The sequence below is a fragment of the Embleya scabrispora DSM 41855 genome (assembly GCF_000372745.1).
GTDB classification, from domain to species: Bacteria; Actinomycetota; Actinomycetes; order Streptomycetales; family Streptomycetaceae; genus Embleya; species Embleya scabrispora.
The window spans coordinates 346,030-458,752 of sequence record NZ_KB889561.1; the positions used below are offsets into that span (position 1 = coordinate 346,030).

General features: G+C 71.9%; 90 protein-coding genes (1 of these 90 cut by a window edge). 41 read left to right on the forward strand and 49 right to left on the reverse strand.

The window, feature by feature from the left end; genetic code table 11:
* The 3 genes from A3IC_RS0101430 to A3IC_RS51920 form a co-directional block, all read left to right on the forward strand.
* Window positions 1-1,135: the 3' portion of an ATP-grasp domain-containing protein gene (locus tag A3IC_RS0101430; RefSeq protein ID WP_020548275.1), read on the forward strand. It extends 200 nt beyond the left edge of the window; only the last 1,135 of its 1,335 coding nucleotides appear in the window; the start codon falls outside the window, past its left edge; it ends in the stop codon at window positions 1,133-1,135.
* A gap of 5 nt (window positions 1,136-1,140) precedes the next feature.
* Window positions 1,141-2,433, forward strand: coding sequence for an MFS transporter (locus tag A3IC_RS0101435; protein ID WP_020548276.1), 1,293 nt, complete (start codon window positions 1,141-1,143; stop codon window positions 2,431-2,433).
* A gap of 171 nt (window positions 2,434-2,604) precedes the next feature.
* Window positions 2,605-5,466, forward strand: a complete 2,862-nt coding sequence (locus tag A3IC_RS51920) for a DEAD/DEAH box helicase (RefSeq protein ID WP_158695767.1) — start codon at window positions 2,605-2,607, stop codon at window positions 5,464-5,466.
* A gap of 48 nt (window positions 5,467-5,514) precedes the next feature.
* Here A3IC_RS51920 and A3IC_RS0101445 read toward each other — a convergent pair whose 3' ends face one another.
* Complete coding sequence (locus A3IC_RS0101445; RefSeq protein ID WP_052173160.1) at window positions 5,515-6,969, reverse strand: serine hydrolase domain-containing protein; 1,455 nt, start codon at window positions 6,967-6,969, stop codon at window positions 5,515-5,517.
* Between the two features lie 214 nt (window positions 6,970-7,183).
* On the opposite strand from A3IC_RS0101445, the gene A3IC_RS0101450 reads away from it, so the two are divergent.
* Window positions 7,184-8,029 (forward strand): M55 family metallopeptidase, encoded by an 846-nt coding sequence (locus tag A3IC_RS0101450; protein ID WP_026217757.1) that lies wholly within the window; start codon window positions 7,184-7,186, stop codon window positions 8,027-8,029.
* On the opposite strand, the gene A3IC_RS0101455 is transcribed toward A3IC_RS0101450, so the two are convergent.
* On the reverse strand, window positions 8,026-8,967 hold the full coding sequence (locus A3IC_RS0101455) for an SMP-30/gluconolactonase/LRE family protein (RefSeq protein WP_020548280.1): 942 nt from the start codon (window positions 8,965-8,967) through the stop codon (window positions 8,026-8,028). The two genes, A3IC_RS0101450 and A3IC_RS0101455, sit on opposite strands and share 4 nt — an antisense overlap.
* Window positions 8,968-9,214: 247 nt before the next feature.
* On the opposite strand from A3IC_RS0101455, the gene A3IC_RS0101460 reads away from it, so the two are divergent.
* The 3 genes from A3IC_RS0101460 (at window position 9,215) to A3IC_RS0101470 (ending at window position 12,322) form a co-directional block, all read left to right on the forward strand.
* Window positions 9,215-9,664 carry an Lrp/AsnC family transcriptional regulator gene (locus tag A3IC_RS0101460; protein WP_020548281.1) on the forward strand — a complete coding sequence of 150 codons (450 nt, stop codon included), beginning with the start codon at window positions 9,215-9,217 and terminating at the stop codon, window positions 9,662-9,664.
* A gap of 314 nt (window positions 9,665-9,978) precedes the next feature.
* Entirely contained in the window at window positions 9,979-12,009 is a 2,031-nt protein-coding gene (locus A3IC_RS0101465) for an ATP-binding cassette domain-containing protein (protein ID WP_086018393.1), read from the forward strand.
* A gap of 112 nt (window positions 12,010-12,121) precedes the next feature.
* The gene (locus A3IC_RS0101470; RefSeq protein WP_020548283.1) at window positions 12,122-12,322 is read left to right on the forward strand and encodes a hypothetical protein; all 201 of its coding nucleotides are present in this window, start codon (window positions 12,122-12,124) and stop codon (window positions 12,320-12,322) included.
* A gap of 186 nt (window positions 12,323-12,508) precedes the next feature.
* Here A3IC_RS0101470 and A3IC_RS0101475 read toward each other — a convergent pair whose 3' ends face one another.
* Window positions 12,509-13,069, reverse strand: coding sequence for a hypothetical protein (locus A3IC_RS0101475; RefSeq protein WP_020548284.1), 561 nt, complete (start codon window positions 13,067-13,069; stop codon window positions 12,509-12,511).
* Window positions 13,070-13,392: 323 nt separating this feature from the next.
* Here A3IC_RS0101475 and A3IC_RS0101480 point away from each other — a divergent pair, with 323 nt between their 5' ends.
* Window positions 13,393-14,067 carry an HNH endonuclease family protein gene (locus A3IC_RS0101480; RefSeq protein WP_079026180.1) on the forward strand — a complete coding sequence of 225 codons (675 nt, stop codon included), beginning with the start codon at window positions 13,393-13,395 and terminating at the stop codon, window positions 14,065-14,067.
* A gap of 114 nt (window positions 14,068-14,181) precedes the next feature.
* On the opposite strand, the gene A3IC_RS0101485 is transcribed toward A3IC_RS0101480, so the two are convergent.
* Both A3IC_RS0101485 and A3IC_RS0101490 read right to left on the reverse strand, forming a co-directional pair.
* Window positions 14,182-15,291 carry a winged helix DNA-binding domain-containing protein gene (locus A3IC_RS0101485; protein WP_020548286.1) on the reverse strand — a complete coding sequence of 370 codons (1,110 nt, stop codon included), beginning with the start codon at window positions 15,289-15,291 and terminating at the stop codon, window positions 14,182-14,184.
* Window positions 15,292-15,303: 12 nt separating this feature from the next.
* Window positions 15,304-15,567, reverse strand: coding sequence for a hypothetical protein (locus A3IC_RS0101490; protein WP_026217760.1), 264 nt, complete (start codon window positions 15,565-15,567; stop codon window positions 15,304-15,306).
* Between the two features lie 287 nt (window positions 15,568-15,854).
* On the opposite strand from A3IC_RS0101490, the gene A3IC_RS51925 reads away from it, so the two are divergent.
* From A3IC_RS51925 to A3IC_RS51930, 3 genes are all read left to right on the forward strand, one after another.
* A complete protein-coding gene (locus A3IC_RS51925) occupies window positions 15,855-17,021 on the forward strand; it encodes a tryptophan dimethylallyltransferase family protein (protein WP_020548288.1) in 1,167 nt (388 codons plus the stop codon).
* 121 nt (window positions 17,022-17,142) lie between these two features.
* Window positions 17,143-20,388 (forward strand): ATP-binding protein, encoded by a 3,246-nt coding sequence (locus A3IC_RS0101500; RefSeq protein WP_040875937.1) that lies wholly within the window; start codon window positions 17,143-17,145, stop codon window positions 20,386-20,388.
* A 207-nt stretch (window positions 20,389-20,595) separates the two neighbouring features.
* Window positions 20,596-22,302 (forward strand): carboxylesterase/lipase family protein, encoded by a 1,707-nt coding sequence (locus A3IC_RS51930; protein WP_205354339.1) that lies wholly within the window; start codon window positions 20,596-20,598, stop codon window positions 22,300-22,302.
* Between the two features lie 86 nt (window positions 22,303-22,388).
* Here A3IC_RS51930 and A3IC_RS0101510 read toward each other — a convergent pair whose 3' ends face one another.
* Complete coding sequence (locus tag A3IC_RS0101510; protein WP_158695768.1) at window positions 22,389-22,688, reverse strand: hypothetical protein; 300 nt, start codon at window positions 22,686-22,688, stop codon at window positions 22,389-22,391.
* Window positions 22,689-23,071: 383 nt separating this feature from the next.
* On the opposite strand from A3IC_RS0101510, the gene A3IC_RS0101515 reads away from it, so the two are divergent.
* Complete coding sequence (locus tag A3IC_RS0101515; protein WP_020548292.1) at window positions 23,072-23,818, forward strand: helix-turn-helix domain-containing protein; 747 nt, start codon at window positions 23,072-23,074, stop codon at window positions 23,816-23,818.
* 231 nt (window positions 23,819-24,049) lie between these two features.
* A complete protein-coding gene (locus A3IC_RS0101520; RefSeq protein ID WP_020548293.1) occupies window positions 24,050-24,328 on the forward strand; it encodes a hypothetical protein in 279 nt (92 codons plus the stop codon).
* Between the two features lie 231 nt (window positions 24,329-24,559).
* Here A3IC_RS0101520 and A3IC_RS0101525 read toward each other — a convergent pair whose 3' ends face one another.
* Entirely contained in the window at window positions 24,560-24,916 is a 357-nt protein-coding gene (locus tag A3IC_RS0101525; protein WP_026217762.1) for an ArsR/SmtB family transcription factor, read from the reverse strand.
* A 104-nt stretch (window positions 24,917-25,020) separates the two neighbouring features.
* On the opposite strand from A3IC_RS0101525, the gene A3IC_RS0101530 reads away from it, so the two are divergent.
* From A3IC_RS0101530 to A3IC_RS0101540, 3 genes are all read left to right on the forward strand, one after another.
* Window positions 25,021-26,136, forward strand: coding sequence for a cation diffusion facilitator family transporter (locus A3IC_RS0101530; RefSeq protein WP_020548295.1), 1,116 nt, complete (start codon window positions 25,021-25,023; stop codon window positions 26,134-26,136).
* 375 nt (window positions 26,137-26,511) lie between these two features.
* Window positions 26,512-27,456 carry an endonuclease/exonuclease/phosphatase family protein gene (locus A3IC_RS0101535; RefSeq protein WP_020548296.1) on the forward strand — a complete coding sequence of 315 codons (945 nt, stop codon included), beginning with the start codon at window positions 26,512-26,514 and terminating at the stop codon, window positions 27,454-27,456.
* A 554-nt stretch (window positions 27,457-28,010) separates the two neighbouring features.
* Complete coding sequence (locus A3IC_RS0101540) at window positions 28,011-28,250, forward strand: hypothetical protein (RefSeq protein ID WP_026217763.1); 240 nt, start codon at window positions 28,011-28,013, stop codon at window positions 28,248-28,250.
* A gap of 176 nt (window positions 28,251-28,426) precedes the next feature.
* Here the strand turns inward: A3IC_RS0101540 and A3IC_RS51935 are convergent, their stop codons facing one another.
* A complete protein-coding gene (locus A3IC_RS51935; RefSeq protein WP_321184129.1) occupies window positions 28,427-29,764 on the reverse strand; it encodes an MFS transporter in 1,338 nt (445 codons plus the stop codon).
* On the opposite strand from A3IC_RS51935, the gene A3IC_RS68240 reads away from it, so the two are divergent.
* From A3IC_RS68240 to A3IC_RS0101580, 6 genes are all read left to right on the forward strand, one after another.
* Window positions 29,747-30,361 (forward strand): TetR/AcrR family transcriptional regulator, encoded by a 615-nt coding sequence (locus A3IC_RS68240; protein ID WP_020548299.1) that lies wholly within the window; start codon window positions 29,747-29,749, stop codon window positions 30,359-30,361. The two genes, A3IC_RS51935 and A3IC_RS68240, sit on opposite strands and share 18 nt — an antisense overlap.
* 113 nt (window positions 30,362-30,474) lie before the next feature.
* Window positions 30,475-31,356 (forward strand): SAM-dependent methyltransferase, encoded by an 882-nt coding sequence (locus A3IC_RS0101555; RefSeq protein ID WP_020548300.1) that lies wholly within the window; start codon window positions 30,475-30,477, stop codon window positions 31,354-31,356.
* 126 nt (window positions 31,357-31,482) lie between these two features.
* Window positions 31,483-31,851: a VOC family protein gene (locus A3IC_RS0101560; RefSeq protein ID WP_020548301.1), complete on the forward strand. Its 369-nt coding sequence runs from the start codon at window positions 31,483-31,485 to the stop codon at window positions 31,849-31,851.
* A gap of 922 nt (window positions 31,852-32,773) precedes the next feature.
* Window positions 32,774-32,914, forward strand: a complete 141-nt coding sequence (locus A3IC_RS67200; RefSeq protein WP_020548303.1) for a hypothetical protein — start codon at window positions 32,774-32,776, stop codon at window positions 32,912-32,914.
* Between the two features lie 38 nt (window positions 32,915-32,952).
* Window positions 32,953-34,257 (forward strand): AAA family ATPase, encoded by a 1,305-nt coding sequence (locus A3IC_RS0101575; protein ID WP_020548304.1) that lies wholly within the window; start codon window positions 32,953-32,955, stop codon window positions 34,255-34,257.
* Window positions 34,254-35,336, forward strand: coding sequence for a tetratricopeptide repeat protein (locus A3IC_RS0101580; protein WP_020548305.1), 1,083 nt, complete (start codon window positions 34,254-34,256; stop codon window positions 35,334-35,336). The genes A3IC_RS0101575 and A3IC_RS0101580 overlap by 4 nt, the downstream gene beginning before the upstream one ends.
* A gap of 459 nt (window positions 35,337-35,795) precedes the next feature.
* Here A3IC_RS0101580 and A3IC_RS0101585 read toward each other — a convergent pair whose 3' ends face one another.
* The 5 genes from A3IC_RS0101585 to A3IC_RS0101605 all read right to left on the reverse strand — a co-directional run bounded on the left by A3IC_RS0101585 (window position 35,796) and on the right by A3IC_RS0101605 (window position 44,174).
* Window positions 35,796-37,139: a nitrate/nitrite transporter gene (locus A3IC_RS0101585; protein WP_020548306.1), complete on the reverse strand. Its 1,344-nt coding sequence runs from the start codon at window positions 37,137-37,139 to the stop codon at window positions 35,796-35,798.
* A 158-nt stretch (window positions 37,140-37,297) separates the two neighbouring features.
* Window positions 37,298-37,666 (reverse strand): nitrite reductase small subunit NirD, encoded by a 369-nt coding sequence (nirD, locus tag A3IC_RS0101590; RefSeq protein WP_020548307.1) that lies wholly within the window; start codon window positions 37,664-37,666, stop codon window positions 37,298-37,300.
* Window positions 37,663-40,206, reverse strand: coding sequence for a nitrite reductase large subunit NirB (gene nirB / locus A3IC_RS0101595; protein ID WP_026217766.1), 2,544 nt, complete (start codon window positions 40,204-40,206; stop codon window positions 37,663-37,665). Before nirB ends, nirD begins: the two co-directional genes overlap by 4 nt.
* Before the next feature lie 205 nt (window positions 40,207-40,411).
* Window positions 40,412-41,773, reverse strand: a complete 1,362-nt coding sequence (locus tag A3IC_RS0101600; protein ID WP_020548309.1) for an FAD-dependent oxidoreductase — start codon at window positions 41,771-41,773, stop codon at window positions 40,412-40,414.
* Window positions 41,774-41,912: 139 nt separating this feature from the next.
* Window positions 41,913-44,174, reverse strand: a complete 2,262-nt coding sequence (locus A3IC_RS0101605; RefSeq protein WP_079026184.1) for a molybdopterin oxidoreductase family protein — start codon at window positions 44,172-44,174, stop codon at window positions 41,913-41,915.
* A gap of 190 nt (window positions 44,175-44,364) precedes the next feature.
* Here A3IC_RS0101605 and A3IC_RS0101610 point away from each other — a divergent pair, with 190 nt between their 5' ends.
* Window positions 44,365-45,492, forward strand: coding sequence for a uroporphyrinogen-III synthase (locus tag A3IC_RS0101610; RefSeq protein WP_020548311.1), 1,128 nt, complete (start codon window positions 44,365-44,367; stop codon window positions 45,490-45,492).
* 196 nt (window positions 45,493-45,688) lie between these two features.
* On the opposite strand, the gene A3IC_RS0101615 is transcribed toward A3IC_RS0101610, so the two are convergent.
* On the reverse strand, window positions 45,689-46,183 hold the full coding sequence (locus tag A3IC_RS0101615; protein ID WP_040875938.1) for a peptidylprolyl isomerase: 495 nt from the start codon (window positions 46,181-46,183) through the stop codon (window positions 45,689-45,691).
* A 311-nt stretch (window positions 46,184-46,494) separates the two neighbouring features.
* Here A3IC_RS0101615 and A3IC_RS61690 point away from each other — a divergent pair, with 311 nt between their 5' ends.
* Window positions 46,495-47,289 carry a hypothetical protein gene (locus tag A3IC_RS61690; RefSeq protein ID WP_020548313.1) on the forward strand — a complete coding sequence of 265 codons (795 nt, stop codon included), beginning with the start codon at window positions 46,495-46,497 and terminating at the stop codon, window positions 47,287-47,289.
* Between the two features lie 18 nt (window positions 47,290-47,307).
* Here the strand turns inward: A3IC_RS61690 and A3IC_RS0101625 are convergent, their stop codons facing one another.
* From A3IC_RS0101625 to A3IC_RS0101640, 4 genes are all read right to left on the reverse strand, one after another.
* Window positions 47,308-47,856 carry a hypothetical protein gene (locus tag A3IC_RS0101625; RefSeq protein ID WP_245599113.1) on the reverse strand — a complete coding sequence of 183 codons (549 nt, stop codon included), beginning with the start codon at window positions 47,854-47,856 and terminating at the stop codon, window positions 47,308-47,310.
* Between the two features lie 208 nt (window positions 47,857-48,064).
* Window positions 48,065-50,242 (reverse strand): MMPL family transporter, encoded by a 2,178-nt coding sequence (locus A3IC_RS51950; protein ID WP_020548315.1) that lies wholly within the window; start codon window positions 50,240-50,242, stop codon window positions 48,065-48,067.
* A gap of 203 nt (window positions 50,243-50,445) precedes the next feature.
* On the reverse strand, window positions 50,446-51,087 hold the full coding sequence (locus A3IC_RS0101635; protein WP_020548316.1) for an NAD(P)-dependent oxidoreductase: 642 nt from the start codon (window positions 51,085-51,087) through the stop codon (window positions 50,446-50,448).
* Window positions 51,084-51,899 (reverse strand): SDR family NAD(P)-dependent oxidoreductase, encoded by an 816-nt coding sequence (locus A3IC_RS0101640; protein ID WP_020548317.1) that lies wholly within the window; start codon window positions 51,897-51,899, stop codon window positions 51,084-51,086. The genes A3IC_RS0101635 and A3IC_RS0101640 overlap by 4 nt, the downstream gene beginning before the upstream one ends.
* Window positions 51,900-52,144: 245 nt before the next feature.
* Here A3IC_RS0101640 and A3IC_RS51955 point away from each other — a divergent pair, with 245 nt between their 5' ends.
* Complete coding sequence (locus tag A3IC_RS51955; RefSeq protein ID WP_040875939.1) at window positions 52,145-52,744, forward strand: TetR/AcrR family transcriptional regulator; 600 nt, start codon at window positions 52,145-52,147, stop codon at window positions 52,742-52,744.
* A 262-nt stretch (window positions 52,745-53,006) separates the two neighbouring features.
* Here the strand turns inward: A3IC_RS51955 and A3IC_RS0101660 are convergent, their stop codons facing one another.
* The 3 genes from A3IC_RS0101660 to A3IC_RS0101670 all read right to left on the reverse strand — a co-directional run bounded on the left by A3IC_RS0101660 (window position 53,007) and on the right by A3IC_RS0101670 (window position 57,061).
* Window positions 53,007-54,455, reverse strand: a complete 1,449-nt coding sequence (locus tag A3IC_RS0101660) for an MFS transporter (RefSeq protein ID WP_020548321.1) — start codon at window positions 54,453-54,455, stop codon at window positions 53,007-53,009.
* On the reverse strand, window positions 54,394-55,875 hold the full coding sequence (gene asnB, locus A3IC_RS69935) for an asparagine synthase (glutamine-hydrolyzing) (RefSeq protein ID WP_020548322.1): 1,482 nt from the start codon (window positions 55,873-55,875) through the stop codon (window positions 54,394-54,396). Before asnB ends, A3IC_RS0101660 begins: the two co-directional genes overlap by 62 nt.
* Before the next feature lie 265 nt (window positions 55,876-56,140).
* Complete coding sequence (locus tag A3IC_RS0101670) at window positions 56,141-57,061, reverse strand: class I SAM-dependent methyltransferase (protein ID WP_020548323.1); 921 nt, start codon at window positions 57,059-57,061, stop codon at window positions 56,141-56,143.
* A gap of 48 nt (window positions 57,062-57,109) precedes the next feature.
* On the opposite strand from A3IC_RS0101670, the gene A3IC_RS0101675 reads away from it, so the two are divergent.
* On the forward strand, window positions 57,110-57,697 hold the full coding sequence (locus A3IC_RS0101675; protein WP_020548324.1) for a helix-turn-helix domain-containing protein: 588 nt from the start codon (window positions 57,110-57,112) through the stop codon (window positions 57,695-57,697).
* A 361-nt stretch (window positions 57,698-58,058) separates the two neighbouring features.
* Here the strand turns inward: A3IC_RS0101675 and A3IC_RS0101680 are convergent, their stop codons facing one another.
* From A3IC_RS0101680 to A3IC_RS0101700, 5 genes are read right to left on the reverse strand one after another with little or no spacing between them, the layout of a single operon-like run.
* A complete protein-coding gene (locus A3IC_RS0101680; protein ID WP_020548325.1) occupies window positions 58,059-60,878 on the reverse strand; it encodes a DUF5682 family protein in 2,820 nt (939 codons plus the stop codon).
* A complete protein-coding gene (locus A3IC_RS0101685) occupies window positions 60,875-61,987 on the reverse strand; it encodes an ATP-binding protein (RefSeq protein WP_020548326.1) in 1,113 nt (370 codons plus the stop codon). The genes A3IC_RS0101680 and A3IC_RS0101685 overlap by 4 nt, the downstream gene beginning before the upstream one ends.
* Window positions 61,988-62,001: 14 nt before the next feature.
* Window positions 62,002-63,483 (reverse strand): VWA domain-containing protein, encoded by a 1,482-nt coding sequence (locus A3IC_RS0101690; RefSeq protein ID WP_020548327.1) that lies wholly within the window; start codon window positions 63,481-63,483, stop codon window positions 62,002-62,004.
* A complete protein-coding gene (locus tag A3IC_RS0101695; RefSeq protein WP_020548328.1) occupies window positions 63,480-64,898 on the reverse strand; it encodes a hypothetical protein in 1,419 nt (472 codons plus the stop codon). The genes A3IC_RS0101690 and A3IC_RS0101695 overlap by 4 nt, the downstream gene beginning before the upstream one ends.
* The gene (locus A3IC_RS0101700) at window positions 64,868-65,386 is read right to left on the reverse strand and encodes a hypothetical protein (RefSeq protein WP_245599114.1); all 519 of its coding nucleotides are present in this window, start codon (window positions 65,384-65,386) and stop codon (window positions 64,868-64,870) included. Before A3IC_RS0101700 ends, A3IC_RS0101695 begins: the two co-directional genes overlap by 31 nt.
* A gap of 173 nt (window positions 65,387-65,559) precedes the next feature.
* On the opposite strand from A3IC_RS0101700, the gene A3IC_RS0101705 reads away from it, so the two are divergent.
* Window positions 65,560-66,456: a D-hexose-6-phosphate mutarotase gene (locus tag A3IC_RS0101705; RefSeq protein WP_026217768.1), complete on the forward strand. Its 897-nt coding sequence runs from the start codon at window positions 65,560-65,562 to the stop codon at window positions 66,454-66,456.
* 455 nt (window positions 66,457-66,911) lie between these two features.
* On the opposite strand, the gene A3IC_RS0101710 is transcribed toward A3IC_RS0101705, so the two are convergent.
* Together A3IC_RS0101710 and A3IC_RS51965 are read right to left on the reverse strand one after the other, a co-directional pair.
* On the reverse strand, window positions 66,912-67,496 hold the full coding sequence (locus A3IC_RS0101710; protein WP_020548331.1) for a YdeI/OmpD-associated family protein: 585 nt from the start codon (window positions 67,494-67,496) through the stop codon (window positions 66,912-66,914).
* Window positions 67,497-68,140: 644 nt separating this feature from the next.
* Window positions 68,141-68,476 carry a histone-like nucleoid-structuring protein Lsr2 gene (locus A3IC_RS51965; RefSeq protein WP_020548332.1) on the reverse strand — a complete coding sequence of 112 codons (336 nt, stop codon included), beginning with the start codon at window positions 68,474-68,476 and terminating at the stop codon, window positions 68,141-68,143.
* A gap of 383 nt (window positions 68,477-68,859) precedes the next feature.
* On the opposite strand from A3IC_RS51965, the gene A3IC_RS0101720 reads away from it, so the two are divergent.
* The gene (locus tag A3IC_RS0101720) at window positions 68,860-69,459 is read left to right on the forward strand and encodes a hypothetical protein (protein WP_245599115.1); all 600 of its coding nucleotides are present in this window, start codon (window positions 68,860-68,862) and stop codon (window positions 69,457-69,459) included.
* Window positions 69,460-69,487: 28 nt separating this feature from the next.
* Here A3IC_RS0101720 and A3IC_RS0101725 read toward each other — a convergent pair whose 3' ends face one another.
* The 6 genes from A3IC_RS0101725 to A3IC_RS51970 form a co-directional block, all read right to left on the reverse strand.
* Window positions 69,488-70,723, reverse strand: a complete 1,236-nt coding sequence (locus A3IC_RS0101725) for an MFS transporter (RefSeq protein ID WP_020548334.1) — start codon at window positions 70,721-70,723, stop codon at window positions 69,488-69,490.
* A 266-nt stretch (window positions 70,724-70,989) separates the two neighbouring features.
* Window positions 70,990-73,173 (reverse strand): MMPL family transporter, encoded by a 2,184-nt coding sequence (locus A3IC_RS0101730; protein WP_020548335.1) that lies wholly within the window; start codon window positions 73,171-73,173, stop codon window positions 70,990-70,992.
* 278 nt (window positions 73,174-73,451) lie between these two features.
* The gene (locus A3IC_RS0101735) at window positions 73,452-74,117 is read right to left on the reverse strand and encodes a response regulator (RefSeq protein ID WP_020548336.1); all 666 of its coding nucleotides are present in this window, start codon (window positions 74,115-74,117) and stop codon (window positions 73,452-73,454) included.
* Window positions 74,114-74,434 carry an ATP-binding protein gene (locus A3IC_RS72900; protein ID WP_191864153.1) on the reverse strand — a complete coding sequence of 107 codons (321 nt, stop codon included), beginning with the start codon at window positions 74,432-74,434 and terminating at the stop codon, window positions 74,114-74,116. Before A3IC_RS72900 ends, A3IC_RS0101735 begins: the two co-directional genes overlap by 4 nt.
* Window positions 74,435-74,557: 123 nt before the next feature.
* Window positions 74,558-75,247 carry a response regulator gene (locus A3IC_RS0101745; RefSeq protein WP_020548338.1) on the reverse strand — a complete coding sequence of 230 codons (690 nt, stop codon included), beginning with the start codon at window positions 75,245-75,247 and terminating at the stop codon, window positions 74,558-74,560.
* Window positions 75,232-76,566, reverse strand: a complete 1,335-nt coding sequence (locus tag A3IC_RS51970) for a sensor histidine kinase (protein WP_020548339.1) — start codon at window positions 76,564-76,566, stop codon at window positions 75,232-75,234. Before A3IC_RS51970 ends, A3IC_RS0101745 begins: the two co-directional genes overlap by 16 nt.
* A 184-nt stretch (window positions 76,567-76,750) precedes the next feature.
* On the opposite strand from A3IC_RS51970, the gene A3IC_RS67210 reads away from it, so the two are divergent.
* Both A3IC_RS67210 and A3IC_RS0101760 read left to right on the forward strand, forming a co-directional pair.
* Window positions 76,751-77,443: an ABC transporter ATP-binding protein gene (locus tag A3IC_RS67210; protein ID WP_020548340.1), complete on the forward strand. Its 693-nt coding sequence runs from the start codon at window positions 76,751-76,753 to the stop codon at window positions 77,441-77,443.
* Window positions 77,440-79,815: an ABC transporter permease gene (locus A3IC_RS0101760; RefSeq protein WP_020548341.1), complete on the forward strand. Its 2,376-nt coding sequence runs from the start codon at window positions 77,440-77,442 to the stop codon at window positions 79,813-79,815. Before A3IC_RS67210 ends, A3IC_RS0101760 begins: the two co-directional genes overlap by 4 nt.
* 49 nt (window positions 79,816-79,864) lie before the next feature.
* On the opposite strand, the gene A3IC_RS0101765 is transcribed toward A3IC_RS0101760, so the two are convergent.
* Both A3IC_RS0101765 and A3IC_RS0101770 read right to left on the reverse strand, forming a co-directional pair.
* Entirely contained in the window at window positions 79,865-80,641 is a 777-nt protein-coding gene (locus A3IC_RS0101765) for a tryptophan 2,3-dioxygenase (RefSeq protein ID WP_020548342.1), read from the reverse strand.
* 208 nt (window positions 80,642-80,849) lie between these two features.
* Window positions 80,850-81,485, reverse strand: a complete 636-nt coding sequence (locus tag A3IC_RS0101770) for a potassium channel family protein (RefSeq protein ID WP_020548343.1) — start codon at window positions 81,483-81,485, stop codon at window positions 80,850-80,852.
* Window positions 81,486-81,873: 388 nt separating this feature from the next.
* On the opposite strand from A3IC_RS0101770, the gene A3IC_RS0101775 reads away from it, so the two are divergent.
* Both A3IC_RS0101775 and A3IC_RS51975 read left to right on the forward strand, forming a co-directional pair.
* Window positions 81,874-82,290, forward strand: a complete 417-nt coding sequence (locus A3IC_RS0101775) for a VOC family protein (protein WP_020548344.1) — start codon at window positions 81,874-81,876, stop codon at window positions 82,288-82,290.
* A 357-nt stretch (window positions 82,291-82,647) separates the two neighbouring features.
* Window positions 82,648-83,445, forward strand: coding sequence for a hypothetical protein (locus A3IC_RS51975; RefSeq protein ID WP_020548345.1), 798 nt, complete (start codon window positions 82,648-82,650; stop codon window positions 83,443-83,445).
* Between the two features lie 116 nt (window positions 83,446-83,561).
* Here the strand turns inward: A3IC_RS51975 and A3IC_RS0101785 are convergent, their stop codons facing one another.
* The 3 genes from A3IC_RS0101785 to A3IC_RS0101795 form a co-directional block, all read right to left on the reverse strand.
* Window positions 83,562-83,915 (reverse strand): ArsR/SmtB family transcription factor, encoded by a 354-nt coding sequence (locus tag A3IC_RS0101785; protein WP_020548346.1) that lies wholly within the window; start codon window positions 83,913-83,915, stop codon window positions 83,562-83,564.
* Window positions 83,912-84,385 carry an SRPBCC domain-containing protein gene (locus A3IC_RS0101790; RefSeq protein ID WP_020548347.1) on the reverse strand — a complete coding sequence of 158 codons (474 nt, stop codon included), beginning with the start codon at window positions 84,383-84,385 and terminating at the stop codon, window positions 83,912-83,914. Before A3IC_RS0101790 ends, A3IC_RS0101785 begins: the two co-directional genes overlap by 4 nt.
* A gap of 178 nt (window positions 84,386-84,563) precedes the next feature.
* The gene (locus A3IC_RS0101795; protein ID WP_020548348.1) at window positions 84,564-85,550 is read right to left on the reverse strand and encodes a helix-turn-helix domain-containing protein; all 987 of its coding nucleotides are present in this window, start codon (window positions 85,548-85,550) and stop codon (window positions 84,564-84,566) included.
* 219 nt (window positions 85,551-85,769) lie between these two features.
* Between A3IC_RS0101795 and A3IC_RS0101800 the strand changes: the two genes are divergently transcribed.
* The 5 genes from A3IC_RS0101800 (at window position 85,770) to A3IC_RS0101820 (ending at window position 93,495) form a co-directional block, all read left to right on the forward strand.
* Entirely contained in the window at window positions 85,770-86,966 is a 1,197-nt protein-coding gene (locus A3IC_RS0101800; protein ID WP_020548349.1) for a S8 family peptidase, read from the forward strand.
* Between the two features lie 63 nt (window positions 86,967-87,029).
* On the forward strand, window positions 87,030-88,496 hold the full coding sequence (locus A3IC_RS69945) for an alkaline phosphatase family protein (RefSeq protein WP_020548350.1): 1,467 nt from the start codon (window positions 87,030-87,032) through the stop codon (window positions 88,494-88,496).
* Window positions 88,497-88,600: 104 nt separating this feature from the next.
* Complete coding sequence (locus A3IC_RS0101810; RefSeq protein ID WP_026217770.1) at window positions 88,601-89,872, forward strand: MFS transporter; 1,272 nt, start codon at window positions 88,601-88,603, stop codon at window positions 89,870-89,872.
* Window positions 89,869-90,897: a TolB-like translocation protein gene (locus A3IC_RS51985; RefSeq protein ID WP_191864154.1), complete on the forward strand. Its 1,029-nt coding sequence runs from the start codon at window positions 89,869-89,871 to the stop codon at window positions 90,895-90,897. Before A3IC_RS0101810 ends, A3IC_RS51985 begins: the two co-directional genes overlap by 4 nt.
* Before the next feature lie 876 nt (window positions 90,898-91,773).
* Window positions 91,774-93,495 carry an ATP-binding SpoIIE family protein phosphatase gene (locus tag A3IC_RS0101820; protein ID WP_020548353.1) on the forward strand — a complete coding sequence of 574 codons (1,722 nt, stop codon included), beginning with the start codon at window positions 91,774-91,776 and terminating at the stop codon, window positions 93,493-93,495.
* Between the two features lie 89 nt (window positions 93,496-93,584).
* Here the strand turns inward: A3IC_RS0101820 and A3IC_RS0101825 are convergent, their stop codons facing one another.
* On the reverse strand, window positions 93,585-95,135 hold the full coding sequence (locus A3IC_RS0101825) for a M4 family metallopeptidase (RefSeq protein ID WP_020548354.1): 1,551 nt from the start codon (window positions 95,133-95,135) through the stop codon (window positions 93,585-93,587).
* Between the two features lie 540 nt (window positions 95,136-95,675).
* On the reverse strand, window positions 95,676-96,332 hold the full coding sequence (locus A3IC_RS0101830) for a TetR/AcrR family transcriptional regulator (RefSeq protein ID WP_020548355.1): 657 nt from the start codon (window positions 96,330-96,332) through the stop codon (window positions 95,676-95,678).
* Between the two features lie 173 nt (window positions 96,333-96,505).
* Here A3IC_RS0101830 and A3IC_RS0101835 point away from each other — a divergent pair, with 173 nt between their 5' ends.
* Both A3IC_RS0101835 and A3IC_RS0101840 read left to right on the forward strand, forming a co-directional pair.
* Entirely contained in the window at window positions 96,506-97,657 is a 1,152-nt protein-coding gene (locus A3IC_RS0101835) for an acyl-CoA dehydrogenase family protein (RefSeq protein ID WP_020548356.1), read from the forward strand.
* A gap of 443 nt (window positions 97,658-98,100) precedes the next feature.
* Entirely contained in the window at window positions 98,101-99,117 is a 1,017-nt protein-coding gene (locus tag A3IC_RS0101840) for a winged helix-turn-helix domain-containing protein (RefSeq protein ID WP_020548357.1), read from the forward strand.
* 157 nt (window positions 99,118-99,274) lie between these two features.
* Here the strand turns inward: A3IC_RS0101840 and A3IC_RS0101845 are convergent, their stop codons facing one another.
* A complete protein-coding gene (locus A3IC_RS0101845; protein ID WP_052173163.1) occupies window positions 99,275-100,759 on the reverse strand; it encodes an MFS transporter in 1,485 nt (494 codons plus the stop codon).
* 100 nt (window positions 100,760-100,859) lie between these two features.
* Here A3IC_RS0101845 and A3IC_RS0101850 point away from each other — a divergent pair, with 100 nt between their 5' ends.
* Window positions 100,860-101,234 carry a MarR family winged helix-turn-helix transcriptional regulator gene (locus A3IC_RS0101850; protein ID WP_020548360.1) on the forward strand — a complete coding sequence of 125 codons (375 nt, stop codon included), beginning with the start codon at window positions 100,860-100,862 and terminating at the stop codon, window positions 101,232-101,234.
* A 174-nt stretch (window positions 101,235-101,408) separates the two neighbouring features.
* On the opposite strand, the gene A3IC_RS0101855 is transcribed toward A3IC_RS0101850, so the two are convergent.
* Window positions 101,409-101,750 carry a hypothetical protein gene (locus A3IC_RS0101855; RefSeq protein WP_158695769.1) on the reverse strand — a complete coding sequence of 114 codons (342 nt, stop codon included), beginning with the start codon at window positions 101,748-101,750 and terminating at the stop codon, window positions 101,409-101,411.
* Between the two features lie 257 nt (window positions 101,751-102,007).
* Here A3IC_RS0101855 and A3IC_RS0101860 point away from each other — a divergent pair, with 257 nt between their 5' ends.
* Complete coding sequence (locus A3IC_RS0101860; protein ID WP_020548362.1) at window positions 102,008-102,481, forward strand: GNAT family N-acetyltransferase; 474 nt, start codon at window positions 102,008-102,010, stop codon at window positions 102,479-102,481.
* A 139-nt stretch (window positions 102,482-102,620) separates the two neighbouring features.
* Here the strand turns inward: A3IC_RS0101860 and A3IC_RS0101865 are convergent, their stop codons facing one another.
* From A3IC_RS0101865 to A3IC_RS0101890, 6 genes are all read right to left on the reverse strand, one after another.
* Entirely contained in the window at window positions 102,621-103,022 is a 402-nt protein-coding gene (locus A3IC_RS0101865) for a peptidase inhibitor family I36 protein (RefSeq protein ID WP_158695770.1), read from the reverse strand.
* Between the two features lie 452 nt (window positions 103,023-103,474).
* A complete protein-coding gene (gene ppdK, locus A3IC_RS0101870) occupies window positions 103,475-106,165 on the reverse strand; it encodes a pyruvate, phosphate dikinase (protein WP_020548364.1) in 2,691 nt (896 codons plus the stop codon).
* 322 nt (window positions 106,166-106,487) lie between these two features.
* Window positions 106,488-107,651 carry a hypothetical protein gene (locus A3IC_RS61695; protein ID WP_020548365.1) on the reverse strand — a complete coding sequence of 388 codons (1,164 nt, stop codon included), beginning with the start codon at window positions 107,649-107,651 and terminating at the stop codon, window positions 106,488-106,490.
* Between the two features lie 136 nt (window positions 107,652-107,787).
* Window positions 107,788-109,746 carry a hypothetical protein gene (locus tag A3IC_RS0101880; RefSeq protein ID WP_020548366.1) on the reverse strand — a complete coding sequence of 653 codons (1,959 nt, stop codon included), beginning with the start codon at window positions 109,744-109,746 and terminating at the stop codon, window positions 107,788-107,790.
* Between the two features lie 6 nt (window positions 109,747-109,752).
* Window positions 109,753-111,678, reverse strand: coding sequence for a phage tail protein (locus tag A3IC_RS61700; protein ID WP_020548367.1), 1,926 nt, complete (start codon window positions 111,676-111,678; stop codon window positions 109,753-109,755).
* A complete protein-coding gene (locus tag A3IC_RS0101890; protein ID WP_020548368.1) occupies window positions 111,675-112,643 on the reverse strand; it encodes a hypothetical protein in 969 nt (322 codons plus the stop codon). The genes A3IC_RS61700 and A3IC_RS0101890 overlap by 4 nt, the downstream gene beginning before the upstream one ends.
* Between the last annotated feature and the right edge of the window lie 80 nt (window positions 112,644-112,723).

A 112,723-nucleotide genomic window follows, 5' to 3' on the forward strand; every position in this document is an offset into this window, starting at 1 on the left:
GTCACAGATCACCGAGATCGCCTACGTCACCGGCGACTTCACCGTCCAGGGTGCCTTCGTCGCGGGCGCGGTGGCACGCACGGCGGTCTGGCGCGAGCGGTACACCATCGTCGGCGCCTATGCCGTCGGCGACTATCTCGCCGAGCCGACCGGCCTGCTCGCCGACGGACTGGGCGTGCGCTCCCCCGGTCTACGGGCCAGCCGGGCCTGCCGCAGCAAGTACCTCCAGCGTTGGTACGCCCCCGACCTGAGCCCGGCCTCGCTGACCGTCCCGGCCGGTGAGCGGGAGAGCGCCGATCTGGCCGCGGTGCGTTTCCCCGCCGTGGTCAAGCCCGCCTCGCGCGCCTCCAGTTCCGGCGTCGAGACGGTCGAGGACGTGGCCGCGCTGCGCCGCGGGCTCGCCGCGTATCCCGACCACGAGGTCGTCCTGGTCGAGGAGAAGGTGATCGGCCCCGAGTTCTCCGTGGAGAGCCTGGTCCGGGAGGGCCGGGTGATCTTCGCGTCGGTGACCGACAAGGTCACCACCGACAGCCACGCCCACACCTTCGTGGAGATGGCACACAGCGTGCCCAGTGCCCGCGAGGATCTGCGGGAGGGGCTGCTTGCCGCCAACCACCGACTGCTCGACGCCCTCGCGTTCGAGAACGGGATCACCCACTCGGAGTGGCGGGTCGGCGGGGACGGTCGCCCACGCCTGATGGAGGTGGCCGCGCGTACCCCCGGAGACGGGCTGTTGACGCTCTATCAGCTGGCCACCGGGCGACCGCTGGAACCGGAGATCCTGCGCGTCGCGCTCGGCGAACCGGCCGACTACCCGCCGGCGCGCCGGTACACCCGGCAGGTCTACCTCGAACACCCGCCCGGGATCCTGGAGGACGTCGTCCTGGACTGGCCCGGTGTACGGCCCGAGTGGATCGGCGACAGCGGTGTCTGGCCGGACATCAAACCCGGCGCACCGGGCGACGAACCGACGTTGCGCGCGGTGCTCGTCCTCCTGGCGCGCGGCAGCTCGCTGGTGCCGCTCTCCAGCTCCGACGATCGCTCGGTCACCTTCTTCATCGACGCGCCCACGCCCGACGCACTCGACGCCCTGGAGCGGCGGGTCCGCGGCGCCATCCGCATCGTCACCGGCTGACGCCCATGACCGACGTCGCCCAAGGAGAGACCCACGCACACGAACGGGCCGCCGTGGTGGCCACGTTCCGGCACGCTCCGCTCCCGGCGAAGACGCTTCTCGCCGGTGCGTTCGTGAACCGTCTCGGCGCGTTCCTGAACATCTTCCTGGTGCTCTTCCTGACCTCACAGGGCTATTCCGCCGGGCAGGCGGCGTTCGCGCTGGGCGTGTACGGCGGCGGCGCCATCGTGGGGGTGCTGCTGGGCGGAGCGCTGTCGATCCGGCTCGGGGCGCGCAACGCGAGCGTGCTGAGCATGGTGGGGGCGAGCGTGCCCTTGGCCGCCATCCTCTACCTGCCCTCGTTCGGCCCGATCCTGGTCGCCGTGGCCCTGGTGAGCCTGGCCGGGCAGCTCTACCGGCCGGCGTCGGCGACGCTGCTGTCCGATCTCACCCCGGCGAATCGCCAGGTGATGATCTTCGCGATGTACCGCTTCGGTCTGAACCTGGGCACCACCGTCGCACCGCTGTTCGGGTTCGCGCTCTACAACCTGGCCGACAAGAGCTATGCCCTGGTGTTCTGGGTCGAGGCGCTGATCTCGCTCTTCTACGCGACCATCGCGTGGCTGACCCTGCCGGCACGGTCCGCCGACGGCGCGGCCAAGGGGGCCGAGCCCGCGAACGCGGACCCGGACGAGAAGGGCGCCGACGCGGACGGGAAGGTCGGGGCCGGGCGCGGCGGCTACCGGGCGATGCTGCGCGATCGGCGGTACACGCTCTACCTGGTGGCGATCTTCTTCTTCGGCGTCGTCTACGTGCAATACCTCTCCACACTGCCGCTGGACGTGCGGGACAGCGGCGTGGCGATCCTCTGGTACACGCTCGCGGTATCGCTGAACGGCTTCATCGTCATCTCCTTCGAGTTGCTGGTCACCAAGTACGCGCAGGCGTGGTCGCAGCGCTTGACGATCGCGTGGGCGCTCGTCCTGGTGGGCGTCGGCGTCGCCGTGTACGGGCTGCCGCTCGGCCCGGCCGTCATCCTGCTCGGCACGCTGATCTGGTCCGTCGGCGAGATCCTCGGCGGGCCGGCCACCACGGCCTACCCGGTGGTCGCCGGGCCCGCGCACCTCAAGGGCCACTACATCGGCGGCTTCCACTTCGCCTGGAGCCTGGGCGCGGCGGTCGGCCCGGTCGTCGGCGGATGGCTGTTCATCCGGCTCGGCCATCAGGTGTGGCCGGTGCTCACGGCCGGGTCGGTGTTGTCCATCGTGCTGGTGCTGCTGTCGGTGCGGGATCGACCGACGCCGGAGCCGAACCGGTGATCCCGGGGCGACGTCGGCCGACCGCGCCGCGGTGTGTCGGCGGTCCGGATCCCGGACGGTGCCGGGATGCTCGCGGCCGCGGTCGGGTCCGTCGGGCGCCTACCATTTCCACGAAGCCCGGCCGGCTCCGACCGCGGCCGCGGCACCTCGTACACGTGGAGACACACACCGATGCGGAACCGCTCAACGCCTGCGACGCGGCGTTTCGCGCGCGACTCCGCGCCCGCGCTGCGCCCGCATCAGCGCGATGCCCTCGCCGCGATCGTCCGTGAACTCGAGAACCCCGATCCCGACGCGGTCGCGAGCGGCCCGTACAGCGGGCGCCGCGCCACCGCCGTAATGGCCTGCGGTACCGGGAAGACCTGGGTCGCCGCGGGCGCCGCCGCCACGCTGGCCGGCCACGACCGCGTCCTGGTCCTGGTGCCCACGCTCGACCTGCTCGTGCAGACGGTGACCGCCTGGCAGCGGGCCGGACGCGTGGGCGGCAACCAGCTCGCGGTGTGCTCGCCGACCGGCGATCGCGCGCTGGCCGAGGCCGGCGTACGGACCACCACGAGCGCACCGCGACTCGCGCTGTGGGCGGACCGGGACGGCCCGCTCACCGTCTACGCCACCTACCAGTCCCTGGACACCATCCTGACCGCCCACCAGGGCCTCTACGGGCTGCGGTTGGCGCCTTGGCGACTGGTCTGTATCGACGAGGGGCACCGCACGAGCGGGTGGCTGGGCAAACGCTGGGCCGCCGTGCACGACGATCGACGGCTCCCGGCCCAGGCGCGGCTGTACCTCACCGCGACGCCACGCGTGTGGGAGCCGCCCGGCAACAGCGCCTACAGCGAGGGCACCGGCGAGGGCGCGGACGCGCAGCCCTCCGTGCTGGTCGACGAGCAGGCGTGGGAGGACGCGGCGCCGGAGTCGCCGCGTGCGGGCGACGTCGACATCGAGGACCGGGTCGGGCACGGCGAAGACGACGACCGACCGCCGGTGCGGGTGCGCGGCGGCCGGCCCGTGCACTCGGCGCTGCCCGTGCACGCGGTGGCGTCGATGGACGACGAACGCATCTTCGGCAGCACCGTCCACCGTCTGGAGCTCGCGGCCGGCTGCCGGCTCGGGCTGCTCGCCAAACCGCGGATCGTCGTGGTCGACGTGGCCGACCCGCACGTACACGACCTCGCCGCCGAGGCCGGCGTCGACCTCAACCGGGGCCCGGGCCGGCGCAGCCCGCGGGAGATCGAGGAATACCGGGCCGCACGACTGGCGGCCCTGCAGACCGCCGTGCTGCGCGTGGCCGCCGAGCAGGATCTGGCCACGGTGATCGCCTACCACGCGCGGACCGTCGAGGCGGAGGCATGTGCGCAGACGCTGCCCGCGGTCGCGGCGCGGTTGCACGAGCGGGACCCGGAGCGTTTTCCGGCGGCGGTGTGGGCGGACTGGTTGTGCGGCGAGCACGAGGTCGGTCACCGGCGCCGGGTGTTGGCCGACTTCGCCGCGCACACCGATCGCGTCGAACGGGCCGGACTCTTCGAACTCGCCGACGCCGACCGAAAGACGACGACCCGGCGGGCGGTGCTCTCCAATGTGCGTGTGCTCGCCGAGGGCGTCGACCTGCGCGCCGACGCGGTCGCGTTCATGGACCCCAAGCTCAGCGTGATCGAAATCGTCCAGGCGATCGGCCGGGTCCTGCGCCAGGAACCGCACGAGGGTCGCCTGGCGACCATCATCGTGCCGGTCTTCCTGGCCGCCGGCGAGCAGCCCGACGACATGCTCGTCTCCGACTCGTACCACTTCCTGGTGCGCGTGCTGCACGCGTTGGCCGCGCACGACAGCCGCGTCCTGGACATGCTCGCCACGCCCGCGCCCAGCGGCAGCGCTGTTCGGCTCTCGCCCCCCGGCGCCGGGCCGGCCCGGGACGACGACACCGGCGACGCCGAGTCCGAGCCGGCATCCGGTCACGCGGCGAGCGCGGACACCGGGGACCGCGACGACGGGGAGTACGTGGGCGAGGACGAGCGGGCGGCCGACAGGGATGCCGAGGAACGCTTCCTGGTGCGGTTCATGACCGAGCGCGATCCCGCCCTCCTCGCCGACTTCGTCAACCTGCGGGTGATCGACCCCGAGCGCCGCGACTGGCGCCGCGGCTACCTGGCGGCCCGCCGCCGGCACGCCGTCCAGGGAGACCTGCGCGTGCCGCTGGAGGCCATCGACTACGACCCCGAGACCGGCACCGGTTACCCGATCGGACAGTGGATCAGCGAACAGCGTCGGGCCTGGGCCGTGGGCGCGATCACGCTGCGCCGCATCAAGCTGCTCGAGGCGCTGGGCATGGTCTGGAACACCGACGACACCGCGTTCGAGGACGGACTCGCGATGTGCCGGGCGTACTTCGCCGTCCACGGCCACCTCGCCGCGCCCAAGACCGCCGCCGTCAACAACTATCCCGTCGGGCAATTCCTGGCCAACTGCCGCAGACCCCTGAGCTCCCGCAAGAACCCCGTCCGTTGGGCCGAACGCTGGGATCGGATCGCCGCGATCGACCCGGACTGGAACCCCGCCGGTCGTCCGGACCCGGCGCAGCGCTGGTCCCTGGAGTGGCAGCGCATGCTCGCGCTGGTGCGGCTGCACCTCGAAGCCGGCGGAAAGCCGGATGACCTCGTCCCGGGCCACACCATCGGCGGCGAGGACGTCGGCGCCTGGCTGCACCGGCAACTGCGCGGCGCGGGCACGCCGACCGAGGCGCAGCGGCGGGCCCTGCGTTCGGTGGGTGTGCCGGTGCCCGCCGAGCGTTCGGGCGAGCGGCCCCAACCGGCGCGGCCGGTGGACCGCTGGCGGCTCACCCTGACCGCGGCACGGGCGTTTCGGGCTCGTGAGGGGCACCTGCGGGTGCCGCGGGGGCACGTCGAGACGATCGAGATGGACGGCGCCGCGCATCCGGTCAGGCTCGGTGTCGCCTTGGCCAACGCCCGCCGGCGACGGGCCGGTTGGCCGGCCGACCGGATCGAGGCGCTGAGCGCACTCGACATGAGATGGACATAGCGGTCGGCGCCGACGGCGCCCCGGCGGCGCCGTCCACGACCGCGCTCGTCACCCGGCGGGGGTCGCGCTGTCCCTGACCCGGCGCAACGCCCGTCCCATATGCAGGAATTCGGCCTGTTCGCCGGCACCGAGGAACACGTACGAGGCGTGTCGCCCGCCCTCGGGTTCGGCGGTGATGAGGGTTCGCGCGTCCAACGGCACGACCCGGCTGGTGGCGGCCTCGTCGCCGACCAGTTCGGCGATGGGCCCGATGGTTTGCGCGGTGAAGGTCAGGCCGTCCTCGGTCTCGGCGATGTCGATCCGCATGGCCGGCGACGCATACCGGCCGACGACGTAGCCCACGTCGATCGACACCGGTTCGGCGGGTGGCGCGGGCAGGTCGGGGACCTCGACGCCGCCCACGGTGCCCAGTAGTTCGCGGACCAGGTCGAAGGCGACGTACAGCGCGCCGCCGTTGGTCAGCAGCGCGACCGAGAACTCGCGCGAGGGCACCACGCGCAACATCGCACCGTGGCCGATCGTGCCGCCGTCGTGGCCGATGACGGATGCGCCCGGCCAGTCGTACAGGTTCCAGCCCAGGCCCCACGACCTGCCGAGGCGGCCGTCCCCGATGATCTCGATCTGCGGTTCGCACATCGCTCGCGCGGACTCCTCCGACAGCAGGCGCGTGCCGTCCGGGAGCAGCCCGCGGCGGATGTGCGCGGCGGCGAACTCCAGCAGGTCCCGCGCGCTCGCGGCGAGCATGCTCCCGGAGGGTCCGCCGGCGCGGGACATGTGGTGGATGGGCGCCTTGACCGGCCCGTCGGGTCCGCCCAGGTGGCCGATGGCCGTGCGGTGCAGGATCGACTCGCCCGCGTCGTTGGCCACCTCGGTCAGACCCAGCGGCGTGATCACGCGTTCACGCAGGGCCTTCTCCCAGGTGCCGCCGGTCAACACCTCGACGACGCGGCCGAGCAGGTCGAATCCGCTGTTGGAGTACGAGAACGTCTCGCCCGGCGGGAACAGCGGCTTGCCGGCGGTCGCCAGGCTCGCCTCCAGGCGCTCCAGGGCATCGTGTCCGGGGCCGTGGTCGTCGTACAGTTCGCCCTCGAAGCCGCCGGTGTGACACAGCAGGTGACGGATCGTCACCCGTGCCGCGGCGTCCTCGTCGACGAGTCGGAAGTCGGGGAGGTAGGTGCGGATCGGGGCGTCCAAGTCGATCAGCCCCTCGTCGACGAGTTGCATCACCAGGGTGGTGGTCCACACCTTGGTGATCGAGCCGATCTGGAACAGCGAGTCGGTCGTCGCGGGGTAGCCGGTCTCGATGTCGAGCACGCCGACCGCCGCGGTCACGGTTCGATCGCCCAGGCGGACCGCGATGCTCGCGCCGGGTATGCCCGCCTTCTCGGCCAGTTCGGCGAGCCGGTCCCGAAGGTATTCCGGCGTCGGCAGGGACGTCGCACTCGACAGATCCGGGCGACCGGACGACGGCGTGGCGGCCGGGGGCTGGGCGGATCGTGCCATGGACGAGCACCTCCTGGATCGGCGGCGGGAGCGCCGCGGTGAGCGCTCACGGTAGGCAGCACCCGAGATGCCCGGCTCGTCGCCCGCGACGAAGAACCGTCGGCGAACCTGTACGAATCGCCAACGCACGAACGGGGTGAAGTGCGTGATGCTCGGCGGGGCGTCGCGCACCCCGCGAACCGGCCGAGCAGGGCGCAACGAACGGGAGAACCCGATGGACGTGTACATCTCGATCGACATGGAAGGCATCGCGGGTATCGCCACGATCGACCAGATCGTGCGTGGGGGCGGCGGCTACCGCAACGCGCAGGAGATGATGACCGGCGAGGCGAACGCGGCCATCGAGGGTGCGTTCGCGGCGGGCGCGGACAACGTGCTGATCAATGACAGCCACGGCACGATGGACAACCTGCTCGCGCGTGACCTGGACCCGCGGGCCCGGGTGATCCAGGGCAGCCCCAAGGCCCAGTGCATGGCGAGCGGCCTGGGCGAAAACCACGGGGTGGCGCTGTTCATCGGCTACCACGCGGCGGCCGGCGCACCGGGCGTGCTCGCGCACACCTTCTCGTCCGACTTCGGGGCGGTGCGGCTGAACAACCGGACCGTCACCGAGGCCGAGGTCAACGGACTGCTCGCGGCCCAACACGGCGTCCCGATCGGGCTGGTGACCGGCGACAACGAGGTCTGTGCGGCGACGGCCGCGGCGTTCCCGGGCGTGATCACGGTGCCGGTCAAGACCGCCGAGGGCGTGCACGCGGCGAACAGCGTGCACCCCTCCACGGCCCAGGATCTGATCCGGGCCGGCGCGGCCGCGGCCGTGGAAAAGGCCGCGACCGTGGAGGCGTTGGAGCTGCCGGAGAAGTTCGTCTTCGAGGTCGGGTTCCAGATCCCGCTGGCCGCCGAGATCGCGGCGTCGACGCCGGGCGCCGAGCGGGTGGACCAGTTGACCGTGCGCTGCGAGGCGCCCGACCCGAACGGGGTGATCGACCTGGTCAACATCTGGGCCACCATCGCCGCGCACTCCGCCCGCTCCCGCCTGCCGATGCTGGCCGTTCGCTAGCGCACGGCGGGTCGACGTCCGGGAAGACGCGGGGTGCCCGTCACCGACATGACCAGCGAGTACAGCGCGTTGTTGGCGGCGAGGAACATGCGGTTGAGCTTGGGGCCGCCGAAGGTGATGTTGGCGACGGGTTCGGGCGTGCGGATGCGACCGATGAGGGTGCCGTCGGGGTCGTAGCAGTGCACGCCGTCGACCATCGCGGCGACCCACAGGCGGCCCCGGTCGTCGAAGCGGATGTTGTCGAACCGGCCCTCGCCCGGACGGCATTCGACGAACACCGAACCCTCGGACAGGGTCCCGTCCGGGCGGACGTCGAAGACCCGGACGTGGTTGGCCCGGGTGTCCGAGACGTAGAGGCGCTGCTCGTCCCGGGACAGCACCAGCCCGTTCGGCCCGGAGAACCCGTCGGCCACCAGGCGCACTTCGGCACTGACCGGGTCGATGCGATAGACGTTGGTCGCCCCGATCTCGCTCTCCGCGCGGTACCCCTCGTAGTCGGTGGTGATACCGAAGTCCGGGTCGGAGAAGTAGATCGAACCGTCCGAATGCACGACGGCGTCATTGGGACTGTTCAGCCGCTTGCCGCCGAAGCGGTCGGCCAACACGGTGATGGAGCCGTCGTGTTCGGTGCGGGTGACGCGCCGGTTGCCCTGTTCGCAGGTGACCAGGCGGCCCTCTCCGTCGAGAGTGTTGCCATTGGGGTGTCCGGCGGGTGAACGAAAGACGCTGACGACGCCGTTGGTCTCGTCCCAGCGCATCATGCGGTCGTTGGGGATGTCGCTCCAGATGAGGAAGCGCCCCGCCGGGAAGTAGAGCGGTCCCTCCGACCACCGGCCGCCGGTGTAAATGGTCTCCAGCCGGTCGTCACCGTTGGTGCAGCGCTCGGTGCGGAAACGTTCGTCGATCACGTCGTAGATCGGGGTGCGGGCATCCGACATCGTCTCGCGACTCCTTGCAGTCACTGAACATCGTCTTGGTTCTCTGCATGAATACAGAATATGATTCGGTGTCGTCAAGGTCCGGGTGAACCCGATCTCGTTTCGACGAGCCGATACGGAGGGAACGGACGAGCGCTCGGCCGGGTCCGCGAGGCCCGCGGCACCGCGGGCGTACGCGGTCGCGGCGGGTCCGGCACCGCTCGCTACCATCGAGCCGCCCCGATCGGCGCGACTACGGAGGAAGCCCATGGACGACATCGACCGGGACCTGCTCGCGCTGCTCCAGCAGGACGCCGGCCGCACCTACGCCGAGCTCGGCAGGGAGGTGGGACTGTCCGCCGGTGCCGCGCACGAGCGAGTGCGCAAGCTGCGGGCAAGCGGTGTGATCCGCCGTACCGTCGTCGACGTGGACCCGGCAGCGGTGGGCCTGGACGTCCTGGCCTTCGTCACCGTCGACTCGGTGGCCTGGATGGGTGACTCCGGCCCGGCCTTCGCAGCCGTCACGGAGATCCAGGAAGCGCATGTGATCGCCGGGACGGCCTCGGTGCTGCTCAAGGTCCGCACCACGTCGACCGAGGCGATGCAGGACGTGCTGCGCCGCATCCACGCGATCGACGGAGTCAGCAGCACACAGGCCACGGTGGTGCTCGAGACCTTCTTCGAACGAACGATCCCCACCGGCGGCACCGCCGGCTGAACCGACCGCCGGACTCGGGTGCGGACGGCGCCCCCGCGCGTGCCACCCGTTCGCGGACGTCTCGTTCTCCGCCCGCGTGCGCCCGGCGCGCGGCGGCGGCGCCGACGAGATCCCGGACCCTGCGCGGTCCTTCCCGGAGGCCGTCCGATCACGCCCGGCAGCGACTCGTTTGGTCGAGCGTCCGATCCGGGCGCCCTCCTCGCCCCCGCGCCTTGCTCGCACATCGGTGCGCTCTGCCGGGGCCGGGCACACGCCAGAAGCATGAGCGGACACTCCCGCAGGCGATCTCGCCCGCACGTTCAGGAGGCACCGCGATGAGCACGAGAGCCACCGGAGGAGACCCCTCCTCATCACACGCGAAACCCCGCTCCTCCGACATTCCCCACCAGGCCGGCGCCGATCGACCGACCGCCCCCGCCGTGCCGAGCGCGCCACCGGCCGCGGCCGAACCGGCCGAACCCGACGCGGACGAACCGGTCGACCAGGAACCGCAGTTCGCACCACCCGGACGCGACACCGCGGTCGCGCTGACCAGGATCACCACCCGGGCGATGGCGGCCCGCCTGCCCCGACTGATCATCCGCGCGATGCGCCTGGCCTGGCGGGCCGACCCGGGCGCGCTGATCGCGCTGCTGGTGTGCCAGGTCCTCGCGGGGCTCCTGGAAGCCGGTGGTCTGCTCGCGACGACGGGCACGATCACCGCACTGATCTCCGCCGGCGACGTCACCGACCGCCTGCGCGAGGCCCTGCCCTCGATCGTCCTGCTCGCCTCGGCGGTCGGCGTGCGCGCCGTACTGGGCATCGCCGTCGTCGGCCTGTCCGCCCGGGTCACCCCTCGCCTGACCCGCGAATCCGAATGGCTCCTCCTCCAGGCCGCCTCCCGGGCCGAGTTGGCCGCCTACAACCACCCCGGCTACCAGGACCGATGGGATGCGGCCGATCGCGGCCTCCAGTCGATGCGCGGCCTGATGCCGCAATCGCAGGACGTGCTCGCCGCCTGCGCGTCCCTGATCGCCGCCGCGTCCGTGCTCACCATCCTGCACCCGGTGCTGCTCCCCCTGCTCCTGCTCGGTGCGCTCCCTCGCGGCGTCGCGGCGGTACGCGGAGCCAGGGTCGAGTACCTGACCACACTCCGCACCCAGGACGAGCGGCGGCTGCTCAACATGCTGCGGTGGCACATCTCCGACCAGCGCTGGGCCGACCAGGTGCGCGCGTGCACGATGGCGCCGTACCTGCTGAACCGGTACTCGATCGCCGCCGAACGCGTGCAACGCGTCACCCAGGCCGGCGCCTGGACCACCGCGAAGATCGGCCTGGTCGGCGCCGCCATGGGCGGCCTGGCCGCGAGCCTGGTGTGGGCCACGCTCGCCTACCTGCTGTCCACCGGCGCGATGTCGGTGGCCGCCGCGGGCACCGCCGTCATCGCGCTGCGCACGGTGGGAACGGCACTGGGCGCTCTGGTGATCTCGGGCAGCCGGCTGTACAGCGTCGGCCTCTACCTCGACGACTGGGCCCGTTTCCTGGACGAAGCCGGCGGCCACGGCATGAAGCGGGGCACCCGCACCCCGAATTCGCCGGTCGTCGTGCGCGCGGAGAAGGTCACGTACAACTATCCGGGCAAGGCGACCGCTGCCGTGGACGGCGTCGACCTGGAGGTGCGCAAGGGCCGGATCCTGGCCCTGGTCGGCGAAAACGGCTCCGGCAAGTCCACCCTCTCCCGCCTCCTGTGCGGTCTCTACCTGCCACACGAGGGCCGGGTCACCTGGGACGGGAACGACATCGCGGACCTCGACCCGCATGCCGCCTGGGCCCACCTCGGGTACGTCCCGCAGGAAATCGCCCGGTGGCCGCTGTCCGCCCGCCTGAACATCAACCTCGGCCAACCCCGCGCCGACGACGCCGACGCCCTCGATCGCGCGGCGGCGGCCTCCGGCGCGGACGACGTCATCGCCGGACTCCCCCGCGGCCTCGCCACGCTCCTGGCCCGTGAGTGGTGGGGCGGCATCGACCCGTCCGTGGGTCAATGGCAGCGCTTCGGCATCGCCCGCGCCCTGTACGCGGAACCGGGCCTGATCTGCCTGGACGAACCCACCTCCGCGCTCGACCCCCGGGCCGAGCACCGGATCTTCGCCGGGCTGCGCGACATCGCCCGGGGCAGCGCCGTGGTGCTGGTCACCCATCGCCTGGCCAACGTGGCGGTGGCCGACGAGATCGTCGTCATGGAATCGGGCCGTGTCGTACAGCGCGGTGCGTTCGAGGAACTGCTGGCCGACACGGACGGGTTGTTCGCCGAACTGTGGCGCCTGCAACAGGACCGCGGCACCGAGTCGCGCGGCCGGTCGTGACCGACCGCGCCACCCGACGCCACGCGCATCCGCCCGCCCGATCCGACCCATGGCCCGGCATCGGCGTCGGAGCCACGAGACCGCTGCCCATCGACGACGAGGAAGGCCAACTGTGGAAATCGGAACGAAGGTCAAGGCCGTCCAGGACCTCGGCGGTGCCCTCGCCCAGTCGGTCCCCGCGGGGACCCGGGGCGTAGTCGTGGGCCACCGATTCGACGGACGCCTCGACGTGGCCTTCACCCTCCCGGGCCTTTTGGGCGGCACCCGTTCGGTCAACGTATGGGTGACCGACACCGAAGTGACCAAACTCTGAACGAACCCGCCGACCACACCCCGACGCCGACAAGGGCGCACCCGCTCGGACTTCCCGAGCGGGGTGCGGCCGGCCACCCCGTGCGGGACGACGGGCGACGCGCGTTCGATGCGAACGCATCGCCCACGGGCGGCGGTTCGGGCCGTAGCACCGCCGCCCGCGGGGAAACGCGCCACCGAGAGCGGGTCAGTCCGATTCGGCCATGCCCTCGGCCACTCGTCTGACGGCCGCCGCTTCGTCGGGCCGGTTGCCTTCGTCATAACGGTCGGCCAGTGCCTTCGCCGCCTCGATGAGGGTGTCCGGTTCGGCGCGGCCCGGTTCCGGACCGGTCGTCAGGGCGCGGACGGTGAACTCCAGCACGTCCACGAGCGCGGCCGGCTCTCGGCCGCCGGCCACGGCCGACGTGTAGGCCGCGAAGCCGAGGACGCCGAACCGAACGTGCGCGAGCCCGTTCTCGGGCTCGGCCTCGCGCAATCGGCCCATCACCTCGATGGCGCTGCTCAGGCAGCGGAAGGCCATCCCGTGGTTGCCCAACGTGGTGAACGCCGCGGCACAGTCCTCGAAGGCGTCCGCGGTCGCGAACGCGTCGCGCGTCGGCAAGTCCTCGGTGAGCAACTCGTACGCGGTGAACGCCCGGACCGATGCGCGACGCTCCTTGCCCTCGGCGGCCAGTTCCCGAGCCCGTCGGGCGAGCGCCCGACCTCCGTTCCTGGGGCCGAGGTCGGCCGGTCGTCGACCAATGCGCATGGATGTCCTCCGATTCGTACCGCATCACGGGCCGGCTCCCGACGAAGCCCACGACATTCCGACGCACCGAACCCGATGGACGTTCCGAACGCCCCGCGCTCGTCCGACACCCGCACCCGCCTCGATCACGACACGCGCCGGATCGGCGGACCGCTCACGATCCCCCGACGACCCGCCTCTTCGGCCGAGTTCACGACAACCTCTCGTGCGCGTACGGGACTCGGCGGTGCCTCGTCACCAAGAATTCATGCCGCGCGGGGTCCCGGTGGACCGGGTTGCTCGGGCACGCTGGGCGCGCCGATCCGCGCCCGGATCCGGGCCGGATGCCGCCACCGCCTTCGGGAGGCCCCGCCGTGTCCACTTCGCCCGCGCTGCGCCGTGCCGCAACCACCGTATGCATAGCCGGACTTGTTCTCGCGGCGACAGCCACCGCGACCGCCCCCGCGCATGCCGTGCCGCCCACGCCGATATCGGCGGCGACCGCCCGCTCGTACCTGGCCGGCACGACCGCGACCGCCGAGACCCACGGCGACAGCTACGACCGCGACCTGTTCCCGACCTGGATCACCATCTCCGGGACCTGTGACACCCGTGAATGGATCCTCAGGCGCGACGGCACCGGCGTGAGCACGAACAGCGGGTGCACCGCGACCTCCGGCACCTGGACCAGCGCCTACGACAACGTGGTGACCACCAACCCGTCGACGTTCGACATCGACCACCTCGTACCGTTGTCCGAAGCCTGGGCCTCCGGCGCCTGGGCCTGGACCACGACCCGACGTCGCGCCTTCGCCAACGACGTGAGCGCTCCCCAACTCATCGCCGTCTCGGCCTCGTCCAACCGCTCCAAGGGCGACAAGGATCCCGCCCAGTGGCTCCCGCAGGCGTCCTACCGCTGCACCTACGCCCGAGCCTGGGTCCAGGTCAAGCACGACTACGCGCTCACCGTCGACTCCACCGAGAAGAGCGCGCTCACCACGATCCTCAACGCCTGCTGACCCGACACCCACCGACCGTCCGCGACCCGTCACCCCGGCCGACGCCCCACACGCACCCGCCCGCGCATCGCGGGCCGTCCGCTCCACCTCCCGGCATCACCGGGCTCGCGGGGTTCATTCCGGCGGGCAGGTGCCGTGCCGGAGGAAGTCGATGACCTCTGCCCGTTCGGCGGCGACGCCCGCTTCGACGAGAGCCGGCAGCGGCTCGAACGCGTCCACCTCGACGGAGCGGCCGGCGGCCAGGCGGGTCCAGGTGGCGACGGCCAGGCCGTCGACGACGACGGTGGGGCGGATCAGGCCGCCGCCCGGCCGGATTCGGCCCTCATACGCGGCGGGGACGGACAGTTCGCGGGTGCGGTAGCCGACGAGGTAGTTGTCGTAGGCCGGCAACATCCGCACGTCCGGGGTTTCGGACGGCGTGCCGGCCGGGCCCTCGCCACGATCGCTCGCCCCGGTCGGCTCGCCGTCGGCGGTGATCGCACCCGCCCGGCCCAGCGCCTTCCAGGCCGTGCGGGCCCACGTGATCGGCAGGCCCGACCAGGTCGCGAAGTCCGCCGCATCGACGGGCCCGTGCGCCCTCAGGTAGCGCAGGGCCAGTTCGGTGAGTGCGGCGTCCGTCTCCGGTTCCCGAACCCCGGGTTGCACCGGCAGCCAGTCGTCGAGCAGGACGTAGCCGGCTTCGCCGGCGCGCCGTGGACCCTGGCACAGGATGCCGGTGAGTGCCGCGTGGCGGATCAGATGGAACGGCGCCTGCCCGTGAGTCGCGATTCCGAGGGTGGCGAGGTGTTCCGTCAGCTCGGGCCGCGTGAGCGGCCCGTGTGCGGTGAGGACGCGCCGGATCAGGCGGTCCGCGCGCTCGCGCAGGCTTTCGTCCAAGCCGAGTTCGCGGTAGCGGCGATCGGTGGCGCCGAGGATGCGGGGCGCGAGCAGTCGCAGGATCCAGCGGACGTCCGCGGCGGCGACGGTGTGCAGGGTGCCGCGCATGAACCAGCCGCGGACGATACTTCTCTCGTCCTCGTAGGCGACGCGGATGTCGTCCGCGTCGATGTTTCGGCCGCGTACCCGGATGCCCAGGTCGGCGGCGGTGGCGTCCTGGGCCTGGATGGCGAACACCCGTCGCAGGACCGCCTCCACGGAATCCTCCCGGAGCCTTCCGGCCAGCCCCTGCGCGCGGGCGCGCATCCCGCGGACGCGCTCCTGATCGAGCACCGACACTGCCTCCATGCCCGTCCTCGGCTACCCGTTCACGCAGGTCTTCAGGAAGCGTGCCTCGCTCAACCGCGTCATGTCCGGGACGATTCCCCACGCACGACGGCACCGGTCGGTGGTGGGTTCGATACCGGCCCCGGTCATCGTCGCCCGCGACTGACGGGCGAATTGGTCGCTCACGCGGTCCCGTTCGTCGTCCCCGCCGTCGCCACCACCACATCCGGCCGCCGCGACGAACACCGCGACGGTCGCGAACCCGCGGAACCGCCGTCCCAACCCCATGATTGCCACCAGCGGGACACTAGCAGCGTTCGCGACGGCGGATCGGCGAACGCCCGTGCGGTTCGGTGACCTTCGGGGCGAGCCGACCCGCTGCGGCACCCGTTCCCCGCGGGCGGGACGGACCACCTCGCATTGCCGGATTCGAGCCGGCACCCGCCGGATCGAATCCGGCGCCTGTCCGGTAGAGCCCGCCGTCCCGGCGGGCCACCGGTCCGCCGAACGGCCCGCGTCCTCCCCTTCCCGGGCGAGGCCGCGGCGACCCGGCGGGCATCGGGACGGACTGCCTGGAGCCGACCTTGACCAGTATCGACAACCCCCACGAGATCGCGGCGACGCGACGAGACCTCGAAAAACGCGCCACCACGTTGGGTGATCATCTGCGCGGCCAACTGGATCGCCTGTGCCGGGTCGCCGCGGTGACCGACCCCGAAGGGCGATATCGGGATTCGCTGACCGAGTTGCTCGGCGTCGGGGCCGACCGACCGCTCTCCGCGCCCGCGCCGCCGTCGTGCATCTCCGACGACCACACACCGGCCGAATTCTCGCTGACCTTCCCGGGCGGCGACCGCCCGCGCGTGCGGGTGCTGACCGAGCCCGGGTGCGGCGCGGCGACGCTCGCCGAGAACGGCCGAGTCGGCCGGTCGGCCCTGCGACGGACGGCCCGGCGCTGGGGTTTCTCCGTGGAGCCGCTGCGCCGCGTCGAGACGCTCTTCTTCCCGGCCGCTCCGCGGGGCACCTTCGCGCTGTGGTGTGCGATGGAGTTGCGGACGGCGCCCGGCGGGCCGGGATTCAAGGCGTACGTGGATCCCGCCGCGCACGGCCCCGAACACGCGGCCGAGGTCGTCGAGGAGGCGCTGGCCCGGTTCGGCCACGCACGAGCCTGGCCGTTGCTGCGCGAGCACGTCGCGGCGCGGTACCCCGACGACGATCGGTTCGCCTTCCTCGCGCTGGATCTGGGGTCGTGGGCGACCCCGAGGGTGAAGGTCTACGTTGCCCACCACCGATTCGACCTCGACGGTGTGCGCCGTGTTGCCGGCTCGTTTTCGGATCGGTGTGCGCGGCGCGCGGTGGAGTTCTGCCGGATCGCCGGCGGCACGCATCGCTTCGATCGCCGTCCGCCGGTGTCGTGCCTGTCCTTCGTCGGTCGCAACGCGTGCGGTCCTGCCGGGTACACACTGCATCTACCCGTTCGGGACTACGCCGCGAACGACGACCACGCTCGGGATCGCGCGGCTTCGCTGCTTCGGCGCCACGGCCTGCCCACCACCTCGCTCGATCGTGCGCTGGGCGCGATGACGAGGCGCCGTCCGGTGGACGGGGTGGGGCTCGTCTCGTACCTCTCCCTGGTGCAGGCGGCCGGCCGGCCGTCACGGGTGACGATCTATCTGTCCCCCGAGGCATATCGGGTCGGTTCGGCGCGGGACCGCGAGTCCCCGCCGGCGGCCACACTTTCGAGGGAATAGTCCTCTGGATGCGGCACGCGCACCCACCGGCTTCCTAGAGTCGGCGGTGGGTCGGCGGACCCGTTCCGGGCGAGAACGGCTCGACGCCCGCCGGCCCCGCGTTCCGGCCCGAGAGGACACCGTGCCTTCCGCACTGATCGGCAGGGACCACTGTCTGGGCGTGCTGCGGTCCCGGGTCGAACGGGCCCGCGCGGGCCACGGCGGGCTGGTCCTGGTCGGCGGGGAGGCCGGGATCGGCAAGACCGCGCTGGTGCGACAGATGGCACACGAGGCCCTGGGCCTGGACATGTGTGTCCTGCGTGGGACGTGCTGGGACTCCGGTGCCACGCCCGACTATTGGCCGTGGACCCAGGCGTTGCGAAATCTGCGGCGGGAGACGACCGACGCCGAGTGGGCCCTGATCACAGCGGCGGCCGGGACCACGCTTCCCGTCCTGTTGGGCGAGCACGCCACACCGCCCGGCGAGCGGGTCGCGGGCCCGGACGGGTTCGCGATCGGCGACGCGGTGACGACGATGCTGGGCACCGCGTCCCGGAACCGACCGGTGTTGCTGGTCCTGGAGGACCTGCACTGGGCCGACGCGGCATCGCTGGGCCTGCTGGAATTCGTGGCCCGGCACACCTGGTTCGAGCGCCTGCTCGTGGTGGGCACCTGTCGCGAGTTCGAGGCGCGCCAGGCCGGCCGGCGGCTGCCGGCGGCGGGCGCGGAGACGGCGATCCTTCGACCGACCGGTCTGAACCGCGTCGGGGTGGCGGAGTTGATGACACGTACCGCGGGCGCCCGGCCCGAGGAGGCGGTCGTCGACGAGGTGCATCGGCGCACCGCCGGCAATCCGTTCTTCGTGGAGGAGACCGCCCGGTTGTGGGCCGCCGGTGGACCCGTCGGCGCGGTCTCCCCCGGCGTGCGGGCGGCCGTCCACCGACGGTTGGCCCTCCTGGACGAGGCCGTCGTCGAACTCCTTCGCGTGGCATCCGTGCTGGGCCCAAGCTTCGACATCGGCCCGCTGGCCCGAGCGGCGGGAGTCGGCGAGATCGCGGCAAGACGACTCTTGGCCCAGGCGGTGGACGCGCATGTGTTGGAGCCGGTCGAGAACGGCGGGGTGGCTTTCCGCCACGACCTGGTGCGCGAGGCGCTGTACACGTCGCTCGCCGACGACCGCCGGTGCCGGTTGCACGCCGCCGTGGTGCGCGCACTGCCCGCCACGGGGTCCGTCGCACACCCGATGCGGCCGAACGAGGCGGCCCACCACGCCTATCTCGCCGGCACCGAACTCGCTCCCGACGCGGTGGTCGACCTCCTCGTGGCCGCCGCCCGCCACGCCGCCGGCCGGCTGGCGAACGAGGAGGCGGTGCGGCACTACCTGCACGCGCTGGAGCGGCTGGGCACCCGAGCGCCGCATCGGCGGGTGAAGCTGATTCTGGACCTGGCCCTGGCTCGGCAACTCACCGGCGCCCACCAGCGATCGTGGCTCGCCTTCGAGGAGGCCGCCGCGCTGGCCCGTCGACACGACCCCGTCCTGCTGGGCCTGGTGGCGCTGACCATGCTCGGCGTGGACGCCCGAGGCGACACATCGGGCCTGAAGTCCCGTCTCCCGCACGAGGCACACGCCGCCCTGACCGGGTACTCCCCAGGCGCACAACCCACCCCACCCGACCGCGCGGCCCCGGTCGACTCCCCATCCCCGTACGGCGATCCCTGCGTCCCCGCGGCCGTGGTGGCCCGGCACGTCACCGCCGCCGCCCGCCGCAGCGGTGACGACGAGGCCCTACAGACCGGGTTGTGGGCCGCCGTACAGGCGTCGTGGGGGCCGGACACCCTACGTGAACGCGCCCTCCTGACCACCGAGTTGAGCGAGGTGTCCCGTCGGCGGGGCGACCGCTGGATGGAACACATCGCGATATCGCTGCGCTGGGTGGCTCTGTTGGAACTGGCCGATCCGCGTTTCCTGGACCAGTTGCAGGCTCTGGTGGCGGTGGCCCGCGCGAGCGGCTCACCTCGGATGACGCTGACCTCGCTGATCGATCGCAGCGTGGTGTGCGCGTGCCAGGGTCGCTTCGAGGAGGCCGCGGCCCTGCTCGGCGAGGTGGTGGCGCTCGACGGTCCGCAGCCGAACTACCGGCACTTCGGCTGCCAACACGCGTGGTCGATGGCACTGCTGCGCGGCGACGCCGCAGAGCTGGATCGGGCGCACCGCGCGCTGCGCGAGCACGACCACCCGTTCGCCGATCTGCTGGAGGGCATCGGCGCGCTGGAGTTCGGCGACCGACCCCGGTACCCGTGTGCCGTGCCGGTGGGTGACGGCGACGGCACCGTGGCACACCGGAGCATCATTCCGCTGTGGTTGCGCCACCAGGCCCAGGCCGCCGCCGTCGAGCGGGATCCGGCGCGATGCGAGCAGGCGCGCGCCGCCCTGGCGCCGTACCGGGGGCGGTGGTTGGTCTCGCTCTACGGATGGGACATCGGCGGGCCCGCGTCCCTGTGGACGGGCATCGTGGACGCGGCGCGGGAACACTGGGACGACGCCGTGCGCGAGTTCGCCGACGCCCGGCGTTCGGCCGACCGGCTGCACGCACGTCCCTGGTCGGTGCGCGCCGGCATCGAATTGGCCGGCGCCCTGCTCGCCCGGGACGCCGACGGCGATCGCGCCCGGGCCGGGGCACTGCTGATCGACGCCGGGGCCGAGGCGGACCGGCTCGGCATGATCCACCTGGTCGACCGGGTACGACGGCTGAGCACCCCATCGACCGGCCGCGCGAGTTCGACGGAGCCGACGACACCACCCGGATCGACCGGCGCGGCGGTGGCGCAACCCCTCGAAAATTGTTGCGAGTTCCGCCGGGACGGAAGCGTCTGGCGGCTGAGCTTCGCCGGTCGTGTGGTGCACATGCCCGATGCCAAGGGTCTTCGGGACGTACACCGCCTGCTCGGGCAACCGGGCACCGCCGTCCCGGCGACTCGGTTGCTGGCGCCCGAGGGCGGGGCCGTGGTGTCGGCCACGGCGGCCATGGGCGGGGACGCGTTGTTGGACGAGGAGGCGCGCACCCGTTACCGCCGCCGCCTGGACCGGCTCGACGAGGAGATCGAACAGGCCGTCGACCGCGGCGACGACCGGCAGGCGGCCGAATACGACCGGGAGCGGGTCGCGTTGTTGGCCGAACTGCGCCGCGCGGCCGGCCTCGGCGGACGCGTCCGTCGCCTCGGCAATCACAACGAGCGCGCGCGCAAGACCGTCACCGCCCGGATTCGGGACGCCCTGCGACGCCTGGACGAGCGGCACCCGGAACTCGCGGCGCACCTGCGAGCCGGCATCTCGACCGGCTCGACGTGCTGTTACACCCCGGACCCGAGGTTTCGGTGGCGGCTGTGAACCACCGGCCGGCAGGACCACGACCGCCGCCCAACCCCACGAAACCACGACACGCCCGTTCCACCGATCCGCGCGGCCCGCGCGACCGGCACGGCCCGCGCGATCGACCCGTTTCACCCGGTCCACGGCCGATTGATCCGCCGCGGGCGAGGGGACCCGAAGAGCCTCGGTCCGGGAAAGGGAGCACAAGACCATGAGCACGACACCATGAGCGCGCGACAAGCTCCGGCGAAGCGCGCACGACGAGGGCTTGCGGCACTGGCCCTGGCCTGCGCCGTGATGTCGGCGTCGAGCGCGGCGGCGGCCGACTCCACAGCCGGTTTCGGCTACCGCTTCGACGCGTCCGCATCCGCCGCCGGCACGGTGGTACGGACCGACGCGGGCCTGGTGCGCGGTGTCCGAACCGCCGACCACCGCCTCTTCCACGGCATCCCCTACGCGGGAGCGCCGACCGGCGAGCACCGCTGGGCCGCGCCGCGGCCGGTCCCACCGTGGCGGGGCGTTCGGGACGCCACCGCGCCGGGACCATTGTGCGCGCAGCTTCCGGCCGCACACGCGCGGGTGACCGGCCACCTCGACGAGGACTGCCTGTTGCTGAACGTCACCACCCCGGCGCGGACCACCCCCGGACGAGCCGCGCCGGTGCTGGTGTGGATCCACGGGGACGGCACCGTCGGCGGCGGCGAGTTCTTCGACGGCCGCCGGTTCGCCGACCGCGGGGTGGTCGTGGTCACCATCAACTACCGCCTGGGCGTCTTCGGCGGCTTCGCCCATCCGGGTCTGCCCGGTTCGGGCACGTTCGCCCTCCAGGATCAGCAGGCCGCGCTGCGCTGGGTGCGGCGCAACGCGGGCGCCTTCGGCGGTGATCCCGAGCGGGTGACGGTGGCGGGTTCGTCGTTCGGCGCCGCGGCGATCGGCGCGCACCTCACCTCGCCCACCGCCCGCGGCCTGTTCCGGGGAGCCGCCCTCTCCAGCGGCGAGGCCATGATGGACATGCCCGCCGGAGCCATGGGCCCGGGCGTACCGGCGTATCCGTGGTACAGCTGGCGCACCACGCGCGAGATGCAGGACACCGGGGTCGAGACGGCCGCGTCCCTGGGCTGTTCGGCGCCGAATCCCGATGAGGTGCTGCGCTGCCTGCGCGCGCTGCCGGTCGAGCGGTTGTTTCGAGTCCCGTACATCATGAATGCCTTCCAGGCCTTCGCCTTCGGCAACGAGATCCTGCCCGAGCTGCCGGAACAGGCGCTGCGCGAGGGCCGATTCCACCGGGTGCCGGTGCTCTCCGGGGCCACCCGTGACGAGCATCGCCTGTTCGTCGGCGCGACCTACGACCCGGTGACCCGTCCGTTCACCGAGGAGCAGTACGGGCAGGCGGTGGAGACCGCGTTCCCGGGCCGGCGTGACTGTGTGCTCGCCGAGTATCCGGTGCGCGACTTCGCCTCCCCCGCCCTGGCCTGGTCCACAGTGGTCACCGACCGCATGTGGGCGCGCGGCACGTACGCGCAGAACACCGCCTTCGGCCGCTTCGTGCCGACCTACGCCTACGAGTTCGCCGATCGCAATGCCCCGATGTACCTGCCGCTGCCCGGCCGCTTCGACTTCGGCGCCTACCACGCGGCGGACACGCCCTACCTCTTCGAAGACCCGGCGGCACAACCCCTGTTCACACCCGCCCAGGTGCGGCTGTCGGGCACCATGACCGACTACTGGGCGGCCTTCGCGGCCGAGGGGAACCCGAATCGCTCGGGTCTGCCGTACTGGCCCCGGTTCGTCGACGCACCGGCGTCGTCCGCACCGCCGCAGACCCAGTCGTTGGCTCCGGAGCGGATCGGGCCCGTCGACTACGCGAGCGCGCACAACCTCGACTTCTGGCGCGACGCGGGATGCGCGGGGGCGGCGTCGGCGACCGGATGAGCCGAGGTCGGCGCTCCCACTCGACGAGGGCGGTGCCCCGACCGGCTGTCGCAGCCGGTCGGGGCACCGCCGAGGGGGATGAATGCTCAGCACTCGTACGCGTAGTAGGCGGCCGCGTCCGCCGCGAAGCTGACCCTGCGGCTCTCCTTCGCCGGGATCGCGATGCAGTCGGGGTCATAACCGTCGACTTCGACGGAGGCGTTGATGCCGTGCGAGCAGTCGTTGACGACGTCCGCCCAGCCGGGACCGTGGTTGCCCAGTTGCGCGCATCCCGGTCCCGGCTCGGCGGAGGCGACCCCGGCGGTCGAGGCCGTGACCAGTGTCGCCGGGACGGCGAGCAGTGCCGCGGTGGACAGGGTGACGAGGGTGGTGCGAAGAGTGGACATGGAGCTTCCCTTTCGGCCGGCGTTCGGTACGGTCGCCGCGCGGGGCGCGGGGTGGTCGATTCGCATCTTCGGATCTCGTTTCTCGTAGCGTCGACGGACGGGAATCCGCCGGTACGGGGCCGCCCATGCGGTGCGATGTCCCGGTCGGCGACGTGGTCTCGCGTCGTCGCGGCGACATGTGCTCGTCGGCGGTGCGGCCCGGATTCACTGTGCCGGGCCCGGTTTCGCCGACGGGCCGCGATGGCGTGAACTCGCCAGTGGTACAGGCTTCAACCAGACTTCGACGGGCTTCGACCATTGGAAATTCGGCTGCATTGCGCGCACGATTGCGTACTCTCGGTAATGGCGGCTTGTCCACGCCTGTCCGGGGAGGAGCGGGTCCCATGTCGGTGTCGTCCGGCCGGGTGCCGATGCGGTCGGTCCTGCGCGAGTCGTTGACCGAGACGCTGGAGGAGTCCGCCTTTCACGCCCATCGCGGGATCAGGCCACCCGCGCAGAGTGTGCGGCCCGAACACGTCGGCACCGCCGCCGCCCGGCTCGCCGCCGTCACCCGGCACGAACTGCTCACCTTCGACGACCCGTCCGGCTGCATCGGGCAGGGTGTCCCGGAGCGCATGCTCGTGCACGCGGCGACGTGCGTCCGCGAGGTCGTGGCCCGAGTTCCGCGGGTTCGCCAGATCACCTCGCGACGCGGCCTCGCCCGGGACGCGGAGGTGGGCACCATCCGGTGGCGCGACGGGGGACAGGCTCGACTGATCGACGAAATCCCCTTCCGGATGGGCGTCATGGACCGGTCGGTCGCCCTCGTCCCGATCGATCTCGACGTCCTGTACAACGGCATGCTTCTCGTCCGCGACCCCGTCGTCGTCCGTGCCCTGGTCCGGGCCCACCAGCGTTCGTGGCAGTCCGGCGAGGACCCGAGCGCCCGCCTCTTCGACGAGGAACCGCCCGCCCATCTGGTGCCCGTACTCGAGTGTCTGCTCGCCGGTCTGACCGACGAGGCGGCGGCGGCCCGGATCGGCTTGTCCGGGCGCACGTACTGCCGCCGGGTCGGCGATCTGCTGGCCCTGCTGGGAGCGGACAGCCGATTCCAGGCGGGCGCCCTGGCGGTCCGCAAGGGCTGGGCCTGACCTGACGCACGTCGACCACCCGGCGCCGCTCGCGCGGTCTACGGGTGGTCGGAACCCGTACACCGCGCGGGCGATACCACCGAAGGCCCGGTCGCGCTCGACCGTGCACAGGTCGACGCAGCCGCACTCCGCAGCTTGATGTGACTCAGGTCACACAATCGCTGTCATACCGGGAGTCGTCACCGAACGTGTACGGGATGTCCGCATATCGCACATCGAAGGGACTCCACCATGCGTCTCCGCAACTTCGTCCTCGGGCTCGCCACCGGCAGCGCCGTCCTGGCCGGCACCGTACTGGGCGCCGCGCCCGCCCAGGCGGCCCCCACGACGGTCGCCTGCACGCATCCGTGCCACCCGCCGGCCAGCCCCGGCTACACGTACATCACCGACTACTACTGGGCCAGTGCGTGCAACGACACCGGCAACCAGGGCATCAACGCCCACCGTTGGTCCACCTACCAGTGCACGGGCGGCGGCCAGTTCGAGAACTACGAGCTGTGGGTGAAGTAACCACCCCGGGCCCGGCGGCCGACCACGCCCTCGGCCGTGGCGCCGCCCTGGGCGTCGTCCCCACCGACAACCCGTCGGCGGGGGCGACGCACCGCTCGTGCGCGTCACGCGCGAGCCCGCCGCCCCGGCTCGGCGGAGCCGCACCGTCGAGCAGTCGGCCCGGCGACGTGCCGCGCCCCGGTTCACCGGGGCGACCCGCCCGCGCGAGCCGGAGTCGGACCGGGTGCGGGTTCAGTCGTGTGGCGGGAGGTTTCCGATGCGGTGATCGGCGACGCGCAGGGCCTCGTCGACAAGGCGGCTGACATGTCCGTGCGGCAAGGCGTAGACGACGCGGCGGCCTTCCTTGCGGGTGGTGACGAGTCCGGCCAGGCGCAACCGGGCCAGGTGCTGGCTGACGGAGGTGCGGCTCGCGCCACACACCTCGGTCAGGGTGCCCACATCCGCCTCGCCCTCGACCAGGCGTCGCAGCAGGGCAAGTCGGGTGCGGTCCGCCAGCAGGGTCAGGATCTCCACCGCGACCGCGTATCGCTCGCTTTCGTCGTGCACCTGCGCATCGTACGCATGTGATAGGTGCATGCGTGCGCTCATACGCACATAATGGGAGGCGCGGCGCGCCCACGACGAGCCGTACCGCCCGGCCGACACGAAGTCCGAAGCACGCTACGCCGGCCGCCGACCACGAGGATGCCGCCGTGCCCGAAACCGCGCCGGACCACCCGCACGACCGTCGTGAACCCGACCACGCACACGAACACGAACACGTCGAGCGCGACGCCGGGCACGCCCACACCCACGCGCACAGCCACGGAACCGGTCGATGGTCCCGGATACGCCACGTGGCGGCGCACGCGCTCGCCCCCCACTCGCACGAGGCATCCGACCGGATCGACGCGCCCATGGAGGCGTCCGCGGACGGCATGCGCACGCTGTGGATCTCACTGGCGATCCTGGGCGCGACCACCGTCCTGCAAGCGTTCGTCGTGATGTGGTCCGGGTCGGTCGCCCTGCTCGGCGACACCGTGCACAACGGCGCCGACGCCCTGACCGCCGTGCCACTGGGCATCGCGTTCCTGCTCGGGCGTCGCGCCGCGACCCGACGCTTCACCTACGGCTACGGCCGCGCCGAGGACATCGCCGGGATCGTCGTCCTGCTCACCATCGTCGCGTCCTGCGCGCTCACCGCCTGGACCGCGATCGACCGCCTGTCCCACCCACGGGAGATGTCGCACCTGCCCGCCGTCGCGGTCGCGGCGGTGATCGGCTTCGTCGGGAACGAATGGGTGGCCCGCCTCCGCATCCGCACCGGACGCCGCATCGGCTCCGCCGCGCTGGTCGCCGACGGACTGCACGCCCGCACCGACGGCTTCACGTCACTGGCCGTCCTGCTCGGCGCCACCGGTGCCGCGCTCGGGTGGACATCGGCCGATCCGATCGTGGGCCTGCTGATCACCCTGGCGATCCTGGCGGTCCTCAAGGACGCCACGCGCGAGGTGTTCCGGCGACTGATGGACGCCGTGGACCCGGCGCTGGTCGACACCGCCGAGCGCACGGTACGCAAGGTGCCCGGCGTGCTGGACGTCGGCGAACTGCGGATGCGCTGGATCGGCCATCGCCTGCGCGCCGAGGTCGCCGTCGTCGTCGACGCCGACCTCGACCTGCGCAACGCCCATACCGTGGCCGTCGCCACCGAACACGCCCTCCTGCACGCCCTCCCCCGCCTGGACGCCGCGTTGGTCCACACCGACCCCGCCACGCTCACCGGCGGGCATGACCCCCACGCCGCCCTGGCCCACCACGCCCGCACGTAAGCGGGGCGGGCCGCCGCGCCCGCGGCACCCGCCGACGGCGCAACGTGCCCGGACCGCCTGCGGCCGCGCTTCGGATTCCATCGCGCCCACCATGTCGTGCACCCGACTTCCCCGGCACGATCGCCACGTTCGCTCCCCAACGGCCGCGGCGCACGGGCACCGGCCACAACCTCGGCGGAGCGCTTGCGATGCCGGCCGGCGCACGCAACCCGGCCCCGTGACCGCTGAACCCGCGCGGAACCGCAGCGCCGATCGCCTCCCCGACCCGAGCCTGCCGGCGGGCGAATGTCACCGCCGGGCTCTTACGTACGGGCGGCGCGGGCCGAAACACTGGGCGCGTCAACTCCCAGGCGTCGTCAGGAGCAGCTCGTGAGAGTGACCATCGGCACGTGGAACCTGGAGAACCTCTTTCGCCCCGGCGAGCCGGACGGTCCCGAGGACGACCAGTCCTACCGGGCGAAGTTGGCCGCGCTGGCCGCCGCGATAACCGAGTTCGAACCCGATCTGCTCGGCGTCCAGGAGGTCGGCAATCCCGACGCCCTCGCCGATCTGGTCGACCTGCTGGACGGCGAGTGGCACATCGCGCTGTCCGCCCACCCGGACGGGCGCGGTATCCGCGTCGGCTTCCTCGGTCGTACGCCGCTCACCACCATTGCCGATGTCACCGCGTTCCCGGCCCGGTTCGCGCCCGTGCAGACCCAGGACACCGGTGTCCCGGTCGGCGCCATGGGCCGCGGCGGCCTCGCCGTCACCCTCGAACCGGTGCCCGGCCGCACCCTCACCGCAGCCGTCTGCCACCTCAAGTCCAAGCTGCTCGGCTACCCCGGCAACCGACACGCGCCGCGCGACGAGGGCGAACGCGCCCGCTACGCGGCTTACGCGTTGTGGCGCCGCGGCGCCGAAGCCGCCACGATGCGCGCCCTCGCCGACCGCCTCCTCGCCGACGACGGCCGCACCCACGACGTCGTTGTGATGGGCGACCTCAACGACCAACCGCAGGCCGCCACCACCCAGATCCTCTACGGCCCGCCCGGATCCCAGATCGGCACGCCGGGCTTCGACCGCCCGGACCGGGGCGACGCCACCCGACTGTGGAACCTGGCTCCGCTCATCCCCGAGGAACAACGCTTCTCCCGCGTCTTCGAGGGCCAGGTCGAGCTGATCGACCACATCCTCGTCAGCCACGCCCTCCTGGCCCGCGTCGACACCGTCACCACCGGAACCGGCCACACCCTCTCGTCCGTCACCGACCAACCCGCCGAACGACAGGGCAGGCCCGGCTCCGACCACGCACCCGTCGTCGCCCGCCTCACCTACTGAAGCCGCCGACGGCTGCCCCCGCGCCGCCGACGCCATCGACGACGCCACCGACGGCCGTCCCGGGCGGGCGGGTCGAACCGGTCGACCCCGCGTCCGGGACCGGTACGGTCCATCGGACGCGGCGCCCCGGGGCCGAGGGGCCGGAACGACGGCCGGTACCCCCGTCCCGCACCCGCCGCACATCGGGATCGGGCGCACGTTCGACACAGGCGCCATGCGCTCGCCGAACCGTCCGTCGCCGGCTCGGCCCGGCGCCGCGGGCAGGACCGTCACCGATGGCCCGACGCCGCCGAACTCGACCCGATTGGCACAGCGCGTCCGTCCCGGGCAGGCCACCGCTCGGCAGCCGACCGCGAACGCGCAGGTACCGGCCCTGCGCGGCCCCCTTCGCCGAATCCCTCGCCGCCGCTCGCACATCACGGGTCCCGCAAAACCCGAGGTGGGCGGCGCCGTTTCCACACCGCCGTTCGGGTGATCGGTGATCGGCCGACCGACTCGCCGCCCGGGCCCGTGGTACCTGTGGAATGGCCATTCCGGTCGGAGAAGGAGGATTCATGTCCGACACCGTCCGTCCCGATGTCGACGCCCCACCGACGCCCGGGGATTCCCGGTTGACCGTGACCGTGTACCGAGTCGACCCGCACGGCACCCGGCTGATCCGAGACTCCCGTGTCCATCACGGGACTCCACCGTCGATCCTCGCCTTTCCCGACGAACCCCCCTGCCGCTGCTCCGCCACCTGTCGCTACCCGCACTTCGACGACCCGCACACGTCCGACCCAGCCGAAGCCTGACCCCGTACCGCTCACCCGCCCGTCCGTGCACCGGCCCCCACCACCCCGTCGGCCCGACGGACCATCTCCTCGCCCGGCCCGGCTTCCGGACCGGATCACGCGCGCCGGTGAGTTACCCGGACCAGTCGCGCGGGCCGGAGCGTTACGAACCCGGTCGCGCCCACCCCCGCCCCGGCTCAGGAGCCTTCTCCGTCCCCCGCCCCGGCAACAGGGCCCGCCGGAGGCGGCGTTCCGGCCCGCGCGGTGGAGGATCGTGTACTGATCAGGCCGGCGACGATGACAAGTCCCGCCCCGGCGTGGAACGGGGCACGGAGCCCGAAGGCATGCGCGGCGAAGCCGGCCACGACGGCACCCAGTGCCGTGCCGCCGGCGATGACCATTTGGTAGGCCATCGTCACCCGGCCCAGCAACGCGGCAGGCACCAGCAACTGGCGCAGCGACACCGCGGTGACGTTCCAGGCCAGATTCGCCGCCCCGTACATCGCGATGCCCAGCGCGGCCACCGGGCCCGACGTCGCGCTACCGACGACCACGGCGGCGAGCGCGGTGCCCGCGGCAGCCGGCCGCAGAATGCGGGCCGCACCGAAGCGTGCGGTGACCGCAGGCGTCGACAGGGCGCCGAGCACGCCACCGAGCGCGAACGAGGCGATCAGCAAAGCGAAGCCGAGGTTGCCCAGGCCGAGGATCCGCTGGGCGTAGAGCACCAGAATGGCGATCAGGCCACCGCCGACCAGACTGTTGATCCCGGACGCCAGACACAGTCGGCGCAGTGGATGGTGCCGCCGGAGCCAACGCACCCCCTCGGTCGTGTCGCGACGCAGGCTCGTCCAGGTCGTGGGCCCCGGCTCGGGAGGCGGTCGGAAGTTGCCCCGGAGCAGGAGTACGAGTGCCGCCGCCGCAGCGAAGGACACCGCGTCCACGGCGAAAGGCAGCGCGGCGGCCATCCCGAACAGCAGGGCGCCCAGCGGGGTTCCGAGCAGGGTGTCGGTGATCAGCGAACTCGCCTGAAGGCGGGCGTTGGCTCGGGTGAGTGCGGCGGGCACGACCAGGGCCGGGACCATTCCCGACCAGGCGCCGCTGTACAGGGTCCGCCCGCAGCCGAGCAGGAAGGCGACGACCGCCAACAGCGTGATGGTGACCACGCCGCCCGCAACCGCCGCGGCGAGCGCCCCGACCAACACGGCCCGGGCCGCGTCGACGAGCCACAGGATGCGCCGGCGATCGAGGCGGTCGGCCAGCACGCCCGAGAGGAGGCCGAGGAGCAGCCAGGGTGCCTGCTCGGCCAACGACACGATCGCGATCTGCCGTGGATCGGCGGTGAGTTGTGCTGCCAGGAGCGGCAAGGCGACGAAGCTCATACCGTCGCCGAGGCTGGATACGGTGACCGACGCCCAGACCCGATCGAAGCTCGGTCCGAGCCGTGCGCGCGGGGTCCTCCCGACCGATAACATGAACCAGACTCTGGTTCGTGTTCTTCGAGGTGTCAAGGAGTCCGGATGACCGATCAAGCCCATCGGCCACAGCAGCAGCGCAGCCGGGAAAAGGTCGCCCGCATCCTGCGGGCGACCGCGACATTGCTGGAGACGACGTCCTACGAAGAGCTGGGCACCAAGGTGATCGCCGCCGAGGCGGGTGTCTCGATCGGCGTGCTCTACCGCTACTTCGCCGACAAGGAGGCGATCGTCGCCGATCTGATCCGGGACTGGCTGCGGATGGATGTGCGGATCGCCGAGCAGGTCACCGAAGAGCAGCCGGCGCCCGAGAGTTCGCGGGAGTTGCTCGAAAAGCTGGTCACCGCCTACGCGGACCGCTTTCGCGCCGAACCCGGATACCGCCGAGTCTGGTTCCACGGGCCGCGGATCGCCGCGGTGGGTGCGGTCGGCCGGCAGACCGACCTGGACATCGCCGATCGGCTGCACCGAGCCCTCGTGCGCGGCTACGCGCTGCCGGACACCGATGTGTCCCGCCGTCGGGCCCGACTCGCGCTCGCGGTCGGGGGCAACCTGCTCGACCTCGCCTTCCGCGAACGCCCCGACGGTGACCCGGAGATCCTCGCCGACGCCGCGCTCATCATCGACCGCTATCTCTTCGCGCCGTCCCCGGACGCCTGAGCCGACAAGGCGCCGCACCCGAGCACGGCGCCCGATCGGAACGCGTGTGACGCGTGGTGAAAGGATGCACATGACTTTGTGAGAATCATGTGAGGCAACGGGATGAGAGTGACATGAACGCGGACCAGCGCAACCCCGCGCCGATCGAAGCAGCCGAGACCACCGAAGCAACCGAGCATGTCGAACCGGCCGAACCCGCCGCTTCGGTCGGAGCCTTCGACTCGGTCCTCACGATCGACACGACGACGCCGCACTCGGCGCGGATGTGGAACTTCTGGCTCGGCGGCAAGGACAACTACCCGATAGACCGGGCTCTGGGCGCACAGTTACAGGAGTCCTTCCCGCAGATCGTCGACATCGCCCGTGCCTCCCGCCGGTTCCAGGCGCGCGCGGTGCGCCACCTGGCAGGCGAGGTCGGTATCCGGCAATTCCTGGACCTGGGCACCGGATTGCCCACGGCCGACGCCACCCACGAGGTGGCCCAGCAGGCCGCCCCGCAGGCGCGGATCGTCTACGTGGACAACGACCCGATCGTGCTCGCCCACGCCCGCGCGCTCCTGTCCGGCCGACCCGAGGGAGCGACCGCGTACGTGCCGGCCGACCTCACCGACACCGAGACCGTGCTCCGCGAGGCCGCCAGGACGCTCGACCCGAGCCGACCGGTCGCGCTGATGCTGCTCTCCACTCTGGGCCACGTCACCGACGACGCCCGAGCCGCCGCCCTGTTGCGCACCTATCTGGACGCGTTCCCCGCGGGCAGCCACCTGGTCTTGTGCGACACCATCGAAACTCCGCTGACGCGTGCCGCGTCGGACGAGTACGCCGACGGCGGCGCCCTCCCGTACGTCTCGCGTCCCGCCGACGTGCTGCGCTCATTCGCCGACGGCCTCGACCTCCTCGAACCCGGCTTCGGCTCGATCAGCCTGTGGCGACCCGACGAACCGGTCACCACAAAGCCGGTTGACCAATGGGGTTTCGTCGCCGTCAAACGCTGACACCGGCGCACCTACGGCTCGGGTACGCATCGCCGGTGCGGGTCGGCGGAGACCGACGGAGACCGGCCAAGGTCGCCGGGGTCCGGGAGCCGCACCGAAGTCGCCGTCGACACCAGGGAGCCCGCCATGCCCGCGCTCGCGGACATCACCGCCATCACCATCGACTGTGCCGGGCCCGCCCGGCTCGCCGAGTTCTACCGCAAAGCCACCGGCTGGGAAATCGCCTATGGTGACGAGGAGTTCGTCTGCCTCGACAACGGCGGCCCACTCCGGATCGCGTTCCAGTACATCGCGGGCTACCGTGCTCCGAACTGGCCCGACGCCCGCAAGCACGCGCACCTCGACCTCACCGTCGCCTCCCCCGACCTGGAGAGCGCGGCCGAGGAACTGATCGCGTGCGGAGCGTCGAAGCCCGAATTCCAGCCGGGCGAGGGCACGTGGATCGTGCTCACCGACCCCGAGGGGCACCCGTTCTGCCTCGTCGCGGCCGACTGAACGAGCGCCGGGCCGATCGACCCGGGCGCCCCGCTCACTCCGACGGGGCGCCCGCTCCCTCACGAACCGCCCCCGGTCGACCCAGGATGTACGGCCTCATGAGAGCGAGGCCGGTCGCCGTCCGGATCGCGGTCGTCGCCGGCGCCCCCGAGTGGCGTGCGGCGCGTCGGCCGGATACGGATCGAGCAGGTCACCGGATCGGTCGCGCCGCTGCCCGGCGACGCGGACCTGCCGGGACTCGGGAGCGACCACCCGGGCGGGCCGGGAAGGTCGACGGCGTCGAGGCGGATCCTCATCGGGCCATGGCGTCCGGTCCGGTCACCCCTGCGGGGGCGCGCCGCGCCGGGCGGCGCGTGGGCCTTCGGGGGGCGAATCCGGATTCACGCCGGACAGTTCCCCGATCGCGTGCGTGCAACGTTCGGTCACGCCCATGCATCGGGGACAGAACATCTCACGCCGGCGTCGGCTGTCGCCGATGCCCGTACCCATGTCGTCGAGCCCGTCCATCGGCCCGACGCCGTGCCGTACCGGTTTCTTGCGGCTCGGCGCCCGCCGAGCGGCACTCGGCGTGTTCGCGGCCGTTCTCGTCCTGCGCATGTTCACTCCGTCCGAAATGATCCGTCGCCTTCACCAGGTAAGCCGCCGGCAACACATCGCGCATGCCCGCAGGCAGGGTCTCCGCGCCGGCACGCCCACCCGGGAACGGAAGAACCCGGTCCCGGCCATGCCGCCGCCCGGGTGAACACCCCGCCGTGCCCGCACGCCCACCCGGCACACCGCAGGCGCCCCGGCACCCCCGACGCCGGCCATGCGGCCCACCGACCCGGTGGGGGCCGCCGGCGCGCGCCCCGCCCCTCGACCGACCCCATCGCGGCGAAGGGCACCCCGGCACGAGCCGGCGACGCCGCCCACCACCCGGGGCGTGCGTGCGCCCTCGTCCTCCACCGACCCGGGTGCCGACCAGGCGCTGGAGTACGTCGCCAACCACCCGGGGGTGTGGCTCGCGACGAGCGACGAGATCGCCGAGCACTACACCCGCACGACCGCGACGAAGGCGGGGTGAGCGAAGGCCGGACGCACCATGATCGTAATCTTGTGCCCATGCCCGACGAGCGTCCCCAAACCCCGGAACCATCGGCAGCGGCGGACTCTCCGCTGATCCGCAGCCTGCGCACGGCCGTCGAGGCGGCGCCCCGCGATCTGCCGCTGCGCCTGCACCTGGCGCAGTTGCTGATCGACGCCGGCCGCCTCGACGCCGCCGTCGCCGAAGTGGCCGCCGTACTCGGTCAGGCACCCGGCGACGCACAGGCGCGGGAGCTGATGGCCCGGGCGATGGGCGCGCCCGCGGCGTCGCCGGCCGCCGAACAGGCGCCTCGGGCGGGAGGATTCGACTGGGCCGCGGCCGAGCAGGAGGTCGAGGACGTGGTCCCGCCCCGGTTCGTGGCGGCGCCGGACGAGGGCCACAAGGACGAATTCGAGGCGCCCGTTGCCGCCGACGGCGGCGGTGATCCCGGTGCGGCGAGCGCGTGGGACGTGGATGCGCCCGGCTCGCTGCGCCTTGCCGACGTGGGCGGGATGCAGGAGGTCAAGGACCGTCTGGAGGCCGCCTTCCTGGCCCCGATGCGCAATCCCGAGCTGCGCAGGCTGTACGGAAAGAGCCTGCGCGGCGGCCTGTTGCTGTACGGACCGCCCGGATGCGGCAAGACCTTCATCGCCCGAGCGGTCGCCGGCGAACTCGGCGCCGCCTTCGTCTCCGTGTCCATCAACGACGTCTTGGACATGTGGATGGGCAACTCCGAGCGCAACATGCACGAGGTGTTCGCCACCGCGCGCCGCCGAGCGCCGTGCGTGGTCTTCCTCGACGAGTTGGACGCACTCGGCGCCAAACGCAGCCGTACCCTGCACGGCGGCATGCGCAACACGGTCAATCAGCTGCTCACCGAATTGGACGGGGTCGGCAACGACAACGAGGGCGTCTTCGTACTGGCGGCGACCAACGTGCCCTGGGACGTGGACCTCGCGCTGCGCCGACCCGGCCGCCTGGATCGCACCCTGCTCGTGCTGCCGCCCGACCGACCGGCCCGCGAGGCGATCCTGCGCTACCACCTGAGCGAGCGGCCCATCGCGTCGATCGATCTGGGTAGGCTGGTCAAGATCACCGACGGGTTCTCCGGCGCGGATCTCGCCCACGTGTGCGAGAGCGCCGCGGAAGCCGCGCTGCTGGATTCCGTGCGCACCGGTTCGGTCCGCATGATCGACACTCGCGATCTGTTGGCGGCGGCCAAGGCCATCCGCCCCTCCACCGAGGCATGGTTCGCGACGGCGCGCAACGTGGCGATGTTCGCCAACGAAGGCGGCACGTACGACGACCTGCTCACCTACCTGAGGAAGACCGGGAAGTTGTGAGCGAACATCCGCTGTCCGCCCGGGCGCACGCGCTGATGGAGTTGGACCGCCACGAGGAGGCGGGCGAACTCCTCGCCCGCCGGGTCGCCGAGGACCCGTCCGATACCCGCGCCTGGGTCCGACTCGCCTACGTACACCTCAAGCTCGGGCACGACGAGGAGGTCGTCGCCGCGAGCGACGCCGCGTTGGCCGTCGCGCCGGAGGACTACGAGGCACTCCTGGTGCGCGTGTACGGTCTGCGCAAGTTGTCCCGCGGCGAGGAGGCGGAGGCCGCGGCCCGGGCCGCGATCGGCGTCGCACCCGACCTGTGGCAGGCCCATGCCGCACTGTCCGAGGCGCTGAACTCGTGGCAGCCACGCTGGCCCGAGGCGTTCGAGGCGGCCTGTACCGCGGTGCGTCTGGGTCCGGAGGCGGTCGGTGCGCACTGGGCGCTGTGGAAGGCTTCCCTGCTGGTCGGCCGAAACGACGTGCGAACGCGGGCGGTTCGCGAGGTGTTGCGCATCGACCCGCAGAACGCCTGGGCTTTGGGCGAACTCGCCGACCACGCCAAGCACGCCGCCGCCCGGCCGGCACTGATCGGCGCCGGAGCCAAACTGCCGGCCGCCGCCGACGCGGCCGCCGACGCGCTCGCCGCGGATCCGACGTCCGAGCGGTTGCGCGCGGACGTCGATACGGCCGTCTTCCGAATGTTGCGCGGGACCCGCTGGATCGCGCTGCTGTGCCTGGTGATCGCGGCCCTGGCCGGCCGCGTCTTCCCGACCGGCGACGACCCCACGGCGCTGCCCGCTCCACTCGGCATCCGGCTGTGGGCGCTGACGCTGATGGGCATCGCGTGGGTCCTGGGCGCGTGGCGCCGCTACCGACGGCTGCGCACCGGCGTCAAGCTGAGCATGTGGTCGCTGATCCGACGGGTCGGCTGGGCACGTCTGGTGCTGATCCAGACCGCGTGGTGCACCCTGACCGCCGTACTGATCGTGACGATCCCGTGGACCGGCCGACTCGTCCCCCAAATCCTGTTCTGGGTCTCCCTCGTCCCCACTCTCCTCACCGTCCGCCTCGAACGCGCCGCCTCCCGCTGAGTGTTGCCCCGACCGACTCGGGCCTGCCGCCGGCCCGGCCCACGTGAACCGGCCCCCCTGTGCCCGGGTTCGGGAGCCGGAACGGGTAAGCCGACCACGCGCGGCACGTCGGATCGGATCCACCGAACTCACGCACCCGCACTGCTCGCACGCGTTTCCTCCGGCCGGTCGAAAGCAGCCCGACTCCCCCACGGTGGCCGCGAGTGTGGGCAGCGTAGTCGCAAGGACGGCCGCGAGGACCTGGACGCATGCGTGCACCCCGACGAGGACGGGAATTCGAGCCCGCCACAGGAACGTCGGCCGGCCCCCGGTACAACTCACCGCCCGCAAGTCGGGCTGACGCGGGGCGCGCGAAGGACGCATGCGGGGGCGGACGCGGGGCGAGCATGGGGTGGACGCGGAAAACCGACCGGCGGCCGCCCCCGTTGGGATCGGCCGCCGAATCGCGAGCTGCTCGCCTCACACGCCTGCCAACCGCCGCGGGGACGGTCGCAGGTACACCACCCAGGTAACCACCAGGCACAGCCCGTAGAACGCGAGGAAGGCCAGGTAGGCGGCGTCGCCCCGGCCGGAGTTCAGGAACGACTCGCGGAAGGCGATGTTGACCAGGACCCCGCCCAACGCGCCCACCGCACCCGCGATGCCCATCAGCGCACCGGACTTGCGCCGCGCGGCCGGGCCCGGGCCGAGCTTGGCCGCGAAGATCGCCGGGATCATCTTGTACGCCGAGCCGTTGCCCAACCCGCTGAACACGAACAGCAGCACGAAACCGGTCAGGAACAACCCGAGCGACTCCTGCCGCGAGGCCAGATAGACCACGAGAGCGGCGCCGGCCATCGCGACGAAGTTCCAGAACGTGACCCGCGCGCCGCCCCACCGATCCGCGAACCACCCGCCGACCGGACGCACCAGCGAGCCCAACAGCGGTCCCAGGAAGGTCAGGTAGGCCGCCTTGACCGGTGTGGCGAACTCCGCGTGGAACTGCACCTGGAGCACCTGTCCGAAGGCGAAGCCGAAGCCGATGAACGACCCGAACGTGCCGATGTACAGCAGCGACATCACCCACGTGTGCGGTTCCCGGGCGACCTCGCGCATCGCGCCCTTGTCGTTGCGCAGTGCGGGCAGGTTGTCCATGTAGCGCGCGGACAACAGCGCGGCGAGCACGATCAGCGGGATGTACACCACGAGCAGCAGCCGAGGATGCCGCGCGCCCGCCGTGGCAAGCACCGCGAGCCCGACCAGCTGCACCGCCGGCACGCCCAGGTTGCCGCCACCGGCGTTGATCCCGAGCGCCCACCCCTTCAGCCGCTGCGGGTAGAACGCGTTGATGTTCGCCATCGAGGAGGCGAAGTTGCCGCCGCCGACCCCGGCGATCGCGGCGACCGCCAGCAACGTGCGGTAGGAGACGCCCGGTTCCAACACGATCGCGATCGCCGCCGTGGGCAGCAGCAGCAACAGGGCGCTGACCACCGTCCAGTTCCGGCCGCCGAAGCGGGCGACCGCGAAGGTGTACGGAATCCGCATCGCCCCGCCGACCAGGGTCGGTACGGCGGTCAGGGTGAACTTCTGTGCGGGGTCGAACCCGTAGGCCGGGCCGAGGAAGAGCACGATGACCGACCACAGGCTCCAGACCGAGAAGCCGATGTGCTCGGAGAGGACCGAGAAGATCAGGTTGCGCCGAGCTATCCCGGCCCCCGCCTGCGCCCAGAACGCCTCGTCCTCGGGCCGCCAGTCGTCGAGCGGTCCGGACCCGGTCGCGGCGACGGGTGCGGTCGTGGTGGTGGTTGTCGTAGTCGTCGTCACTGGGACCTGCCTGTCCGAGGGGGAATACCGGCTGACGATCCGTCACGTTAGGAACGGCAGATTTCGGCGCACTACGTCCTGTCGGTCGCCGGCGCTACAACTCGCTCAGGATCGGCGTCCGAGCGGTGTGAGAATTTCCGGGCGCCGGCGGGCACCAATCACCGCGTACGAACCGCCCACGTCCGCAACGCGGCCGGATCCCCGTCGGGGCCCTCGTCCTCGTCCAAACACTCACCCGTACGAAGGTCGAACACCTGCTTGTACATCGGCGACGCGATCGTGGGCACCTCGCCCCGCTGCCCGACGATGCCGCGCGACATGACGTACGCGCCGCTGAACGGGTCACGGTTGGCCAACGCGTACAGCCGCCCCGCCCGGTCGCGGAACACCGCGACCTGATGGCCCTCGATCAGCACCGCGACACCCCGGCCGGGCACCAGGTCCGCGTACGAACACACCGGCATCCAACCGGTTTCGCCGGCGATCTCGACGGTGAGCGTGGTTGTCGACTCGATACTTGTCGTCATCGGCCGCGTACCTCCAACTTCTCGAACAAAACGGGCTTGATCTGGTCCCGCTCGGCGGTGAACCGAACGGTGGGGTCGGGGATGCCGGGCGCGTTGACGAACGACACGAACCGGCGGACCCGGTCGGGGTCGGCCAGCGTCTCCGCCCACTCGTCCCGGTAGGTCCCGATGTGACGGTCCATCAATTCGTCCAGGTCGGCGCAGATCCCGAGCGAGTCGTCGATGATCACGGCGCGCAGATGGTCGAGGCCGCCCTCCATCCGCTCCACCCACGACGCGGTGCGTTCGAGTCGGTCGGCGGTACGGATGTAGAACATCAGGAAGCGGTCGATCGTACGGATCAACGTGTCCCGATCGAGGTCGCTCGCCAGCAGGTCGGCATGCCGTGGGGTCATCCCGCCGTTGCCGCCGACGTACAGGTTCCAGCCCTCGGCGGTGGCGATCACCCCGAAGTCCTTGCTCTGCGCCTCGGCGCACTCGCGGGCGCACCCGCTCACCGCGGACTTGAGCTTGTGTGGCGAACGCAGACCCCGATAGCGCAGTTCGAGCTCGATCGCGAGGCCGACCGAGTCCTGTACGCCGTAACGGCACCAGCTCTCGCCGACGCACGACTTCACGGTCCGCAGCGCCTTGCCGTAGGCGTGGCCCGACTCGAAACCGGCCGCGACCAACCGTTTCCAGATCTGCGGCAGTTGGTCGACCGTCGCACCGAACAGGTCGATCCGCTGGCCGCCGGTGATCTTCGTATAGAGGCCGAAGTCGCGGGCGATCTCACCGATGGTGATCAGGCCCTCCGGAGTGATCTCGCCGCCGGGGATGCGTGGAACGACCGAATACGATCCGTTACGCTGGATGTTGGCGAGAAAGTGGTCGTTGGTGTCCTGGAGCGCGGCCTGTTCGCCGTCGAGGATGTGGCCCTGGGCCAGACTCGCCAGGATCGAGCCGACGGTGGGCTTGCAGACGTCGCATCCGTCGCCGCCCGGCGCGCCGGTACTGCCGTGCTCGTCGATCAGCCGGGTGAAGGACGTGATGCCCTTGACCCGAACGATCTCGTACAACTCGGCGCGGGTGTGCTCGGCGAAGTGCTCACACAGCCCGCGCATGCTCTCGATCCCGGCGGCGGCCAGCTCCTCGGTCACGATCGAGCCGATGAGTTTGACGCAACTTCCGCACCCGGTACCGGCCTTGGTGCACTTCTTCACGGCCGGGAGGTCGAGGCAGTCGTGGGTGGTGACCGCGTTTCGGATCACCGCCTTGGTCACCGCGTGGCACGAGCACACCACGGCCTGGTCCGGAAGCTCGAATCGCACCGGCGCACCCATCGACGCGGGCAACACGAGCTGCTCGGCCGGCACCGGCAAGGCTCCGCCGGTCAACGGCCGCAACGTCCCGTACGCCTCCGCGTCACCGACCAGAACGCCGCCCAGCAGCCGCCCGTCCGCTCCGATGACCAGCTTCTTGTACACGCCGGCCCGGGTGTTGGAGTACAGCACCTCCACGCACCCCTCGGCCGCCCCGTGTGCGTCGCCGAAGCTCGCCACCTCCACGCCGAGCAGCTTGAGCTTGGTGGACAGATCCGCGCCGGTGAATCCGTCCGTCCCGGCGCCACCGATCTCCGCCGCGGCCACTTCGGCCATCGCGTACCCCGGCGCGACCAGCCCGTACACCCGCCCGTCCGCGGCCAGTGCGCACTCGCCGATGGCCAGGATGTGCGGGTCCGCGGTCCGGCAGCGCTCGTCCACGACGATGCCGCCGCGCTCACCCACCGCAAGGCCCGCGGCGCGGGCGAGTTGGTCCCGGGGCCGCACTCCGGCCGAGAACACCACGAGATCGGCGGCCAGTTCGCTGCCGTCCGACAACGTCATGCCCGAAACCCGCCCGTCGGCACCGGTGGTGACGGCCTGCGTCCCCGCACCGGTGTGCACGGTCACTCCCAACTCCTCGACCTTGCGCCGCAACACCTCCCCGCCACCGTCATCGACCTGTATGGCCATCAGACGCGGCGCGAACTCGACGACATGGGTCTCCAGCCCCATCGCGGTCAGCGCTCCGGCGGCCTCGAGGCCGAGCAACCCGCCGCCGACGACCGCTCCCACCCGCGCCCCGCGCGCGGCGGCCTCGATCGCCTCGACATCCTCGATCGTGCGATACACGAAGCACCCGTCCGCGTCATGGCCGGGCACCGGCGGCACGAACGGATACGACCCCGTCGCCAGCACGAGCACGTCGTACGGCACGCTGCGGCCGGCCCGGGTGGTGACGGTGCGACCGATCCGATCGATCGCCTCGACCGGATCCCCGAGCCGAATGTCCATCTGGTGCTGCCGCGCGAACTCAGCGCTGCACAAAGACAGTTCTTCCGCAGTCGTGCCCGAGAACCAGGATGTCAGGTGCACCCGGTCATAGGCCCGCCGCGGCTCCTCGGCCAACACGGTGACGGCGACCCGCCCACCGGCCTGCTCGACCAGCGCCTCGACGAACCGCTGCCCCACCATGCCGTGACCGACCAGAACCACATTCGTCTTCCCGACATCACTCACGCCCGACTCCTCCAACGACGCCACAACACCCCGAACCGGCACCCGCACGCACACTCACGAATTCACCCGCGACCGCGAACCACCCCGCCCCCGCCAGCGAAGCGGCCCCACGGCACGCCGAGCCCGCGTGCGCGCGGCACCGGCCGCTCGGGGCGGCCCGGGTGGTCGCGGAGTCGCCGTCGAGCGGCGGTCGTGGGTGACCGGGTCATCGGTACGCTCCCGGCACGGCCAACAGGTGAAGCGGGTCGGCCGGCAGCGGATCGTCGCGTTCGAAGGCTCGGGTCAGATCGCCGGCGGTGGAGAGATCGCCGATCAGGATCCCGGCGACCAGACGGTCGCCACGGATGACGAGCTTCTTGTAGGCGTTGCGGGTCGGATCGGCGACGCGTACGACGTCGTCGCCCGCTCGTGCGCCCGTCGCCCCGAACGCGGCGACCGCCAAGGGGCCGGCCGTCAGACGCATCATCGTGCGCGACCCGGCGTAGCGTTGCTCGCCGCCGGTGAGGTGCGCGGCCAGGACGTCGGCCTGATCCCACGCCGCCGCCGCGAGGCCGTGTACGTCCCCGGCGAACTCGGCGCAGTCCCCGATCGCGTAGATGCCGGCCGCCGAGGTGGCGAGCCGGTCGTCCACCACGATTCCGGTGTCGACCCGCAGGCCCGCTTCCCGAGCCAGCGCGACCCGGGGACGGACCCCGCAGGCAAGCACGACCAGGTCCGCGTCGAGCACGTGCCCGTTGGCGAGTTCGACGCCGGCGACGTGATCCGTACCCGTCAGGGCCCGAGCCCGGTTGTCGAGGTAGACCGCGACACCGAGTTCGGCGAGTCCGCCAAGCAGTGCGCCCGCGGCCTGGGCGTCGATATGACGCTCCATCAAGTGTGGGCCCTGGTGCACGATCTCGACCGCGACCCCCAACGCCGCCAAGGCCCGCGCGGCGCTCACCCCGAGGACACCTCCACCGATCACCACGGCACGCTCGGCCCTGGGCGCCGCAGCAGCGAGCGCGGCGCAGTCGTCCAGCGAGCGAAAGGCGTGCACTCCCGCCAGCAGGTCCAGGCTCGGTTCACCGCTCGGGGCGGCGGGGGCGGCCGGAGCGGGCGACGCGGTGGCGCCGGTGGGCTCACTCGGCCCGACCGGACCCGCCACCGCGGTTCGCCCGGTCGACCCGGTCGACCCGGTCGCCCCGGCCGACGTGAAGGGGCTGCGCGGCCCGCTCGCGACCCGCAGGTTCCGCATCGGTGGCAGCACGGGCCCGGCTCCGGTCGCCAGCACGATCGCGTCGAACGAGTGCACCTCGCCGTCGGCCAACCGAAGAGAGCACTGCTCCGCATCGAGGGCACCGACCCGCGTCCCGATCCGCACCACCGCCGCCGGCCCGACCGGCAATCCGATCGCCTCGGCCCCGAAGCGAGCACTGAGCACATCCGCGAGCAGTGCTCTGTTGTACGGCGGATACACCTCGTCCCCGAACACCGTCACGGACGTCCCGGGTGCCCGTTCCGCCATTTGCTGCGCAAACCGCGCCGCCGCCATCCCCGCGCCCACCACCCCGACCCGCACCGCGATCACCTCTCACCGCCAAGAGCACTGCTCACACTCATGAGCACCGCTCTGCCGGAACGCCACCACATCCGACTGCGCGACTTTGCGCGAGCAGTGCTCGCATCGCCGAGCACCGCTCCACCCGACCCCCACCGACAGCGCGCCGTCACCGGCCCCCCACTCCCACAGCCGCATCGACACCGGCACCCCCGCCGAAACCGAAACCCGCGCCATCGACCCCATCCGAGGCGATGGCCCGGCCCTCCCCCGCCGCCGACTCGACCTTCGCGACCCGTTCGAGCCGGACCGCGCACACCTTGAACTCCGGCATCCTCGACACCGGGTCCAGAGCCGCGTTCGTCACCGAGTTCGCCCGCCCCTCGCCCGCCCAGTGGAACGGCATGAACACCGTGTCCGGCCGGATCTCCCGGGAAAGCCTCGCCGGCGCGACCGCGCGTCCTCGACGGCTCGTGACCGCGACCGGATCCCCCTCACCCACCCCCATCCGCTCCGCCAGGTCCGGATGCAGTTCCACGAACGGGCCGGACGCAGCGCGGTTCAGGGTCGGGACGCGGCGGGTCTGGGCGCCGCTCTGGTACTGGCTCAGGACCCGACCCGTCGTCAGATACAGCGGATACTCCGCGTCCGGCTCCTCGGCCGCCGCCCGGTGCGTCGGCGCTGCGAAGCGCGCCCTTCCGTCCGGCGTTGCGAAGCGGTCCAGGAACAGCCGCGGTGTACCCGGGTGGGCCACGTCCGGGCAGGGCCAGAACACCCCGTCCTCGGCCCGGATGCGGTCGTAGGTGATGCCCGCGTAATCCGCCGCCCCGCCCGCCGACGCTCGGCGCAGTTCGTCGAACACCTCCTCCGCATCCGTCGCGAAGCCACGCTCGACGCCCAGCCGCCGGGCGAGCGCGTTCAGCGTGAACAGGTCCGTGCGCACGCCGTCCGGCACCGGAAGCGCCGCCTGACGCAGGATCACCCTGCCCTCCAGGTTGGTCATGGTGCCGTTCTCCTCGGCCCACTGGGCACTGGGCAACACGACATCGGCCAGTGCCGCCGTCTCGGACAGCACCACGTCCGCCACCACCAGGAAGTCCAACGCCGCGAGCCGGGTCTGCACGTGCGCCGCGTTCGGCGCGGACACCACCGGGTTCGAGCCCATCACGAACAGCGCGCGGATCTCCTCGCCGCAGGAGATCAAGAGTTCGTACGCGGAACGCCCGGGCCCCGGCAGCGAATCCGCGTCCACGCCCCAGACCTCCGCCACGTGTGCCCGCGCCGCCGGATCCGTGATCATCCGGTAGCCCGGCAGCTGGTCGGCCTTCTGGCCGTGTTCGCGTCCGCCCTGCCCGTTGCCCTGGCCGGTCAGGCAGCCGTAGCCGGACAGCGGACGCCCGGCCTTGCCCGCTGCCAGGCACAGATCGATCCACGCCCCGACCGTGTCCACGCCCTTGCTCTGCTGCTCCGGCCCGCGGGCCGTCAGCACCATGGCCGCCGGCGCCGACACGAACATCCGGATCGCCTCCCGCATCGCCTCCACCGGTACTCCGGTGATGCGCTCGACGCGCTCCGGCCAGTGCGCCATGGCCGTCGCCCGCGCCGCGTCGAAGCCGACCGTGCGGGCCGCCACGAACTCCTCGTCCACATGCCCGTCGGCGATCAGCAGGTGCAGCAGGCCCAGCGCGAGCGCCAGGTCCGTACCCGGTACCGGCTGAAGGTGCAGATCCGCCTGGGCCGCCGTCCGGGTCCGGCGCGGGTCCACGACCACCAATCGCCCGCCGGCCGCGCGCATGTCGGTGAAGTAGCGCAGCGCCGGCGGCATCGTGTCCGCCGGATTGGCTCCGACCAGGATCACGCAACCGGTCCGCGCGATGTCCTCCATGGGAAACGGCAACCCGCGATCGACCCCGAAGGCCGCCTTGCCCGCGGCCGCCGCCGAGGACATACAGAACCGGCCGTTGTAGTCGATGTTCGCCGTCCGCAGCACCACCCGCGCGAACTTCCCCAACAGATACGCCTTCTCGTTGGTCAGTCCGCCCCCGCCGAACACCCCGACGGCGTCTCGCCCATACGCCCGACCGGCCGCCGCCAATCCGGCCGCGACCCGATCCAACGCGTCGTCCCAGCCGGCCTCGCGCAGCACCCCGTCGACACCGCGCACCAGCGGCGCGGTCAGCCGTACCCCGCGGCGCAACACCTCCGCCGCACTCTGTCCCTTGCCGCACAACGCACCACGATTGACCGGAAACCCGGGCCGCTCGACGACCTCGACCGAGACATCCCGATCACCCGGAGCACCTGGATCCTTCGAGGCATCCGAGTCGATCCCGGGCCCTGAACCCCGCTCGGCCCGCAAGCCCATCCCGCACTGCAGTGAGCAGTACGGGCAATGGGTGTCCGTCGTCGTGGTCCCGGCGTGCGTCGTCATGTCGGTAGCGTGGCGAGCTACGGTTACGCCGCCTGGTCTGTGATGTTGCGCCGGCGGTACGGCTGTCTCACCGGGCCGGGCGTCGACCGTGAGAACAGTGACACCGAAGAGCCCCACGAGAGACGAAGACCTAACCCCGGGGTGATCAAGCCGCAACACCCCCGTAACGCCGGCCCTCCACCCTCTTCACATGGTTACTCGGACAAACGCCGCCGAACCCCTCGTCGGGCTCACGGTCGGCGTCACGGCCGCCCGGCGCCGCGACGAACTGGTCGCCCTGCTCGAACGCCGCGGCGCGAAGGTCGTGGGCACCGCCACGCTCAGCATCATTCCGCTGCGCGAGGACCACGTACTGCGTCTCGCCACCGAGCGCTGCCTGGTCGAACCGCTGGACTACGTGGTCGCGACGACCGGCGTGGGCTGGCGCGGTTGGATGAACGCGGCCGAGGGTTGGGGACGATCGGCCGAGCTGCGACGGGCCTGCGAGGCCGCGACGGTGATCAGTCGCGGTCCCAAGGCCACCGGGGCGGTTCGGGCGTCGGGGTTGCGCGAGACGTACTCGCCGGGCTCGGAGGCCAACGACGAGCTTCTGCACTGGTTGCTCGCCCGGGATCTGCGGGGCCGTCGGATAGCGCTCCAGGAACACGGCGCACCGCTCCAGGGGTTCGCCTCGATCCTGCGCGAGCGCGGCGCCGAGGTGATCGAACTGCCCGTGTATCGGTGGGGACCGCCGGAGGATCCGCTCGCGGTACGCCGCCTGGTCGACCAGGTGACCCGACACGAGCTGCACGCGCTCACCTTCACCAGCGCACCCGCGATCGGCGCGTTTCTCCAGGCCGCCGACGAACTGGGGCGGCACGAGGAGGTGTTGACCGCGCTGCGGACGAGTGTGCTGCCTGTGTGCATAGGCGGGATCTGCGCCAAACCGCTGACCGACGAAGGTGTGGACGCGGTGTGGCCGGAACGAGGGCGACTCGGCTCGCTCGTGCGTACGGTCACCGAGACGCTGCCCGGCCGGGTCCGACGGGAGTTGGATACCGGTACGGATCGCCTGATCCTGCAGGGCAGCGCGGTCCTGGTGCAGGGTGGCGTGATCTCGTTGTCCCCGGTCTCGGCCGCGGTCCTGCGCGCGCTCGCCGAACGACCGGGCTGGGTGCTCAGTCGAGCCGAACTCCTGCGCCGGGTCTGGCGTGACGCTTCCGCGGACGAGCACGCGGTCGAGGCCGCCGTGGCCCGCCTGCGCACCTCGCTCGGCCCGCACAAGGGCCTGATCAAAACCGTCACGAAGCGCGGCTACCGCCTGGCCGTGGCCGGCTGACGCGATCCCGGGCGGCGCCCGGGGCCCGGTTCCGCCGCGTTCGGCGGCGGGACCGGGCCCGTTCTCGTGCGGCCGGGAAAGGGCGGGCTCGGATCCGTCGATCGGGCCGGGCGCCCGTCATCCGGGGCACAAGGAAGGTGCGGACGTGCCCGACGTGGGTCGGGCCGCGTTTCGCCGGTGTGGCGTGGGTGGTCGGTCAGTCCTTGACGATGCCCGAGGCGGCGACCACGATCTTGCCCTTGGTCTCACCGGAGCGCGAACCCAGCGCCTCGATCCGGTCGACCAGCTCCTTGCCCTCGACGACCTCGCCGAAGACGACGTGCTTGCCGTCGAGCCACGAGGTGACGGCGGTGGTGATGAAGAACTGCGAGCCGTTGGTGTTCTTGCCAGCGTTCGCCATCGACAGCAGGTACGGACGGTCGTGCTTGAGCGTGAAGTTCTCGTCGGCGAACTTCTCGCCGAAGATGCTCTTCCCACCCGTGCCGTTGCCGCGGGTGAAGTCGCCACCCTGGAGCATGAACTCCGGGATCACCCGGTGGAACGGCGAACCGGCGTAGCCGAAGCCGTGCTGGCCCGTCGCGAGTTCACGGAAGTTCTGGGCGGTCTTCGGGACGACCTCGTCGAAGAGGGAGAAGACGATGCGACCCTGAGGGACATCGTCGATGCTGATGTCGAAGTAGACGTTGCTCATGGTGTCCATCCTGCCCTACTCGCACAGGCCCGCCCGTCCCGGGCTTCCCCGTCCCACCCCACCGGCACCCTCCACACCTCGAACACCACCCCTGACACCACCCCGCATGCCACCCCGCTCGCCAACGATCGGCCGGGTGCCCGGCCCGCGTGGGCCCGGCGTGTCGCCCGCACCGATCCCGCTCCCCGCCCGGTCCCACGCTCCGACGCCCCGCGTGCCCCAGGCACCCCGCGCATCGCAGGCATCACACCCATGACGGCTTCCTGCCCAAGTCCTGTCGGGATGCCGCCCCGATCCGTACGATGCGGGTCATGACGGGGGTCACGGAAGACGGAAATCGGCACGGAAACCTGGTGCTGCTGCTGGCCGCGGTGCTGTTCGCGGTGCTGGTGCTGCCGCACGTACTGGAGGACGACGGCGACGACGGGCGCTCCCCGGCCGGGCTGACGGCGGCCACCCGGGGGCTGCCCACGGGCGGCCTGCCCACCGGTGAGACGGCGGTGCGCGGATTACCGTCGGATCCGCGCCGCACGCCGGGGCGTACCACCACCGCACCGGACACCCGTCCCGAAAAGGACACGCCGACTCCGGTACGCGATCCGCGGGCGGACGCGTTCACCGCCGTGGCGCGGAAGGGGGTCTGCCTCAACGCGTGGCAGACCGGCACCGAGCGCGGCAGCGGATGGAACACCGACACGCCGCGCGCGGTGGACTGCGACGCCGATTCCGCCTTCGTACGGGTGGTCGGTGTCAACGCCACGAACTGTCCCACGATCGATCCCGGCATCACCGACTGGCGGTACGGCACCGTAGAGCTGTGCCTGGAAAGGCAGTTCCGTCAAGGCCAGTGCTTCCTCGTCTCACGCGAGGGCGGCACCGGGGATGCGCCGCGCTATTCCGCCAACCTGTTCACCTGGGTCGATTGCGGCGCGCAGCGAATCCCGTCCGGCTTCGACTCGCTCCTGGTCGTCACGGGCGTATATCGCGCGCCGAGCAACGTGCGGGCCGGAGCCTGCGCGCGGGCGGCCAACGACCGTACCTACTACTGGTACTGGGTCGCGCGCTCCGACAGCACCCTGGTCTGCGCCACCTATCCGCGCCGATGAAACACCGCGCCCGTCGGCTCAGTTGCGGGTCGCCGTGTGCATGACGCCGAACCCGATCGCGAGTGCGGCGAACACGAGCGGACCCGACGCGAAGTAGTAGGCGGCGGTGAGGGAAGCCAACGCGCAATAGGCCGCGGAGACGTAGGACAGGGCCACCTGCAGCTCCGCGGAGCCGTGCCTGTTGAGGCGCACGACCAGGGCGCAGCAGACCGCCGCCCACAGCGCCGCCCGCTCCTGTCCGAACGACACCGACTCGTACAGGTCGGCCGCGCCGCGGTGCCAACCGTCATCGGCCAACGACGCGGCGAATTCGAGCACCGAGCGGAGGTTGTCCGGTGGCTGCCGGGTTCCGGACCTCAAACCCTCCATCGTCGATCGCCAGAACTCGGACATGAGCAGCATCGCCAGCCCGACGCTGTGGCACACCTTGGCGAACCCGTCACCGGACCCCAGTCGCGGCGCGCCCCCACCGTCCGCCCCGGTTCCGGCACCATCACCGCCTCCGGCCCCGGTGTCGCTCCCCGATCCCGCCGTACCGCCGTCTCCCACGCCCCCGTCAACCGCCATACGGGCAGCGTAGCGAGGACGGTGCCGCCGCGCGGGCGCCAGGCGCGTCCCAACGTCGGGTCTCGCGACCGCCTCGGGCGGCGATACCCGAACCGACCCGTCACGCCGCCGAACGCGCGAGGGCCGGCGGTCTCGGAAGCGAGACCGCCGGCCGTTCGTCACCCGCGCACGTCGTGCGTCTCCGCGGCCTGTTCCGCGCCCGGACAGGTCATCCGGCTCCCCGGACATGGTCCGCGCGCACGCGCGTCGTTCGGTCCGGCTGCTTCTCCGGCCGGCCCGGGCGCCAGATCCGCGGGCCGATGTCGAGGGCGAGTGCGGGCACGAGCAGGCTGCGGACCAGGAAGGTGTCCAGAAGCACGCCGATGGCCACCAGGAGGCCCTGTTGCAGTGAAGTGACCGTGGGGATGACGGTGAGCACCGCGAAGGTGGCGGCGAGCACGATCCCCGCCGAGGTGATCACCCCGCCCGTGACGGTCAGCGCGGTCAGCATGCCCTCGCGGTGTCCTTGCCGGCGGACCTCCTCCCGGGCGCGGGTCATCAGGAACACGGTGTAGTCGATGCCGAGCGCGACCAGGAAGAGGAAGCCGAAGAGCAACAAACCGCGGTCGATACGCGGATGGTCGAGGGCACGGAAGACCAGAACGGCGGCGCCGACCGCGGCGGCGTAGGAGAGCACGACCGACAGCAGCAGCACGATCGGTGCGACCAGCGCCCGCAGCAGCACCACGAGCATGATCAGCACGATGCCCAGCACCAGCGGGATGAGCAGTTTCTCCTCGCTGCCCTGGGCGTCGGAGGTGTCGAGGGCGACCGCGCTCTGTCCGCCGACCACGGCATCGGCGGCGGCTCCGGGTGCGCGGTCGAGGGTGGCGCGCATCCGCTGCACGGTACGCCGGGCCGACCGGGTGTCGGGGGCGTCGGCCAGGACGACGTCCAGGTGGGTCCAGCCCGCGGCGGACCGGTCGACGGTGGCGGACAGGACCCCCGGCACGCCGTCGAGCACGGACAGCGCGGTCGCGGTTCCACCACTGGGCACGTAGACGTCGGCCGGCGCCGCGGATCCCGCCGGGAAGTGCGCGGCCAGCAGTCGTTGGCCGCCGACCGAGTCGACCTCCTTGGTGAACTGCTCCGCCTGGGTCTGGCCGGTGCCGATCGCACCGGCACCGAGCGCGAGCGCGCCCAGGACCAGGGCGGTGCCGATCCAGAGCAGCCGCGGCGAACGTCCCACCAGGTGGGCGACCTTGGCCCACAACCCGCCACCGCCGCGGGCGGAAGCGACGGCGTCGGGCGCGTACCGCGGGACGAAGGGCCAGAACGTCCAGCGGCCCAGGATCACCAGCAGGGCCGGCAGCAGCGAGGTCATCGCCAGGGAGACCACCGCGACCCCGATGGCCACGACCGGGCCGAGTCCCCGGGTGGAGTTCATGCTGCCGAACACCAGGCACAGCGTGGCCGCGATCACGGTGAGCGCGGACGCGGTGATCGCCGGCAGGCACCTGATCAGCGCCTGCGTCATCGCCTCGTGCCGGTCCTCGTGGCGGCGCAACTCCTCGCGGTAGCGGGCGACCAGCAGCAGCGCGTAGTCGGTGCCCACCCCCAGGACCAGGACGGTCAGTACGTAAGCGCTCTGCCCGTTGACCAACAATCCGGCGTGCTTGGCGAGCAGGTAGACGACCCCGTTCGCGATCTGCGCGCCCAGCGCCACGGACACCAGCGGAATCAGCCACAGGACCGGACTGCGGTAGGTGATCAGCAGGAGCAGTGCGACCAGGCCGAGGGTCGCGCCGAGGAGGGCGACGTCCATCCCGGAGTAGACGTCGATGAAGTCGGCGATGTTGCCCGCCTGGCCGGTGATCCTGACGTCGAGTCCGCTCGGCGCGTTCTCCCGGGCGAGGTCGCGCAGGTCGTGGACACCGTCGCCGAGCACGGTGTTGTCGTTCTTGGAGGTGCGCAGTGGAACGCTCAGGAACACGGCCTTGTGGTCGTCGGCGACGACCGGCACGGGCACATCCGCGGCGGCGGCGCCCTTCGTGGTGAGCGCGGTGCGGTCGCCGGCGACCTTGGCCAGGTCGGCGTCGGTGAGGCCGCTCTCGCGGGCGTAGACGACGACGGCGGTGCTGACGTTCTTGTCGGCGAAGTGCTTCTCGCCGACGTCCATGGCCTTGGTGGACTGGGCGTTCGTGGGCAACCAGGTCTGCGGGTCGTTGTCCTGGACCGAACCGATCTTCGCGGCGAGTGATCCGCCGACGGCTATCAGCACGACCCAGATCGCCAGGACGGCCCACTTGGAGCGGCGGCCCGCGACGAGACGGGCGTAGCGCTCCCATCCGCGCGCGGGCGGCCGGGGCGGGGCGGAGGGCGGGATCGCCGCCCGGGTTGTCGGCATGGTCTTTCCTCATGGATCGACTGGGTGGGTCAGGGGTGGGGTGGGTCAGGGGTGGGGTGGGCTGCGCACGAGTGGGTTACCGAGCCATAAGGCGCGCAGGGCGGCACCGATCGATCGCCGGCGGCCCCGTCGGGGCAGGGCGAGAGAGGGCAGGGCAGAGCGAGGCGGGGACGCGGTTCGGCGGTGTCGGTGGTTCGGCGGTGTCAGTACGAGAGCGAGACGCGACGCCCGAAGAGGGCGTGGTCGTCGAGGTGGCCGAGGATGAAGTCGGCGAGGTCGGCGCGGGAGATCTGCGTCGGCCGGTCCAGCGCGCGGTCCCCGTCATGGGTGAATCGATACGCGCCGGTGTGCGGCCCGTTGGTGAGCATGGGGGCCCGCACGACGGTCCAGTCGACCCGGTCGTCGGCGGCGAGGTCGTCCTCCATGCGCTGCATGTCGGCGTAGGCGTGGCGGTGCAACGGCCGGATGATCAGGCGGGTGACCAGGCGTTGGGCCGCCGGCGTACCGACGCCCGAGTCCAGGGCACCGGAGGAGAGGCAGACCAGGCGTCGCACGCCCGCGGCGGTCATCGATCGGCGCAGATTGGTCGTGCCCTGCGAGTAGATCGTGGTGCGCGCCCGGGTGGTGGCGCCCAGTGCGCTGAGCACGGCGGTGTGGCCGGGCAGTACGACGTCGATCGTGGCTTGATCCAGTGCGTCGCCGGCCACGACGCGCAGTCGTTCGTGGCGCGTGGTGATGCGTTCGGGGTGTCGGGCGAGGGCGGTGACGTGGTGGCCGGCGACCAGGGCCTGCCCGACCAGGCGGGCTCCCGTACCGCCGGCCGCGCCCACGACGAGCAGGTTCACGTCGCGGTCGGGTTCGGTCGCCCACCACCGGTGGGCCGGCGGAAGGGCGGCGAGCCGGCGAGCTTGCCGCCGTCGATCGGCAGCGTGGCGCCGGTGATGAAGGACGACTCGTCCGAGCACAGCCACACCACCGCCGCCGCGACCTCCTCCGGGAGGCCGATTCGCCGCATCGGCATGGCCTGTGCGGCGGCCTGCCGGGCCTGTTCGCCGGCGGCCTCCAGTTGTTCGGTGTGGATGGGTCCGGGGGCGAGCGCGTTGACCCGGATGCCCCTGTCGGCGTAGTCGAGCGCGGCGGTCCGGGTGAGGCCGATCAGCCCGAACTTGGCCGAGACGTAGCCGGTCAGTCCGCCGACCGCCTGGAGTCCGGCGGTGGAGGACATGTTGACGATGGTGCCCGCGCCCCAGTCGAGCATGGCGGGGATCTCGTACTTCATGGCCAAAAAGACACCGCGCAGGTTGACGGCCAGGGCGCTGTCGAAGTCGGCGATGTCCACTTCGGCGAGCGGCGTGGGCGAGTGACCGCCGCCTGCCGCGTTGTTGACCGCCGCGTCGAGGTGCCCGAAGCGGTCCAGCGTCGCGTCGACCATGCGTTCGACGGCGGCGGCGTCGGTGACGTCGGTGGGCACGGCGAGGGCGCGACCGCCGTCTGCTTCGATCTCGGCGGCCAGCGTGTGCAGCGCGTCGGCGTCACGGGCGGCGAGGACGACCGCCGCTCCGGCACGGTGCAGGGCGCGGGCGGTGGCGGCACCGATGCCGCGGCTCGCACCGGTCACGATCGCGACGCGGCCGTCGAGCGGTTGTTGGGTGGACATGGTGCACTCCTGTGTCGAGGCTGAGCGAATGGGTCGTGAGGTCGTGAGGTCGGGTGAGCGGATGTGGAAGACGGCGGGTCGAGGCCGGATCGGTGACCCGGCCGCGACCGATTGCCACCGGTCGAAGTCGGACGCGGCCCGGCTCACAAGCGCTTCCGGGCAGGCCGGGGTGGGCGCGATCCGGTGGGTCGCGTAGAATTCAATGGACAGACAGTAAATCCAAAACGATGGAAGGGGCAAGCCGCGTGAGTCCGCGCGTGTACAAGTCCGACAAGCGCCAATCCGCCGCCGAGGACACTCGGCAGCGGATTCTGGCGGCCGCCCGCGCGCTGCTGGCGGCCCCGAAACCCACCCAGATCTCGGTGGACGCCATCGCCAAGGCGGCGGATGTGTCACGGCAGACGATCTACAACGCCTTCGGCTCCAAGTCCGGCCTCCTGGAAGCCCTGTTCGACTCGCTGGCCACCCGGGCGGACATCGACCTGCCTCCGGCCTTCGCCGCTGCCGATCCCGTTACGGCGCTACGCCGATTCACCGAGAGTTTCTGCCGCTTCTGGGCCTCGGATCCGGTCGTGATCCGCAGACTGCGGGGCATGGCCGTGCTGGACTCGGACCTCGACCGGTTGTTGCGCGAGCGAGACGACATGCGCCGCACCGCGCTGACCACGCTGCTGGGCGCCCATGCGGAGACGACCGCCGACGACACGATCGACGTCATATGGCAGCTCACCGGCTTCGAGACCTACGACGGCCTGGCTCGCCGCGATCCCACCCGGGAGCCGGCGGTGGTGACCGACCTGGTGGCAACCGCCGTCACGGCCGTGTACACGGCGGCGAGCGCCTGAGCCACAGACCGAGCGGACACCGGACGCGGCAAAGCCCGGCCCCGGGTAGCCGGTGCCCGGGTCGTCGGCCCCCGTCACCGGCGCCGGTTCGCCGACCGCCCGGGTCACCGGCCTCCCGGTTCACCGACCGCCCCGCCGACACCGAGCGCGTCGGCCATGTCGGTGCGGACGGATACATTCGCCGGTGCCGCCGGAGACTTGCCCCCCAACCAGGTCCGGCGGCGCGCCGAACGGTCCGCCGCCCCCATGGACGGCGGACCGTTCACGCGTCGACGGCCCTCGCGGGCGGTACGACTGCCGAGCCGGGCGTCTCGCGCGGGCGCAGACCGAAGTGAATCAGCGCCACCGCCGCGAGGGTGACCACCACGTCCACGCCCAACGCGAGGTGGATGCCGTGGAGTTCGGCGCCCTGGGTCGTGGCGACCGAGCTCAGGATCGGGATGCCGACCGTGATGGCCACCTGCTGGGTCATCGAGGTCAGGCCCGTGGCCAGGCCCTGTTCGTCGTCGGCCAGACCCGATGTCCCGGTCACCGTGTACGCGACGATGGCGCTCACGTGTCCGAAGAATCCGACGAACAGCGCGGGGATCAGCACCAGGAGCGCCAGTCGATCGGCGCCGAGGAACACCAGCGGAAGGGTCGCCAGGCCCTGCACGGACAGGCCCACGGTCAGGACCGTGCGGCTGCCGAGGCGGCCGATGGCACGACCGGCGAGCACACCGGCGGCCACCGCGGCCAGGCCCGGTATGCCGAAGATCAGGCCGGTGGTCAACGGCGAGAAGCCCAGGGTGTGCTGGAGGTAGAGGGTGGTCAGGAAGATCATCGCCGTCTCCATGGTGAAGACCACGAACCCGGCGAGGTTGCCCCACTTCACCGTGGGCCGGCTGAGGATCCGCACCGGCGCCAGCGGCGCGGGCGAGCGCAGCTCGATCAACCGAAACGCGGCCAACAGGAGCACGCCGACCACCGCCGCGACGATGTCCTTCTCGATGATCGCGTAGATCCCGGCCAGCAGGCCGCCGGTCACCGTCACCGCGCCGGGCAGGTCCAGCCGCACCCGATCGGGCAGGCTGCTCTCGGCGATCAGGGACGGCGTGACCAGCAGGATGGCCACGGCGATCGGGACGTTGACGAAGAACGCGGCCCGCCAGCTCAACAGGCTGACGAGCGTGCCGCCGACCAGCGCGCCGACGGTGAAACCGGCGGAGAGCAGTGCGCCGTTGAGGCCGAGCACCCGGTCGCGCAACGCGCCTTCGGCGAACGTGCTCGTGAGCAGCGACATGGCCGCGGGCGTCGCCATCGCGGTGGCGACGCCCTGAAGCACACGGGCACCCAGGAGCATCTCCGCGTTGCTCGCGAAGCCGCCGAGCAACGACGCGGCGGTCAGCAGGGCCATTCCGGACAAGAACAGTCTGCGTCGGCCGAACAGATCCGCCATCCGACCGAACAGCAGGGTGAGACCGGCCGCGGGCAACGCGTATGCGGAGGTGATCCAAGGGAGTTCGGTCGATTCCAGTCCCACGCCGGCACCGACCTGCGGGAGCGCGACGTTGAGGATCGAGAAGTCGACGGACAGCATGAAGCCGGTACCGAGCAGGACCGCCAACACCCACCGCTGTCTGCCCTCGATCGTTGCCGGCGGCACCGGGTCACCGGTGCCGCCGGCGTGGTTCCCATCGTTTCCCGTGCGTTCGATCCGGCCGTCGCTCATGGGAGCACCCCTCTGTCGCCATAGCCACCAAATGCAACCTCAGAGTTGCACGTCGACACGGGCATGCGCAACCGATGGATTGCACATTGAGGATGCTCGGCCGTCCCGGTCGGGCCTCAGGCCACGGTCGCGGTGCCGGCGGGCCCTCGGCGACGACCCGGCCGGCCTTCATGACCACCAGGTTCGCGGCGAAGCGGGCGGCCTGGTCGAGGTCGTGCAACACGGCCACGACGGTGCGGCCCTCGGCGTTCAACTCGGCGCACAACTCCAACAGGTCGTATTGGTGGGCGATGTCGAGGAAGGTGGTCGGCTCGCCCGGAAGCACGATCGGGGTCTGCCGGGCCAACACCATCGCGATCCAGGCCCGTTGGCGCTGTCCGCCGGACAGGTCGCCCGCGAGCGTGTCGGCGAGGTCGGTCGGACCGGTGCGGTCGAGGTTTCGGTCGATCCCTGGCCCAGGGTCACGATCCGCGTGCGGCGTGTCGTGCCCGGTGCGCAGCACATCGGCGGTGAACGATTCGGCCTGGTCGGTGTAGTCGACGGCGTAGGAGCGGATCCGCGCTTCGGGGCCCTCGCGCAGCCGCAGTTCGTCGGCGAGCAGGGCGGTGACGACGGTGGAGTCCAAGCCGCCCGACAGCAGGCTGCACACCGGCACGTCCGCTTCCAGTTGGCTGCGGCAGGCCCGCCCGACCAGTTCCCCGACACGCTCCACAGTGGTTGCGCGATCGTCCTCGTGCGGGCGTATCGCCAGTTGCCAGTAGGCGGTTTCGCGAATGCCGTCGCGACCGAAGCGAAGGACCGAGCCGGGCTCGACCTCGCGTATCCCGGCCCAGACGGTCGGCCCGGTGTCGAAGAGCAGGCCGTACGCGGCGCGCAGCCCGTCCGCGTCCACGATCGGGTCGATCTCGGGGTGCGCGAACAGGGCCTTGGGCTCGGAGGCGAAGGCGATCCCGCCTTCGACAAACGCCCAGTGGAGCGGTTTGACGCCGAGCCGGTCCCGGACCAGCAGCAGGCAGGCACGACGGACGTCCCAGATGGCGAACGCATACATGCCCTCGAACCGATCGACGCAACCCTCCCCCCATTCCAGGTAGGTGCGGAGCACCGTCTCGGTGTCGCTGCGGGTACGGAACCGGTGCCCCGCGCGCCGTAGTTCGGCCCGCAGTTCGTGGTGGTTGTACACCTCGCCGCTGTAACTCAGCACCACCTGGGGCTCGTCGTCCCGGTCGAGCATCGGCTGCCCGCCGCCCTCCACGTCGAGCACGGCCAACCGCCGGTGTCCCAGGGCCGCGTGGCCGTCCACCCAGCCATCGCCCGCGTCCGGACCACGCCGTGCCAGCGTCGCGGTCATCGCGTCGAGGACCGCGCGCCGCGGGCGGGCGTCGTGCTCGAAGGACACCCAGCCGGTGATGCCGCACATACGTTTCCTTCGATCGGGGGAAGAGGCGCACTCACCGCACCGATTCGGGGTGCGGACACCGCCGACGCGTGCGCAGGTATCCGAGTCGTCGGGCGCGAGTCGACTCCGGTTCCGGCGCAGGAACGCCGATTCCCCGGGCACCGGCGGCAGGGCGGCCATCACCGGCAGGTCGGTCCGACCGCGCGACGAAGCCAGACCACCGCCGCGCCGAAACCTCGTCGGCCGGCCACCGCTCGGTGCCGAGGATCCGGTGGGCCCCTTGGGGTCAGCGCCGTCGGGCCGCCCAGGCCGTCCGGGTGTTGCGCATCGTCAGGTTGCGGCGGTTCAGCAGAGCCTCGGGGCGCTCGTCCGCCAACAGGTGGTCGAGGGTATCGAGGTCGTCGGCGGCCAACCGGTCGGCGAACGCCGCGCGGAAGCGCCCCAGCAGGGCGCGCGCGTAGCGCCCCGCGCCCGGCGGCGCCGGACTCGCCTCAACCGTGAAGGTGTGTTGGGCGATGGTCGCGAAACCGGCCCGCTCCAGATGCGGCCGCCAGTCGGGGTGTGCGTTCGCACCCGCCTGCGCGGCGACCTCGTGGCAGCGTGCCTCCAGACCGGGCCGGCCGATGCCGAGGTCGTCGGGCAGGAAGCGCGGCAGCGCGTCCATCTCGACGACCGCCAGCACGCCACCGGGGTTCAGCGCCGCGTGGATGTCGCGAAGCCGGTGGTCGGGGTCGGCGAAGTGGTGGAGCGACGAGGCCGCCCACGCGACGTCCACGGGCTCGATCGACGGCCAGGCGACGTCCAGGTCGGCCTGCACGACGCGCAGCCGCTCGGCCGCGAGTCCGGCGCCGGGCGCCGCCGCGCGCAGCCGGTCGAGCAGCACCGCCGAGCGGTCGATCGCGACGATCTCCGCGCCCTCGAATCGTCGGGCCAGCGCCAGGCTCCCGGTCCCGGTGCCCGCACCCACGTCGGCGATCCGGCGCGGCGCCTCGGGGGCATGGCGACGGACCCAGTCGGTCAGCTCGTCCAAAAGCGGCCCGAACACCTCGGCGTCCAGGTCCAGCATGTCGGCCCAACCCGATTCGTCGTGGGGCCGGTCCAGGTCGCCGTGCGGTGCGGCAGCGCCGCCGCCGTGTCGGTGTTCGTGCCGGCGCGGGTGGTGTTGTGCGTGCCGGTCCTGCCCATGGGGCTGAGAGTGCGTTGCCATGGCCCCACGGTAGGCGCACTCGTGCGTCGTACACATACACTCTTGCCTATGACGCAAGAATTGGGGCTCGACAACGTCGTCCGCCACCGCATCCGCGGGTTGCGCCTCGCCCGTGGTTGGTCCCTGGACACCCTCGCCGCCCGCTGCCATCTGAGTCCGTCCAACCTGAGCCGGATCGAAACCGGGCACCGCCGGATCGCCCTGGACCAACTGGTCGCCATCGCCCGGGCCCTGGACACCACCCTCGACCACCTCGTCGAGTCCGCCGACGACGAGGACGTGGTGATCCGGGCGCAGGCGTGCCACACCGAGGGCATGACCAGTTGGCTCCTGTCCGGCGAGCGCTCGCTGCACGGGGTCACCGTGGCGAAGCTGCGGATCACGCCCGACCGGCCGACCGGTGTCGAACACCTGAAGGTGCATCCCGGCCGCGAGTGGTTCACGGTCCTGTCCGGCACGGCCCGACTGGAACTGGGTGAGCGGGTCCTGCTGATCCAAGCCGGCGACGCGGCCGAGTTCTCCACGATGACCCCGCACTGCGTCGGGGCCCACGGCGGGCCCGTGGAGATCCTGATCATCCTCGACCACAACGGGGAACGCTCCCACCTCCCACCGGGCCCGGCCGCGCACTCGTGAGCCCGGCCGTCGCTCCACCACTCGGCCTACCGCCCGGGCCGCTCGCCACCACGACAGCGACCTGTCGAGGTGGTCGCTCGTTCGCCGGGCATGAGCAACCACGTCCCGCCGACCGGCGACTCCCCCATGGCCGCCGACACCCCGATCTCGCCCGAACAGCGCGCGGCCCTGGAGCGGCCGACCTCGGCCGGTGACCGCGCCGGCGCCTGGCTGTGCGCGCACGGCAGGCCGGGTGGCCCGGCCTGGGCCCTCGCCGGCGCGATCGAGCACGTCCTGCGCGGCCTGCCCGTCGCCGACCCCGCCGCGGGCGGAGGTTCCCGTCCGGGCGGCGGCGGTCCGGGGCGCCGCCGCCCGGTAAGGGTCACGCGTCGGCGAGCAGGGCGGCCAGCGCCGTGGCCGTGTCCGGGTGCCGCTCGACCAGGGCCGCGCCCGGCGAGCCGATCTCCGCCGTCGTCCACGGATCCTCGCAGCCCAGCAGGCCCGCCACCGCGTCGCACGCGGCCGGATGGGTCGCGAGCAGCGCGAGGCCGAGGCCGCCGCGCGAACGGCCGTCGGTCGGACGCGATTCCGGCCGGGGCGGGGCCAGCCACGGCGGCATCCAGGCGTCCAATGCCGCGAGCCGGCCCGGGAAGATCCGCCCCGCCTCGCGGATCAGCAGCGGGGCGAGTTCGGCACCGCCGGATCGCAACGTGCCGATCAGGGTCGGCAACCACGGCAGCAGCACCGGGTCGGGCAGCCGGGCGAATGCGTTGGACACCGCCTCCACGACGAAGTCGGTCAACCCCGGCACCGGTTCCAGCGCGTGCACGAATCCGCTGAGGTACTGCGGATAGGCGGGCAACACCAGCGGGTTGCCCAGCAGCTCGTCGCAGCGCCCGCGCAGGTCCGCCCGGGACAGCCGGCCGAGCTGCACCTGGGCCGCCCACAGCAGCGCGACCTTCGCGGGCTCGTCCGGATGCGACTGCGCGACCGCCAACTCCAACTGGGTCCGGTCGCAGCCCAGCGACAGCGCCAGGCTCTCCATGCCGAACAGGAAGCCCAGCATCGCCGCGACCTGGCGCACGCCGGCGTCCTCGTCGGTGAACGCGGTCGGCAGGAGCGTGCAGTAGTGCGCGTATCCGGTCTTGACGAACGACTCGATCCAGGCCGGGAGAACCGGTTCATTGGTTCGGTAGTACGCCAGCAACCGCCGTACTCGGCGCAGCACTTCCGGCGCGCCGTCGACGCTGCGCTCGGTGGCGAGCACCTCCAGTGCCCGGGTGCCCAGTTCCTCGGCGAGTCGGCCGCCGCGCAGGTACAGGGTCGCGTCCTCGACGGCCTCCAGGACGGTCGCCGCAGTGGCGTGCGGACCGTAGGCGACGCGTCGCAACCGCTGTTCCAGCACCTGTTCGATGCTGACGCCCTCGTAGCCGAGTTCGATCAGCGCGCGCTGCTGGGTGCCCAGCGCCAGGTCCCACGACTCCTGGATCGGTCGCTCGCCGAGCCGCCGCTCGCCCATGATCGGCCGGGCTGTACCGGGTGGCATCAGATAGCGCAACATCCACAACACGTCGGAGCAGCGCGCCAGCTCCGGCCGGGCCGCGATGTCCAGCAACGCCCTGCGCACACCCCGCTGTTCCAGGTTCAGCCCGAGCGGTGCCAGCCGGTCGTGCACGTCGCGGGCCAGCGGCGGCAGGGCATCGTAGCCGACCTTGCCGATCCGGTCGCCGCCCATCATGATCTCGACCAGGCGGCGCACGTCGCGCCGGCCCGGCACCACGTCCTTCTCGATGCAGGTGACCGCCGCGTCCTGGAAGTCGTACGGCGTGGGTTTGGCCCGGTCGCGCATCCCGGCCAGCAGGATCGACGTCTCGAACACCGCGATGGCATCGGCCGTGGAGGCGAGATAGCCGTTGCGGCGCGCGGCCCGCACCACCTCCACCGACCAGCCGAGCAGTTCGTCCTCGTCCAGCCGGTCGAGCACCGGCGGACGGCCCAGGAACCCGGACAGCTTGTCGTCGGCCGGCGTGTTCGGCGCGGCCGGCACCGGTACCGGCGGTGGGGTGTGCGCGTTCTTCCTCGGCTTCGCGGCCTTCTTGGTGCCCGCCTGGCCGATCAGCCGGAACGGCCGCACGCCGGTGCGCTTCAGGTTCTTCGCCCACACCGTCGCGGCGATCGACACCGAGCCGGCCGCGAGGCCGAACTGCGCCTCGATCGCGGCGTGGCTGGAGGGGATCAGCCCGTGCTGCCACGTGGTCGCGGTACGCGGGCCGATCTCGTAGGTGTCCGTGCCGTCGATGCCGAACTCCGCGACCCGGGCGGCCGCGTGGAAGGCGCCGCAGACGTAGAGGCAGTCCGCGGGATCGGTGCCGGTGGCGGTGAGGTGTTCGCGCATCCGGGTCCACATGTAGCGCTCGCGGTCCTCGTCCACGCGCACCCGCTGCGGATCGCCCGGTGCCAGCCGTCGGAACAGGCTGCCGATCAGCACCATGACCTGCCGGTAGGTGTCGTGGTCGCAGTCGCCGAGCGGGAGTTCGACGTACTGGTGCCACCATTCCGACCAGTGCCGCACCCGTCCGTGCCGCAGCAGGTGCTCCTCCAATTCGGCGAAGCGCGGACGCAGGTCGCCGATCTCCAGGCCGATCGCGTCGCCGTGCAGCGCGCTTTCCTCCTCGGCCGGCGGCGCGTCCGGATCGACCGGCTCGCCGCCGGCCCCGCCGTGCGGTTCCCACTGGTAGACGTGGTCCGAGGAGCGGTCGACCAGCACCAGTTCGACGCCGGGGGTGTCCAACGCGTAAGCGATCGCCTGGTATTCGGCCGATGCCTCGGTGATCGGCGCGACCACCGACAGCGGTGCCCATTCGATCGGGAAGCCGTCGATCTCGGACGCGAACGCCTGTACGGCCACCGGGAGCGTGCAGTTGCGCAGCTCGGCCAGCAGCGGCGCCATGTCCTCGCACAGTTCGAGGTAGATCACCTTCGGCTGCTTCGCGCGCAGCCTCCGGGCCATCGCGATCGCCGAGGCGGGCGAGTGGTGGCAGACCGGGAAGATCTCCAGGGGTTCGCGGGCCGCGCGGTCGACGTCGTCGACGATGCCGAGCAGGATGTCCGCGAGCGCGTCCGGGCCGTCGGCGAATGTCGCCGCCGCGTCTTGGAGTTGACCGCGCAGCGCGTCGAACGCGCCCTCGTGCGGGCCGTTCACGACAGGGCGGCGATCGCCGTGCGACCGCCCTCCAGGAACTCCGGCCAGTGCCCGCCCTCGTCCTTGCCGCGCGGCTCGACCACGCCGTGCAGGTACTTGTTGATGATGGCCAGGTCCTCGGGTTCGCGGCGGGCCAGCGATCCGACCAGGGAGGAGGCGAGGGTGTGGGCGGTCAGCGCACGGTCGCCGAAGAAGTTGCCGTGCAGGATGGCGTCCTCCAGGACGCCGATCTGTTCGGCGGTGGACAACGACGACTCCAGTTTCTCGTCGTCGCTGCCGGCCGCCGCAGCCGCGGCGCGCAGGTCGGCGAAGCTCTGCAGGAGTACGTCCAGCAGCGTCGGCGGCACCTCCAACTCGATTTGGTGCCGGCGCAGCAGTTCCTCGGTGCGGAAGCGGACGATCTCCGCCTCGCTCTTCTTGTTGGTCACCACCGGGATGCGGACGAAGTTGAAGCGGCGCTTGAGTGCGGAGGACAGGTCGTTGACGCCGCGGTCGCGGCTGTTGGCGGTGGCGATGACGGAGAAGCCCGGCTTGGCGAACACGATGGCATCGCTGTCCAGTTCCGGCACCGAGACGTACTTCTCGGACAGGATGGAGATCAGCGCGTCCTGTACGTCGCTGGTGGAGCGGGTGAGCTCCTCGAATCGGCCGATCGCGCCGGACTCCATCGCGGTCATGATCGGCGAGGGAATCATCGACTCGCGTGACTGGCCCTTGGCGATCACCATGGACACGTTCCACGAGTACTTGATGTGGTCCTCGGTGGTGCCGGCCGTACCCTGCACCACCAACGTGGAGTTGCGGCAGATCGCGGCGGCCAGCAGTTCGGCCAGCCAGCTCTTCCCGGTCCCGGGGTCGCCGATGAGCAGCAGGCCGCGGTCGGAGGCCAGTGTGACGATGGCACGCTCGACGATGCTGCGGTCACCGAACCACTTCTGGGCGATCTCCCGGTCGAGACCGTCCGAGCGCTCGGAACCCAGCACGAACAGTCGCACCATCTTCGGGGACAACCGCCAGGTGAAGGGCTTGGGGCCGTCGTCGACGGACTCCAGCCAGTCCAGTTCCTCGGCGTACTTGAGCTCGGCGGGCGCGCGCAACAGGTCGGACATGTGATGGGGCCTTTCTAGGCGAGGAACGTCTTGAGTTCGTGGACGAGCTTGCGGATGTGGCCGGAGATCACCGGTGTGCCCAGGTCCTTGAAGCGTTCGCGGAACCAGGGGTTGACACTGCCGCGGCCGGAGCTGGTCACCGAGCCGACCGGAATGAACCTGGCCCCGGAACGGTGCACGGCGGCCATGCTGTCGAACAGTCGATCGGTGTGCCATTCGTAGAAGTCGGAGATCCACACCACGACGGTGTTGCGCGGCTCGGCGATCTTGGGTCGGGCCAGTGCCATCGCGACCGTGCCGTCGGTACCGCCGCCGAGTTGGGTGCGCAGCAGGGTTTCGAACGGGTCGTGTACCCACGGGGTGAGGTCGATGGCCTGCGTGTCGTAGGCGATCAGATGTACGTCCACCTTGGGCAGTCCGGCGAAGATCGACGCCAGGATGGTGCAGTTGACCATCGAGTCGACCATCGAGCCCGACTGGTCCACGACCACGATCAGCCGCGAGGGTGTGGTCTTGCGGACGGTGTGCCGGTAGAAGAGGCGGTCGACGTACAGCCGCTCCTCGTCGGGGCTCCAGTTGGTGAGGTTCTTCCAGATCGTGCGGTCGATGTCCAGGTTGCGGAAGACCCGTTTGGGCGGGATCGAGCGGTCCAGGGTGCCGACACTGGCCTTGGCCAGTTGGGTCCGCAACACCTCGGCGACCTCGTCGACGAAGCGGCGGATCAGGTCCTTGGCATTGGCCAGGGCGACGCCGGACAGGTTGTCCTTGTCCCGCAGGAGTTGCTCGATCAGCGACATGCTGGGGGTCAGCTGTGCCGCGAGCCTGGAGTCGGCGAGCACTTCGCGCAGGTGCATACGTTTGACCAGGTCCGCCTCGATGGCGGCCAGTTCCGGGCCGATCGTCGGAATCAGCGTGCCGAGATCGGGTGTCCCGGCGCCGCCGCCGGAGCCGGTCCGCGCGGCGCCTCGGCCCGCGGCCCCCGGGCGACCGCCGCGCAGTTCGCCGGGCTTGCAGCCGAACGCCCGCTCCAGCCACCCGGCGTCCGACTGCCACCGGGACAACTGCCCGGCGCTGACCGTGCCGGATCCGGTGCTCAGGACGTTGAGCAGCACCTTCGACACCATCGCGGCGCGGCGCACCTCGGCGGCCCGATCGCGTCCGTCCGGATCCGGTTCGGGCACCATCAGGCCGTCGAACTCGGCGGCCAGTTCGGGGTGCCGCTGCACGATCGCGTCGACGGATGCCTGCGGGTCGAGCAGCGCGGGCGGCAGGCCGATGTCCTCGACGACGGCCAGGCTCGCCGATTCGAGGCTCGGCTGCTCTTCGGGGTCGAACAGACGGGCCAAGAGTCGCCAGTACAGGACCTGGCGACGGTTCTCGTCGGCGACCGGCTCGGCAACCGGCTGGGTGACGAGCTGGGCGACGGGCTTGCCGGTGGGTTCCGTGGCGGATGCCGTGTTGGATGCCGTGGTGGATTTCGTGCTCGGGTCGATCATGTGCGCAGCAACTTTCCGGCGCGCTCGCGCAACACCCGCACGGCTTCGGTGGCGGCCTGCTCGGCTTTGACGGCCGGCTTGTCGGCCGTACCGCCGGCCCAGGCGCCGGCGTGGATCGCGACGGTCTTCTTCTTCACGACGGTCTCGACAGCGAGCGGCTGGACCCGGAAGCTGCCCGCGTCCCAGCGCAACAGGCCGATGCACGCGCTCGACGTCGCGACGGCGTCGGGAGTGAGCGGGCCGGCCGAGGGTATGCGGTCCGCGTCGACGGGGAGGCGCTGTCCGGCGACCGTGAACGCGAGCCGGCCGTCGTCTCGTTGTACCGCGTAGTCCTCCAGGAACACGGGGACTGCGATGACCGCCGGATGCCGGTCCAGGGGCGCGATCGCCCCGGCGCCGGCGCCGGGCAGCGCGACCCGGGCGGTGGCGAAGGCGTCGGCGGGTTCGCCGAGGCGCGCGTGCGCGTCGCTCCAGATCAGGTCGCCCTCGGCGGTGATCGGCATGTCCGTCAGATGCATCGAGCGGCCGTCGCCGGCGGCGGCCGGCAACGACATGTGCGGGCGCAGCAGTTGCCATACGCCGACGCCGACGACCGTGTCCGGCTTGGGTGCCGAGACGCTCGCCCGCACCAGACGTGGCGAGCTGCCGTCTGCGGGCTCGAACACCGCGTGGACCTGGGCCTGTACGGCGGTCGCGTGCTCGTGCAGGTCGACGCCCAACGGCAGCAACCGACCGGTCACGGCCTCCATGGCGGGCGAGCCGCCGGCGCCGGGGTGGGTCAGCATCATCGCGCGCGACCACAGGTCGGCCCAGCGGCGCACCGGGAAGCGTTCCAGGGCCGCGCCCGGGCAACACGCCGCGAGTTCGGCGGCGAAGCCGTCCAACAGCGTGGCCGGGCGGCGCAGCGCCGGGTCCGGGAGCATTGCGGAGACGACCTGCCCCGCCCCGGAGACCAGGTCGTGGTCGATGCCCTGCCATCCGGCGCGGGCCAGGTCGGCGAGCCAGGCACGCGCCGCGGCGAGCAGGTTCACCGCCTCGAACGCGCCCGGTTTCGCCGCCGGTTGCCCGGCACGGCCTCGGCCGGTGGCCTCGTCGACCCGGGTGGTGAGCGCGTCGTGGATCGCGCCGAGCAGCGCGGTGCGGGCGGCGGCGAGGGCGAGCAGGTGGTCCTCGCTCGCGGCGCCGACCGCCGCCTTCTCGACGGCTTCGGCGACCAGGGAGGCGAGCGGCGTGCCGGCGACGGCGGCGGCCAGTTCGGTCAGCGCGGCGGCCTGGGTGGGCTGCGGTCGGAGCAGGCCGCCGATCAGGGTCCGGTCGAACGCTTCGACCACCGCGAGGGCTTCGTCGAGTCCGGGGACGGGTTCGGCGAGCAGATCGGCGCGCATCAGGCCGCCGCCCCGGTCGGTGGAAACCATTGCATCTCCGGCAACGGCGTTGTGTCGGCGACCAGTTCGAGGTAGCCGAGGTGGCGCAGGAACCGACTGAAGACGGGTGCGGCGGCCGTGCCGTCGGCCTGCGCCGGGCGGGTGGCGGTCATCGTGGTGATGATGGCCGGGGCGCCGGCCGCCGCGTCGACCTCGACGCGCAGATAGCGCGCGACCCGCTCGGCGCCGTACTGGAGCACCGCCTCGGTGATCAGCGCTTGGATGTGCTTGCAGAACGAGCCGCGGGCGCCGCCGCAGGGCCGGTTGTTGTTGGTGCTGCACGCGAAGGAGTAGCCGCGCGTCGCGACCGACGAGACGTAGACCCGTCCGATGTCGGAGCCGCTGGACACCACGCCCTGAAGGCGTCCGTCGGCCAGTTCGACGAACGGGACCTTGGCGAGCTTGCGTGGCCGGGCGGGTGGGATCACCCGCGCCGTGCTCGACGCCTCCCACACTTTCCCATCTCCATCCGGGAACACACCATCTCCTTTACGCCCAGGGGGGTTCGCCCCACCGGATCGGCGGGACGGCCCGAACGTACCGGCGATCACCGACAGTGTCGGCGTGGGTGGTTCCGATCCGCGGGTACGGCTGTGGCATCGTGGCGGGTTCAGTGCGCAGCGGCGCCCCGACGAACGCGAGAGGCCACGACGTGTCCGAAGACGTATTCGCCCTTCCCGTCGTCCGGCGACTGGGCGTCCACCTGTCCCTGCGCCGGCTCGGCGCGCTGGACGTGGTCGTGCTGGACCACCCGCGGGTGCGTGCCGCGATCGCCCTCCAGGGTGCCCACCTCCTCGCCTGGCAACCGCAGGGCGCGGAGCCGGTGTTGTGGCTGAGCGATGCCGGCGCTTTCGAGGAGGGGCGGGCGGTGCGCGGCGGCGTGCCGATCTGCTGGCCGTGGTTCGGCCCGGCGGGTCGCCCGAACCACGGCTTCGCCCGCATCCTGCCGTGGACACTGCTCGACTCCGGCGAGGACGACGACGCGGCACACGTGAGCCTGATCCTGCGCGACGGCGAGGAGTCGCGGGCGTACTGGCCGTTCGCGTTCGAGGTGGTCGCCCGCTTCACGCTGGGGCGAAACGAGTGCCGCATCGAGCTGACGGCCCGCGGCGACTTCGAGAGCACCGCCGCGCTGCACACCTACCTGCGTGTCGGCGACCTCGACGGTGTCCGGGTCACCGGTCTGCACGGGCACTACATCGACAAGGTCCTCGACATCGAGGCGGACGCGGACAACGATCCGGACCAGGGCGGGAACGGGTTGTCCTTCCCGGAGCGGATCGACCGCATCTACACGCGCCCGGACGACGTCAGTCGGCTCCACGACCCCTCCGGGAAACGGATCGTCGAGGTACACCACGCCGGGCACAGCGACGTGGTGGTGTGGAACCCGGGCGCGGAACTCACTCGCACCATGGCCGATGTGCCGGACGACGGCCACCGGGAATTCGTCTGTGTGGAGACCGCCCGCGTCTCCCGGCCGCTGGTGAGCGATCCGCAGGCACCCACGCACCTGACCGCGACGCTTCGGATCGCCGCCGACGGATAGGCCCCACACCCGGGCCGGCGGGGCGATGCCGGCACTCTTCGGCGCCCGGGTCGCTCGTTCCGCAACGGCAGCGGGCCCCGGCCGGGCAATCGGGCCGGGTAGGGGGCCATCCCCTGCCACCCGAAGACGGCGCCGCGCCGCGAGGGTGTGCGGCGCCGTTGGCGTCGAGGTCGGTGAGGGTGGCCGCCTCACGGCGGAAGGCACACCGTGGCTCCAGCCGAGCGGTATTCCACGGAGGCAATGGTTGGGCCCGGGGGCGCACCCTCACCGACACCTGAACAACCTACCTCCTCGCCGGATCATTCCCGCTCACCGAAACCCGTGCCGCCGATCCCGCCGTCGGGTCGGGCCGGCTCCGCGGACTCGGCGGGTCGCCGCGACCGGCTCGGGAGNGGNGGCNCGCCGGGCCGAGCGAACGGCCGCGCGCCCGCACATCCGAATCGCGCGGGGTCGGTTCAGGATTCGTCGCGCGCTTCGAGCGTGGCCATCTCCCGCGCGAGCCGCGCCGCGCGGGTCGCGGTGGTGCGTGCCGTGACCAGGGTCAGGATCACGGCGTAGCGCCGCGTCCTGCCGAGCGCGTCGAACGACCGCGCCGCCCGCGGGCTCGCCGCCAACGCCGCGGCGAGGTCGGGCGGGACGGTGGCGTCGCGCTGCGACTCGTAGGCGGCGGCCCATCTCCCGTCGGCTTTCGCGGCCTCGACCTCGGCCAGGCCGGACGGCCGCATCCGCCCCGCCGCGAGCAACTCCTCGACCTTGGCCACATTGACCTGCGACCAACGGCTGTGTGGCCGGCGGGGTACATACTTCTGGAGGTAGTAGACCTCGTCGTGGGACTTCCGTTGGCCCGAGATCCAACCGTGGCACAGGCCGACATCCACCGCCTCGTCACTGGTCGGCGACGGGATGCCCGATCCCTTCTTCGCGATCTTCAGCCACACTGCGACCTTTTCGTCGCCGTGTGCCTCCAGCCAGTCCCCGAACTCCGCGGCGTCCCGGAAGACGATCACCTCGGCTTCGTTCGAGGCAGGTTCCGTCGACACACGCGACTCCTTCGGCCGAAAAGGTCCGCCCACCACGTTCCCCCGTGGTGGCCCGAAACAGCGAGACAAGGACGTTGTACACGCGGCCCGAAACGCCGTCCACCGGAACCCCCGACCGCCGACCCTCGGCAGCGACGGCCGGGTCGCGTACGAGGCCGGTCGACGTCGCGGGACGGGGTCCGGGACCGCGGGGCGGTGGCACGACCATACGACCGGGCGGCAACCCGGGGACAACCGGACGGTATCCGACCGGCCGGGCAACTTTCATCCGGTCGTCGCGCCGGCCGCTTTATGGATACAAAGCAGCGACGAGACGCAACCAAAGTCGTCGAATTACCGGAATGGCAGCGGTGCGCCGGGCTGCGAATAGCTTGCGGAGAGGCCGAGTTCGTCGCGCCCAATGCCCCGGCCGGACTTCCTCTCCCGGGTGCTCGGTGCGATTCCCGCGCGGGCGACGGTCCGCGCACTCGCGGTGCGGGCCCATGGGATGGACAACGACCCCGCCTGCGCAAGCGCCTGCGGGGTCGTGGTCGTATCCGGGTCGTCGTGGTATCCGTGCGATGTCGGGCATGGCCCGCGCAGGAAAGCCCCACCGCGGGGCGGCCGACGCGAACACCGCGCAGCCCGCGGACGCTTACCGGCCGTCAGTGGGCGGCCTGGTACCTCTCGATGAGATCCGCAGGTACCCGACCGCGCGCATTGACCTCGATGCCTTGCGACCTCGCCCATTCGCGGACCTTCACCGGGTCCGGGCCCTGGCCGGTGGTACGGGCTCCCTTGCGACCACGACGGGCGGCGGTACCGGTCTTGCGGGCGGCGCCGAAGTAGGGAGCCAACTTGTCCAGCAACTGCTGGTAGGTGTCCTCGCCGAGGTCGATCTCGTAGGTGACGCCATCCAACGCAAAAGTGTGGGTCGCGATGTCCTCGCCGGTCTCGCCGGTGACGTCATCGGTGTAGAGCGTGACTACGCGCTGAGCCATTGTTGAGAATCCCCTTCCTGGGAGCGGGGAGATCGTACACCCAGAGCCCGAACACCGGCCTCCTTGAAAATCGACAACGGGATAACGACTCGGGCTCTCACCCGCGCGGAAGGCCCTCTGCGGCGTTGCACTCAATGCATGGGACGAGTTCCTGTGGTAGACGGAGACGGTTATGCCTTCGCCATCGACCGGCGAAAGATCGGCCGCCGGGAACATCCCGAAGCTTGGCATTTGCCGGCACCCGTCACACGCTTCCGGGGGAAATCGTCGCGATTCTCGGCACGGACTGGCCATCCGATCGACATAGGGTGTGCCGTACCTGCGGTGCGGGCACCACATCGGAGCCGGCGGGCCGGCCGGCTTCCGATCTCCAGAACCCGGAGTTGGCATTGTTGTTCAGGCACGAGGTACTGACCAAAATCGCGTCCGGCGAGGTCGACCTGGCCTTTCGGCGGTGGCGCCGACCGGCGGTGTGCCCCGGCACCGCGCTGCGCACCGAGGTCGGCGTGCTGGAGGTCGGGGTGGTCGAGATCGTATCGGAGGACGACGTCTCGGACCGGGACGCACAGCGCGCGGGCTACCCCGGGCGGGCGGAACTACTGGCCGACCAACGCCCGGGGGACGACCGGCGGTTGTACCGGATCGGCCTGCGCCTCACCGGCCCGGATCCGCGGGTGGGCCTGCGCGAGGACACCGACCTGTCGACGGCCGACCTCGACGAGATCGTCGCGGGACTGCGCCGTCTGGACGCGCGCGGCGGACGCGGTCCGTGGACCATCGCGATGCTGGAACTGATCGACGCCAACCCGGCCGTACGCGCCCCCGACCTGGCGGCCGGCGCCGGCCGGGAAACGGCACACTTCAAGGCGGACGTACGCAAGCTCAAGGAACGCGGTCTCACCGAGAGCCTGGACGTCGGCTACCGCATCTCACCGCGCGGGCGACTGGTACTCGACCACCTCACCCACACCGCGCGGGACTGACGATCTCGACACCCGAGCACGGGCGCGATCAGGCGGCCGACTCCTTCCACGCGGCCTCGATGCGCACGGGTCGGGCGAGTTGCCGGCGCTCGGCCCAGCGGACGGCGAAGGGTACCGCCAGGCCGGTCAGGGCGAACAGCGCTCCCACGACATACCATCCGGGGCGGCCCCAGGTGATGCACAGTGAGATGAGCAGGCCCGGGCCGAGGGCCTCGGCGAGACCGGCTCCCAGGCCGAACACGCCGAGGTACTGGCCGGTGGCGTGTTCCGGCGCGAGCGCGAACGACAACTCGAACCCCCCGGCGGAGTGCCATAGTTCGCCGATGGTGTGGATCACCACCGCGGTCGTCAGCAGTGTCACGGCAGCCCATGCCGGAATGCCCGCGGACAGCGAGACCAGCGCGCAGGAGACGAGGAAGGTCATCCCGGATCGGCGGTAGGCGCCCCCGCAGGCCGCCGGGGAATCGATGGCGCGACTGGCCCGTACCTGGAACGCGATCACGATGACGGTATTGATCAGCATGGTGCCCGAGACGAGCCGGCGCGGGGCGGTGGTGGCCGCGACCAGCCAGAGCGGAATGGCCACGGTGAGCACCTTGAACTGGATCGCCATGACGCCGTCCAGCGCGGTGAGCAGAAGGTAGGGGTGGTCTCGGAGCGCGACCCAGCGTGGGCCTTCGGCGGTGGGTTCGGCCGTGACCGCCGGCACGAAGGCGACGATCACCGCGGCGGCCCCGACGGCGGTCGCGGTGCCGACGACGAGCAGTTGGTAGGCGGTATGGGTGCCCACTTGGACGACCCAGCCCGCCAGGAGGGCGCCGAGGGAGATGCCGATGTTGGTCACGGCGCGGAGATAGGCGCGGAATTCCTGTGGCCGGTCCCCTCCGTAGCGCCTGATCAACGGACTGCGTGCGGCCAGTCCGGCCGCCTGGGCCCCGGTGGCCGTGCCCACCGCGAGAACGAACGGCCAGAAGCCGTCCACCCACAGGAAGCCGGCCGTGGCCAGCGCGCGTACGACGAGTGTGCTCACGTAGACACCGCGTGCGCCGTACCGGTCCGCGAGGTGGCCGGCGGCTATGCCCACGGCGAGCGAGACGAAGCCGGCGATGCCGAGTCCGAGACCCACCAGGCCGGCCGAAAGACGGACGTCCTCGGTGAAGTACAGCACCCCGGCGGTCAGGTAGAGGCCGCTGCCGACGGTGTAGACGAAATTGGCGGCCGCGATGACGCGTTGCGGTCCGGCGTCCGGCAGCAGGTGGGGCATCGTGTGGCTCCGCGTCCTCGACGGTCGATGACAACCGGGCAACCTTGTTGCATACAACTCGCAATAGCAAGCCTTTTGCGTCTGGCGGACATTGCGCGGGCCGGTGGCGGTAACGACGGACCGGGTCGACCGGCGCGACCCCGTCGGACGCGGGCGCGTGGAGGCGGCGCCGGCGGAGGAAGCTGCTCCTTCGCCGGCACCGCCGCGTCGTCGACGTGTGGCCGTCGGCGGTGTGGTCTTCGACCACCGGGGGCGTCGCCGTGCGGTCAGCCGTGTTCCAGGGCGATTTTCGGCAGGGCGCGGTCCAGCGGGTTCGGGAGCCACCACGCCTTGCGGCCGAGCAGACGCATCACCGCGGGCACGATCAGACAGCGGATCACCACCGCGTCGAGCAGGATCGCCACCGCCAGGCCCAGGCCGAACTGTTGGAGCATGCGGTCCTCGCTCAGTACGAAGGCACCGAAGACCACGATCATGATGGCCGCGGCGGCGGTGATCACCCGGCCCGTGCTCGCCGGCCCTTCGCGAACCGCGAGCGCGGCGTCCCGCGTGCGCTGCCACTCCTCGTGGATGCGGGCGAGCAGGAAGACCTCGTAGTCCATCGAGAGCCCGAAGACGATCGCGAAGATCATCACCGGGATGAATGCCTCGATCGGTCCCTCCTGCACGCCGAACATGCCGTGCTGGAAGACCAGCGTGATCACGCCCATCGCGGCGCCGATGCTGAGCAGGTTGAGCAACGCGGCCTTCAGCGGTACCAGGATCGACCGGAAGACCAGCAGGAGCAGGACGAACGACAGGCCCACCACGATGGCCACGAACAGCGGCAGTCGATCGGCCACCTTGGCCGCGAAGTCCTCGACCGCGGCCGTACCGCCGCCGACCAGGACGGTCGCGCCGGTGCCGCGCTCCACCGCGGGCATCACGTCCTCGCGCAGGTGCTCGACCAGCCGGGTGGTCTCCTCGTCCTGGGGCGCGGACTTCGGGTAGGCGATCACCGTGGACACGCTCGGATCGCCGGAGGGAAGAATCGGGCTCACCGCGGCGATGCCGGGCGTGCCTTCGAGGGTCGCCCGGGTCCGCTCCGCCGCGCCGCCGTCGCCCTCGACGACCACGAACAGCGGCCCGTTGAACCCGGGCCCGAACCCGTCCGCGAGCAGGTCGTACGCCTGCCGACTGGTCTTGGTCGCCGCGTCGTTGCCCGCGTCGGCGAAGCCGAGGCGCATGTCGACCGCCGGTGCGCTCAGCCCGACCAGGGCGACGACCGGGACGATCAGCGCGATCCACGGACGCCGCTGCACCCAGGCGGCCCACGCACGCCACCTGGTGCCCTCGGCGACCTTGGCCTTCGCCGCGCGCCGCTCCACGTTGCGCTTGATGCGCTTGCCGAACAGGCCCAGCAGTGCGGGCAGCAGGGTCAGCGACGCGAGCATGGTGGTCAGCACGGTCAGCGCGACCGCGAGCGCGACGCCGCGCAGCGAGCCCAGACCCAGCGTGACCAGGCCGAGCAGCGCGATGATCACCGTGCAGGCCGCGAAGAACACGGTCCGGCCGGCGGTGTCCAGGGCACGCCGGGTCGCCTGTTCGGCGTCCGCGCCGCGCAGCAGCTCGGCCCGGTAGCGGGAGAAGATGAGCAGCGCGTAGTCCACCCCGACGCCCAGGCCCACCAGCAGCATCACCGGCGGCGTGAAGTCGGCGATGTCGGCCAGGTGCGATGCGAGTACCACCACGCCGAGGGTGCTGCCGACGGCGAAGACCGCGGTCAACAGCGGTACGGCTGCGGCCACCAGGGACCCGAACAGGAACACCAGCACGATCAGCGCGCCGAGCATGCCCGCGCCCTCGGCCGCACCGCCGCCGCCCTCCTGGGCGCCCCGGATCTGGTCACCGCCCAGTTCCACCCGCAGCGTCGCATCGCTCGTCTCGGCATCCTGCGCGATATCGATGATTTCGCGCACCGCGTCCTTGGGTACGTCGGTGCCCACACCGTCCAGGGTCACCGTCGCGTACGCGGTCAGTTCGTCGTGGGACACCGCGCCCGCGTCGGCGTAGGGGCTGCGCACCTCCGCGACGTGCGGCAGGCCGCGCACCGCGCCGAGCATGCGCTCGACCCGGTCGCGGGTCGCCGGCGCGGACACCGGTGTCTTGTCGTGCAGGACGATCTGCACGCTGTCGCCGGCCTGGGTGGCGCCGTGCCGCTTCAACGATTCGGCGGCGTGCTGCGACTCGGTGCCCGGGAGCGAGAAGTCGTTGTGGTAGTCGCTGCCGATCACCATCGCGATGCCGCTCACCGAGATCAGCACCGCGACCCACACCAGCAGGGCCACCTTGCGGCGGCGGTGGGCCCAGCTCGCGATGCGCTCGAACACGCTCGGGCGGTGGGTGCGTGGCGGAGGCGACGGGTCGGCGACGACGCCGGGCGAGGGATGTGGAACCGGGGTCTCGGACATGACGTGCTCGTTCCGCCGGAGGACTTGGGGACGTGGTGTCGCTCGTCCACAAGCCTCTCGGTGGGATCGCCGCCGAACGTCCTGCCCAGGCACGGTGTGGGCGGACGCCCCCGGTGGGCCCGCCGCGTCGGCGGATACCCCCACGGTTGCGACCGCCGTACACCCCCGGTTGTGGGTCGCCGCCGAACCGCCACCGAACCACCGCCGAACCGCCCCGTCCGCCCCCGCGCCGTCCCCATCGGCGCCCCGACCGGCCCCGTGACCGCTCCGGAGCGGGGTCAGCTCGACCAGCCGGGCGTCACCATCCCCGACTCGTAGGCCAGCACGACCAGTTGGGCCCGGTCGCGAACCTCGGTCTTGGTCATGATCCGGCTCACGTGCGTCTTGGCCGTCGCCGGGCTCAGCCCGAGCCGCGCCGCGATCTCGTCGTTGGACAGCCCGGCCGCGACCAGCACCATCACCTCGCGTTCGCGATCGGTCAACGCCCCCACGCGCGGGTCGGGTTCCGGCGGTGCGACCCGGCCGGCGAATTCGGCGATCAGCCGGCGCGTGATCGTGGGCGAGATCAGCGCGTCGCCGCGCGCCACCACCCGTACACCGTGGATCAGTTCGACCGGTTCGGTGTCCTTGACCAGGAATCCGCTCGCACCCGCACGCAGAGCGCCGTACACGTACTCGTCCAGGTCGAACGTGGTCAGGATGACCACCCGGACCTCGGCCGAGCGCGGGTCGGCGATGATCCGACGGGCCGCCTCCAGACCGTCCAGGCGCGGCATGCGGATGTCCATCAGCACGACGTCCGGGAGCAGTTCGCCCGCGAGCCGAACCGCCTCCGCGCCGTCGACGGCCTCGCCGACCACGCCGATGTCGTCCTCGTTGTCCAGGATCCAGCGCAGGCCGGCCCGGACCAGCGCCTGATCGTCCGCGAGCAGCACCCGGATCACGCCGCTCCCTCCCGGCGCAGCGGCAGCGATGCGCTGACCCGGTACCCGCCACCCGGCCGCGCCCCGGCGGTGAACTCCCCGCCCAGCGCCCGGGCCCGCTCACCCATGCCCGCGACGCCGCTGCCGGCACCGCCGCCGGGCCCGGCGGGTTCGCCCGACGCGCCGACGACCGGCACCAGGCCCAGCATGTCCGTGTTGTCCATCGGCGCCATGTCCACGATCGTGAACACGACCACGAACGCACCGACGACCGCGGTGAACGACGCGTCCGAAGCGCGACCGCGCACCCACGCGGGTATTCGCGAAACGCTACCCATGATCGGCAGCATAGGGGGCGACCGGGTCGGCGCCGCCGGAGCCGGGCGGGTTGTGTGATCCGGGGCGGCCTCGCCCGGCGACCCGGCAAAGCCCTCCACGCGAAACGCCAGGCGCGCCCCGCCCTAGGCGCAGCCGCCCGGTGCGATCAACCCCGTTTCGTAGGCGAGCACCACCGCCTGCACCCGGTCGCGCAGGTTCAGTTTCGACAGGATGCGGCCGATGTGCGTCTTGACCGTGGTCGGGCTCAGCGACAGGCGCTCCGCGAGCTCGGCGTTGCTGAGGCCGGTCGCGAGCAGCCGGAGCACCTCCAGCTCGCGCGGCGTCAGCTCGGACAGGTCGCGCGGTGGTGCCGCGCGCGGCTCGTCGCGGTGCGCGAAGCGCTCGATCAGCCGGCGGGTGATGGTCGGCGCGAGCAGGGCGTCACCGGCCTGGACCAGGCACACCGCGGCGACCAGTTGCTCGGGTGTGACGTCCTTGAGCAGGAAGCCGCTGGCTCCGGCAGTGAGCGCGGCGTAGACGTAGTGGTCCAGGTCGTACGTGGTCAGGATGATCACCCGGGTGCCGGCCGCGCCGCCGTCGGCCAGGATGCGCCGGGTGGCCTCGATGCCGTCCATCTGCGGCATGCGGATGTCCATGAGCACCACGTCGGGCCTGGTGCGCCGCACCGCGGCGATCGCCTCGGTGCCGTTGGCCGCCTCGGCCGCCACCTCGATGCCGTCCGAGGCCAGGATCATCCCGAAGCCGGTCCGCACCAGCGCCTGGTCGTCGGCGATCACCACACGCAGCGCCGGCCGGTTCACGCCGTCCGCCACGGGACTCGGGCCCGGATCCGATACCCGCCCGTCAGCGTCGGGCCGGTGGTCAACTCGCCACCGTAGACCGCCAACCGCTCGCGCAGGCCGATCAGCCCGCGGCCGTTGCCGTCCATCGTCCGGCCGCCGCGCGCACCGCCGGTATCGGTGACCTCGATCTCCAGGCAGTCGTCGGCGTAGCCGAGGACGACGCTCGCGGCCGCGCCGGGCGCGTGCTTGATGGTGTTGGTCAGCGCCTCCTGGACGACCCGATAGGCCGCCAGGTCCACCCCGGGCGGCAGGGGGTCCGGCGGCAACGACATCGCGACGCGCACCGGCGTCCCGGCCGCGCGTACCCGCTCGATCAGCTCGTCCAACCGGTCGAGGCCGGGCTGGGGTTCGAGGTCGTCGGGGCGCTCGTGGTCCGCGGCGGCGAGCAGCCCCATCACGTGGCGCAGTTCGGCCATCGCCGCCCGCCCGCCGGCCTCGACCGCGAGCAGCGCCTCCTTCGAGCGTTCCGGCGCCGCGTCCATCACCTTGCGCGCCGCTCCCGCCTGGATCACCATCACGCTGACATTGTGCGTCACGACGTCGTGCAGTTCGGCGGCGATCCGGGACCGTTCCTCCTCGACGGCCCGGCGCATGGCCTCGTGTTGGGCCTGCTGAAGCCGGGTGTACCGATCCCGGCTCGTGGCCAACTCCCGTCGCCGGAACAGCACCAGCCCGGCCATCGCCCCCGCGACCAGCAACACGAATCCCGGGCTCGACCAGCCCGGGAGAATCGGGGCCGAGTCCCGAAACGCGACGCCGGCCAGCACCGCGGCGCCCGCCAAAACCGAGAGCGCACGCACCCGGTAGGGGCTGTAGACGACGGCACTGTAGGCGCCGATCACGCACGTCAGCACGTTGATCCAGGACGCGTCGTCCTCACCGATGGCCACCCCCGCGCACAACACCGCGGCGAACGCGGCCAGCGGGTGACGACGGCGCACCGCCAGCGGCAGTGCGGAGAGCACCACGAACGGCCAGGGCACGGCCGAACGTTCCTCCGGCATCCAGATCTCCCGCGGCGGCGGAGGCACCGGAGGCCCGAAGGGGTCGGCCCGCCGCGCGTCCTGGACCGGCCCACTGTCGGGATACCGAGCCGCCACGATCAGGGCGAGCACGGTCAGCGCGATCGCCAACACCGCGTCGGCGCGCACCGCACGGCGTGGGAGCGGGGCCTGCTCCGCGTCCGGGCCCAACACGATCGCCAGTCGCGCCCGCCACCCGCGCCGGGTCGCCGGGTCCTCTTGCGTATCCACCGGTTCATTGTGCGACCGGCCCACCTCGGACCGCATCCGCCTGCCCGACCAAGGCCCGGTCTCTGCGGCGTACTTCGCAGGGATGACCCCGCGTCCGGGTCCTCCGCTGGAAGGGCCGAATGTCGGTTGGCCGGCCGACGCGCCCGGTCGGCTGCCGCCCCTACGTTCGCTGGGCCGGCACGGAAACGGCCCCTCTCGACCCCAAGGACGGATGCATCCCATGACCCACGTGATCGAACTGGCGGGCGTGGCCAAGCGCTACGACAGCGCCGGCGCGCCCGCGCTCGGACCGCTCGACCTCGGCGTCGCCCGGGGCGAGGCGCTCGCGATCACCGGCCCCTCCGGCAGCGGCAAGTCCACGCTGCTCAACCTGGTCGCCGGCCTGGACCGGCCGACCGAGGGCACGGTGACCGTGGCCGGGCGGCGCATCGACGGACTGAGCGAGCACGCGCTGGCCCACTTCCGTCGCGAACACATCGGCATGGTCTTCCAGTTCTTCAATCTGCTGGACGACCTCACGGTCGAGGACAACATCCGGCTTCCCGCGCAATTGACCGGTACCTCCCGACGCAAGGCGGCGGCCCGCGCGGGCGAACTGATGGAGGTACTGGGCATCGGGCGGCATGCCGGCGCCTACCCGGGCCGGTTGTCCGGCGGCGAACGCCAGCGGGTCGCGGTGGCCCGGGCCCTGGTGAATCGGCCCGCGCTGCTGCTCGCCGACGAGCCGACCGGTGCACTGGACACCGCATCGGGGCACGACGTACGGGAGTTGCTGGTGAATCTGCACCGGGATGGGCAGACCATCGTGCTGGTCACCCACGACCTGGCGCTGGCCCGGGCGTGTGCGAGCCGCACGATCCATCTGGTGGACGGGCACCTTTCGCTCGACACGAGTGCGGAGGCCCTGCGATGAGAGGCACCGGCGCGCTGGGGCGGGTGGTGCGCTCCGGAGTGGGTCGACGGCGGGTGCAGACCCTGGTGGTCGCGCTCGCCACCATGATGGCCGTGGCCTCGGCCGTGGTCGCCGGATCGCTCATGGTCGCCGCGAGCGCGCCCTTCGACCATGCCTTCGCGCACCAGCACGGCGCGCACCTGAGCGTGGAGTTCGACCCGGACGCGGTGAGTACGGCGCGGCTGGACGCGACCCGGCGAGCCGGCGGGGTCACCGCGACCGCGGGACCGTTCCCGGCGACGACGATCCGTCCGGTGGACCGCAACGGCGGGCATCCGCCGGCGCTGACCCTGGTCGGGCGGTCCGGGCCGGAGGCCGACGTGGACGACTTGGACCTGAGGTCCGGCCGATGGGCGACCCGCCCGGGCGAGATCGTGCTGTCCGCCGCCTTCACCGGCCCCGACATCGAACTCGGCGCCACGCTGCGCGGATCCGATGCCGCCGACGCGCCGACCCTGACCATCGTGGGGATCGCCATGTCCGCGAGCCGGACCGCCGACGCGTGGGCCACGCCCGAGCAGGTCACCGCGTTGGGTTCGGCGGCCGGCCCGCTCACCACGCAGATGCTCTACCGCTTCGCCGCGGCGGGCACCGGGGGCGACATCGCCGCCGCCCGGGCTCGCCTCACGGCGGCGGTCCCCGCAGGCGCACTGCTGGGCAGCCAGTCGTACCTGGACACCAAGCGCTCCGCCGACCGGAACGCCGCGCCGACCATCCCGTTCCTGATGGCGTTCGGGGCACTCGGCATCGCGATGTCGGTGATCATCGTCGGCAGCGTGGTCAGCGGCGCGGTCGGCACCGGACTGCGTCGGATCGGCATCCTCAAGGCGATCGGCTTCACCCCGCGCGAGGTGGTCCGCGCCTATGTGGCCCAGGCGTTGATCCCGGCCACCGTCGGCATCGCACTGGGCGTGCCGCTGGGCAACCTGATGGCGCTGCCGCTGCTGGCGGACACCGAGCAGGTATACGGGGACACCTCGCTGTCGGTGGCCTGGTGGGTGGATGTCGTGGTGCCCGCCGCCGTGTTGCTCATCGTCGCGGTCGCGGCGCTGGTGCCGGCGCTGCGGGCCGGTCGGCTGCGCACGGTCGAGGCCATCGCGATCGGCCGGGCGCCGCGCACCGGGCGGGGCCAGTGGGCGCACCGCGCGGCCGGCAGGCTGCCGTTGCCGCGCGCGGTGACGTACGGGCTCGCGAGTCCGTTCGCGCATCCGGTGCGGATGGTCGCGATGTTGCTCGCGGTGGCCTTCGGCACGGTCGCGGCAACCTTCGCGGTGGGGCTGACGTCGTCCCTGAACGCGGTCGGAAGGGCGCAGGATCCGGAGGACCGCGCCGCGATCACCGTCATCGGCAATATCGCGCACGGCGGGCCCGGTGAACCGGGTGGGCCGCGCGACGGGGAGGGCGGCACCACCGGGCCCGCCGTCGATCCGGCCCGGGTCCGCGCCGCGATCGAGGCGCAGCCGGGCACCGCCTCGTACTACGGCCTGGCCCAGACGGAGGTCACCGTGGCCGGCATCGCCGGTTCGGTCCGGGCGACCCTGTATCAGGGCGATTCGCGCTCCGGCAGCTACGAGATGATCTCCGGGCGCTGGCTCGGCGGTCCCGGGGAGGCCGTGGTACCCACCCGTTTCCTGGACCGCACCGGCACCCGGATCGGCGACACGGTGCGGGTGACGTACCAGGGCGACACGCAGACGCTTCGGATCGTCGGCGAGGCGTTCGACACCTCGGACGACGGCAAGCGCATCCACGCGGACCTCGCCGGCTTCGCCGCCGCCCGCCCCGACGTGTACCTGGTCGAGCCGAAATCGGGCGTGCAGCCCGCCGAGTACGCCCGGCAACTGGGCTCGGTGTTGCGCCCGTTGGGCGGCGAGGTGCTGGTCGACTCCGCTTCGGAGGCCGAGGGCCTGATCCTGGTCCTGGATGCGATGGCCGTCCTGCTCACCCTGATGCTGGTCGCCGTGGCGGCGCTGGGTGTGCTCAATTCGGTGGTCCTGGACACCCGCGAGCGGGTCCACGACATCGGAGTGTGCAAGGCCGTGGGCATGACGCCGAGGCAGACCCTGAGCCTGGTCTTCGCCTCGGTGGCCGGCATCGGTCTGCTCGGCGGGCTGATCGGCGTGCCCGCCGGATTCGCACTGCACGCCTATGTGCTGCCGGTGATGGGACATGCCGCCGGCACCAACCTGCCGCCGAGCATCCTCGATGTGTACAGCACGCCGGAACTGCTCCTGCTGGGACTCGCGGGCATGGTGATCGCGGTCCTGGGCGCGGCCGTTCCGGCGGGCTGGGCGGCTCGGGCACGCACCGCGACGGCCCTGCGCACGGAGTGACCCGCTATGGGCGGCGCGCGGCGGCCCGGCCCCGGCCGGCGCGTGCGGCTCAGGCCTGCGACCTGACCTCCCACAGGTCCGGGAAGACCGGAGAGAACAGGGTGGAGCGCAGATACGCGGCGCCGGCCGAGCCGCCCGTGCCGATCTTGGCACCGATGGTGCGCTCGACCATCTTCATGTGTCGGTAGCGCCACTCCTGGAGGCCCTCGTCGATGTCGACGAGGGCCTCGCAGACCTGCGCCCCGTGTCCGGTCTCGTCGATGTAGACGGCCTTGAGGGCTTCCTGGACGTCCGGGTCGGGTCGCCACACGGTACTCGTGTCGCGCTCCAGGACCCGCTCGGGAACCGCGTATCCCAGCCCCGCGAGGTGTCGCAGCAGCGAGTCGAACACGGACGGGCGGTGTGCGGCGGCCTTGAGCCCCTCGTCCTCACCGGTCTCGTAGCCGCCGAACTCGCGTCGCCCGAGCACGGCTTCCAACTCGCGGAACTGCGCCGACTGGAACCCGCTGGAGGTGCCGAGCGCGTCGCGGAAGGAGGCGAACTGCCGGGGCGTCATGGTCTCCAGGACGTCCAACTGGCCGACGACGGTCTTCAGGATCTTGGCGACCCGCCGCGCCGTGTGCAGCGCGCCCGCGCCGTTGCCGCTCTCCAGTTGTCGCTGGAGCAGTGCGACCTCGTGCAGGATCTGCTTGAACCACAGCTCGTAGACCTGGTGGATGACGACGAACAACATCTCGTCGTGTGCTTCGGTCCTCGGCTCCTGGCAGGACAACAGCGTGTCCAGGCGCAGATAACTTCCGTACGTGACGACCGGGGCGTCGCTCATCGTCGCTTCCTCTCCTTGCGGGCTTTTCACCGTTCCGACGGGCCGGAAACGACGGGCACCATCCTGTGCCGGTCGAGCCCTTTCCGGAATGGCCGACGCACGGAAGCAGGCCCGGTGGATGTAATGATCGCGACGCGTTCGGCGTGGTCTTGTTTACGTTCGTGAACCGGCCGAACGGTGGCCGTGCGGTGGCCGCTCGACGGTGGATCTAGCCGCCGGATCCGGGCGCCCACGGCGGGTCGGTGTCGGGAGCGGCGTCGGGACCGGGGGCGCCCGCGGGATCGGCTCCGGATGCGGATGTGGCACCGGACTCGCTCGACCGTCTGCGCAGGCCGATCCGAACGGCGCCCAGGACGACCCGTCCGATCACGCCCAGCGCGACGAGGTCCACCAGCATCTGGATCATGGCCACCACGCGCGCGGTCTCGGACGTCGGCGCGATGTCGCCGAAGCCGACGGTCGAGAAGACGGTGATCGTGAAGTAGAGCGCGTCGGTACGGTTCATCGGTTCGGTGAAGGCGTCCACGCGGTCCGATCCGATCAAAAAGTACGTCGCGGCGAAGAGCACCAGAAGAAAGGGCAGCGAGACCGACAGCGCCTCGACGGCCTGCAGTCGCGGCCGGTCGGCGCGCATGATCGCATCGATCTGCCAGGCCACGAGGGCGACGAACGCGAGCAGCCCGACGATGAGTCCGACCTCGGCGACGAGGTCGAGACGGCGGTCCAACGGAAGGACGTAGTACAGGACCAGCAGCAGGGTGGCGCTCAGCGCGCCGCGCAACAGAGCGAGCACCATCCGCCGTCGGCCGACCGGATCCTTGGTGGCGAACAGCGTTCTTCGCAACGTCGACGTCGGATCTCCGGGCGACTGGTCCGATGCAAAGATCCGCCTCCTCGGGGTCACTGTAGCTCGCATGTGCGGCAAACCGGGATGAATCATCCGGTGTGGCGTGCGCTCATTCCGGTCCAGGGTTTCGCCGATGCCTTGGTGAGGTACTCCGGCCACCCGAACGCCGCCGAGGACCCCCTGGTTGCCGCCGGTCGGCGCCGGCGCTAGCCTCGCTCGGGTGACTGCCGGGTCGGCCATGGGCCATTCACGAGTGGGGCGCCCGGCCTCGGCGTGAGTCCGAGGCGGGCCAGAGCCCCGCCCTTCCCTCTCCGTTTCCTCGCATCCGGCGCCCATCTGCGGCGCCCGTCCCGCACGGATTCGAGACCTGGAGAGGCTTCCACCGATGACGCACGACCAGCAACCGCAACCGCCGATATCCGGCGTGCAGTTGAACCACACCGCCATCTACGCCAAGGATCGGCGGTCGGCGGCCGAGTTCTTCGCCACGATCCTGGGCCTGGAGGTCGGCACCCCGTTCGGGCCGTTCGTGCCCATCGAACTCGGCAACGGCGTGACACTCGACTACTACGAGAAGCGCGACGAACCGATCCAGTCCCAGCACTACGCGTTCCTGGTACCGGACGGGCAGTTCGACGGCATGATCGCCCGCCTCAAGGCGCTCGGCGTCACCTACTACGCCGACCCGCACCACACCCGGCCGGGCGCGATCAACGACCTCTTCGGCGGCCGCGGTGCGTACTTCGAGGATCCGAGCGGCCACAACATGGAGATCATGACCCGGCCCTACGTCCGCCCGTAGCCGACCACCGGGGGCAGGCGACGAGCCCGCCCCCGGCCGGGCCGGCGCAATCGCCGGACTCGGGTCCGCGCGGTCGGCACCCGGCCTCCGCACGCCGTCCGCCCGGCGACACTCGGCGTGCCGATCGATCCGTTGTGGCGACGGCGGATGATCAAGCGGTGACACTTTCCGAGTAGGGTCCCGGATCTGTGCGGAAGCGGTAACAGCGGAACGCGCGGTCCGCGACGGCGGCTAGTTTCCTGGGACGACGGGCCGCCGCAGGGCGTTTCGCACGTGGATCGGTCCGGGGGGACGAGGTTCGCGGCCCGTCTTCGTTCATACACCGAATCCGGGGGGAACACGGTGCAAAACTCCGTTATGTCCACGCGCGTAGTCCGTCGATCCATCCGCCGCGTCGCGCTGCCGCTCACCGCGCTCGTCCTGGTCGCGGGGCTCAGCGCCTGCGAGTCCGACACCGGCGACGCCGACAAGGCGAACCCGAAGGCGGGTGCGACCCGGTCGGGCAAGCCCGGCGACGCCGAGCCGCCCACCGACAAGTCCGTCGACACGTCCGCGGACCCGAAGGCACCACAGGCCAAGGCACCGGCCACCAAGGCGCAGTTGACCGCCGCGCTGCTGAACGCCCAGGAACTCCCGGCCGGATTGACCGTCAAGGAGACCGTCGACCCCGAGCAGAGCGAGATCCCGACCGTTTCCGATCCCCGGTGTCAGCCGCTGGTGGGTCAGCGCCGGACCAGCGTCGCCACGATCGAACGCGACCTCGTCGGCGGCACCGACCCGCAAGGGGTGGTCCAGCCCGACACGGATGTCGTGCTGAGCAGTTTCCGATCCGACCTGCTCGACAGTCAGTGGACCACCTACATCGCAGCCGCCAAGAGCTGCAAGCGGTTCACCTTCCGGATCGACGCCGGCACGGTCGAATACCAGGTGCTCGACGTCCGAATCGATGCCTACGGTCCCGGCAGCATCGAGATCTCCTCGATGTTGCGGGTCCAGGGCGCCACCGCGCCGTTCACCCAGGCCATCGCCCGAGTCGGCACGACCGTGGTGCAGTTGCGGGCAAGCGGTGAGGACGGCACCACGACCGCGCCGACCTTCCCGGACCACCTCGTCCGCGGCCAGATCGACAAGGTCAGGTCCGAACTCGGCGGCTGAACCGCTCGTTACGCCCGGGCGTACGGCCCGCGAGCCCTGCGACCGCCTTCGCCGCCCGCCCCGCGACCGTCTCGATTCGGCCGGCGCGGCAAAGGCGGCCGAAGTGCGCGCTCCCGCTACGGAGTGTCGCCTTCCGTCGCCTCGGCGACCCGCTTGATCGTCGCCAACCGCCGGTCCCAGTCCGCCGCGAGCGAGGCCATCCAGCGCGCCGTCGCGTCCAGTGCCGCGGGCCGTACCGTGTACCGCACTTCGCGACCGATCCGGCCGCCGGTCACCAGCCCGGCCGCGTCCAGGACGGAGAGGTGCTTGACCACCGCCTGCCGCGAGACGGGCAGTCGCTCCGCGAGCGTCGTCGCGGTGGCCTCGCCCTGTGCCGCGAGCAGGTCGAGCAGCCGGCGGCGGGTCGGGTCGGCCAATGCGACCAGGACGTCGTCGACCGCCCGGCCGACGCCGCCGAGCTCGTCCGTCACGCGGCCGCCTGTTCGGCGCGGGTCTTGAGGGCGTCGAGTTCCTGCGGCCAGCCGCCGGAGTTGTCGCGCACCGCCTTGCCGCGCAGTTCCTCGGATCCGGCCAGGGCCGCGAACCCGCTCTCGACCACCCGAAGCCGCGTCTTGTCACCCTCCGCGATCAGGGTGAATTCCACGAGCGTGCTGTTGTCGTCGCGCAGTTCGTGGCCGGGGAACGCACTGGCCCAGCGGTAGGCCAGGTACGTCGGCGGCTCGACCTTCTCCACCCGCACCGGGAAGTCGCCGTACTCCGGGTTCTTCGCCATCATCGTCTCGCCTTCCCTGGCCACCGTGCCGGGCAGGCTCGCCTTGTCGGCGACCCAGAAGCCGGGCTCGGCCACCAGCGACCAGACCCGCTCCAGGGACGCCTCGATCAGGGTTTCGCGTTCGATTCGGTCCTCGCTCACGAGGTGCTCCTTCATCGTCGTCACCATATGATGCAACCCCAGAGTTGCACATCGGCTTACCGAGTGCAACCCGAGGATTGCACCCGGATCGGGGATCACCACCGGAACACGCCGATCCCCACGCCTCGCCGCCGGTGGCCCCGTCCGAACGGGCCGCCGCCCCGCGGCGCGCGGTCGTGGGGCGGCGGCCCGTTCGGACGCCGGCTCAGATCCAGCCCTTTCGGGCCGCGTGCAGGGCCAGTTGGAAGCGGGTCGTGGAGCCGGCGCTGCGGTTGAGGTGCTCCAGGTTGCGCGACAACGTGCGGCGGCTGATGCCCAGGAGTTCGGCGATGGCCTCGTCGGTCAGACCGCTGCCGAGCAGTTCCAGGATGCGGCGGTGGATCGGGCGCAGCGCCGGCGGCACCCGACCGCCCAGGTACAGCGGGAAGGCCGCCCGCCACGAACTCTCGAACAGCCCGATCAGGGCGGTGAGCAGACTCGACGAACGCACGATGAGCAGCGAGTCGTTGATGTCGGCTTCGACGAACGACATGGACACCAGGGCCAGTCGCCGATCGAAGATGGTCAGCTTCACGGGCACGGTCGGCAGGACCCGGGCCTGCTCGCCGGCGGCTATGCATGGCTTGATGTTGCATGCGTAGTAATGAGCGTTCTGCACGGCGGACTTCGAGTACACGATCCGATACGCGACGCCGTGTTCGAGGTTGCGCTCCTCGGCCTCGTTGGACACGCCGCCGGTGTGGTACGGCGGCGAATCGAAGCGCAGCACCTCGGTGGTCGCGGTGTCCTCGGCGAGGCGGATGCGCTCCTTGATCTGCGACCCGGTGAGCACCTCGATCATTTCGTCGGTACTGGCCTGCGGGTGGACCGAACGCCGATAGCCGCGATAGGCGTCGATCGCCGCCAGTTGGGCCTGGCGTAGTTCGGCGGAACGCACGTGCGCGAGGCGTTCGATACCGATGCTCGGTTCGATGGGGGTGACCGCCGCCGGGGCGGGTCCGGCGGCGGAGGCCAGGCCCAGTTCGACCAGGCGGGCCACCGACTTGTCCACGTCCTCGAGGTCCAGCCCCAGGCGGGCGGCCAGGTTCGCCGTCCCGGTCGGTCCCGTACCGAGCATCGCCCGGTAGACCAGGGCCTCGCGATCGGCAAGGCCGAGTCGGCCCAGATGTTTCGGTAGATCCTCGTCGCGCATGCTCGTTCCTTTCGCCTGCCTGCTGCTGCCCGCGGCGATGCCTTCATGGCGCGGACATGGTGCCCGATCCGGTGGCAGCATGGCAGCGCGGCCGTCCGGTTGGGTCGGAGTGCCCAATTCCGCCACTGGCGATCGTGTGCCGCCGCAGGGGCCGGATCGGGAGTAGACCATGCGCACCCCCGGGTTCCGGGGCGTCCCCTCCTCCCCCTGGGAGCAGTTGTGCGCATACGCATCCGAAGGCCGACCGCGGCCATCGCCGCGGCGGTGGTCCTTCCGCTCTTGCTCGTGCCACCCGTCCACGCCGTGGCCCAGTCGACCGCTCCCGGCGGTACCGCGGCCGCTTCCGGCACCGGTCGGCACATCGTGGTACTCAAGGACGAAGCGGCGTCACCGGAGACGGTCCGCGCGGAATCCGCCCGCATCGTCACGACGTACGGCGGCACCGTCCGGGCCACCTACGGCACGGCGCTCGCCGGGTTCGCCGCGGAGCTGAGTCCGGCGCAGGCGCATCGGATCGCGGCGGATCCACGGGTGGCCTACGTGGATCCGGACACCGAGGCGCGGGCCTCCGCATCGGCCACTCAATCCGATCCGCCGTCCTGGGGTCTGGATCGGGTGGATCAGCGCAAGCTGCCGCTCGATCACGCCTACACATATGCGAACACCGCGAGCAACGTCACGGTGTACGTCCTGGACAGCGGGATCCGCACCTCGCACCAGCAGTTCGAGGGACGGGCGAGCGTGGGCGTCGACGAGGTCGGCGACGGCCGCGACGGCCAGGACTGTCTCGGTCACGGCACGCACGTGGCCGGCACCATCGGCGGCCGGGACTACGGGGTGGCCAAGGGTGTGCGCCTGGTGTCGGTGCGGGTCCTGGACTGCCACGACAGTGCCAGCAAGTCGAGCATCATCGCGGCCGCCGACTGGATCACCGCGCATGCGGTGAAGCCGGCCGTGGTCAACATGAGCATCAACGGCTCCCGCAGCACCAGCGAGGAGACCGCGATCAAGAACTCGATCGCGTCCGGTGTCACGTGGGTCGTCTCGTCCGGGAACGACGGCACCGACGCGTGCCGGAACGCGCCGGCCGCGGTCGAGCAGGCGATCGTGGTGAACAACTCCGACTCCGGTGACCGGCGCCGCTCCGACTCGAACTACGGGTCGTGCACCGACCTGTTCGCGCCGGGCACCGGCATCAAGTCGGCCTGGAACTCCACCGACACGGCGACCAAGGCCAAGACCGGAACCTCGATGGCGGCACCGCACGTGACCGGCGCCGCCGCCCTGTGGTTGTCCGAGCACCCCACGGCGACCCCGGCCGAGGTGGAAAGCGCCCTGATCCGGCAATCCACCCCCGGCCTGATCTCCGACGCCCACTCGGGTACACCCAACCGCCTTCTCTACACCGGTGGTTGAGCCGAGGGCACGGAACCGGCCGCACCCCCAATGGAAACCCGTCCCCCGATGAGGAGGTCCCCGATGCGGATCACAGGCATCCCGACCAGGCTCGGCATCCCCGCATTGGCCGTACTGGTCGTCGGAGCCGCCGCGCTGTCACCCACGGCACAGGCGAAGGAGCACTCCGCCGCGAACCCGGCAGCCGCACCCGCCGCCGCGGAGTCGTCCGTACCCAAGTTCGACCACGTGGTGGTCGTGCTCTTCGAGAACACCAACTACGAATCCATCAAGGGAAGTTCGAAGGCACCCTACTTCAACTCCCTGGCCCGGCAAGGCACGTTGTTCACCAATTCGTTCGGGATAACCCACCCCAGCCAGCCCAACTACATCGGGCTGTTCTCCGGCTCGCAGCACGGTGTGACCGGCGACGACTGTACGAACCTGACCGGCGACAACCTCGGACAACAACTCGCGGCGGCGGGCAAGACGTTCAAGGCGTACTCCGAGGGCCTGCCCAAGGCCGGCTCCCGGGACTGCAAGAGCGGCAAGTACCGCCGCAAGCACGCGCCCTGGGCCAGTTTCGCGAACACCGCGGGGGCGAGCACCCACGTACCGTTCTCGGCCTTCCCGTCCGACTACAGCAAGCTGCCGGACGTGTCGTTCGTGGTGCCGGACATGTGCAACGACATGCACGACTGCCCGACCGGCACCGGCGACACCTGGCTGCAGCGCAATCTCGACGGATACGCGCAGTGGGCCAAGACCCACAACAGCCTGCTGATCACCACCTTCGACGAGGACGACTTCCGTTCGGTCAACCAGATCCACACCGTCTTCGTCGGCGACCACGTCAAGGCCGATCACCAGTCCTCCGGCTCGATCAACCACTACAGCGTGCTGCGCACGCTGGAGGACATGCACGGCCTGCCGGCGCTGGGCGAGGCGGCCCGCAAGTCACCGATCACCGACGCCTGGTCCGGGTCGACCCCGGGCGGATCGACGCTGTTCGCCGACGACTTCGAGGCCGATCGGGGATGGACGGTGAACTCCGCCGGCACCGACACCGCCACATCCGGGGCCTGGGAGCGGGGTGATCCCGACGAGACACGATCCACCTACGGTCCCAAGCAGATCAAGCAGTTGGGCAGCACCGGGTCCGGGACCAGCGCATTGTCCACCGGTGCCCGGGCAGGTGCCGACTACAGCTCCAACGACCTCGACGGGGGCGTGAGTTCGGTGCGCTCGCCGGAGATCGCCCTGCCCGCGGGCGGGCCGGCACCGAGCCTGCGGTTCTCGTACAACCTGGCCCACGCGAACAACGCCGATGCGGACGACCACATCCGCGTCCGGGTGATCGACGGTGCGCAAGCCACCACCGTGTTCGAGCGCACCGGCTCGGCGACCGAGGTGGCCGGCGCGTGGCAGAACGCCACGGTCGACCTCTCGGCCTTCTCGGGTCGGACGATCCGGCTGGAGATCGAGGCCGCCGACAGCGGCACGGCCAGTCTCATCGAGGCCCAGGTCGACGACGTCACGATCACCGGCTGAGCCGCACCACCCACAGTCGATCGACCCGGTGGCCGTGCCCCGATCGTGGCCACCGGGTCGATCCCGTCCCCTCCCGCTCGGCATCCGAGAAGGTGAACGCACCCGTGTACCTCTCGACCATCGACCGGCCGGCCAAGGACGCCGCGCGCTCGCGCCGACCGCGCCGCCCGCCGGCCGGGATCAGCGCCAACGTACTCGCGCTCGGCGCCGTGAGCCTGCTGACCGACGTCTCCTCGGAGATGGTCACCGCCGTACTGCCGCTGTACTTCGTCCTCGCCTTGGACATGAGCCCGGCCGCATACGGCGTCATGGACGGCCTCTACACCGGCGCGACCGCGCTGCTGCGGCTGGTCGGCGGCTATCTGGCCGACCGCACCCGCCGGCGCAAGCGGGTCGCCGGGGTCGGCTACGCGATCTCCGCTCTGGCCAAACCCGCCCTGCTCGTCGCGGGCGGGTCGATGCCGGCGCTGGGCGCGGTGATCGTCGCGGATCGAGCCGGCAAGGGCCTGCGCTCGGCCCCCCGAGATGCCCTGATCACCCTGTCGACACCCGAACCGATGCTCGGCCGGGCGTTCGGCGTGCATCGCGCCATGGACAGCGCGGGTGCGTTCGCCGGACCGCTCGTGGCGCTGGGCCTGTTGGCCGTCGTCGGGGCGGCTTCCCCGGCCGCGTTCGACGCCCTGTTCATCACCAGCTTCTGCATCGCCTGCATGGGCCTGCTGACGCTGGCGCTGTTCACCCGCGACCGGCGTGCGGAGACATCGCCGGCGGAGCCGGTCACCGCGCGCGCCGCGCTCGGCCTGCTCGGCTCGGTCCGGGTGCGCCGACTGGTCTACGCGGCGGCCCTGCTCGGCCTGGCCACCATCGGCGACGGTTTCGTCTACCTCGTGCTGATGGATCGTCAGGGATTTTCGGCGGGCTGGTTTCCGCTGTGCGCTGTCGGTACGAACCTCGTATACCTGACTCTCGCAGCGCCGTTCGGCGCGCTGGCCGACCGTTGGGGCCGCAAACGTATGTTGTTGTGCGGCTACACGGCGCTGTGCGTCGGCTATCTCCTGCTGTTCGGCCCGCTGTCCGCGACGTGGACCACCGTGCTCGTGTTGGGCTGCCTGGGCATGTTCTACGCTGCCGCCGACGGCGTCCTGATGGCGCTCGCCGGCCCGGTGCTGCCGGCGTCGCTGCGCACGACGGGGCTGGCCCTGGTACAGACCGCGCAGGCGCTGGCTTATCTCGTCTCGTCGGTCGCGTTCGGCCTCGCCTGGGTGAACTACGGCCCCGCCACCGCGACCAGGGTCGCCGCCGGCGCCGTACTCGCGGCGATCGCGGTCACCGCGGTCCTGCTCCCCGAACCCGCTCCCGAGGAGGCTCTCGCGTGAGTACGCGCATGCGTATCCTGATCGCCGTCGTCGGTTTCGTCTCGTTGGTGGCGGTCGCGCTCGCCGCGATCGGGTCCGCCGCCGGGCCCACCCGCCGGGCCGCGCACGCCGGTACACCGGGCGCGGTGTCCCTGGACCCGGGGCCACGCCTGATCGCCCGCAGCACCGCGCGCGACACCCGCGATCACCTGGTCGCGGTGGCCGCGAGCGATCCCGCGGGGCCCCGCACCGTGGCCCAGATCTCGTGCGTACGGGTGTCCGCGGCCGGCGGTACCGGGATCTGCCTGCGCCTGGCCGACGGCCTGCGTACGTTCGAGGCGGTCGTCCTGGGCCCGGATGGGACGGAGCATCGCGCGCTGCCACTGGTCGGCGTGCCCAACCGAGCCCGGGTCTCGCCCAGCGGCCGGCTGGTCACCTGGACGGTGTTCGTCACCGGCGACTCCTACAACGGCGGCCGCTTCGCCACCCGCGTCGGCATCCTCGACACCGGCACCGGGGACCTGGTCTCGACCCTCGAGGACTGGGCGGTCAGCGTCGACGGCAGGCCGTACCAGGCGGAGGATCTCAACTTCTGGGGCGTGACGTTCGCCCCGGACGACCGCTACTTCTACGCGACCATGTCCACGGCCGGCCGCCGCTACCTCGTGCACGGCGACCTGACCACGCGCAGCATCCGCACCGTCCGGGAGAACGTCGAGTGTCCCTCGCTCTCACCCGACGGCACCAGGCTGGCCTTCAAGTCCGCGGTGGCCGGCGATCCCGACCGCGGCTGGCGCCTGTCCGTTCTGGACCTGGCCGGCGGCGGGGTGCTCCCGCTCGCCGAGACGCGTTCGGTCGACGACCAGGCCGCGTGGATCGACGCCCGGACGGTCGCCTACGGACTCCGGCGCGGGGGTGGGCACGCCGATGTCTGGCAGGTCCCGGCGGACGGATCGGGCGCCCCGAGCGTGCTGATCCCCGACGCGGACTCCCCCGCCACGCTCGCCGGCCCCGTCGAACCCTCCGCGGATCGGCCAAAGACATGAACGATCCCACCCCACGCGTGCCGTCCGGGCACGCCGCCTCGACCGGCTCGGCCCGCACTGCCGTCCACCGTGCGGGCCGAGCCGACCCACACCGAGGTCAACGACCTTTCCCGATCCGGACGTTGCTCGTCGGCCACCCGGTCCCGTTCGCCGCCGCGCTCGCGACGGCCCGCCTTGACCACGGCAAGTCCCACGATTGCCAATGCCGCCACCGAAACCACGAGCACCGCCGGGATCACGACCGTATGCACCCCGTCCCCCCCGCCCACCCGGGCCACGCCCCCACCCCGACCGCCGCCATCGAATGCCTCCCGAAACCGCCCGGACCGTATGGGCCATCCGGACAGTGGAGGAAGCGCACGCCCGCCCGGGCAAGGCGATCACCGATTCCGGCCCGAAATCGCCCCCGGGGCGCGACCGTCGACCGCCCCCGCCGCCGCACCGCCGCACCGCGAACTCGGCTGATCTGTGGCCCTGTTGCCATCACCGTCGGCCGCATCCGCGACGAGTGGCGGATAATCCGTGCAGCGCACACGGCCTGCCGCCCGATCCCCGGAACGCCGGGATCCGGTTCGCCCCGCCCAGCCGCGTCGTTTCCGTCCCGGCCCGGCCGGTGCGCGGCCGCGGCCGGGGCCGGAATGGCCGGCAATCGCCGTCGACGTCGCGGGGGCCCTCGATCGAGCCCTCGACCTCGATCGATTCCATGCAATCGCAACACGGCGCGGGTACAGTCGCATCCCACACGTCAGCCGCCCGAACCGCTCGTAGAGTGGGTCGGGACGGGCTACGGACGGCAGAGTCGCGCGCGGCGATCCGGTGCCGAGGGAAGAGGTGCGGGTGAGCGGGAGAGTGGATGGCGGTCACGGTCGCAGACATGTGCGTCGACGCAGTGCGGCGACGGCCCAGGGGCCGAGCCCGCGAAGCCGTGCCACCCGTGCCACCCGCGATCAGCTCAACTGGCTCAACGAGGCGAGCCTGCGCATCGGTACCACCCTCGACCTGAAGACCACCGCACAGGAGCTGGCCGACTTCACCGTTCCCCGCCTGGCCGATGCCGCCGCCGTCGATCTCCTGGAGTCGGTGCTCCAGGGCGAGGAGGGGCAACGGCCGCGTGGCCGGGGGAGGCCGGTCCGTCGGGCGATGGCCGTGGCGGCGATCGAGCGACTCGCCGACCTGGAACCCGACGAGGTCGGCGAACTGTCCACGTCCGCCCCGGACCGGGACTCCCGCTTCACCCGGGCCCTGGCCGACGGCCGACCGCTGCTCATCGGCAGCTTCGGGCCGGACGACTACGAGGAGCTGGCACCCACCCCAAGTGCCGCCGGCAAACTGCGCCAGGCCGGCGTACACACCTACCTGATGGTGCCGTTGATCGCCCGGGGAGTGCTGCTGGGCCATGCCGACTTCATCCGCGCGGGCGGCCGGCCCGGCTTCACCGAGGCGGATCTGGCACTGGCCGTGCAACTCGCCTCCAAGGCCGCGGTAGACATGGATAACGCGCGCCTGTACGGGCGCGAGCGCCAGCACGTGGCCCGGCTCCAGCGCAATCTGCTCCCCCGCGTCACCCCGCGTACCCCGGGCCTGGAGGTCGCCTCCCGGTACATCCCGACCGCCGATCCGCTCGGAGTCGGCGGCGACTGGTTCGACGTGGCGCCCCTGCCGGGCGGGCGCACTGCCCTCGTGGTGGGGGACGTGATGAGCCACGGCATGTCGGCGGCGGCCACCACCGGCGTGCTGCGGGCCGTCGCACGCACCCTGATGGCCCTGGACCTGACGCCCGAACGTATCCTCGCCCGCCTGGACTTGGCCGCCCGTGACCTGGAGGACGACCAGGTCGCCACCTGTCTGTGCGCCGTCTACGACCCGGCCGAGGGCAGTTACACCCTGGTCAGCGCCGGGCACCCGCCACCGCTGCTGGTCACCCCGGACGGCAAGGCGTCGTTCGTGGACGTGCCGGTCGGTGCTCCGATCGGCACCGGCGTCATCCCCTACGATCCGCTGCGGTTGACCGTCCCGCCCGGCAGCCGACTGGTGCTCTACACCGACGGGCTGGTCAAGTCGCGGACCGAGGACATCGACGTACAACTGGCCCGACTGCGTGCGCTGGCCGCCGGGATAGGGCCGGCCGCGCTGGATTCCGGTGCGCTCGACGACCTCGCGCCCGGCGGTGAGACCCGCTTCGACGAGGCCGTCGTGCTCGTGGCCGCCACCGTGGATCCGCTGCTGGGCACGGACTTGCACACGTGGGACCTGCCCGCGAGCGGTTCGGCGGCGGGCATCGCGCGCAAGTTGGTCAGGGAGCAGCTCGACGTCTGGGAGTTGACCGATCTCTCGGACGTCACCGAACTCGTGGTCAGCGAACTGGTCGGGAACGCACTGCGCTACGGCGTCGCACCCGGCCAACTGCGCCTGCTGCGGCACGACCGTCTGGTCGTCGAGGTCTCCGACACCGGCCCGGACCTGCCACAGATCCAACACTCCTCGCTGAGCGACGAGGGCGGCCGTGGCCTGCAATTGATCAACATGCTCTGTCGGGGCTGGGGTTCCTGCCGGACCCCGAACGGCAAGATCGTCTGGGCCGAACAGGACATCCCGTAGGGAACGGAACGACCGATCGCTGACGATGCGCGCGGGTCGGTTCGGGTCGAGGCTCGGATTCGGGTCCCGGCGCGGGCGCGGGTTCGGATTCAGGTGCAGGTCGGGTCGGCGGCCGAGGCCGGGACGGCGACCGCGTCCCAGGCGGCCTTGGTCTTGCGGAAGACATCGCAGGTGGGATCCAGGGCCTTGGCCGCGTACAGGGTCTGGCGGCGCTCCTGGCGGTAGTTCGTACCGCCGGCCCGGAACAGCAGGCCCTGATAAACGACCTTGGCGGCCATCCGGATGCCCACGCCGGTGACCGGCGTGGGGATGCAGGTCGGGCTGTCGGGCTTGCCGCCGCCTGGGTGGGAGCCCTCGGCGAGCAGGTAGAACCAGTGGTTGAACACGCCCGCCGCCCGGTATTCGTCCATGGTCGGGATCGCCGAGGAATAGCAGTTCGCGTCGCCGCGCAGCGCCGGGTCGTACATGAACCGCAGCGGTCCGCTCCCGGTGAGGTCGACCGTCTCGCCGATCAGGTAGTCCGGGGTGTCGAAGGGCGCCGGTTCGTTGGCGTACGCCTCGGTCAGGGTGCCCATGATGTCCGCGAACCCCTCGGTGAGGCCGCGTTCGGTGAACGGCCAGCCCGGGGACATCCTGTCGATGCCGTGCCCGTACTCGTGGCCGACGAGATCCATCGAGGTCAGCCACTGGTTGTTGGTGTTGTGACCGATCACGATCTTGGTGCCGTCCCAGTAGATTTGCACGTCGTTCAGGCCGACCTGTAGCGGCCAGGTGCCGCCGTTGCCGTTCTGCCCGTTGCGGCCGACCCAGTTGCGCAACATGTCGAACTGCTTCTGCGCGGCCCACATGGCGTCCACGCAGCCCGTCTCGATGTTGGTCGGGTTTCCGTTGCCCCAGTCGTCGACGGGCTTGCTGATCACCCCGCCGGCGCCGTACTTCACACAGCTCAGGTTCATCCGGAGCGGGTCGCGCAGCGAGTACGTGGAGCCGGAGTGTTGCGTGTCGATGGTGATCGGGTCGGGACCGTTCCACGCGCTGTGGCCGACCCCGGCGTGCACCTCGTCGACGGAGTCGAGTACCGCGCCGGTCGACGCGTCGACGTAGACGTGCAGCCTGCTCGGCGCGTTGTCGGTGCGCCCGACCAGGACGGCCTCCCAGGCCAGTTGCGCGGCCCTCGCGTCGACCCGCACCACCAGGCGGTGGGTGTCGACCCGATCGACCACGCGCAACCGCGTGCGAGCGGTGCGTTCGGCCGCCGGCCAACCCACGGTGGGCCGGGTCGGCACGTCGACGCGCACGTCGCCGGCCTTCTGTACCGCGTGCACCCGGCCGCTGCCGTCGGCCAACACGGCCGCGTCCGCGCCGACGACGGGCAGGCCGCGGTAGGTGCGGCCGTACGAGATCGAGTAGATGTCGCCGATCCAGGCGAGCACGCTCTGCCGCAGGTAGCGCTCGCCCGGTGACATGGTCGGGGCGTGCGGTCCGGTCATCGCCCGGTCGGCCGCCGCGACGGCCGCGGCGCGGGAGTCGGCCGCGAGAGTCGGCCGCGGTCGGGCCGCGCCCGACTGGGTGGTCGTGCCGATCAACAGGCCGACCAGGACGGCCAGGACGGTGCCGATCGTCAGCGTTCTGCGATGCATCGAGGCTCCTCGGATGGAAGGCGAACCCCGACCACGAATCCGACCGCCGCCGCCCCCTCGTCCAGGACGAACAGCCCACCACACAAGCCGTTTTCGTCGCCCGAGCGCTCGAAACGCTCACAGCCTCCCGGCCGCGCGTCAAGCACCGCCGCCGCACTGTCACATATCAGCAAACACACGGGCGCGAGGCGGGCGCGTCCCGCGCGGCGGCACGGGGCGAGGGCGATGCGGGCGGGAGCGCCATCACCGACTGGCCGGCCGATGCCGAGTCCGCGCCACGGGTGACCCAAGGGCGCGCACCGACCGCCCCGGCGGAGTGGGCCGTAACGGCGAACACCGCCACGGGGCGCGGGATTCGGATCGGCGACGCGTGTGGCGGCACCCGGCAACTCCGCTGCTGTCACCGGTGTTCAGCGCTCGTTGGTCAGTTCCGGACCCGCCTGCCGCCGATGGTCTCCTCCGCACGTCGCCGCGGGGCACGGTCGAGATCCCACTGCCCGCCGCCCGGATCCTCGCCTCGAGTGTCGGACCACCGTCCGGTCAGCCGTCGGCGATCCGCGCGTATCGGGCACGGAGGCCGTCCAGCAGGGCGTCCAGGCCCGCCTCGAACGCGCTCTCGTCGATCTCGCGTTGCATGTCGGCGAGCAGGTGCGCTTGGTCCAGGTGCGGATACGCGCCGGCGTACACCGCCGCGTCGTCCGGAAACCCGCCCGCGAACGAGCCGAGCGCGGACCCGGTGACGAAGTAACGCATGAGCGCGCCGACCCGGGTCGCCTGGGCCCGCGGCCAACCGGCGTCGACCAGCGCTCCGAACACCGCGTCGGCCATCCGCAGCGCGTTGGCCCGGCGGCCGGGGCCGACGGCCAGTGCGGGTACGAGGTTGGGATGGGCGGCCAGCGCGGCACGATACGAGCGCGCCCAGGCGCGCACCGCGTCCGGCCAGGTGTCGCGACCGGATTCGGTGGCGAAGTCGACGTCGAACGCGGTGAGGTCCACATCGCCCAGGACCGCGTCGACCACGGCGTCGACGATGGCGTCCTTCGTCGCGAAGTGGTTGTACAACGCCGGTCCGCTGACCCCCAGTTCGGCGGCCAGCCGACGGGTGGAGAGCGCTCCGAGGCCCTCGGCGTCGACCAGGGCGAGCGCCGTCCCGATGATGCGGTCCCTGCTGAGCAGCGCCTGACGCGGCCGGCCCACGGCCCACCCCCTCGTGTCGTGCGGCCCGGATGGCGCGGCGAGCCGCCCCTTCCGGCACCGAGGCGGCTTGGCTATAGTCCGAAATTAGCAGTGCTAATTCAACTGTCGGAGCGACCGCGGTTCGGCCGGCTTCGGTCGAACCGGGCACCGAACGGGAACCGAAGAGGCGGCCGATGAACCTGGAGTTGACCGACGAGCACAGCGCCGTACGGGAGTTGGCCGCGCGCTTCGCCGACCGCGAACTCGTCCCGCACGCCGCCGAGTGGGACCGCGCCGAGTCCGTCGACCCGGACATCGTCGCCAAGCTGGGGCGGCTGGGTTTCCTGGGCATGACCATCCCCGAGGAGTACGGCGGATCGGCCGGCGACCACCTCGCCTACTGCCTCGTACTGGAGGAACTCGGGCGCGGCGACTCGGCCGTACGCGGCATCGTGTCCGTCTCGCTGGGCCTGGTCGCCAAATCGATCGCCGCCTACGGAAGCGACGAGCAGAAGCACGCCTGGCCGCCTCGGCTGTGCGCGGGCCGGGCACTGGGCTGTTTCGCGCTCACCGAGCCGGAGACCGGATCGGACGCGGCGAACCTGGCCCTGCGCGCGGAACGCGACGGCGGCGACTGGCTGTTGACCGGCACCAAGATGTTCATCACCAACGGCACCCGGGCGGATCTGGCGCTGGTGTTCGCCCGCACCGGTGCGGCCGGCCACCGGGGTGTGACCGCGTTCCTCGTACCCACCGACAGCCCCGGCCTGGAACGCCGTGAGGTGCGCGGCAAGTTGGGGCTGCGCGGACAGGCCACCGCCGAACTGGCCTTCGCCGCGGTCCGCGTGCCGGACTCCGCCCGGTTGGGCGAGCTCGGCAAGGGCTTCTCGATCGCGATGGCCGCACTCGCCAAGGGCCGGATGTCGGTCGCGGCCGGCTGCGTCGGGATCGGGCAGGCGTGTCTGGACACGGCGGTGCGCTACGCGGGCGAGCGCGAACAGTTCGGCAAGCCCATCGCCCGCCACCAGTTGGTCCAGGAACTGCTCAGCGACATCGCCGTCGACGTGCGCGCCGCCCGCCTGCTGACCTGGCAGGTCGCCGACCACATCGACCGTGGCCTCCCGTACGCCACCGAGTCCTCGGTCGCCAAGCTGTTCGCCTCCGAGGCGGCCGTACGCGCGGCCGACAACGCACTCCAGGTGTTCGGCGGCTACGGCTACATCGACGAGTACCCGGTCGGCAAGTACCTGCGCGACGCCCGTGTGATGACGCTCTACGAAGGCACCAGCCAGATCCACAAGCTCCTCATCGGCCGCGCCCTGACCGGAGTGAACGCCTTCGCCTGACCCGCCCACCGTGGGAACCCGAGTCGCGCCCACCCCGCTTCCGGCCGGTGCGGCCCATGCCGGGCAGCGCCGGGCGGGGACCGATCCCCGTTCGATCCCCGCCGGGTCGGGCCGAAGGCCCTACGACGACGTCACGCACGGCCTCGGCCTCCGCCCCGTGTCGGATCCGCGGCCGCGGCATCACCGCCACATCCGGTCGACGTCGCGCACGCGACTCCTCTCGCCTCCTGCCCTCGGCGGGCGAACCTGCCGGCTCGCCCCCCGACACCGAAAGCCTGCCGGACCGGGCGGTGTCTGGAAACGCCTTTCAGCCTGAGCCGAAACCTGCTGGTCCGGGGGCGTTCCAGGACGCAAACTGTCGTGGTCGTTCCCGCGGCCGCGCCGAACGGGAGGCGGCCCACAGGGCGTTGCGGACGCAACGGACACGACCAGGGGGTACACCGGTGCTGCGCATCCACTTCACCGCGGAGGACCTGGCCCGGACCCGACTCGCCACGACGGTCGGTGCCGCGGCCGAGACATATCACAGCCTGGAACTGTTACAGGGGCAGCGCAGACCGCTGCCCTTCCGGGCCTGGCGCACCGCGGTGGCCGGTCGGGTGGAGGCGGCGGCGGGCCCGATCACCGCGCTGATGCCCGTGCGCGGCCCCGGCCTCGATCTGCGCACGCTGATGGGGGACTCCCTCTCGCTCGACGAGGGCATCGAGAACCTGCTCGCGGTGCCCACTCGGCGGTTGCGCGAGGAAATGGCGAACGTGGACTTCGCACCCACCCACGCGACCTGGGTCCGCGACTTCCTGGACGGCGGCCGGGAACCGCGCCGCGAGTTCGCCGACGCCCTGCGGGCCTGCCACGATGTCACGCTCGCGCCGTTTCGATCCCGGATACGGTCCCACCTGGAGTCGGCGCGAACCGGGTACGCGCGCACCCTGCTCGAGGGCGGCGTCGAGCGCCTGCTGGCCGAGTTGTGCGTGCCGCTCGTGCGGTGGAAACCGCCGGTCCTGGAGGTGGACCACCCCAGGCACGACGACTTTCGGCTCGGTGGCCGGGGGCTGGTCATCGCGCCGACCCTGTTCCTGTGGCGGGAACTGGCGCTGCTCCACGACACCGAGGACGAGACCGCGCCGTACGTGCTCACCGTGCCCACCGTGCGCGAACTTCAAGACGCCGCCGCGCTGTGGGAGCCCGGTGCGGGCGGCGACCGGGCGCTGGGCGCACTCCTGGGACAGACCCGAGCCGCCGCGCTGACGGTGATCAACGACGGGTGCAGCACCACGGAGTTGGCCCGTCGGCTCAACCTGTCGCCGGCGTCCGCGAGCCAGCACGCGACCGTACTGCGCAACGCCCGGCTGATCTCCACCACCCGCCGGGGCGGCGCCGTCCTGCACACCCTGACCCCGCTGGGCCTCGAACTCCTCGGCGGCGGCCGCTTCCCCGGCGCCCACTCGGCCGGGGCCTGAGCACCGCCGGTTCACGCGCGACGGGTCCCCCCGGCACGGCCGGAGCCCCCACGCGTCGCTGCGTGGGGGCTCCGGCTTCGGGCCCGGCCCAGTGCCGGGCCTCGCCCGTCCGGTTCGCGGCCCGCCGCCCGTGGGGTACGACGCGGCCGGATGCCGACTACGAGAGGCGGGTCGTGTCGACCGTCTTCGCCCGGCGGCGGGCGGAACCGAACAGGGGGACCAGGTTGAGCAGGAGACCGACGATCGCGACGCCGGTGACCAGGTTCGCACCGGGCCGGTAGGCGCCGAAGTCGGTGTCCCCGGCGGTGGCACCGGTGGTGACGGCGGTGACCACGGCGAGTACGAGCGCCGCGCCGACCTGGCCGGAGGTCTGCACCAGGCCTGAGGCGAGGCCCTGTTCGGAGTCCTCGATGCCTTCGGTGGCCTGGGACATGATCGAACTGAAGCCGAAGGCGAAGCCGCCGCCCAGGAGCAGCATGGTGGGCAGCACGGTGAAGGCGTAGTTCGGGGTGCCGCCGGCGGTGGCGAGGAACCACACGTAGCCCAGGCTCATCGAGGCCATCGACGCGATCAGCAGCGGCGCGGTGCCGTAGCGGTTGATCAGGCGTCCGGTGAACGGCGATCCGAAGGCGACCACGAGGCCGGCCGGGAGCAGGGCCAGTGCCATCCGCAGCGCGGACCAGCCGAGGCCGTCCTGGAGGTAGAGCGTCATCATGAACTGGAAGCTCATGTAGGAGCCCATCAGCGCGACGATGCTCAGGTTGGCCCGCACCACCGTGCCGATCCGCAGGATGCCGAAGCGCACCAGCGGGTGGGCGAGTCGCTTCTCGACGAACACGAAGGCGGTGAGCAGCGCCGCGGCCAGCACGATGGAGCCGAGCGTGATGGGTGCGGTCCAGCCGCGGTCCGGTGCCGAGACGACGGTGTAGACGGCGAGCAGCATGCCGCCGCTGAGGGTGACGGCACCGACCAGGTCGTGGCCGCCGGAGTCCGCGGGGCGATCGCGCGGGATGAGCACGTAGCCGGCGACCAGGGCCAGGATGGCCAGCGGTACGGGGGTCAGGAAGGTCCAGCGCCAGCCGAACTCGGTGAGCAGTCCGCCCAGGATCAGGCCGGAGGAGTAGCCGCTGGCGCCGAAGACGGAGAACACCGAGAGCGCTCGGTTGCGGGCCGGGCCCTCCGGGAACGTCGTGGTCAGGATGGACAGTGCGGTCGGCGCGGTGAAGGCCGCGGCCAGACCCTTGATGAAGCGGCTGGCGATGAGCAGGCCGCCGCTGTCCACCAGGCCGCCCAGCAGCGAGGCGGCGGCGAACACCGCGAGGGCGATCAGGAAGACCCGGCGCCGGCCGAGCAGGTCGGCGGTGCGACCGCCGAGCATCATCAGGCCGCCGTACCCGAGGACGTATCCGTTGACGATCCACTGCAACGAGGTCGCGGACATGCCCAGTTCGTGGCCGATCGACGGCAACGCGACGCCGACCATGGAGACGTCGAGGCCGTCCAGGAAGAGCACGAGGCACAGCACGGCCAGGACGCCCCAGAGTCTGGGGGTCCAGTGTGGGGCGGACGTTGTCGGGTCGGACGAGGGGGCGGAGTGCTCGCGGGAGGACGGTCCCGCGTAGGTCTCGACTGTTGAAGCCATGGAGGAGAACTTATATGCGCACGCATTGAATGTCTACGCATTAAATGTGGGTGCAATAAATTTGCTTGCATGTTATGACGGGTGGCGTTACCGTGACGCGATGAAGACCGAGGAGCCGCTGATCGAGAGCTGGCGCAACCTGTTGTCGCAGTACAGCCTGGTCGCCCACGAGCTCGATCGCGCCCTGCAGGCGGAGCACTGCCTGACGATGAGCGACTACGAGGTGCTGGATCGCCTGATCGCCGCCGACGGCTGCAAGGCCCGCATCCACGACCTGGTCGGCGATCTGCACCTGAGCCAGAGCGCCTCCTCGCGGGCCGTCGCCCGACTGGAGAAGTGCGGCCTGGTGGAACGCGCGATGTGCGACACCGACCGCCGGGGCGTGTTCGTCACCGCCACCGACCGCGGCCGGGCCCTGCACCTCGAAGCCCGCCGAACCCAACTGGCCGTCCTGCAAAAGCACCTGGCCGGCTGACCGGGCCGGGTTGCCGCCGCGCACCGCGGGCCGGCTCCCCGGACCACAACCGCGCCCCCGTACGCCGGAGCCCGCGCCGGAACATCGGCTCCGCGCTGCCTGCCCGAAGCGTGCACCCGTACGCCCGACCCACCGTCGTCCGCGCCGGAGGCGCGTTGCGCGTGACGGTGAACGTCAGCCGCGCAGCAGCGTCCGCAGTTCCGCCGCCACATCCGTCGCGCCGAGCAGTCGGGCACCGGCGGGGAGCAGGATCAGCACCCCCGAGTTGGCCCGCGACACGATCCGCGCCTGCTCCCAGATCAGCACGATCTCCATGACGACCGCACGGTAGGCGCTATGGGCGTCGCTTCCGCGCGGCTTCCCGAATCGGCGGTGCAGTTCCTTGTCCACCCGGTGCCGGGCCTGCTCACGCCCCAGCCCGACGTCCGCGAACGTCGCCACGAACGTACCGGCGGCCAACGAAACGATCTCCGTGCCCAGCAACGCCTCGACCCCGACGTCCGAACTCCCGGTCATGAGCGCCACGCTACCGGCCGGAGGTGCGATGCTCGCCGTGCCGCCACCGGGGTCCGCCGCGACGGATACACCGGCCGGGAAGTGTCCGCGATACGTGCTCGGATCCACAGCCACCCTGTGCGCGCGCACCGGCCGAGGTCGGCTCAGGGGGTCCGGTGCGCCCGGATCCGGCCGACGCCGACGGCCCGTCCGTTGCCGCCGGAAGCGGACCGGACGCGCTCCGCAGGGCGGAACGGGGGTGGGATAGCGTCACCCACATGTCCGAAGCCCCGAAGATCCGTCCCTATCTGCCCGCCGACGAGGACGCCGCGGTCGACGTCTGGTCCCGGGCGGGCCGCATCGCACATCCGTTCATCCCGGGCGAGGGGGAGGGCGAGCGCGAGCGGGAGATGCGCGAGACCTACCTCGTGCACGCCGACAACTGGGTCGCCGAGGCGGACGGCCGGGTGGTCGCGCTCCTCGGTCTCATCCTCGGCGAGATCGACGGCGTGAGCTGCGGCGAGATCGGCGGCCTGTTCGTGGCGCCCGAGACACAGGGCACCGGCGTGGGCCGACTGCTCGTGGAGCACGCGGCCACGCTGCACGGCACGCTGACGCTGGAGGTGTACGAGAAGAACACCCGGGCGCGCGACTTCTACGCCCGCGTCGGTTTCACCGAGCACAGCCGGCGCACCGACGAGCCCTACGGCGAGGTCCTGCTCAAGCTCGTTCGCCCGGCTCCGCAAGTCTGACCCCCGCGCGGCGAGCCGGAGTCGGCACCGCGACCCGACTCGGCACCGCGAGCCCGAAGCCGACCCGCCCGGCCGGAGCCACCTGCGCTCCGGCCGGGCGGCGGGCATCGCACCATGGTGCGCCGGCCCGACTCCCGCTCTACCGGCCGTAGTCCCGGCCGACGACGAGGGGCTGCCCGGCCGAATCGGCACTGGCGAGGTCCTGCCCGGCATCGATCCGGCCGTGCACCGTGTACTGGTAACACGGGAACCGGATACAGACGACGGGTCGGCTCACGCCGTGCAGCACAGGAAACCCGGCGCGGTTGGCGATCGAGAGCACCGGTCCGGCGATGGTGTACCCGGCGTCACCGCGGTCCTCGATCGCCCGCGCGGGAACCACGGTCCGCGTCCCGGTCAGATTGTGGCCGCTGTAGACGCACAGACTGGCCGCGGGGCAGGAGGTGGCGTCGTCGGCACGGGCGGTGGGGGCGAAGGCCGGCACGCCCAGGAGCGTACCTGCGGCGGCGCCGGCGGCGAGGGTGGCCAATTTACGCATCATGCGAGTGTCCTCACTCTCGATGGGTCGAACCGGTCGACGAAGCGAACCGGTCGACGGGTCGACGGGTCGTGCGCCGGAACTGCGCCGGTTGGTCGGCGGGGTCCGACGCAGGCCACGTTTCCGTATCGACAGCGCTGCGTGAAACCACATTTACGGACAGTGGCGAACCACGCCGTTTCGGCCGCGTCACCGACCGCCGATACCCCTTGGGGGTCGGGGTGTAATCATTCGACTACTGGCGGTAGATCCCAGGAATTCGCCCCCCGGGTCCGCGGGCGAGGTCGCCCGGCGACCCCACCCGGACCGGATCGAGCGGTTCACCCACTCGCTCTCGGACACGACCCCCTGGCCGAAACCCACACGGTCACCGCGCGACCCGGCCGGCACCCCGCTACGGCACCCCGCTCGACACACGTCCCGCCGGTGGTTCGCGACCGCGAACGACCCGACCCTCAGCGCGAATCCGCATCCGTCGCGGTCACGACGGCGGCACGGCCGGCCTCCAGGCGGGCGGCCGGCAGTCGAAAAGGTGAGCAGGACAGATAGTCCACCCCGACCTCGTGGAAGAACCGGATCGACTCCGGGTCGCCCGCGTGTTCCCCGCACACCCCGATCCGCAGCCCCGGACTCGCCCGCCGGCCCTCCCGCGTGGCCAGGTCGACCAGCCGGCCGACGCCCGCGCGGTCGATGGTCTCGAACGGCGAGACGTCGAGGATGCCCCGCTCCAGGTAGCCGGCCAGGAAGGACGCCTCGGCGTCGTCACGGGACAGGCCCCAGGTGGTCTGGGTCAGGTCGTTGGTGCCGAACGAGAAGAAGTCCGCGACCGGCGCGATGGTCGCGGCGGTCAGCGCGGCCCTGGGCAGTTCGATCATGGTGCCCACCGGACAGTGCACCGGTGTCCCGGCCGCCTGTCCGACCTCGGCCAGGACCCGTTCGACCTCCGCGCGCACGATGCGCAGTTCCTCGACGGTGGCCACCAGCGGGATCATGATCTCCGCCCGCGGATCACCGCCGGCGCGCACCCGCGCGACCACCGCTTCGCCGATGGCCCGCACCTGGGTGGCCACCAGCCCGGGAATGGTCAGCGCCAGCCGTACCCCGCGCAGACCCAGCATCGGATTCTGCTCGTGCAGGCGCTCGATCGCCTCGTGGACGCGCACCGCGCGCGGCTCGGGCTCCTCGCCCCTGGCCCGGGCCCGGGCCAGCCGGAGCGCCGACTCGGTGTGGTCGGGCAGGAATTCGTGCAGCGGCGGGTCGAGCAGCCGGATGGTCACGGGCAGGCCGTCCATCGCCGCGAGCAACTCGGTGAAGTCCTCGCGCTGGAGCGGCAGCAAGGCGTCCAGGGCGAGCCGGCGATCGGCGTCGGTACGGGCCAGGATCAGGTCCTCGACGAGGGGGCGACGCGGGCCCAGGAACATGTGCTCGGTACGACACAGCCCGATCCCGCGGGCGCCGAAGCGCCGGGCCCGGGCCGCGTCCTCGGCCGTGTCGGCATTCGCCAGGACGTGCAATCGCCGTACCGCGTCCGCCTGTTCCAGGAAACGGGCGACCGCCTCGACCACGCCGGCCGAACGTACACCGGTCTCCAGGTAGCGGCTGACCGGCGAGGGCACCAGCGCCAACGCGCCCGCGTACACCGTGCCGGCCGTACCGTCCACCGAGACCGTGGCGCCCTGTTCGAGCACGGTCCCGTCGGCGCCGGTGCAGCGTCGGCCCTCGACATCGATGTCCAGGTCGGCCGCGCCGCACACGCACACCTTGCCCATGCCCCGGGCCACCACCGCCGCGTGGCTGGTCTTGCCGCCCCGGCCGGTCACCACGGCCTCGGCGGCGATCATGCCGGGCAGGTCGTCCGGGCGGGTCTCCGGGCGGACCAGCACGACCCGTTCGCCGGTCGCGGCCCGCCGGACGGCCTCGGCCACGTCGAACACCACCGCGCCGACCGCGGCGCCCGGCGAGGCCGGGACACCGTGCGCCAGCGGTGCGCCGTCCGCCTGCGTGTCGAAGCGCGGGAAGGTCAGCTGGTCCAACTGCCGGCCGTCCACCCGGGCGAGCGCCTGCGCCCAGGTGATCGTCCCCTCGTCCACGAGCGCACAGGCGATCCGGAAGGCGGCCTCGGCGGTCCGCTTGCCCACCCGGGTCTGCAGCACCCACAACCGGCCGCGCTCGATGGTGAACTCGACGTCGCACAGGTCGCGATAGTGCGCTTCGAGCAGCCGCAACACCGCGATCAGGCGTTCGTACGAGAAGGGGTCCAGCCGCTCGAGGTTCTGGAGCGGCAGCGCGTCGCGGACCCCGGAGACCACGTCCTCGCCCTGCGCGTCGGGCAGATAGTCGCCGTACACGCCGGGCCGCCCGGTGCCGGGGTCGCGGGTGAACGCGACGCCGGTGCCCGAGTCCCGGCCCGAGTTGCCGAAGACCATCGCCTGCACCGTCACCGCCGTGCCCAGGTCGTCCGGGATGTGCTCGCGCCGCCGATAGACCCGGGCCCGCTCGCCGTTCCACGACCGAAAGACCGCCAGGACGGCGCCGGCGAGTTGTTCGCGCGGATCCTGCGGAAACTCCTCGCCCGCGACCTCGCGCACGATGCGCCGAAACTCCCCGACGATCTCGGTCAACTCACCGACGCCCAGCCCGAGATCGTCGGCCACTCCCAGGCGCCGCCGGTATCGGGTGAGCACCTCCTCGAAGCGCGCCGCGGGCACGCCCAGCACGGTGGCTCCGTACATCTGCACCAGGCGCCGATACGAGTCCCACGCGAAGCGCTCCCGGCCGCTCGCCGCGGCCAGACCGAGCACCGAGGTGTCGTTGAGGCCGACGTCGAGGATCGTGTCCATCATGCCGGGCATGGAGAACCGGGCACCGGAGCGCACCGAGACCAGCAGCGGGTCGTCGGCCGCTCCCAGCCGTCGCCCGATCGAGCGCTCCAGGCCGGCGAGGTGTTCGGCGATCTCGTCCGCCAGTGCGCTCGGCGGCGCGCCCGTGCGCAGGAAGACCCGGCACGCGTCCGTGCCGATCGTGAAGCCCGGCGGGACGGGCAGCCCCAGCCGGGTCATCTCGGCGAGGTTCGCCCCTTTGCCGCCGAGCAGTTCGGCCTGCTCCCGGGAACCTTCGCCGAAGTCGTACACGTACGCGGTCGCCATGGGCATCCCTTCCCGCACGGTAGGCCCGCGAAGAACGGCCCGTACCGACGCGTGCCACCGGGCGCGGCCGGCGCGGATGCCCGTCCGGTCCGCCGAAGCCTCGCCGGCGTCCCCGCATGGGCCGGGAACGCTCGCGTCCACGGCCCGTCAACGCCCGTCGCGATCGTCACGACGTCGACACCGGCTGTCTTTCAGGGTAACGCCGCGCCGGGATGGCGCCGGCGCATCGCGTCCGGGCGGCCGGCGGCCGCCCGGGACGATCCGCGGCGGGTGTCGGCGCCACGCGATGAGCGTCCCGGGCGGGTCCGGGGAACGTGCCGGGTCAGCCGTCGGTCAGTCGCAGCACCAGGTTCGCCCGGTCGATGGCCTCCAGGACGGGGTCGGGGGCGACCTCCGCGGCGCGGGCCGCCTCGACGAGGTCCTCGGGGTCGGTCCGGGCCAGGTCGGCCACCGTGCGGTCGCCGAGCAGGTCGGCCAGGCGTGCGGTGCGCGAGACACCGAGCAGCCGGCGCGCGGGCATGGCCCGGACCTGCTCCGGCCCGTCGGCCGCCAGGATCTCCCGGGCGTGGGTCGAGGCGAAGGCGTGCGCCAGCGCCTGGCGGGTGACGTCGCTCCAGCCCGCGGCTTCCCGACCGTCCCCGGATTGCCCGCAGTAGAAGCCGAACCCGCCGAACGAGGCGGTGAATCGGCGGTTGCGCAGTTGGTCGACGCTCAACGTGCCGTCGGCGGCGACGGTGAAGTCGGCCAGCACCACCCACGGTTGGGTGGGACAGCGCGGGCACGGACGGGTGCCCGTGTCGGTGATCCGGGACGAACACCCGGTGGTCTCCTGTCGGGTGCCGTCCTCGCCCTCGACGTACACGTCGGGCAGCGTGTCCAGCACGCCCAGCGTGAAGCCCTCGCGGACCCGGCTGTACTCGCACGCGGTGTCCTCGCACCCGCACCCGGCCGCCGCCACCGGCACGGTGAGGCACTCGTCGTAGCGCACCGCGAGATAATACGTACGCCCGGGTTCGCGGCGCTCGCGCACCGGCGCGCACCACGGGTCGGTCGGCGGCGGGCAACCGTCGGTACCGCCCGGCAGCGCGTCGCGCACATCCACCCTGACCCGGTGGTCGACCACGATCTCGTCCCCGTACGGGCCCAGCACGTAGCCGGGCGACACGTCCAGGAGCCAGGGCAGCCGACCGCCGTCGCCGAAGCGGACCGTGCGCACGGTCACCCCGCACACCACGCCCCACCCGTGCAGCAACCGGTTGTGCCGGCGCATGCGCTCCAGCAGCCAGACACCGGTCTGGGCCAGATCCTCCGGGCCGACGAGTTGGCCGCCGAACCAGCGCGGGCGCAGCCGCCCCGTGGCGCTGCCCGCCAGGCAGTCGCCGCATCCGCAGGACGAGGTCCCGCCTGCTCCGCCGGCTCCGTCGCAGCCGCATCCGCAGCCGCCCTGCCCGGCCACCGCAATGGGCCGGATCGTTTGCTCGTGCACGCTCAACGTCCTTCAGCTCCTCGATGTGCGTCGTCCAGTGCCGTGGCCGCGACCGGGTGGCGCCGCCCCGCCGATTCCCCGGGCCGGCCCCCTCCGGGCGATCCCGTGCGATGGCGCCGCGCGCCCGTGTCGGCGCTCACTCCGACGCCACCTCGAACGCGAGGTGCACGAACCCACCGGGGTCGCCGTCGAACAGGTCGACGTCGACGCTCGACCGGGCGCCGAGCGCGGACACCGGCAGTGACGGCGAGAGGGTCTGTTGCCCGGACCAGATCGAGAAGAGCGTGTGGTTGTCCAGCCCGGTCCCGGCGAAGTCCGCGTCCAGCGCCGGGGCCGGCTCCTCCGCGCCCACCACGAGCGCCGCGTTCGCGGCCGACACGCGTACCTGGAGCAGGAATTCGCCGGCCGGTTCGCCCTCGACCGGGAGCCGCGCCCCCGCCGCCTCGAACACGTACGTCACCGACTCCGGATCCGCGTCGGAGCGCTTCGGCGCGCCGGGACCCAGCTCCAGGCGCCGGAAGCCGACGAGCCGGTCCCCCTCGCGCTGTGCCTGGAACAACCGGACCCATCCGCCCGGTTCGGCCGTCGCCGCGTCGGCGAGGGCCCGATCCACCGTGAGCTCGACGTGCGGGGTGCGAACGAAACGGGTCCACTCCCGGCGCAGCGCCCCGGCGGCGTCCAGCCGCGATCCGCCCGGCGGCCACACCCGCAGCAGTCGCGGGCCGGCCGCGCCTCTGGCGGTCGGCGGGGGCGGCGGGGTGAACACGTGCAACTCACCGCCCTGCGTCCCGTTCCCGGACGGGAACGGCGGCACCGCCGCGAGCGGCGCCCGATCCACCAGCGCGGCCAGACCGGTGTCCTTGGCGCCGCCGGGGTTCAGCGCCCACAGCGCGTCGCGGTCGGCGACGGTGAGCCCGGTGCCCACCAGGTCGGGGTCCAGGGCCGAGCCGTCCGGACCCTGCGCCTTCGGCGGCCCGGAGACGGGCACTCGGAGGCCGACCACGAACACGGTCGAGGTGAGCAGCCCGTTGCCCTCCAGCTCGACCGCGTACGCCACCCCCTCGCCGCCCGGCGGCACCGTGATCCGGGTGAAGGCGCCGCCGGTCCGGGACAACTTCAGCCGTCGTACGCCGGTGTGGTCGAGCTGCCACAGGCCCAGCCACGGATTCGGCGCATCGAACGCCGCGTCGACGAGCGGGCGGTCGAAGGCGATCTCCATGCGCTTGTCGGCCACGAACGCCCGCCAGGTGGCAGCCGTCGCGGCGGCGCCGACCTGCGGCCACAGTGCGGTGATCCGGGGCGCGAAGGTGTGGCCGGCACAGCACCGGTCCACCCGCTCGGCCAGGCACATGAGCAGGTCGAACAACACCCGGTTGGAGTACACGACCGGCCGCGCGGTGACCGCGTCCAGGTCCGGCTCCTGCTCGGGTTCGTAGGTGACGGTCGCCAGGACCAGGCAGTCGTCGTCGCACCCGCACTCGTGCTCGACCGTGTCGGCGACCTGCTCGCGCCGATCGAAGTCCTCGCCGCGCCGGGCGGGGAAGATGGCCGCGCACTGCTCCTCGGTCAGACCGACCGGGTCCGGCTCACCCTCGGTGATCCGGATCAGGAAACGCTCCAGGGTGAGCGAGGGCACGCACTCCTCGCGCACCTCGCAGTCCACCACCGGCATCCGCACGAACTCGGTCCCGCATTCGTGCCGACACAGTCGAATCGCGACCGTACCCTCGCGGACCGGCTCCCCGCGCGGTGCGCCGGCGCAGTCGGTGGGCTGGTACGGCTCGTCGATGCGCACCGGGTGATCCACCACGATCAGCCGGCCGTGGCCGTCCACCGCGGCGCCGGGGCAGATGGTCACCGCGCCGTCGTCGGCCAACTCCGCGTCCAGCCCGCACAGCACCCCGGGGCCCAGCCCCAGGCGAGCCAGTGTGGCCGCGGTCCGTCGGTGGTAGCCCTGTTCGAGGTTCCAGTGCCGGACGTCCATCAGCTTGCCCGGGTAGAAGCGGTTGCGTACCGGCGGCGCGGGAGCCGCGTCCGCACCCCCGTCGCAGCCGCATCCCGTGTCCGCCGCGTGGTCCTGACGGTGCTGACTCACTTGTGCTCAACCCCTTGGAGATGGTCGGGTGGTCGACCCGCGACCGCCTGGTGTGGGAAGCGTCGTGTCGAGGCGTGTCTCGACGGGACCGCCGACGTGCGCCGCGGCCGGCCCGGGCAGCCGGATCGAGGTGCCGAGCGCGGGGCCGGCACCCGCGGCCCAGTCGGGCGGCGGGCCGGCGACGTAGCTGTCGACGCCGACCAGTTGCGGAATCGCGCCGCGCCGCTCGGCCCGCACCCGCGCGAACACGTGTGCCGGACGCTCCCGTTCGACCACGCGGGCGATCTCGGGCACCGCCTCGGCGTGTTCCGGCGGAACGTGCACGCACACCCGGTGCGCGAACGCGGCGTACAGCGGCGAACCGCGGTCCTGCGCCGGAATCAGGTGGGCGCCGTCGAGTACGGCCGTGGCGTCCAGGACAGGCGGCCCCGGATCCGCGAGGTGCACCGCGGTGTCCCGGCCGAGTCCGCCACTGCCCAACCGCCAGATATGGGCCCCGAGCAGCGGCTCGGACAGCCGCACGGTGACGCCGGTCTCCCGGGCGATCGCCTCGATCAGCCCGACCGGCGTGCCGCGGCGACCGTGCGCGGCGTACGCCCCGGCGATGTCCGCGCGGCGCGCGGCCGAGTCGGCAAAGCGGGACGACGGCGCGGCGTCCACCCAGCCGGCGAGCCGCTCCAGCCACGGGTCGTCCGGACGGTCCGGGGCCGAGCCCGGGTCGAGCGAGGCGGGCAGTTCCGCCAACTCGCGCACCGACGCCTCGTGTGCGCCGGCGAACAGACCCAGCAGTCGGCCCAGCGTGCCCGAGCCGTCGTCGTCGCCGGTGTACGCGGCGGGCAGCGCGTCCAGCAGCCCCCGGCCCACGTGTTCGACGCGCACGTCGTCCACACGCGGTGTGCCGCGCCCGTCGCCGAGCAGTTCGACCGCGATCCACAACCGGGCGCCGGGCGATGCCGGACCGGCCAGCACCCGAACGTCCAAGCCGTCGAGTGGGCCGGCCCGCCAACGGCCCGGGGCGCTCGGCACGGGCGCGTCGTCCGGGTCCGCGCTCGCCGGATCGGGCGGATCGGGCGTGATTCCGGGCGGTGCGAGCATCGTCCACAGCCGCACGTGCGTGCCGGACGGCGCGGGTTCCGCGAGCAACACCCGCACCCGGTCCCAGTGTTCGATGCCGGGTGGCTCGATCGGCGCGGGCAGCACGAGCACGCCGCGCGTCCCGGTGCGCCGGGCGCCCAGTCGGGCGATGCCACCCGGGCCCGCCACGAACACGCGTCCGCAACGGTCGACGCCGATCCCGGCGAGGTCGCCGGCGGCCAGGACCCGGGCCGGTGAGCCGTCGTCCGGGACCAGCACGACACCCGGCCCCGGCCGCTGCCGGGCACCGCCGACCACGAGCACGCCGTCGGACACCCGGACCGCCGCCAGACCGCCGACCCGCTCGCGGGCCGCGCGCAGCGCCGGGTCCTCGGCGGGCGGCGGATCGGTCCACGGGGTCAGGTACTCGCCGGTGTCGGCACGCACGACCACGCCGCGCGCCCGACGCGCCCGGGCACCACGCCCGTCACCCGGCTCGTCCCCGACCACCAGCAGCCGCCCGCCGTCCAGCAGCCACAGCCCCCGCGGCCCGCGCGGCGCAGCGCGATCCCCGGTCGCCACGTCCAGGCAGCCCAGCACGCACACCAGATGGTCGCAACCGTCCACCCGCAGCACCCGGCCGTGCCCCGGATCGGCGACCAGGACCGTGCCGTCGCCCAGGACGACCAGCCCCAGCGGGCCGCCCACCGGATCCAGGTCGGCGGCGGCGATCGGTTCAAGGGCCGCGGCGCCCGGGCTCAGCACCACCCGCTCGCCGTCCGCTCGCACCCCCTCGAAGCGGGCTCCCGGCCAGCGCCCCAGCGCGTTGACCCAGCGGTAGCCGGTCGCACCGCTCACGCCCCCTCCACCCCCATCCACGCGATGTGCCAACCCAGTTCGGTCCGCACCAGGTTCGGCGTCCCCGGATCCGCGAGCACCTGCGCCGGATTGAGCGGCAACGTCGTGGTGCCGCCGACGACACCGCCGATCCGCCCGGCGGGCAGTGGTACCACCACGGTCAGCCGACCCGGTTCCGCGCCGTCCACGTACGGCGTTCCGTCGAGCACACACGCCTGACCGTCGGGTGCGGCGGACGCGCTCAACTCCCGGTCTCCGTCCAGCCGGACCGTATAGGCGGGCGTGTCCCCGAAGCCCGCCGCGCCGGTGTCCACCACGGTGCGCAGTCCGATCACCACCCCCGACACGGGATCCTGGACGGCCGACCACGCGGTGCCGAACGCACCGGTCGTGCCGGTGGCCACGTACGGCGTCGGGAGCACCGCCAGGATCCGGCGCCCGGCCGGATCGGGCGGCGCGGTCAGCGCACAGCCGCGCACGGCCACCGTCGCGAGCAATACGTCCAACCCTTCGCGCAGTTCGGCCGGCGTACACCAGCCCGCCGTCGGGCCGTCCGCGAGCCGCACCGCCCCGACCACCGCGCAGGCTCCGGCCCGGGTCCGCACGTCGGCCTCGTCGTCCTCGGTCCAGCGCAGCGTCAGGCAGAACACCACGTCGCCGCCGTCCGGCCCGGCGGCCACCGCCGGCACATCCAACTCGGCGCCGTCCGGCAGGATCAGGTCGCGTCCGAGCGCGTCCAGCGCGTAGCCCGCGCCGATCACCACGCGTCGCGCGCCCCGGGCGCCGGTGACCTCCAGCCCCAGTCCGACGCCCCACCCGTGCAGGACCCGGTTGTGCAGCCAGCGCCGGGAACGCTCCACCGTGACCGCGTCGTTCAGGTCGGCGGCGGCGAGCACCTGGCCGCCGAAGAAGGTCGGGCGATGCGTGGGCGGCAGCGCCGCCCCACTCGTGGTCGGGCCGGTCATGCGGACTTTCCCCTCGATCGTGAACCCGGCCGGACACCGGGTGAACCCCCGGCCGCATCACCGGGACCGGGCCCGGCACG

Coding starts and splice junctions, on each gene's coding strand:
- A3IC_RS0101670 (WP_020548323.1), bottom strand. CDS start 57,061: ATGGCAACGCACTCTCAGCCCCATGGGCAGGACCGGCACGCACAACAC.
- A3IC_RS51970 (WP_020548339.1), bottom strand. CDS start 76,566: ATGCGGTCCGAGGTGGGCCGGTCGCACAATGAACCGGTGGATACGCAA.
- asnB (WP_020548322.1), bottom strand. CDS start 55,875: ATGTGCGGCATCACCGGCTGGGTGTCCTTCGAGCACGACGCCCGCCCG.
- A3IC_RS0101540 (WP_026217763.1), top strand. CDS start 28,011: ATGTCCGACACCGTCCGTCCCGATGTCGACGCCCCACCGACGCCCGGG.
- A3IC_RS0101660 (WP_020548321.1), bottom strand. CDS start 54,455: ATGAGCGACGGCCGGATCGAACGCACGGGAAACGATGGGAACCACGCC.
- A3IC_RS68240 (WP_020548299.1), top strand. CDS start 29,747: ATGACCGATCAAGCCCATCGGCCACAGCAGCAGCGCAGCCGGGAAAAG.
- A3IC_RS0101825 (WP_020548354.1), bottom strand. CDS start 95,135: ATGCATCGCAGAACGCTGACGATCGGCACCGTCCTGGCCGTCCTGGTC.
- A3IC_RS0101610 (WP_020548311.1), top strand. CDS start 44,365: ATGGTTACTCGGACAAACGCCGCCGAACCCCTCGTCGGGCTCACGGTC.
- A3IC_RS0101795 (WP_020548348.1), bottom strand. CDS start 85,550: ATGCGCGACGAGGATCTACCGAAACATCTGGGCCGACTCGGCCTTGCC.
- nirD (WP_020548307.1), bottom strand. CDS start 37,666: ATGACGACAAGTATCGAGTCGACAACCACGCTCACCGTCGAGATCGCC.
- A3IC_RS0101575 (WP_020548304.1), top strand. CDS start 32,953: ATGCCCGACGAGCGTCCCCAAACCCCGGAACCATCGGCAGCGGCGGAC.
- A3IC_RS51935 (WP_321184129.1), bottom strand. CDS start 29,764: ATGGGCTTGATCGGTCATCCGGACTCCTTGACACCTCGAAGAACACGA.
- A3IC_RS0101845 (WP_052173163.1), bottom strand. CDS start 100,759: ATGGCTTCAACAGTCGAGACCTACGCGGGACCGTCCTCCCGCGAGCAC.
- A3IC_RS0101850 (WP_020548360.1), top strand. CDS start 100,860: ATGAAGACCGAGGAGCCGCTGATCGAGAGCTGGCGCAACCTGTTGTCG.
- A3IC_RS0101615 (WP_040875938.1), bottom strand. CDS start 46,183: ATGAGCAACGTCTACTTCGACATCAGCATCGACGATGTCCCTCAGGGT.
- A3IC_RS0101460 (WP_020548281.1), top strand. CDS start 9,215: ATGGACGACATCGACCGGGACCTGCTCGCGCTGCTCCAGCAGGACGCC.
- A3IC_RS0101450 (WP_026217757.1), top strand. CDS start 7,184: ATGGACGTGTACATCTCGATCGACATGGAAGGCATCGCGGGTATCGCC.
- A3IC_RS0101605 (WP_079026184.1), bottom strand. CDS start 44,174: ATGACGACGCACGCCGGGACCACGACGACGGACACCCATTGCCCGTAC.
- A3IC_RS0101640 (WP_020548317.1), bottom strand. CDS start 51,899: ATGTCCACCCAACAACCGCTCGACGGCCGCGTCGCGATCGTGACCGGT.
- A3IC_RS0101510 (WP_158695768.1), bottom strand. CDS start 22,688: ATGTCCACTCTTCGCACCACCCTCGTCACCCTGTCCACCGCGGCACTG.
- A3IC_RS69945 (WP_020548350.1), top strand. CDS start 87,030: ATGCGGATCACAGGCATCCCGACCAGGCTCGGCATCCCCGCATTGGCC.
- A3IC_RS0101890 (WP_020548368.1), bottom strand. CDS start 112,643: ATGACCGGCCCGACCACGAGTGGGGCGGCGCTGCCGCCCACGCATCGC.
- A3IC_RS0101515 (WP_020548292.1), top strand. CDS start 23,072: ATGTCGGTGTCGTCCGGCCGGGTGCCGATGCGGTCGGTCCTGCGCGAG.
- A3IC_RS0101790 (WP_020548347.1), bottom strand. CDS start 84,385: ATGGTGACGACGATGAAGGAGCACCTCGTGAGCGAGGACCGAATCGAA.
- A3IC_RS0101675 (WP_020548324.1), top strand. CDS start 57,110: ATGACGCAAGAATTGGGGCTCGACAACGTCGTCCGCCACCGCATCCGC.
- A3IC_RS0101690 (WP_020548327.1), bottom strand. CDS start 63,483: ATGATCGACCCGAGCACGAAATCCACCACGGCATCCAACACGGCATCC.
- A3IC_RS67210 (WP_020548340.1), top strand. CDS start 76,751: ATGACCCACGTGATCGAACTGGCGGGCGTGGCCAAGCGCTACGACAGC.
- A3IC_RS0101835 (WP_020548356.1), top strand. CDS start 96,506: ATGAACCTGGAGTTGACCGACGAGCACAGCGCCGTACGGGAGTTGGCC.
- A3IC_RS0101860 (WP_020548362.1), top strand. CDS start 102,008: ATGTCCGAAGCCCCGAAGATCCGTCCCTATCTGCCCGCCGACGAGGAC.
- A3IC_RS0101625 (WP_245599113.1), bottom strand. CDS start 47,856: ATGGCGGTTGACGGGGGCGTGGGAGACGGCGGTACGGCGGGATCGGGG.
- A3IC_RS0101520 (WP_020548293.1), top strand. CDS start 24,050: ATGCGTCTCCGCAACTTCGTCCTCGGGCTCGCCACCGGCAGCGCCGTC.
- A3IC_RS0101455 (WP_020548280.1), bottom strand. CDS start 8,967: ATGTCGGATGCCCGCACCCCGATCTACGACGTGATCGACGAACGTTTC.
- A3IC_RS0101730 (WP_020548335.1), bottom strand. CDS start 73,173: ATGTCCGAGACCCCGGTTCCACATCCCTCGCCCGGCGTCGTCGCCGAC.
- A3IC_RS0101560 (WP_020548301.1), top strand. CDS start 31,483: ATGCCCGCGCTCGCGGACATCACCGCCATCACCATCGACTGTGCCGGG.
- A3IC_RS0101475 (WP_020548284.1), bottom strand. CDS start 13,069: ATGCGCATTGGTCGACGACCGGCCGACCTCGGCCCCAGGAACGGAGGT.
- A3IC_RS0101775 (WP_020548344.1), top strand. CDS start 81,874: ATGACGCACGACCAGCAACCGCAACCGCCGATATCCGGCGTGCAGTTG.
- A3IC_RS51965 (WP_020548332.1), bottom strand. CDS start 68,476: ATGGCTCAGCGCGTAGTCACGCTCTACACCGATGACGTCACCGGCGAG.
- A3IC_RS51930 (WP_205354339.1), top strand. CDS start 20,596: ATGAGCGCGCGACAAGCTCCGGCGAAGCGCGCACGACGAGGGCTTGCG.
- A3IC_RS61690 (WP_020548313.1), top strand. CDS start 46,495: ATGACGGGGGTCACGGAAGACGGAAATCGGCACGGAAACCTGGTGCTG.
- A3IC_RS0101865 (WP_158695770.1), bottom strand. CDS start 103,022: ATGATGCGTAAATTGGCCACCCTCGCCGCCGGCGCCGCCGCAGGTACG.
- ppdK (WP_020548364.1), bottom strand. CDS start 106,165: ATGGCGACCGCGTACGTGTACGACTTCGGCGAAGGTTCCCGGGAGCAG.
- A3IC_RS0101725 (WP_020548334.1), bottom strand. CDS start 70,723: ATGCCCCACCTGCTGCCGGACGCCGGACCGCAACGCGTCATCGCGGCC.
- A3IC_RS0101555 (WP_020548300.1), top strand. CDS start 30,475: ATGAACGCGGACCAGCGCAACCCCGCGCCGATCGAAGCAGCCGAGACC.
- A3IC_RS0101760 (WP_020548341.1), top strand. CDS start 77,440: ATGAGAGGCACCGGCGCGCTGGGGCGGGTGGTGCGCTCCGGAGTGGGT.
- A3IC_RS51975 (WP_020548345.1), top strand. CDS start 82,648: ATGTCCACGCGCGTAGTCCGTCGATCCATCCGCCGCGTCGCGCTGCCG.
- A3IC_RS0101695 (WP_020548328.1), bottom strand. CDS start 64,898: ATGGTTTCCACCGACCGGGGCGGCGGCCTGATGCGCGCCGATCTGCTC.
- A3IC_RS0101685 (WP_020548326.1), bottom strand. CDS start 61,987: ATGTCCGACCTGTTGCGCGCGCCCGCCGAGCTCAAGTACGCCGAGGAA.
- A3IC_RS0101765 (WP_020548342.1), bottom strand. CDS start 80,641: ATGAGCGACGCCCCGGTCGTCACGTACGGAAGTTATCTGCGCCTGGAC.
- A3IC_RS0101525 (WP_026217762.1), bottom strand. CDS start 24,916: ATGAGCGCACGCATGCACCTATCACATGCGTACGATGCGCAGGTGCAC.
- A3IC_RS0101480 (WP_079026180.1), top strand. CDS start 13,393: ATGCCGCCACCGCCTTCGGGAGGCCCCGCCGTGTCCACTTCGCCCGCG.
- A3IC_RS0101465 (WP_086018393.1), top strand. CDS start 9,979: ATGAGCACGAGAGCCACCGGAGGAGACCCCTCCTCATCACACGCGAAA.
- A3IC_RS51920 (WP_158695767.1), top strand. CDS start 2,605: ATGCGGAACCGCTCAACGCCTGCGACGCGGCGTTTCGCGCGCGACTCC.
- A3IC_RS0101855 (WP_158695769.1), bottom strand. CDS start 101,750: ATGACCGGGAGTTCGGACGTCGGGGTCGAGGCGTTGCTGGGCACGGAG.
- A3IC_RS51950 (WP_020548315.1), bottom strand. CDS start 50,242: ATGCCGACAACCCGGGCGGCGATCCCGCCCTCCGCCCCGCCCCGGCCG.
- A3IC_RS0101435 (WP_020548276.1), top strand. CDS start 1,141: ATGACCGACGTCGCCCAAGGAGAGACCCACGCACACGAACGGGCCGCC.
- A3IC_RS0101485 (WP_020548286.1), bottom strand. CDS start 15,291: ATGGAGGCAGTGTCGGTGCTCGATCAGGAGCGCGTCCGCGGGATGCGC.
- A3IC_RS0101445 (WP_052173160.1), bottom strand. CDS start 6,969: ATGGCACGATCCGCCCAGCCCCCGGCCGCCACGCCGTCGTCCGGTCGC.
- A3IC_RS72900 (WP_191864153.1), bottom strand. CDS start 74,434: ATGGGTAGCGTTTCGCGAATACCCGCGTGGGTGCGCGGTCGCGCTTCG.